At 54.3% G+C, this 106,416-nt stretch carries 114 protein-coding genes (1 of these 114 cut by a window edge); 66 read left to right on the top strand and 48 right to left on the bottom strand.

Annotation, left to right across the window (positions count from 1 at the left end; genetic code table 11):
- The 3 genes from Q1L85_RS10955 to gpmI form a co-directional block, all read right to left on the bottom strand.
- The coding region (locus Q1L85_RS10955; protein ID WP_300433113.1) for a S41 family peptidase at window positions 1–804 on the bottom strand (804 nt) is incomplete at its 3' end.
- Between the two features lie 113 nt (window positions 805–917).
- Complete coding sequence (locus Q1L85_RS10950) at window positions 918–2,045, bottom strand: murein hydrolase activator EnvC (RefSeq protein WP_300424320.1); 1,128 nt, start codon at window positions 2,043–2,045, stop codon at window positions 918–920.
- Window positions 2,042–3,583 carry a 2,3-bisphosphoglycerate-independent phosphoglycerate mutase gene (gene gpmI / locus Q1L85_RS10945; protein WP_300424318.1) on the bottom strand — a complete coding sequence of 514 codons (1,542 nt, stop codon included), beginning with the start codon at window positions 3,581–3,583 and terminating at the stop codon, window positions 2,042–2,044. The genes Q1L85_RS10950 and gpmI overlap by 4 nt, the downstream gene beginning before the upstream one ends.
- A 134-nt stretch (window positions 3,584–3,717) precedes the next feature.
- On the opposite strand from gpmI, the gene Q1L85_RS10940 reads away from it, so the two are divergent.
- Window positions 3,718–4,131 carry a rhodanese-like domain-containing protein gene (locus Q1L85_RS10940; RefSeq protein ID WP_300424317.1) on the top strand — a complete coding sequence of 138 codons (414 nt, stop codon included), beginning with the start codon at window positions 3,718–3,720 and terminating at the stop codon, window positions 4,129–4,131.
- Window positions 4,132–4,146: 15 nt separating this feature from the next.
- On the top strand, window positions 4,147–4,617 hold the full coding sequence (gene secB / locus Q1L85_RS10935; RefSeq protein ID WP_300424316.1) for a protein-export chaperone SecB: 471 nt from the start codon (window positions 4,147–4,149) through the stop codon (window positions 4,615–4,617).
- A gap of 42 nt (window positions 4,618–4,659) precedes the next feature.
- Here secB and Q1L85_RS10930 read toward each other — a convergent pair whose 3' ends face one another.
- Window positions 4,660–5,640 (bottom strand): hypothetical protein, encoded by a 981-nt coding sequence (locus Q1L85_RS10930; RefSeq protein ID WP_300424315.1) that lies wholly within the window; start codon window positions 5,638–5,640, stop codon window positions 4,660–4,662.
- 32 nt (window positions 5,641–5,672) lie between these two features.
- On the bottom strand, window positions 5,673–6,137 hold the full coding sequence (trmL, locus tag Q1L85_RS10925; protein ID WP_300424314.1) for a tRNA (uridine(34)/cytosine(34)/5-carboxymethylaminomethyluridine(34)-2'-O)-methyltransferase TrmL: 465 nt from the start codon (window positions 6,135–6,137) through the stop codon (window positions 5,673–5,675).
- Window positions 6,138–6,279: 142 nt separating this feature from the next.
- Here trmL and Q1L85_RS10920 point away from each other — a divergent pair, with 142 nt between their 5' ends.
- From Q1L85_RS10920 to Q1L85_RS10835, 18 genes are all read left to right on the top strand, one after another.
- Window positions 6,280–7,224 carry a hypothetical protein gene (locus Q1L85_RS10920; protein ID WP_300424313.1) on the top strand — a complete coding sequence of 315 codons (945 nt, stop codon included), beginning with the start codon at window positions 6,280–6,282 and terminating at the stop codon, window positions 7,222–7,224.
- Entirely contained in the window at window positions 7,208–7,891 is a 684-nt protein-coding gene (locus Q1L85_RS10915) for a hypothetical protein (protein WP_300424312.1), read from the top strand. The genes Q1L85_RS10920 and Q1L85_RS10915 overlap by 17 nt, the downstream gene beginning before the upstream one ends.
- Window positions 7,888–8,547 carry a type II secretion system protein GspM gene (gene gspM / locus Q1L85_RS10910; RefSeq protein WP_300424311.1) on the top strand — a complete coding sequence of 220 codons (660 nt, stop codon included), beginning with the start codon at window positions 7,888–7,890 and terminating at the stop codon, window positions 8,545–8,547. The genes Q1L85_RS10915 and gspM overlap by 4 nt, the downstream gene beginning before the upstream one ends.
- Window positions 8,540–8,869, top strand: coding sequence for a general secretion pathway protein GspB (locus tag Q1L85_RS10905; RefSeq protein ID WP_300424310.1), 330 nt, complete (start codon window positions 8,540–8,542; stop codon window positions 8,867–8,869). The genes gspM and Q1L85_RS10905 overlap by 8 nt, the downstream gene beginning before the upstream one ends.
- 10 nt (window positions 8,870–8,879) lie before the next feature.
- Window positions 8,880–10,463 (top strand): pilus (MSHA type) biogenesis protein MshL, encoded by a 1,584-nt coding sequence (gene mshL / locus Q1L85_RS10900; RefSeq protein ID WP_300424308.1) that lies wholly within the window; start codon window positions 8,880–8,882, stop codon window positions 10,461–10,463.
- A 3-nt stretch (window positions 10,464–10,466) separates the two neighbouring features.
- Window positions 10,467–11,348 carry an ExeA family protein gene (locus Q1L85_RS10895; protein WP_300424307.1) on the top strand — a complete coding sequence of 294 codons (882 nt, stop codon included), beginning with the start codon at window positions 10,467–10,469 and terminating at the stop codon, window positions 11,346–11,348.
- 10 nt (window positions 11,349–11,358) lie between these two features.
- Complete coding sequence (locus Q1L85_RS10890; protein WP_300424305.1) at window positions 11,359–12,360, top strand: hypothetical protein; 1,002 nt, start codon at window positions 11,359–11,361, stop codon at window positions 12,358–12,360.
- A gap of 3 nt (window positions 12,361–12,363) precedes the next feature.
- On the top strand, window positions 12,364–14,079 hold the full coding sequence (locus Q1L85_RS10885) for a GspE/PulE family protein (protein WP_300424304.1): 1,716 nt from the start codon (window positions 12,364–12,366) through the stop codon (window positions 14,077–14,079).
- Window positions 14,079–15,296: a type II secretion system F family protein gene (locus Q1L85_RS10880; protein WP_300424303.1), complete on the top strand. Its 1,218-nt coding sequence runs from the start codon at window positions 14,079–14,081 to the stop codon at window positions 15,294–15,296. Before Q1L85_RS10885 ends, Q1L85_RS10880 begins: the two co-directional genes overlap by 1 nt.
- Window positions 15,297–15,391: 95 nt before the next feature.
- Complete coding sequence (locus Q1L85_RS10875) at window positions 15,392–15,895, top strand: hypothetical protein (RefSeq protein WP_300424302.1); 504 nt, start codon at window positions 15,392–15,394, stop codon at window positions 15,893–15,895.
- Between the two features lie 17 nt (window positions 15,896–15,912).
- On the top strand, window positions 15,913–16,380 hold the full coding sequence (locus Q1L85_RS10870) for a type II secretion system protein (RefSeq protein WP_300424301.1): 468 nt from the start codon (window positions 15,913–15,915) through the stop codon (window positions 16,378–16,380).
- Between the two features lie 4 nt (window positions 16,381–16,384).
- A complete protein-coding gene (locus Q1L85_RS10865) occupies window positions 16,385–16,858 on the top strand; it encodes a prepilin-type N-terminal cleavage/methylation domain-containing protein (protein WP_300424300.1) in 474 nt (157 codons plus the stop codon).
- A gap of 12 nt (window positions 16,859–16,870) precedes the next feature.
- A complete protein-coding gene (locus Q1L85_RS10860; RefSeq protein ID WP_300424299.1) occupies window positions 16,871–17,359 on the top strand; it encodes a prepilin-type N-terminal cleavage/methylation domain-containing protein in 489 nt (162 codons plus the stop codon).
- On the top strand, window positions 17,359–18,153 hold the full coding sequence (locus tag Q1L85_RS10855) for a type II secretion system protein (RefSeq protein ID WP_300424298.1): 795 nt from the start codon (window positions 17,359–17,361) through the stop codon (window positions 18,151–18,153). The genes Q1L85_RS10860 and Q1L85_RS10855 overlap by 1 nt, the downstream gene beginning before the upstream one ends.
- Entirely contained in the window at window positions 18,143–18,541 is a 399-nt protein-coding gene (locus Q1L85_RS10850) for a hypothetical protein (protein WP_300424297.1), read from the top strand. The genes Q1L85_RS10855 and Q1L85_RS10850 overlap by 11 nt, the downstream gene beginning before the upstream one ends.
- Window positions 18,541–20,658, top strand: a complete 2,118-nt coding sequence (locus Q1L85_RS10845) for a DUF6701 domain-containing protein (RefSeq protein ID WP_300424295.1) — start codon at window positions 18,541–18,543, stop codon at window positions 20,656–20,658. Before Q1L85_RS10850 ends, Q1L85_RS10845 begins: the two co-directional genes overlap by 1 nt.
- 9 nt (window positions 20,659–20,667) lie before the next feature.
- Complete coding sequence (locus Q1L85_RS10840; RefSeq protein WP_300433105.1) at window positions 20,668–23,796, top strand: DUF6701 domain-containing protein; 3,129 nt, start codon at window positions 20,668–20,670, stop codon at window positions 23,794–23,796.
- On the top strand, window positions 23,762–26,389 hold the full coding sequence (locus Q1L85_RS10835; RefSeq protein ID WP_300424293.1) for a DUF6701 domain-containing protein: 2,628 nt from the start codon (window positions 23,762–23,764) through the stop codon (window positions 26,387–26,389). The genes Q1L85_RS10840 and Q1L85_RS10835 overlap by 35 nt, the downstream gene beginning before the upstream one ends.
- A 56-nt stretch (window positions 26,390–26,445) precedes the next feature.
- On the opposite strand, the gene ntrC is transcribed toward Q1L85_RS10835, so the two are convergent.
- From ntrC to Q1L85_RS10820, 3 genes are all read right to left on the bottom strand, one after another.
- Entirely contained in the window at window positions 26,446–27,876 is a 1,431-nt protein-coding gene (gene ntrC / locus Q1L85_RS10830; protein ID WP_300424292.1) for a nitrogen regulation protein NR(I), read from the bottom strand.
- The gene (gene glnL / locus Q1L85_RS10825; protein ID WP_300424291.1) at window positions 27,873–28,955 is read right to left on the bottom strand and encodes a nitrogen regulation protein NR(II); all 1,083 of its coding nucleotides are present in this window, start codon (window positions 28,953–28,955) and stop codon (window positions 27,873–27,875) included. The genes ntrC and glnL overlap by 4 nt, the downstream gene beginning before the upstream one ends.
- A gap of 172 nt (window positions 28,956–29,127) precedes the next feature.
- Complete coding sequence (locus Q1L85_RS10820; RefSeq protein ID WP_300424290.1) at window positions 29,128–29,670, bottom strand: hypothetical protein; 543 nt, start codon at window positions 29,668–29,670, stop codon at window positions 29,128–29,130.
- Window positions 29,671–29,744: 74 nt separating this feature from the next.
- On the opposite strand from Q1L85_RS10820, the gene dtd reads away from it, so the two are divergent.
- Window positions 29,745–30,179 (top strand): D-aminoacyl-tRNA deacylase, encoded by a 435-nt coding sequence (gene dtd, locus Q1L85_RS10815; protein WP_300424289.1) that lies wholly within the window; start codon window positions 29,745–29,747, stop codon window positions 30,177–30,179.
- 164 nt (window positions 30,180–30,343) lie between these two features.
- Window positions 30,344–30,721, top strand: a complete 378-nt coding sequence (locus tag Q1L85_RS10810) for a SirB2 family protein (protein ID WP_300424287.1) — start codon at window positions 30,344–30,346, stop codon at window positions 30,719–30,721.
- A gap of 37 nt (window positions 30,722–30,758) precedes the next feature.
- Here Q1L85_RS10810 and Q1L85_RS10805 read toward each other — a convergent pair whose 3' ends face one another.
- The 3 genes from Q1L85_RS10805 to Q1L85_RS10795 all read right to left on the bottom strand — a co-directional run bounded on the left by Q1L85_RS10805 (window position 30,759) and on the right by Q1L85_RS10795 (window position 33,790).
- Window positions 30,759–32,387, bottom strand: coding sequence for a methyl-accepting chemotaxis protein (locus tag Q1L85_RS10805; RefSeq protein WP_300424285.1), 1,629 nt, complete (start codon window positions 32,385–32,387; stop codon window positions 30,759–30,761).
- Between the two features lie 62 nt (window positions 32,388–32,449).
- A complete protein-coding gene (locus Q1L85_RS10800) occupies window positions 32,450–33,097 on the bottom strand; it encodes a 2OG-Fe(II) oxygenase (protein ID WP_300424284.1) in 648 nt (215 codons plus the stop codon).
- A gap of 96 nt (window positions 33,098–33,193) precedes the next feature.
- Window positions 33,194–33,790, bottom strand: coding sequence for a TMEM165/GDT1 family protein (locus tag Q1L85_RS10795; protein WP_300424282.1), 597 nt, complete (start codon window positions 33,788–33,790; stop codon window positions 33,194–33,196).
- A 310-nt stretch (window positions 33,791–34,100) separates the two neighbouring features.
- Between Q1L85_RS10795 and Q1L85_RS10790 the strand changes: the two genes are divergently transcribed.
- From Q1L85_RS10790 to Q1L85_RS10780, 3 genes are read left to right on the top strand one after another with little or no spacing between them, the layout of a single operon-like run.
- On the top strand, window positions 34,101–34,289 hold the full coding sequence (locus Q1L85_RS10790) for a hypothetical protein (RefSeq protein ID WP_300424280.1): 189 nt from the start codon (window positions 34,101–34,103) through the stop codon (window positions 34,287–34,289).
- 29 nt (window positions 34,290–34,318) lie between these two features.
- A complete protein-coding gene (locus tag Q1L85_RS10785; RefSeq protein ID WP_300424278.1) occupies window positions 34,319–35,380 on the top strand; it encodes a peptidase M42 in 1,062 nt (353 codons plus the stop codon).
- Complete coding sequence (locus tag Q1L85_RS10780; protein WP_300424276.1) at window positions 35,377–35,733, top strand: hypothetical protein; 357 nt, start codon at window positions 35,377–35,379, stop codon at window positions 35,731–35,733. The genes Q1L85_RS10785 and Q1L85_RS10780 overlap by 4 nt, the downstream gene beginning before the upstream one ends.
- Here the strand turns inward: Q1L85_RS10780 and Q1L85_RS10775 are convergent.
- The 3 genes from Q1L85_RS10775 to Q1L85_RS10765 are packed head-to-tail and all read right to left on the bottom strand — an operon-like array spanning window position 35,711 to window position 36,953.
- Window positions 35,711–36,049: a peptidylprolyl isomerase gene (locus Q1L85_RS10775; RefSeq protein ID WP_300424274.1), complete on the bottom strand. Its 339-nt coding sequence runs from the start codon at window positions 36,047–36,049 to the stop codon at window positions 35,711–35,713. The two genes, Q1L85_RS10780 and Q1L85_RS10775, sit on opposite strands and share 23 nt — an antisense overlap.
- A gap of 44 nt (window positions 36,050–36,093) precedes the next feature.
- Window positions 36,094–36,603 carry a paraquat-inducible protein A gene (locus Q1L85_RS10770; RefSeq protein WP_300424273.1) on the bottom strand — a complete coding sequence of 170 codons (510 nt, stop codon included), beginning with the start codon at window positions 36,601–36,603 and terminating at the stop codon, window positions 36,094–36,096.
- A complete protein-coding gene (locus tag Q1L85_RS10765; protein ID WP_300424272.1) occupies window positions 36,600–36,953 on the bottom strand; it encodes a HopJ type III effector protein in 354 nt (117 codons plus the stop codon). The genes Q1L85_RS10770 and Q1L85_RS10765 overlap by 4 nt, the downstream gene beginning before the upstream one ends.
- A 171-nt stretch (window positions 36,954–37,124) precedes the next feature.
- On the opposite strand from Q1L85_RS10765, the gene Q1L85_RS10760 reads away from it, so the two are divergent.
- Complete coding sequence (locus Q1L85_RS10760) at window positions 37,125–37,640, top strand: hypothetical protein (RefSeq protein WP_300424271.1); 516 nt, start codon at window positions 37,125–37,127, stop codon at window positions 37,638–37,640.
- 49 nt (window positions 37,641–37,689) lie between these two features.
- On the opposite strand, the gene Q1L85_RS10755 is transcribed toward Q1L85_RS10760, so the two are convergent.
- Window positions 37,690–38,211, bottom strand: coding sequence for a C40 family peptidase (locus Q1L85_RS10755; RefSeq protein ID WP_300424270.1), 522 nt, complete (start codon window positions 38,209–38,211; stop codon window positions 37,690–37,692).
- A gap of 183 nt (window positions 38,212–38,394) precedes the next feature.
- Here Q1L85_RS10755 and Q1L85_RS10750 point away from each other — a divergent pair, with 183 nt between their 5' ends.
- A complete protein-coding gene (locus Q1L85_RS10750; RefSeq protein ID WP_300424268.1) occupies window positions 38,395–39,312 on the top strand; it encodes an AraC family transcriptional regulator in 918 nt (305 codons plus the stop codon).
- A gap of 76 nt (window positions 39,313–39,388) precedes the next feature.
- Window positions 39,389–40,432 carry a DNA polymerase IV gene (gene dinB / locus Q1L85_RS10745; RefSeq protein WP_300424266.1) on the top strand — a complete coding sequence of 348 codons (1,044 nt, stop codon included), beginning with the start codon at window positions 39,389–39,391 and terminating at the stop codon, window positions 40,430–40,432.
- Between the two features lie 2 nt (window positions 40,433–40,434).
- Here the strand turns inward: dinB and Q1L85_RS10740 are convergent, their stop codons facing one another.
- From Q1L85_RS10740 to Q1L85_RS10725, 4 genes are all read right to left on the bottom strand, one after another.
- Entirely contained in the window at window positions 40,435–41,016 is a 582-nt protein-coding gene (locus tag Q1L85_RS10740) for a phosphatase PAP2 family protein (protein ID WP_300424264.1), read from the bottom strand.
- The gene (locus Q1L85_RS10735) at window positions 40,961–42,157 is read right to left on the bottom strand and encodes a glycosyltransferase family 1 protein (RefSeq protein ID WP_300424262.1); all 1,197 of its coding nucleotides are present in this window, start codon (window positions 42,155–42,157) and stop codon (window positions 40,961–40,963) included. The genes Q1L85_RS10740 and Q1L85_RS10735 overlap by 56 nt, the downstream gene beginning before the upstream one ends.
- Window positions 42,158–42,291: 134 nt before the next feature.
- Window positions 42,292–43,317, bottom strand: coding sequence for an AraC family transcriptional regulator (locus tag Q1L85_RS10730; RefSeq protein ID WP_300424260.1), 1,026 nt, complete (start codon window positions 43,315–43,317; stop codon window positions 42,292–42,294).
- 164 nt (window positions 43,318–43,481) lie between these two features.
- Window positions 43,482–44,345: a hypothetical protein gene (locus Q1L85_RS10725; RefSeq protein WP_300424259.1), complete on the bottom strand. Its 864-nt coding sequence runs from the start codon at window positions 44,343–44,345 to the stop codon at window positions 43,482–43,484.
- Between the two features lie 103 nt (window positions 44,346–44,448).
- Here Q1L85_RS10725 and Q1L85_RS10720 point away from each other — a divergent pair, with 103 nt between their 5' ends.
- On the top strand, window positions 44,449–44,907 hold the full coding sequence (locus tag Q1L85_RS10720) for a flavodoxin domain-containing protein (RefSeq protein ID WP_300424257.1): 459 nt from the start codon (window positions 44,449–44,451) through the stop codon (window positions 44,905–44,907).
- Here the strand turns inward: Q1L85_RS10720 and Q1L85_RS10715 are convergent, their stop codons facing one another.
- Together Q1L85_RS10715 and Q1L85_RS10710 are read right to left on the bottom strand one after the other, a co-directional pair.
- Window positions 44,908–45,654: a YdiY family protein gene (locus tag Q1L85_RS10715; RefSeq protein WP_300424255.1), complete on the bottom strand. Its 747-nt coding sequence runs from the start codon at window positions 45,652–45,654 to the stop codon at window positions 44,908–44,910. It lies immediately after the preceding gene.
- A gap of 48 nt (window positions 45,655–45,702) precedes the next feature.
- Window positions 45,703–46,161, bottom strand: coding sequence for a hypothetical protein (locus Q1L85_RS10710; protein WP_300424253.1), 459 nt, complete (start codon window positions 46,159–46,161; stop codon window positions 45,703–45,705).
- A gap of 84 nt (window positions 46,162–46,245) precedes the next feature.
- On the opposite strand from Q1L85_RS10710, the gene Q1L85_RS10705 reads away from it, so the two are divergent.
- On the top strand, window positions 46,246–46,536 hold the full coding sequence (locus Q1L85_RS10705; RefSeq protein ID WP_300424252.1) for a hypothetical protein: 291 nt from the start codon (window positions 46,246–46,248) through the stop codon (window positions 46,534–46,536).
- Window positions 46,537–46,754: 218 nt separating this feature from the next.
- Here the strand turns inward: Q1L85_RS10705 and Q1L85_RS10700 are convergent, their stop codons facing one another.
- Both Q1L85_RS10700 and Q1L85_RS10695 read right to left on the bottom strand, forming a co-directional pair.
- Window positions 46,755–47,867 carry an NAD(P)/FAD-dependent oxidoreductase gene (locus Q1L85_RS10700; RefSeq protein ID WP_300424250.1) on the bottom strand — a complete coding sequence of 371 codons (1,113 nt, stop codon included), beginning with the start codon at window positions 47,865–47,867 and terminating at the stop codon, window positions 46,755–46,757.
- 3 nt (window positions 47,868–47,870) lie between these two features.
- On the bottom strand, window positions 47,871–48,872 hold the full coding sequence (locus tag Q1L85_RS10695; RefSeq protein ID WP_300424248.1) for a putative solute-binding protein: 1,002 nt from the start codon (window positions 48,870–48,872) through the stop codon (window positions 47,871–47,873).
- Between the two features lie 164 nt (window positions 48,873–49,036).
- Here Q1L85_RS10695 and Q1L85_RS10690 point away from each other — a divergent pair, with 164 nt between their 5' ends.
- The 8 genes from Q1L85_RS10690 (at window position 49,037) to ccoM (ending at window position 53,748) form a co-directional block, all read left to right on the top strand.
- Window positions 49,037–49,237 (top strand): DUF2788 domain-containing protein, encoded by a 201-nt coding sequence (locus Q1L85_RS10690; RefSeq protein WP_300424246.1) that lies wholly within the window; start codon window positions 49,037–49,039, stop codon window positions 49,235–49,237.
- Between the two features lie 207 nt (window positions 49,238–49,444).
- Window positions 49,445–49,957 (top strand): hypothetical protein, encoded by a 513-nt coding sequence (locus Q1L85_RS10685; RefSeq protein ID WP_300424244.1) that lies wholly within the window; start codon window positions 49,445–49,447, stop codon window positions 49,955–49,957.
- Window positions 49,958–50,086: 129 nt separating this feature from the next.
- Window positions 50,087–50,344 carry a DUF4404 family protein gene (locus tag Q1L85_RS10680; protein WP_300424243.1) on the top strand — a complete coding sequence of 86 codons (258 nt, stop codon included), beginning with the start codon at window positions 50,087–50,089 and terminating at the stop codon, window positions 50,342–50,344.
- A 9-nt stretch (window positions 50,345–50,353) separates the two neighbouring features.
- Window positions 50,354–50,788 carry a CBS domain-containing protein gene (locus Q1L85_RS10675; protein WP_300424241.1) on the top strand — a complete coding sequence of 145 codons (435 nt, stop codon included), beginning with the start codon at window positions 50,354–50,356 and terminating at the stop codon, window positions 50,786–50,788.
- A gap of 306 nt (window positions 50,789–51,094) precedes the next feature.
- Window positions 51,095–51,796, top strand: a complete 702-nt coding sequence (locus Q1L85_RS10670; RefSeq protein ID WP_300424239.1) for a GAF domain-containing protein — start codon at window positions 51,095–51,097, stop codon at window positions 51,794–51,796.
- A 96-nt stretch (window positions 51,797–51,892) separates the two neighbouring features.
- Complete coding sequence (locus Q1L85_RS10665; protein ID WP_300424237.1) at window positions 51,893–53,056, top strand: glycosyltransferase family 1 protein; 1,164 nt, start codon at window positions 51,893–51,895, stop codon at window positions 53,054–53,056.
- A 20-nt stretch (window positions 53,057–53,076) separates the two neighbouring features.
- Window positions 53,077–53,391 (top strand): hypothetical protein, encoded by a 315-nt coding sequence (locus Q1L85_RS10660; protein WP_300424235.1) that lies wholly within the window; start codon window positions 53,077–53,079, stop codon window positions 53,389–53,391.
- A 237-nt stretch (window positions 53,392–53,628) separates the two neighbouring features.
- Window positions 53,629–53,748, top strand: coding sequence for a cytochrome c oxidase subunit CcoM (ccoM, locus tag Q1L85_RS10655; protein ID WP_300424234.1), 120 nt, complete (start codon window positions 53,629–53,631; stop codon window positions 53,746–53,748).
- 85 nt (window positions 53,749–53,833) lie between these two features.
- On the opposite strand, the gene Q1L85_RS10650 is transcribed toward ccoM, so the two are convergent.
- The 8 genes from Q1L85_RS10650 to Q1L85_RS10615 are packed head-to-tail and all read right to left on the bottom strand — an operon-like array spanning window position 53,834 to window position 61,295.
- On the bottom strand, window positions 53,834–54,610 hold the full coding sequence (locus Q1L85_RS10650) for a septal ring lytic transglycosylase RlpA family protein (protein ID WP_300433100.1): 777 nt from the start codon (window positions 54,608–54,610) through the stop codon (window positions 53,834–53,836).
- Window positions 54,607–55,569, bottom strand: coding sequence for a lytic murein transglycosylase B (gene mltB / locus Q1L85_RS10645; protein ID WP_300424230.1), 963 nt, complete (start codon window positions 55,567–55,569; stop codon window positions 54,607–54,609). The genes Q1L85_RS10650 and mltB overlap by 4 nt, the downstream gene beginning before the upstream one ends.
- Window positions 55,570–55,581: 12 nt before the next feature.
- Entirely contained in the window at window positions 55,582–56,733 is a 1,152-nt protein-coding gene (gene rodA, locus Q1L85_RS10640) for a rod shape-determining protein RodA (RefSeq protein WP_300424228.1), read from the bottom strand.
- On the bottom strand, window positions 56,733–58,586 hold the full coding sequence (mrdA, locus tag Q1L85_RS10635) for a penicillin-binding protein 2 (protein ID WP_300424226.1): 1,854 nt from the start codon (window positions 58,584–58,586) through the stop codon (window positions 56,733–56,735). The genes rodA and mrdA overlap by 1 nt, the downstream gene beginning before the upstream one ends.
- Window positions 58,587–58,598: 12 nt before the next feature.
- Window positions 58,599–59,066 carry a 23S rRNA (pseudouridine(1915)-N(3))-methyltransferase RlmH gene (gene rlmH / locus Q1L85_RS10630; RefSeq protein ID WP_300424224.1) on the bottom strand — a complete coding sequence of 156 codons (468 nt, stop codon included), beginning with the start codon at window positions 59,064–59,066 and terminating at the stop codon, window positions 58,599–58,601.
- Complete coding sequence (rsfS, locus tag Q1L85_RS10625) at window positions 59,063–59,410, bottom strand: ribosome silencing factor (RefSeq protein WP_300424222.1); 348 nt, start codon at window positions 59,408–59,410, stop codon at window positions 59,063–59,065. Before rsfS ends, rlmH begins: the two co-directional genes overlap by 4 nt.
- Window positions 59,411–59,416: 6 nt before the next feature.
- Window positions 59,417–60,058 carry a nicotinate-nucleotide adenylyltransferase gene (gene nadD, locus Q1L85_RS10620; protein ID WP_300424220.1) on the bottom strand — a complete coding sequence of 214 codons (642 nt, stop codon included), beginning with the start codon at window positions 60,056–60,058 and terminating at the stop codon, window positions 59,417–59,419.
- The gene (locus tag Q1L85_RS10615) at window positions 60,039–61,295 is read right to left on the bottom strand and encodes a glutamate-5-semialdehyde dehydrogenase (protein ID WP_300424219.1); all 1,257 of its coding nucleotides are present in this window, start codon (window positions 61,293–61,295) and stop codon (window positions 60,039–60,041) included. The genes nadD and Q1L85_RS10615 overlap by 20 nt, the downstream gene beginning before the upstream one ends.
- 126 nt (window positions 61,296–61,421) lie before the next feature.
- Between Q1L85_RS10615 and Q1L85_RS10610 the strand changes: the two genes are divergently transcribed.
- Together Q1L85_RS10610 and Q1L85_RS10605 are read left to right on the top strand one after the other, a co-directional pair.
- Window positions 61,422–62,363 carry a diguanylate cyclase domain-containing protein gene (locus Q1L85_RS10610; protein WP_300424217.1) on the top strand — a complete coding sequence of 314 codons (942 nt, stop codon included), beginning with the start codon at window positions 61,422–61,424 and terminating at the stop codon, window positions 62,361–62,363.
- On the top strand, window positions 62,356–63,339 hold the full coding sequence (locus Q1L85_RS10605) for a diguanylate cyclase domain-containing protein (RefSeq protein WP_300424356.1): 984 nt from the start codon (window positions 62,356–62,358) through the stop codon (window positions 63,337–63,339). The genes Q1L85_RS10610 and Q1L85_RS10605 overlap by 8 nt, the downstream gene beginning before the upstream one ends.
- Here Q1L85_RS10605 and Q1L85_RS10600 read toward each other — a convergent pair.
- Complete coding sequence (locus Q1L85_RS10600) at window positions 63,329–64,186, bottom strand: class I SAM-dependent methyltransferase (protein ID WP_300424215.1); 858 nt, start codon at window positions 64,184–64,186, stop codon at window positions 63,329–63,331. The two genes, Q1L85_RS10605 and Q1L85_RS10600, sit on opposite strands and share 11 nt — an antisense overlap.
- A 168-nt stretch (window positions 64,187–64,354) precedes the next feature.
- Here Q1L85_RS10600 and Q1L85_RS10595 point away from each other — a divergent pair, with 168 nt between their 5' ends.
- Complete coding sequence (locus Q1L85_RS10595; protein ID WP_300424214.1) at window positions 64,355–64,939, top strand: DedA family protein; 585 nt, start codon at window positions 64,355–64,357, stop codon at window positions 64,937–64,939.
- Here Q1L85_RS10595 and Q1L85_RS10590 read toward each other — a convergent pair.
- On the bottom strand, window positions 64,927–65,175 hold the full coding sequence (locus Q1L85_RS10590; RefSeq protein ID WP_300424213.1) for a hypothetical protein: 249 nt from the start codon (window positions 65,173–65,175) through the stop codon (window positions 64,927–64,929). The two genes, Q1L85_RS10595 and Q1L85_RS10590, sit on opposite strands and share 13 nt — an antisense overlap.
- A gap of 104 nt (window positions 65,176–65,279) precedes the next feature.
- Here Q1L85_RS10590 and Q1L85_RS10585 point away from each other — a divergent pair, with 104 nt between their 5' ends.
- Together Q1L85_RS10585 and Q1L85_RS10580 are read left to right on the top strand one after the other, a co-directional pair.
- The gene (locus Q1L85_RS10585) at window positions 65,280–66,290 is read left to right on the top strand and encodes a DUF3549 family protein (protein ID WP_300424212.1); all 1,011 of its coding nucleotides are present in this window, start codon (window positions 65,280–65,282) and stop codon (window positions 66,288–66,290) included.
- Window positions 66,291–66,379: 89 nt separating this feature from the next.
- On the top strand, window positions 66,380–66,727 hold the full coding sequence (locus Q1L85_RS10580) for a YchJ family metal-binding protein (RefSeq protein WP_300424211.1): 348 nt from the start codon (window positions 66,380–66,382) through the stop codon (window positions 66,725–66,727).
- On the opposite strand, the gene Q1L85_RS10575 is transcribed toward Q1L85_RS10580, so the two are convergent.
- Window positions 66,728–67,003, bottom strand: a complete 276-nt coding sequence (locus Q1L85_RS10575; RefSeq protein WP_300424210.1) for a hypothetical protein — start codon at window positions 67,001–67,003, stop codon at window positions 66,728–66,730.
- Window positions 67,004–67,104: 101 nt separating this feature from the next.
- On the opposite strand from Q1L85_RS10575, the gene Q1L85_RS10570 reads away from it, so the two are divergent.
- From Q1L85_RS10570 to Q1L85_RS10530, 9 genes are all read left to right on the top strand, one after another.
- On the top strand, window positions 67,105–68,211 hold the full coding sequence (locus tag Q1L85_RS10570; protein WP_300424209.1) for a hypothetical protein: 1,107 nt from the start codon (window positions 67,105–67,107) through the stop codon (window positions 68,209–68,211).
- A 127-nt stretch (window positions 68,212–68,338) separates the two neighbouring features.
- Window positions 68,339–69,484 (top strand): D-alanyl-D-alanine carboxypeptidase family protein, encoded by a 1,146-nt coding sequence (locus Q1L85_RS10565; RefSeq protein WP_300424207.1) that lies wholly within the window; start codon window positions 68,339–68,341, stop codon window positions 69,482–69,484.
- Window positions 69,485–69,559: 75 nt separating this feature from the next.
- The gene (locus Q1L85_RS10560; protein WP_300424205.1) at window positions 69,560–69,832 is read left to right on the top strand and encodes a DUF493 domain-containing protein; all 273 of its coding nucleotides are present in this window, start codon (window positions 69,560–69,562) and stop codon (window positions 69,830–69,832) included.
- Entirely contained in the window at window positions 69,832–70,470 is a 639-nt protein-coding gene (gene lipB, locus Q1L85_RS10555; RefSeq protein ID WP_300424203.1) for a lipoyl(octanoyl) transferase LipB, read from the top strand. The genes Q1L85_RS10560 and lipB overlap by 1 nt, the downstream gene beginning before the upstream one ends.
- A 3-nt stretch (window positions 70,471–70,473) precedes the next feature.
- Window positions 70,474–71,439, top strand: coding sequence for a lipoyl synthase (lipA, locus tag Q1L85_RS10550; protein ID WP_300433099.1), 966 nt, complete (start codon window positions 70,474–70,476; stop codon window positions 71,437–71,439).
- 100 nt (window positions 71,440–71,539) lie between these two features.
- Entirely contained in the window at window positions 71,540–71,986 is a 447-nt protein-coding gene (locus tag Q1L85_RS10545; RefSeq protein ID WP_300424199.1) for a hypothetical protein, read from the top strand.
- Between the two features lie 131 nt (window positions 71,987–72,117).
- Window positions 72,118–73,320, top strand: coding sequence for an efflux RND transporter periplasmic adaptor subunit (locus Q1L85_RS10540; protein WP_300424197.1), 1,203 nt, complete (start codon window positions 72,118–72,120; stop codon window positions 73,318–73,320).
- Window positions 73,310–75,253 (top strand): MacB family efflux pump subunit, encoded by a 1,944-nt coding sequence (locus tag Q1L85_RS10535; protein ID WP_300424195.1) that lies wholly within the window; start codon window positions 73,310–73,312, stop codon window positions 75,251–75,253. The genes Q1L85_RS10540 and Q1L85_RS10535 overlap by 11 nt, the downstream gene beginning before the upstream one ends.
- Window positions 75,254–75,255: 2 nt before the next feature.
- Window positions 75,256–76,626 (top strand): TolC family protein, encoded by a 1,371-nt coding sequence (locus Q1L85_RS10530; RefSeq protein ID WP_300424193.1) that lies wholly within the window; start codon window positions 75,256–75,258, stop codon window positions 76,624–76,626.
- 6 nt (window positions 76,627–76,632) lie between these two features.
- Here the strand turns inward: Q1L85_RS10530 and Q1L85_RS10525 are convergent, their stop codons facing one another.
- On the bottom strand, window positions 76,633–76,869 hold the full coding sequence (locus tag Q1L85_RS10525) for a YdcH family protein (RefSeq protein WP_300424191.1): 237 nt from the start codon (window positions 76,867–76,869) through the stop codon (window positions 76,633–76,635).
- A gap of 190 nt (window positions 76,870–77,059) precedes the next feature.
- Between Q1L85_RS10525 and Q1L85_RS10520 the strand changes: the two genes are divergently transcribed.
- The gene (locus tag Q1L85_RS10520) at window positions 77,060–78,199 is read left to right on the top strand and encodes a hypothetical protein (protein ID WP_300424189.1); all 1,140 of its coding nucleotides are present in this window, start codon (window positions 77,060–77,062) and stop codon (window positions 78,197–78,199) included.
- On the opposite strand, the gene trxC is transcribed toward Q1L85_RS10520, so the two are convergent.
- Window positions 78,180–78,620: a thioredoxin TrxC gene (gene trxC, locus Q1L85_RS10515; protein ID WP_300424187.1), complete on the bottom strand. Its 441-nt coding sequence runs from the start codon at window positions 78,618–78,620 to the stop codon at window positions 78,180–78,182. The genes Q1L85_RS10520 and trxC overlap by 20 nt on opposite strands.
- Before the next feature lie 178 nt (window positions 78,621–78,798).
- On the opposite strand from trxC, the gene Q1L85_RS10510 reads away from it, so the two are divergent.
- The gene (locus tag Q1L85_RS10510; protein WP_300424185.1) at window positions 78,799–78,969 is read left to right on the top strand and encodes a DUF1328 domain-containing protein; all 171 of its coding nucleotides are present in this window, start codon (window positions 78,799–78,801) and stop codon (window positions 78,967–78,969) included.
- A gap of 31 nt (window positions 78,970–79,000) precedes the next feature.
- Here the strand turns inward: Q1L85_RS10510 and dsbD are convergent, their stop codons facing one another.
- Both dsbD and Q1L85_RS10500 read right to left on the bottom strand, forming a co-directional pair.
- Complete coding sequence (dsbD, locus tag Q1L85_RS10505) at window positions 79,001–80,719, bottom strand: protein-disulfide reductase DsbD (protein ID WP_300424183.1); 1,719 nt, start codon at window positions 80,717–80,719, stop codon at window positions 79,001–79,003.
- Window positions 80,720–80,730: 11 nt separating this feature from the next.
- Window positions 80,731–81,699, bottom strand: coding sequence for a polyprenyl synthetase family protein (locus tag Q1L85_RS10500; RefSeq protein WP_300433098.1), 969 nt, complete (start codon window positions 81,697–81,699; stop codon window positions 80,731–80,733).
- Window positions 81,700–81,944: 245 nt separating this feature from the next.
- Here Q1L85_RS10500 and rplU point away from each other — a divergent pair, with 245 nt between their 5' ends.
- The 12 genes from rplU (at window position 81,945) to ispH (ending at window position 93,814) form a co-directional block, all read left to right on the top strand.
- A complete protein-coding gene (gene rplU / locus Q1L85_RS10495) occupies window positions 81,945–82,256 on the top strand; it encodes a 50S ribosomal protein L21 (protein ID WP_300424180.1) in 312 nt (103 codons plus the stop codon).
- Window positions 82,257–82,344: 88 nt separating this feature from the next.
- Window positions 82,345–82,605, top strand: a complete 261-nt coding sequence (gene rpmA, locus Q1L85_RS10490; RefSeq protein ID WP_300424178.1) for a 50S ribosomal protein L27 — start codon at window positions 82,345–82,347, stop codon at window positions 82,603–82,605.
- A gap of 79 nt (window positions 82,606–82,684) precedes the next feature.
- Entirely contained in the window at window positions 82,685–83,884 is a 1,200-nt protein-coding gene (cgtA, locus tag Q1L85_RS10485) for an Obg family GTPase CgtA (RefSeq protein ID WP_300424177.1), read from the top strand.
- A 12-nt stretch (window positions 83,885–83,896) separates the two neighbouring features.
- A complete protein-coding gene (gene proB, locus Q1L85_RS10480) occupies window positions 83,897–85,036 on the top strand; it encodes a glutamate 5-kinase (RefSeq protein ID WP_300424174.1) in 1,140 nt (379 codons plus the stop codon).
- Window positions 85,037–85,075: 39 nt separating this feature from the next.
- A complete protein-coding gene (gene kdsA / locus Q1L85_RS10475; protein ID WP_300433097.1) occupies window positions 85,076–85,915 on the top strand; it encodes a 3-deoxy-8-phosphooctulonate synthase in 840 nt (279 codons plus the stop codon).
- 113 nt (window positions 85,916–86,028) lie between these two features.
- Window positions 86,029–86,295: a 30S ribosomal protein S20 gene (rpsT, locus tag Q1L85_RS10470; protein ID WP_300427344.1), complete on the top strand. Its 267-nt coding sequence runs from the start codon at window positions 86,029–86,031 to the stop codon at window positions 86,293–86,295.
- Window positions 86,296–86,369: 74 nt separating this feature from the next.
- Window positions 86,370–87,932: a murein biosynthesis integral membrane protein MurJ gene (murJ, locus tag Q1L85_RS10465; protein WP_300427345.1), complete on the top strand. Its 1,563-nt coding sequence runs from the start codon at window positions 86,370–86,372 to the stop codon at window positions 87,930–87,932.
- A 32-nt stretch (window positions 87,933–87,964) separates the two neighbouring features.
- Window positions 87,965–88,966 (top strand): bifunctional riboflavin kinase/FAD synthetase, encoded by a 1,002-nt coding sequence (ribF, locus tag Q1L85_RS10460; protein WP_307726814.1) that lies wholly within the window; start codon window positions 87,965–87,967, stop codon window positions 88,964–88,966.
- Between the two features lie 26 nt (window positions 88,967–88,992).
- The gene (gene ileS, locus Q1L85_RS10455) at window positions 88,993–91,896 is read left to right on the top strand and encodes an isoleucine--tRNA ligase (protein WP_300427346.1); all 2,904 of its coding nucleotides are present in this window, start codon (window positions 88,993–88,995) and stop codon (window positions 91,894–91,896) included.
- On the top strand, window positions 91,893–92,411 hold the full coding sequence (lspA, locus tag Q1L85_RS10450) for a signal peptidase II (protein ID WP_370314867.1): 519 nt from the start codon (window positions 91,893–91,895) through the stop codon (window positions 92,409–92,411). Before ileS ends, lspA begins: the two co-directional genes overlap by 4 nt.
- 19 nt (window positions 92,412–92,430) lie before the next feature.
- Window positions 92,431–92,874, top strand: a complete 444-nt coding sequence (locus Q1L85_RS10445) for a peptidylprolyl isomerase (RefSeq protein WP_300427347.1) — start codon at window positions 92,431–92,433, stop codon at window positions 92,872–92,874.
- Window positions 92,864–93,814 carry a 4-hydroxy-3-methylbut-2-enyl diphosphate reductase gene (gene ispH / locus Q1L85_RS10440; protein ID WP_300427348.1) on the top strand — a complete coding sequence of 317 codons (951 nt, stop codon included), beginning with the start codon at window positions 92,864–92,866 and terminating at the stop codon, window positions 93,812–93,814. The genes Q1L85_RS10445 and ispH overlap by 11 nt, the downstream gene beginning before the upstream one ends.
- A gap of 64 nt (window positions 93,815–93,878) precedes the next feature.
- Here the strand turns inward: ispH and Q1L85_RS10435 are convergent, their stop codons facing one another.
- The 10 genes from Q1L85_RS10435 to Q1L85_RS10390 all read right to left on the bottom strand — a co-directional run.
- Window positions 93,879–97,880, bottom strand: coding sequence for a pilus assembly protein (locus tag Q1L85_RS10435; protein ID WP_300433096.1), 4,002 nt, complete (start codon window positions 97,878–97,880; stop codon window positions 93,879–93,881).
- An 11-nt stretch (window positions 97,881–97,891) separates the two neighbouring features.
- Window positions 97,892–98,440 (bottom strand): pilus assembly PilX N-terminal domain-containing protein, encoded by a 549-nt coding sequence (locus tag Q1L85_RS10430; protein WP_300427352.1) that lies wholly within the window; start codon window positions 98,438–98,440, stop codon window positions 97,892–97,894.
- A 115-nt stretch (window positions 98,441–98,555) separates the two neighbouring features.
- Window positions 98,556–98,993, bottom strand: coding sequence for a type IV pilin protein (locus Q1L85_RS10425; protein ID WP_300427353.1), 438 nt, complete (start codon window positions 98,991–98,993; stop codon window positions 98,556–98,558).
- Window positions 98,993–102,481 carry a pilus assembly protein gene (locus tag Q1L85_RS10420; RefSeq protein WP_300433092.1) on the bottom strand — a complete coding sequence of 1,163 codons (3,489 nt, stop codon included), beginning with the start codon at window positions 102,479–102,481 and terminating at the stop codon, window positions 98,993–98,995. The genes Q1L85_RS10425 and Q1L85_RS10420 overlap by 1 nt, the downstream gene beginning before the upstream one ends.
- Window positions 102,482–102,494: 13 nt before the next feature.
- On the bottom strand, window positions 102,495–103,028 hold the full coding sequence (locus Q1L85_RS10415; protein ID WP_300427222.1) for a pilus assembly PilX N-terminal domain-containing protein: 534 nt from the start codon (window positions 103,026–103,028) through the stop codon (window positions 102,495–102,497).
- 12 nt (window positions 103,029–103,040) lie between these two features.
- Window positions 103,041–103,868, bottom strand: a complete 828-nt coding sequence (locus Q1L85_RS10410) for a PilW family protein (RefSeq protein ID WP_300427225.1) — start codon at window positions 103,866–103,868, stop codon at window positions 103,041–103,043.
- Window positions 103,865–104,443, bottom strand: a complete 579-nt coding sequence (gene pilV, locus Q1L85_RS10405) for a type IV pilus modification protein PilV (protein ID WP_300433089.1) — start codon at window positions 104,441–104,443, stop codon at window positions 103,865–103,867. The genes Q1L85_RS10410 and pilV overlap by 4 nt, the downstream gene beginning before the upstream one ends.
- Window positions 104,434–104,916, bottom strand: a complete 483-nt coding sequence (locus Q1L85_RS10400; protein WP_300427228.1) for a GspH/FimT family protein — start codon at window positions 104,914–104,916, stop codon at window positions 104,434–104,436. The genes pilV and Q1L85_RS10400 overlap by 10 nt, the downstream gene beginning before the upstream one ends.
- A gap of 124 nt (window positions 104,917–105,040) precedes the next feature.
- Window positions 105,041–105,556, bottom strand: a complete 516-nt coding sequence (locus Q1L85_RS10395) for a GspH/FimT family pseudopilin (RefSeq protein WP_300427229.1) — start codon at window positions 105,554–105,556, stop codon at window positions 105,041–105,043.
- An 84-nt stretch (window positions 105,557–105,640) separates the two neighbouring features.
- Window positions 105,641–106,416 carry the 3' portion of a sigma-54 dependent transcriptional regulator gene (locus Q1L85_RS10390; protein WP_300427231.1) on the bottom strand. It continues 538 nt past the right edge of the window, so only the last 776 of its 1,314 coding nucleotides appear in the window; the start codon falls outside the window, past its right edge; the stop codon is at window positions 105,641–105,643.

Genomic DNA, 106,416 nt, shown 5'->3' with positions numbered 1-106,416 from the left:
ATAAACAATACGGCCTTCGCTGATGAAAGCATTCACAACATCGACAGCGGCAGTCAGTACTCCACCGGGGTTATTACGGAGATCAAGAATAACGCCATTAAGCTCATCTTTTCCGTTCTTCCAGCGGGTCAGTGCTTTCACCAGCTCTGCACCGGTTTTGTCCTGAAACTGGGTGATACGCACATAGCCAATGCCGCCGCTCAGGTTTTCTGTGCGGACGCTGGCGACTTTGATTTCGGCGCGTTCGAGAGTGAAGGACAAGAGTTCAGATTCGCCATCACGTCGTACTTCCAGTGTAATACTGGTACCAGGCGCACCGCGCATACGCTCAACAGCATCCCCAAGCGTCATGCCCATCACTGCTTCCCCATCCAGTGTGACAATCAGATCGCCGGGGCGCATTCCTGCACGGGAAGCAGGCGTATCATCAATCGGGGTAATAACGCGGACCAGACCGTTTTCCATACCGACTTCAATGCCCAGACCGCCGAATTTCCCTGAGGTGTTTTCCTGCAGGTCTGTGAAGTCTTCGGCCTGCAGATAGGCAGAATGCGGGTCCAGTGAGCTGAGCATTCCCTGAATCGCATTACTGAAGAGAGTATGGTCATCCACTTCTTCTACATACGAAGAGCGGATGCGCTCGAAAATTTCGGTGAACGTACGCAGATCTTCCAGCGGCAGTTCCGTACGGATTTCCGGTCGCTCGGTGGCAGTCGTCTCGGGTCGGGATTCAGCGAAGGAGGTAAAAGCGAAGGTACAGCCCAGTGCAATCAGCAATGGGTGAAGCAGGGGTTTCCTCAACATGCGTGTGTGCTCGTCAGCTCTTGCAGATTGCCCCAAGCATGGCACAAAAGTCAGAGCCTGTTAAGGCACTCGCAGTCAGTGACGGTCAGCATCGCAGAAACGCATGTCGGGGGTCAGCGTTTCAGCCAGACCGCAGGGTCCTGGGGTTTGCCTTTGTGTCGTATTTCGAAGTACAGCCCCGCGCTCTCCTGGCCGCCGCTGCGGCCAGCGGTTGCGATAGTTTCGCCACCATTGACCCAGTTGCCGACATCTTTAGTTAAGGTCTGATTGTGTGCGTAGAGGCTGAGGTAGCCCTGACCATGGTCAACGATGATCAACAGGCCAAAGCCGCGTAACCAATCAGAAAATACCACACGGCCATGATGTACGGCCTGCACGGGGGTGCCTTCGGGCGCACCGATTTTCCAGCCTTCCCAGCGGGATTTGTTGGCACTGTTCATGGATCCGAATGACGCGAGAACGCGTCCGGCGAGAGGAATACCCAGCTTTCCGCGCATGGCGCTGAAGGGACGTTCGTCATTCCGGCGGGGGCTGTTGCTGATCAGAGTTTCGACTTCGGTGATCAGGTTTTCGAGCCGTTGCCGGTCGGCCTGGCGGGCTTTCAGGCGGGCATTTTCATCTGACATTTTCCGGCTGAGCGACGCCAGCAGCTTTTGCTGATCGTTGCGCTTATCGTTCAGCTGATCACTTTTTTTGCTGAGTTGCTTGTCGGTTTTTCTGAGCGCGGCTTCCTGTTCGAGAATCAGGGTTTCGATATTGTCGAGGCGAAGCAGTTCGTCGATGGTGTGATGTAGCTGAGTGACGCGGGCACGGTTGAAATATCCGAAATACTGCATCAGACGCTGGTCTTTTGCCGGGTCGTCCTGAGTCAGCCAGAAGCGGATGGCGGCATCGTCACCCACCTGCCGGGCCAGTCGGATCTGCTCACTGAGCAGTTTCTGGTGTTTGCTGCGGAGCTGCCGCAGCTGCGCCTGCTCCGCTTGCAGCTTTTTTAGCTTACTCTGCTCCTCCCTGAGCTGCGCCCGGGTGGCGTCGATCTGTTTTACCAGATCGGCAATCTCCTTGTCGGACGTCTGAAGCTTTTTACTCAGGCTGTCGTATTCGCCACGGGCTTCCGACAGCCATTTTTCCAGCTGCCGGATCTCCGCCTGAACCTGCTTAAGTTGCTGTTCGTCGTCAGCCAGGACAGGAAAACTAACGCCGGTCAGTATCAGCAGACCGGCGAGCAGTAGGGGCTTCATGCCTGATATTTCACCAATGACTCGCCGGACATTTCGGCGGGTTGCTCGATATTCATCATCGACAGCAGGGTCGGCGAAATATCACACAGGCGACCGGCTTCGAGACGGGTGTCGCCTTCGCGACCGTGAACGTAAATAAGGTTTACGGGCCCGGTTGTGTGTTGTGTCATAGGCTGGCCGTTGTTATCGAGCATCTGTTCGGCGTTTCCGTGGTCGGCGGTGATCAGACATTCGCCACCCACTTCGAGCAATGCGTCAGTCACGCGACGCAGACAGTCGTCAATACACTCGGCGGCTTTTACCGCAGCGTCGTAGACACCGGTGTGTCCTACCATGTCGCCGTTCGCAAAGTTACAGACGATAAGATCGTAGCCGCCGTTTTTAATGGCATCGACGAGTTTGTCTGTGACTTCGGGCGCGCTCATTTCAGGTTGCAGATCGTACGTCGCAACGTCTGGTGACTTGACCAGGATGCGGGTTTCGCCGTCGTATTCTTTTTCGCGGCCACCAGAGAAGAAGAAGGTCACGTGTGCGTATTTTTCAGTTTCGGCAATACGCAGTTGTTTCATGCCGAGAGAAGAAACGTACTCGCCGATGCCATTGACCAGTTTTTCTGGTGGGAAAGCACAGCTTGCATTGATGTCCGCAGCGTATTCCGTGAGCATGACATAGTCGCACAGGGCAGGGCGGGCCTGACGCTCGAAGCCACTGAATTCATCACCGTCGACAAAGGCGCGGGTAATTTCCCGGGCGCGGTCAGGACGGAAGTTGAAGCAGATAATGGCGTCGCCGTCTTCGACTTTGCCACCCTCACCAACAATAGTGGCTTTTACAAATTCATCGTTTTCGTCGCGCTCATAGGCAGCTTTCAGTGCTTCGACGGCGGTCGGTGCAGTGAATTCGGCCTGGTTCAGGGTCATGGCGTTATACCCCTGAGATACGCGTTCCCAGCGGTTGTCACGGTCCATCGAGAAGAAACGGCCGATCACAGTCGCAATGCTGGCGTTACCAAGGGCTGAGCAGTGAGCTTCTACTTTGGCCAGCGACGGTTCTGCAGAGCGGGGTGGCATGTCGCGCCCGTCAAGAATCGCGTGAACGCAGACTTCTTCGATACCAGCCGCTTTGGCCATATCAAGCAATGCAATCAGGTGGTCTTCGTGGCTGTGAACACCGCCCGGAGAAAGCAGGCCAACAAAGTGCACCGCTCCGCCGGCTGCTTTGGCTTTTGCCATGGCACCAGACAGGGCTGCATTCTGGCTCAGCTCGCCATCACGGATGGTTTTGTTGATGCGGGTGTAGTTCTGATAAACGATACGACCAGCGCCGAGGTTCATGTGACCTACTTCCGAGTTACCCATCTGACCGTCAGGCAGGCCGACGGCCTCACCGGATGTCTGAATCAGGGTGCTGGGATAGTCCTGCAGCAGACGGTCCCAGGTTGGGGTTGCTGCGTTGGCAATCGCATTGTTCTCGGTGTCTTCACGGTAGCCCCAACCATCCAGGATGATCAGCGCGGTCGGTGTTGGTCGCCTGCTCATGTTCGTTGCACTCAGAATTACTCAAAAACCGCATTGTACCTTATCCCGTGGCTGCGGCGAACAGTTCACGGTGGAGAGCTGACTGCCACAACGGTATACTTCGGCCTCCATTGAACAAGACAGTAGACAGAGTAATGGATCAATTATTCGAATTTGTGGGCAATAACTGGTGGCTGGTCGGTATCTGGGCTGCCTTTGTCGTCGCCCTGCTGTGGGATAACAACCGTCGGAATGGCCCGACAGTATCCACGGCTGAAGCGACTCAGATGATCAACAAAGAAGATGCCCTTGTGCTCGACATTCGTGACAAGAAGGACTTTTCTGGCGGTCATCTCGCTGGTGCGATGAATATTCCGTACGCCAGCCTGGCAAACCGCCTCGGAGAGCTTGATCCTCACAAAAAGCGCCCCATTATATTGATATGCAAAACTGGTCAGACCGTTGGTATGGCTGGGAAGATGCTGCGCGAGAAAGGCTTCAATGCTGTGCGTATGAAGGGTGGCATGATGGAGTGGAACACTCAGAATCTGCCGCTCGTAAAAAAATAACGAAGGAATAACACTATGTCAGAAGCACCACAGGCTCAGTTCGCACTGCAGCGTATCTACATCAAAGACGTTTCATTTGAAGCGCCTAACTCCCCGGCTGCTTTCACCAAGCAGTGGAAGCCAGAAGTAAAACTGGATCTGAACACCAACGGCCGCAAAGTGGATGAGCAGCACTACGAAGTGTCTGTGAAGATCACTGTGACTGCTAAAAATGAAGGCGAGACAGCATTCCTGGTTGAGCTGGTTCAGTGTGGCCTGTTTGCAGCGGTCAACATTCCTGAGCAGCAGCTGGCCCCTATGCTGGGTGCGATGTGCCCGAACATCCTGTTCCCGTACCTGCGCGAGAACATTGATAACCTGGTCGTTAAAGGTGGCTTCCCGGCGCTGATGCTGGCACCGATCAACTTCGATGCTTTGTACCAGAAGAAAGTCATGGAAGCGCAGGCGGCAGCGAAGGCTGAGTCCGCTGAACAGCCTACTCACTGAGTTCTGGCTTGTTGTCAAAAAGGTCGGCTTTGCCGGCCTTTTTTATTTGCAGGCTGAGTAATAGGTGTAAGTATTCACCATCTCAAAGTCTTTACATCGCGGTTGTGGGAAGCTGTCCGAGGTCGGGGTACGTTCTTCTCCCAGTAAAATGTCATTGTTTCTGGGGGTGTTGAATAACGCGTCCAGTTTATCGACCGCAGGAGTTTCAAGGCGAAGTCTGGCGTTGACGACATTCCCGCAGTCGTCTTTCTGTATATCGCTGATATTAACGATATAACTTACCAGCCCAAGCGCTGCGTAAGCTTCTATTCGGGTAAGATCTTCTCCCTCGTAATAGAAACGTACTTTGCCCCCAGTCCAAGTGTCTTCTTCTGTAGGGCGTTCGTCTTCGAACTTCGCTTCGTAGTCAGTAAGAAGGGCCTTTGTTTCAGGGTTCTGGGCTGTGTGTCGAAGTAATCGACCAGTTGATGAAACTTCGGCGACAGATTTATAGGCAACGGTGGGAATCCCAGTGCTTTTGATTCTGTTGTCGATCACAATCAGGCCCGGCTGATATTTCAGTCCGTGTACCATCTGTACTCTTCGCTCTTCGCCGCGGATATCCCGGGTAGTCGCTGTCGCTTTAATGATGGTCGGTCTGCGGCGCTCGTCGCTTTTTAAGGTCTCACCTTCGAAGATCATAACGTCGCCCTGGCTATCATTGCGCATAGAATAGCTTTGGGTAATACCACCCGAAACCACTTGCTTGAGTTCGCCCATGGAAGCCAGTGGGTGCAGGAAGTAATTCAGGTTCTGGGAAATGGTTGAACGGGACGTCAGGTAACCTTGCCGATCGAATTTTGCGGAGGTCTCGTTGAAGTGCTCAAGAGGTGCGTCCATACATTGAAACACGGACTTTGAGCTCTCAACCTGACCGAGGATTGAAGTGTCTTCGGCGCTGATAGGATCGATAAAGGGGAAAACACTGGCGCCGGCCGGGCAGGAAACGGCGCAGGCGAGCGCTGTGGCAACTGACTTGTACATCCGTGTGACTCTCAGAGGTAATAATGGGTTAGCTATTCCCCGCCATTATACCCGTTCTGACGCCATGCTTCATATACCATTACGGAGACCGCATTAGACAGGTTCATGCTGCGGCTGACAGGCAGCATCGGTAGCCGTAGCCATTGATTCCGGGGTATCTGCAGACGGATGTCTTCTGGTAACCCTCGGGTTTCCGGGCCGAACATCAGGTAATCACCCGCGTCAAAGCGAACGTCTGAATGGGTCACTGTGCCTTTGGTCGTGAGGGCAAACAGGCGTTGTGGCTGTTCGCTGGTCAGGAAGGCGCTGTAACTCTCATGGATGCGGATGCTGGTGAACTCGCTATAGTCGAGCCCTGCCCGACGCAGTGCCTTTTCTTCCATACTGAACCCCAAAGGCTCTATCAGGTGAAGCTGACAGCCAGTGTTGGCACAGAGGCGGATAATGTTGCCTGTATTGGGCGGAATCTCTGGTTCAAACAGAACAATATTGAACATAACAGCGGCGATTATTTATCCAGTCAGGTCGGTATGGATGAGGGGTGAGTCGCATTATAGTCAGGTCGTTATGCTTAGACCATCAAGCTTCTGAGCATGGTCTACACTCATTTTCAGGGTATTACTGAAAGCGAGGATCGCCATGCATCTGCCGTGGCTCAGAAAGAAGTTATCAGCGCAGGGTTGTCTCGGTATCGAACTCAACCATGGCCGTGTCTGGGCGGTCCATCGCACTGACCGTGGAGTGATCAACAGTTTCGCTCCGGATTTCGAAGAACAGGGGTTTGATACGCTGGGAGCCTGGCTGACTGAGCATCAGCTTACAGGTATCCCGGTGGTGGTCTGTATGGATGCCATGCGCTACGAGCTACAGCTGGTAGAGGCGCCTCCTGTTGAGGAAGACGAACTCAGTGCCGCTCTCAGTTTCCGCATCAATGAGATTGTCAGTGAACGTGCCGCAGAGAAAGTTCTGCAGGCATTTCCTTTGCCCGGGGATGCTTACCGTGGGCGGATGCATATGGCCTTTGCAGCGATCACCGATCGTGCTTATCTGCAGGAAATTGTCGATTTCTGCCGTGAGTACGAACTTGATCTGCAGCAGATCACCATCAACGAAATGTGCACGCTCAATCTGCTTGCGAGTGTCGATCGAGCTGACAGCGTTGCTGTGTTGCGACTGGAGGCCAACGCCGGAGTGATTTATCTCTATCGCAACGGCGCTCTCTATTTTACCCGTCAGATTTCTTTGGGCACCGAAGATCTTGGGTTGAGTACGCTCAACGTCGAGGAAGGCGGCCTGATGCTGGAGCCAAACAGCCGTATCGACGTGCTCGCACTGGAGTTGCAGCGGTCGATGGATTATTTCGAAAGTCAGCTTGGTTTAGGTGCCGTTGAGCAGTTGTGGGTAATGCAGCCCGACTTTGTCGAAATCACAGACGCCCTCGGTGAAATCGAAGACCGTATTAACACGCCGGTCCGGCTGATGTCCCTGGAAAGTGGCTTTAACCGCCAGGAAGGGGAGGCCCCCCTGACTGCTTCACTGGTGATGGCACTGGGAGGGGCGCTCAGCTATGAACTGGCAGGTTAAACAGAGAATTAATTTTTATCTGGAAGAGTTCCAGCCTCCAAGAATTCCTTCCGATCTTGAGCGACTGATTATCGGCGTTGCTGTGCATGCCGTACTTTTTGTCATTGTGCTCTTCGGCCTGATGATCAATTTCTATTATCAGGGCCACCGGCTTGATGGCATGACTCTGCGTCAGGCAGAGGTCGAGCAGCAGGTGGCGAATATCGAGCGCGAGCGTCCACCCCTTTCTCTGGATGAGGCTCTGGTAAGCGAGCGGGACAGGGCAAGGCGCAACCTGGAAAGCAGCCAGAAAATTCTGCGTTTTCTTACTCAGCAGGATCTCCGCAGCAGTCATTCCTTCACGACGATGGTCTCGCAACTGGGCGAACAGGACGTGCGGGGAGTCTGGTTACAACGCTTTGCGTTTTACGAGGAAGGTAAGCAGATCAATATTGAAGGCTTTACCGATGATCCCGCTAAGGTTTCCCGCTATGTCTCAAGCCTGCTGGGCCGCAGTGGCTACCGTAACCATGCGTTCCGCTTTGTCGATGTACATAAAACGGATGGTAAACCCTGGTTGAGTTTCCGTCTGGATACCCGTCCCACGGATAAAAACAGTGCTCAGCCCGCCGCTCAGGTAACCACGAGTGCAGAAATTATGCGTCGCGCGCGGGAGGGAAGAATATGATGTGGTGGCAGAATCCCAAGGTCGACAACCTGCTGGAAAAATACCGGGCTTTAAATCCTCGCGAAAGAAAACTGGCAGTAATTACCGGCCACATTCTGGTCGCGGGCGTCTATCTGCTGTTTATTTTTGGCCCTATGTGGAACTCCTCTCTGACTGAGCGACGTCAGGCAAACGAAATTGAAACTAATGTGCTGCGGATGCAGGCTCACCTGGAGCGTTTGCGCAACTCTCCTCAGCTTGATCCGAACGAACCTGTACGTGATGACATTCAGAAAATATCGGCGCAGAAACAGACCATTGATGAGCGAATTCAGGGGCTGACCGACACTCTGGTGGCACCCGAAAATATGCCTGAGATATTCGAGAATATGATGACTCAGGATCAGCGCCTGAAGCTGATCAGTCTGAAAAATATAGCCGGCCAAAATGTAGCCATAGATTCCGAATTCTCCGATGTTGACCTGTACCGTCACGGCGTGGAAATCCGGATGCAGGCGGATTATCCGTCGCTACTGACTTACCTGCGCCGGCTCGATTCCATGAACTGGAAGCTCTACTGGCAGACCCTTGACTACCGCATTGATGAATATCCCAACGGCGAACTTCTGCTGGAGGTGTTCACATTAAGTACGCGGGAGGAAATTCTCAGTGAATAAAATTCTGACAGGCCTGGTGGCCGCTGTGTTGTTTCTTCCTGCGACTCTGTTTGCCGTCGGTGATCCGACGCGGCCGCCGCAGTTCGCGCCGGTCGAGGTGAAGCCCAGGGCAGCCGTGAAGCGATCACTGGAGCTTCAGCAGATTCTGGTGGCTGGTGAAAAACGGAGTGCGGTGATCAACGGCACTCTGGTCCGGGAAGGGGATACGGTGAGTGGCGCACGCGTTGTGCGCATTACTCCTGATCAGGTTGTCGTGAAAATCAGGAAAAAACACCAACCCCTGTCTTTAATTAAAAGAACTAAACATTCTGAGAAGAAGTAGGAAGCAGATTGTGAACAGAATTATGCGGAACGATACGCTGAAAATTACCACACTGCTGATGTCTGTACTACTGGCGTCATGTGCGGCTAATGCACCCCGTGAAGAAGCCTCTCAGGAGCCGGTTGCAGGTCCATTGCTTGTTCCTGATGCGCCCGTCGTCGGTGGGGTGAATCCACAGAGCCTCCTGCCGCCGGTGGCGATGCCAAAGCAGGCGGAAGAACGCTTCGATGTGACGGCAACGAAAGTCCCGGCAGGGGCATTCTTCAACAGTCTCGTGGATGGCACAGGCTATAACATGGTCGTTCACCCGGATGTTGATGGCAATGTGTCACTGAACCTGAAAGACGTCACTGTCCGTGAAGCGCTGACTGCGGTTCGTGACCTGTATGGGTACGACTTTGTTGAATCTGGCTATGGCATTCAGATTCTTCCCAAAGCCCCCCAGACCCGGATGTTTCCGATTAATTACCTGAACGTTAAGCGCAGTGGCCGTTCAGGAATGCGCGTCAGCAATGGCACGGCAACACAGGATTACAGCTCCGACGATGCAGCGTCTACGGGTGGTGCAACGTCTCAGAAAAGCTCCAGCGAAGTTGAAACGTCGTCCGGTTCAGAATTCTGGAAAGAGCTTAATTCAACCCTGAATCTGATGATTTCCCGGGAAGAGGGGGCTCAGATAGTTGTCGATGCTCATGCTGGTCTGGTGATTGCGCGGGCATTACCCATGACCCTGAATATGGTCGAGAAATACCTTGATCAGGCTGAGTTGACTGTCCAGAAACAGGTTCTGATCGAAGCTAAGATCGTCGAAGTAACATTAAACAAAGGCTATCAGGCGGGTATCAACTGGGACACTCTCGCGAATCAGTCTGACAGCAACGCTGTCTATGCACAGCAAAACTCCACCGCATTGGCAAACCCTGATCTGATCAGCGGTATATTCACTCTGAGTGTCGATTCAGGTGATTTCAGCGGCGCACTCAGCCTGCTGGAAACTCAGGGTGACCTGGAGGTCCTGTCCAGTCCCCGTATTGCCACGGTAAATAACCAGAAAGCGGTTATTAAAGTGGGGAGCGACGAGTTCTTTGTCACCGACATCAAGAGCACAACAACAGCGACCGTGACCGGAACGTCTGATACCCCTGAGATTGAACTGACGCCCTTCTTTTCAGGTATTGCACTCGATGTCACCCCTCAGATTGGTGACGACGGTGACGTAACACTTCATGTGCACCCGACTGTGACGGAAGTCGAAGAGAAAGTTAAAAAGATTGAGCTGAATGATGATCAGTACTCGTTACCACTCGCGTTCAGCACGGTACGGGAAACTGACTCGATTATCCGCGCGCGCTCAGGTCAGATTGTAGTGATCGGCGGTCTGATGCAGAACCGTACGTCGGATACCGTCGCTAAGGTTCCACTGCTTGGGGATATTCCATTACTCGGTCGCCTGTTTACTCAGAAACGCGAGTCGAAAGTACAGAGCGAGTTAGTGATTCTTATCCAGCCAAGAATTATTGATACACAGCTTCCTCAGGAGCGGATCGATCAACTGAATAAGCGTTATTCCCGTGTACTGCTGCCGGAGTGGTAAGCCATGGACGTTGCTGAAGTTAAACAGGCCTGTGAAGCACATTATGGTCTTGTAGAGTCACCCTTCTCACTGACACCCGATACCGGGTACTACTGCGAACTGCCGCATCATGATGCGGCGTTCGAGTCTGTCCTTTTTGCACTGTCTTCAGGGGAAGGCTTCGTGAAAGTGACGGGCGAAGTCGGCACTGGAAAGACACTGCTTTGTCGTCGCCTGCTGAATTATCTTGCTTCTCATCAGTCGGAAACTGCCTATATTCCTAATCCGACGCTCTCGCCCGCTGGCCTTTGGGTGGCCCTGGGGGCTGAGATTGGTCTGTCCGGGTATAAGCGTCTGAGCGAACTGCGCCATGCGGTAGAAAAGCAGTTAATTGAGATTGCCCGAAGCGGTAAACCCCTGGTTCTGGTGATCGATGAAGCGCAGACACTTCCGGCGGAAACCCTTGAGGCGATACGCCTGATTTCTAACCTTGAGACCGAACGTCGCAAGTTGATTCAGATCGTCCTTTTTGGTCAGCCTGAACTGGATGTGATTCTGAATAAGCAGGCGTTCCGTCAGCTTAAGCAGCGGATTACTACCTCTGCGTCTCTCGTGCCACTCAGCGCTCCGGAGTTGATCGGAACCTACCTGAATCATCGTCTTTCCTGCGCAGGTTATCAGGGAACCCCTTTGTTCACACGTGCGGCTGTCAGGCTTATCTGGTTAAGCAGTGAAGGCACACCGCGTCTTATTAATGTGTTGGCTAATAAAGCCTTGCTGGTGGCATTCGGCAAGGGACACAACACAATCACAGAAAAACACGTCGAAGCCGCTGCTGCAGATACCGAGAGTGTAAAACCGGTGCTCGGTTGGCGCGAACGGGTCCGGGTTGCCATCGGCTTTTAAGGAGTAGAGCGTGAGTCTAATTCATCAGGTATTACAGGATCTCGACGAACGCCGGGATGTGCAGGGCAGCGACGTTGAGGGGTATGCCAACGACGCGGGCAATCATCGTCTGGTTATCTGGCCAGCAGTGTTGGTATCACTTCTCAGTGCGGGCATGGTGGTTTATTTCAGTGATTACCTTAAGGCGACGCCGGCGATCATTGATACAAGCGTTCTGCCGGAGCTTCCGGTAGCACCTGCTCCTCCAGTCACTCAGCTGGTGCCAGAGACGGTGACAGTGATACCAGAAAATAAAGCCCCGGCCGTCGTGCTTACCAGCGAACTGGCCGACCTCGAAAGTCATCAGGTGGCCGCCAGCGTGCATAAATCGGATGCGGAAGTGGTTGCTCAGGCGGTCGCTCAGGCGCCATTGGCATCAGGCAGCGATCAGGTGTCGGTCCCCGTTGCAGAGGCAATAGCGCCTGTCGTTCAGGACCGTGCCTCTGTCGCAGTAAAAGCGCCAGCGACGCGCAAGGCAGTCACGCCAGTGCAGAGCTCTGAGGTGTCTGTCGTACGCCGTCTGTCTCCGGATGACCACTATGGCAAGGCGATTCACCGCTATCGCAGTGGCGACTGGCAGGCCGCGATTGTTGCGCTTGATGATGCGATCAGTGCCGAGCCACGTATGGAATTTATCACTCTGAAAGAGCGGATTTATCTGGAACAGGGAATGCGCGACGACTTTCTTGCACTGTTTGATGCGCACTCCGCTGAACGCGATATTAACTGGCTCAGCGTGGTGGCACCGGGCCTGCATATGTTCGGGATTTACAGCGCTGCGGTACAGCAGTACGGCGTATTGATGACGATCCAGCCAAAACGTGCCGAATGGGCGATTGCTCAGACGCAGGCGCAGATAGACGCAGGCCAGATTGAAGCCGCGAAACGCAATCTGCGACACCTGGTAGCAGAATACGAACTGACGACTGATCAGCGTCGCTGGGTGTCATATCAGCAGGGAGTATTACGTTAAGTTATGGAAACCAGAGTCAGTAAAAAAGTCCGTGTCGGGGATCTGCTGTTAGAGCGTCAGCTGATTAATCAGGAACAGCTGATGATGGCCCTGGCAGAACAGAAACGTACCGGAAAAAAACTCGGTAAAGCCATTACCGACCTCGGTTTTGTTACTGAGGTAAAACTGTTACAGATCCTGTCGGATTATTTTGGTTATCCGTATATTGATCTGTCGCGTTTCCGCCTCGATAACGCTTTGATTCAGCGTCTGCCTGAAACTCAGGCGCGCCGCTACCGTTGTCTGCTGCTGTCAGAAGACCCTCAGGGAATACTGGTCGGTATGGCAGATCCGACAGATCTGATGATTATCGATGATCTGCAGCGGATTCTGAAAAAGCCGGTCATGCCCGCCTTCGTGCAGGAGACCGAACTTCTTTCAATTCTTGATAATGTGTACCGTCGTCAGGAACAGATGGCAACGATCGCCGGTGAGTTAGCCGGTGAGCTGCAGAGCAGTGATTTTGATATCAATGCCATCGTTTCTTCTTCTGATACCTCCGAAGCGCCTGTGGTACGTCTGCTGCAGAATCTGTTTGAGGACGCCGTGCAGGTCAAGGCATCGGATGTACATATTGAGCCTGAAGAGAGCCAGCTGCGTATCCGGCTGCGGGTCGATGGTGAGCTGCAGGAACAGGTGATGAAAGAAAAACGAGTGGCTTCAGCGCTCGTTTCCAGGCTCAAAATTATGTCGGGGCTGGATATTTCTGAAAAACGTCTTCCTCAGGATGGACGTTTCAATATTCGCGTACGCAATAAAAATATCGACGTCCGTCTCTCGACCATGCCTGTTCAGTTTGGTGAGTCAGTGGTGATGCGTCTGCTGGATCAGAGCGGCGGCATTCTCAGTATGGCGTCGCTGGGTATGGGCGAAAAAATTCAGAAGCGTTTCGAATATCTGATATCACGGCCGCATGGTCTGATTCTGGTGACGGGCCCGACAGGGTCGGGTAAAACAACTACGCTTTATGCGGCACTGACTCAGCTTAATCAGGCTGAGCAGAAAATCATTACTGCCGAAGATCCGATTGAATACCGTCTGCCGCGCATTAATCAGGTACAGGTAAATACAAAGATCGGGCTGGAATTCTCTACTGTGCTGCGTGCGGCGCTGCGTCAGGACCCTGATATCGTACTGATTGGTGAGATGCGTGATCACGAAACCGCTGAAATTGGTCTTCGTGCAGCGATGACTGGTCACATGGTGCTGTCAACACTGCACACCAACGATGCGGTATCTGCACCAGCGCGTCTGATGGACATGGGCGTTGATTCTTACCTGGTGGCGTCGTCGCTGCGGGCTGTAATGGCACAACGACTGATTAAGAAACTGTGTCATCACTGTACTCAGCCGTATCAGCCGGATGCTCAGGAAAAAGCCTGGCTGGAATCTATGGAACCGGAGTCCGCTTCAGCACCTTACCTGCATGGTCGTGGATGTCATCACTGTCATAATACGGGCTATCAGGGGCGCGTCGGTATCTACGAATTGCTGGAGGTAAACAGTGACATGGTCGCTGCGTTGCGTCGCGGCGATCAGCAGGCGTTCAGTGAAGCGGCCATGCGTTCCGAATACTTCCGGCCGCTGGCGTTGTCAGCGCTGGATCTTGCCCGACAAGGGGTGACGTCTCTCGACGAAGTATTCAGGGTATCTGCCACTCTCGACGGTGAGGATATCTGATGGCGACTTTCCTTTACCGGGGCCGCGATCAGAGCGGCAATGCGGTCGAAGGGAATCTGCAGGCCGGCAACAGGGATATGGCCATCGCGCAGCTGATGCAGAAGGGGGTTACCCCTCTGAAAATTGCAGAGCAGGCAACAGCTCAGGCCTCAAAACCTGTGTCACTGCGTTCTGCGAAAATCAGCGCAGAAGAACTGATTCTCTTCACCCGTCAGCTTTATGCGTTAACTAAAGCCGGGGTGCCTATTATCCGGGCGCTGTCTGGGTTGGCGGAATCTGCCAGCAATGAGGCGCTGAAAGTAGTACTGGATGATATCAGTCAGGTGTTGGTGTCGGGCTCCGACCTGGCTTCGGGCTTCCGTCGTCATCCTAAGCTGTTTTCGCCGATTTATATCAGCATGATCCACATCGGTGAGAGCACAGGTAATCTCGATCATGCGTTGATACGCCTTGTGGGTCACCTTGAAATGGAGAGGGAGACCAAAAAACGGATTAAATCCGCATTGCGGTATCCGATTATGGTGGTCTCGGCCATAGTCGTGGCCATGGTGGTCATCACCATGTTTGTGATTCCAAGCTTTTCAGCGGTGTTCAGTAAATTGGGGGCCGACTTGCCTTTCGCGACATTAATTCTTATCGCGACATCTGAGTTTATGCAGAACTGGTGGCACCTGCTGCTGGTCGGCACGATTGTGGGGTTTGTTGGTTTCCGACAATACATTTCAACCGACGCCGGTGGGCTATGGTGGGACAGAGCGAAGCTCAGACTGCCACTGATCGGAAGTATTTTTGAACGAATTGCCCTGGCCCGTTTCTCGCGGTCATTTTCTATGATGCTCACCGCTGGTGTGCCAATCCTGAATACCCTGACTATTGTAGCGGGCAGTGTCGGTAATTTATTTATCGGTAAGGCCATTACTTCGATGGGTGATGGGGTACAGCGCGGTGAGCGGTTAACAAATACGGCGATGCAGACTGGCCTGTTTACACCACTGGTTCTACAGATGATGGCCGTTGGTGAAGAAACTGGCTCAATCGACAAACTTCTGGATGAAGTTGCAGATTTTTACGAACAGGAAATCGATTACGAGCTGAAACAACTCGCAGACGCCATTGAGCCGATTCTGCTGGTGTTTTTAGGTGCTCTGGTGCTGTTACTGGCGCTTGGTGTGTTCCTGCCTGTGTGGGAACTCAGCGGTGCTGTAACAGGCAAGTAATTTTCGTCGGTTTTCAAGACAGGGAATGTATATGAATTATGTTTTATTTCGTAAAAAAGACCTGCGAAGCATCCGGCCTCTACTAAGGTTTAATTATGCCAATGCTGTTGCTGTCCGCTGAAAGGTTCAGAGGATTCAGCCTGCTGCAGAGCGCGGTTGCCTTAGCAGTCATGGCACTGGGAATGCTGTTCCTGGTGCCGAGGTTAGACGACCTGATTGATGAAGCGTACCGCGCCCATGTGAAGGCCGTCGGCAGTGCCATACAAGTGAGTGCTCATACATTTCACAAAGTGTGGCTGACGGACCGGAACAGTCAGTTACTGATTGCCATGAAAATGACAGAAAGTGGCTGGCCGCTGGGCAGGAAAGAAGATGTGGATGCGTCTTCTGAGGTGACAGGTGCAGAGCGCTGTACGGGATTATGGACAAGCCTGCTGGACATCGAAGTTCCGACACTGACTTCCGGCGACAGCCTGAGTGCTGATTTCCGGGTCGAGGAAGTTGAAGGACGCTGCCGTTATTACCACCAGTTGAGCGGCAACAGATATTACATTGAATATGATGCGGCAAATGGCCGTGTAAGCTGGAACATCCGATAACACACAGGAGTCGGGATATGAAAAAACAAGCAGGTTTTACTCTGATTGAACTGATCATGGTAATCGTTATTCTCGGTGTGCTTTCTGCCTTTGCTCTGCCCCGTTTTGCAGATTTCGGTGAACAGGCACGGGAAGCGAGTCTTCAGGCCCTGGCGGGTGCGTTACGGTCAGCGGCGAATATTGCACATGCGCAGCAATTGGCGGATGGATCAACTCTCGGTACCGGCGTTACGCTGGAGGGGCAGGCGATTACTATGGTGAACGGTTACCCAACCGCGAATGCGGCGGGTATTACGGAGGCGGCCCAGGTTGCGGGTGAGTATACGATCAGTACCGGTGGTGCGTCAGGTGGTAACAATATTACCTACACACTGCAGACCAACTGTCTGGTAACTTATACCGCGGCTACCGATGGTACAGGCGGCGCGAACACTTCACCGATTGGTGCATCTCCGGATGTGCAGGTGACCGACAGCGGTTGCTGATTACATGACCAAGCCAGGGAGCAAAGGTTTTACTCTGGTTGAGCTGGTGATGGTGATCGCTCTGATCGCCATCCTGGCAGCAACGGCAAGTGGTCTGTTTATCAACACAGATCGGTTTGCCACACTGGGAGCACGTGAGCAGCTGGTTGCTTCGGCGCTGCTGGCTCAGAAAAAAGCGTTGGCGAATGTTGTCAACGGAACCCCGGTTAATCTCACCATTTCCCAAACCTCCGACCTCTGGTTGTTCAGCGTTTCTCAGGGAACGGTGACATTCAATCCTCCTCGCAGTGCGGAACGTGCCGGAGCGACGCTTACGGTCAATGGTTCTGCCCTGGCAAACGGTGGGTCAGTCTCTCTCAGTTTCGATGAAAACGCAGAAACGGGCAGTGCCACACAGTTTGTTTTCGCTTCTGGCAACAGTCATTCCTTGTGTATTTCTGCCAGTGGCTTTTCTTACACCGGTACCTGCCAGCCATAAAGGGAGCGAAGCATGATCCGACATACGCGGGGTCTGTCTCTTGTTGAAATGGTGTTAACCATTGTCATTATTTCTGTCGCCCTTGTGGCATCGCTACAGGCGTTTCAGGTGCTGAGTGGTCGCTCTTCCGATGCGATGGTTCAGAGTCGGGCGCTTGATCTTGCCCAACTCTATTTTGATGAAATCCTGTCTCATCGTTTTGATGAAGCAACCGGGCCGTATGGGGTGCCTGCATATACCGGAGCCTGTCGGATAACAGACGATGGTGAAGACCGGGACGATTATGACGATGTCGATGATTTCGATGAAATCGACAGTGAGTCCCCGGCGCTGATCGATTCGTCACTGGCAGCGGATTACGCTGGTTTTTCCGTCAGTGTGACGGTCACCTGCGACGACTCGATTGGTGTAAATACTGAGGGCGCCAAGCTGGTACAGGTGAATATTGTTGACCCCCGGGGGCAGAACAGTATTTTCTCCGTGTATAAGGGGAATTACTGATGCGGGCCCGTGGCTTTACTCTGGTTGAACTGGTACTGACGATCGCGGTTGCAGGTATTGTGGCGATGATTTCAGTGCAGTTTATTCAGTCTACGAGCCAGGGCATGATAGATACGGCGGGTCGTCAGCAGCTGGCTGGTGCGGGGTATGTTGTTAACGAGCAGGTCAGCCGCGCGATCCGCGACGCGTTGCCCGGAAGTATCCGCACCACCTCTGATGGCCAGTGTATTGAGTATATGCCGGTGGTCGCAGCGTCAACCTATACCGACCTGGAGGTCGGCAGCGCGGTAACACAGTTTCTTGCGGTACCTTACTCAACGGCTACCGCCGTCAGCGGGTATATTTCTGTTTACCCTATGACGGCCGCCAATATCTATACTCAGAATGATCCGGGTCCTCTCACTCCTGACACCGGCAGTGTTCCAGCTTCAACGGCGGAAATAACGGTCACCCTGGGGAGTAGTCATACGTTTCCGACGGACTCCCCGGAACGACGTTTTTATGTCTCGCTGGCACCCGAAGCCATCTGTCAGGATGGTGATTTTCTCTACCGCTACCGCGGCTATGGCTTTATCAGTGATGTCAGTAATCTGAAGGCCGGCCTGCCTTCTAATCGTGCTGGTGGCCGGACGGTTCTCGCGTATCCGCTTGAAACCGCATCACTGAATTTCCGCTATCTGCCACCGACGTTACAACGCAATGGTCTGGTTACCTTTCAGTACGCACTGGTGCATCCTTCGACCGGAGAATCACTGGAACTTGCGCAACAAGTGAGGATTCACAATGTACCGTAAGCAGCAGGGTTTCGGCCTGCCAATGGCATTGTTTGTTGTCACTGTGCTCGCCATTATTATTGCCTCGATGTCGTCAGTGCAGACCGATTCTTCCGCGTCGGTCAGTCTGCAGGTACAGGCACACCGCGCATTTTATGCCGCAGAGAGCGGCACCGAAGCTGCGCTGAATCTTCTTTTGCCTCCGGACGGGTCGCCGGGACGGGCCTGTGCCACGGCACCTTTCTTTTCTGCCGCCTTTAATGTTGATGGCCTGCGTGGCTGCAGTACCTCAGTGACCTGTGAATCGGTCACCGTTGATACGGTGGATTATTTTACTCTGACATCAACGGGCACCTGCGGCAGCGGTGAGGATGCGGCGCAACGGATACTGGAGGTCCGGGCTAAATAATGAGTAGACTGGCGGCGTTGGGTTTTGGGTGTAAAGTCGTATTTCTGGGTAGCTTCTACCTGGTGTTATGTCTGTTGGTATTAATCGCCGCGCCCGTCATTGCGGCCACCTACGAGTGGACTCAGGCAACACGTTGGCGTGAGGACGCGCCTCTGAATACTGCGGTCTATAAAAAGTACCCTGAGCAGTTTTTCCCATATCAGGGATATGATGTCCGTCCACATCAGGAGTGGCGCTCCATGCACCCCTGGCTACTGGTCGGTGACGGCAATAATAAGCAGTCGAGCGATAACCTCTGGCGTGAAGTCACAGAGTCAGGCTATGTGATTGGTAACAGCACCAATCTCACTCGGGCGCGGGATATTATGGAAGATTTTCATATTAACTTTGTTAATCCTCTCAATTTTACGCGGAATTTCTATTTTCATTTTTATTCTGACAACGCCACGAGTTACGTCAACAGTATCTCGTTTATTGCGGGTCGTGGCACGACAGTAACAATTGCGGCAGTGCGTAAAGACGATGTCACGCAGCAGTGTGTGCCGGCGTTTTCTTCAGTTACCCGTGCGCTGTCTCTATGGACAGACTACCTCGATCCTGGCCCGGCGGGGCGCGTTGCAAGTCTGGCGGCAGAGGTTAATTCGACGCCTGTGGGTATATCGGCGGGCACGGCGGTGCCTGTGAGTCTCCCGTTCGATGCGCAGGGCGAAACACAGGTGACGCTCAATTATGCCGATGCCGGGCAGCTTCGCCTGAACCTGCTATACAGCGGCACTGGGGTCGATGCCGGACTGCTGATGACGGGCAGTGATGACTTTATCGCGCGGCCGCAGGGGTTGTGTGTCGCGACCGGATTCGCCTGCACAGACGCTGATGCAAGCTGTCCGGCGGCAGCGGTAGCCGGACAGCCATTCAACCTCTCAGTGACTGCTGTCGGCTGGGGCGGGGATGGCGACAGCGATTTCTGTAGCGGTAACAGTGCCCTTGCGAGCTACAGCGCTACCGGCCTCGGGCTGTCTGCGACCGTACTGTCGCCGTCACCGGCCAATCACCCGGGGGTAATCAGCCCGGTTTCCTACGACCACAATCCTGTTGCCGGAGGGACGCGTCAGGTATCGATGACGGAAAGCGAAGTCGGGGTGTTCAGATTCGATGTCACAGCGCCTGACTACTTTGGCTATCCGCTGGGAACCTACTCTGCGGTGCCGGCCGGTCGGTTTATTCCGGATCACTTCTCTGGAACGGCCCTTGAAATGGGCGAAATCAGGCCTTTTTGTAACACAGCGGGTGCCTTCACATACAGCGGTCAGGATATGGACTGGCTGGTGGCGCCGGAGTTTGAAATCACGGCTCGAAACGCTGCCGGAGGCATCACCGAAAACTATACGCAGACCGGATTTCAGCGTCTTGCGGATACGGGCATTACCGTGGCAGCCCCGCTTGCTGACTCGGTTGCGACGGGTACAGACAGCAATGCGCTGGCATTCGGTGCGGACCTTCAACAAGGCGCGCTCAGTGTGTCGGATAATGGTACCTTCAGTTATGTCATGAGCCCTCTGGATGCGATGCGCTACCAGCGCAGTCAGGTGGCAGAAGTGGCTCCCTTCGGTCCTGCTCTGAGTTTCCGGTTAACTGATGTTACAGACAGTGACAGCGTTGGTCTCGATTCTCCGGTTATCCTGACACCTGGTGCGCCACTCTCCATTAAATATGGCCGTTTATGGATAGAAGATACTTACGGACCGGAAACACAGAATCTGGCTGTTCCCCTGAGGACAGAATATTTTGACGGTAGCCGCTATCGTCTGAATGAAGACGATACTGGCACCAGTTGGGACGCAGCGGCAGCAACGCTGTCTGCCTCCGGACTGACAGACACTATGACCAGCGCCGGGATTCTTTCTGCGGGGCGAAGTCAGGGTGGAATTTTATTACGTGCGCCGGTCCTGGTACCGGGCACACCGGATACGGGATCGGTTGGTGTCACCTTTGATGCGCCGTCCTGGCTGGAAGGTGATTATGACAATGACGGTACCGACGAAGACCCTGAAGGCACAGCCCGTTTTGGCGTGTACCGTGGCCACGAGAGGATTATTCTGTGGCGTGAACGATACTGAGAGGTATCTATGCTGAGCGATTACTCCAGACGTTTTATCCAGTCAGCATTATGGTTGCTGCTGGCGCTGTCCTCCCCGGTATTTGCTGCTCAGACCATTGTATTCTTTGATGACTTCGAGCCTGGCGGAGACAGCTATACTTACACAGCCACAGTGCTTGATGATGGCCAGGCCGGTTTTGGCACTCAGGCGAAAATATCCGGTTCTTACAGCCTCTATCTGTGCTGCGGTGAGATTATTGTCACCTCACCCGTGATCGATACTTCCGCCATGGGAACAGCCCGTCTGCGTTTCTGGTTGCGCCAGGGCTCCGATGATTTCAGTGAGTGGACGTCTTCTGGAGACGATCTGCATTTCGAAATCTATCTGTCGAATGGAACCTGGCAGAGGGTCGAAACGTTTGAAGGGGGAGGAGCATCAGAAGGTGATATTTATCCCTTTTTTATGACGCTGCCGGCCAATGCGAAACATGCGAATTTCCGCTTCCGGTTTTATCAGATTGATGGTTCTGGCAATAACCGCGACTTCTGGCATATCGACGATATCGAAATCGCCGATATTATTCCCGCCGATGAAACGCCTATATTCTACGATGGCTTCGAGCGCAATCTGTTGCTCTCTACGCTCGACTGGACCTTCCTGAGAATCGACGGCAACTTTACCTCCGAAATCAGTAATCACACGTCAGCGGCGGGATCGAAGAGTTTTTATACCTGTTGCGGTGTGCGTTATACCACCACGCGTGATATTGACCTCAGTGGCGAAGAGTATGCGGAAATTTCCTACTGGATCAGAAATGGCCTGGACTCGCTGAGCGGTACCGATGCACTGACGGTAGGAAATTACGATAGTGAAGACCCCTCGGGTAATGACCATCTGTATACGGAGATGTACCTGTCAGACGGCACATGGCGCCCGATTGCTTTCTACGAGGCTGAAGGCGGGGATGCCGGGCGTGTCCGTAATTTCAGCGCTCGTATCCCTCCTGAGGGCCTGCACAGTGCGTTCAAAATACGTTTTTATCAGGTGGATGGGACGGTTTCGGGACTGCGCCGCTACGATATGTACCACATTGACGAGGTCTATATCGGTACCCGGACGCTGCGTACGGACGGTGTCGATCATTACCGCTTCAGTTATGGCTCGTCAGCGCTGACCTGTAATACGCATTCGGTGACCATTGAGGCCTGTCAGGATGCTTCCTGTTCAACCCTCTATACCGACCCTGTCAGTCTGACGCTGACACCGACCGGCTGGGTCGGCGGTGACACCGTTAATTTCAGTGGTGGCAGTACTACAGTGTCGCTGGCGCATACCACTCCGGGTACGGTGACTATAGGCGCATCTTCTGCGACGCCCGCTATTTCGGGGGCTGCTAACACCTGTGTGATCGACGGGGGTGCAGAGAGCACCTTCTGTGATCTTACGTTTGCCGACAGCGGCTTTGCTGTGGATGTGAATGATTTTGTGGCGAATCGCGCTACATCAGCGACGGTCCGCGCGGTCAGGAAAGATGATGCAACTCAACAGTGCGTGCCTGCCTTTGCCAGCGTGACTAAGCCTGTGCGTCTGTGGTCCGATTATCTGGCGCCTGACAATACCGGCAGAGTCGTTAACTGGCCGGTCAGTGTGAACGGAGCCGCGATCGGTTCCAGTCTGGCAACTGCGCCGACGCAGAATCTGAATTTTGATGCAACGGGGCAGGCGACCGTCACCGTGAACTACCAGGACGTGGGGAATACCCAGCTTAACGTCCGCTACGATGGCAGTGGTGTCGACGCCGGACTTGTGATGACAGGCAATGATGATTTTGTCGTGTATCCGGCAGGGCTCTGCGTGAGCAGTGCCGGAACCTGCGCAGCAGCTAACAGCAGTTGCCCGGCGTTTGTCGCGGCTGGCGACAGTTTCGATCTGACCGTCACTGCCGTGGCGTGGGAAAGTGATGGCGACACAGACCTGTGTTCAGGCAATGCCGGCACACCTAATTATCGCGACACTCTCGCGTTGTCATCTGTCGTGCTCGCGCCCTCTCCGGCAAACAGCAACGGCACTGTGTCGCCGGCCTCCTACGCTCATACTGCATCGTACGATGCTGGCAGCGGCACAGGTGGATCAAACACTGTGTCTGCCAGTCAGTCGGAGGTCGGGGTGTTCCGCTTCGATGTGACTGCGCCTGCCTACCGGGGCTATCCGATGGGTACATACAGCAGTCCGGCGACTGGCCGTTTTTATCCTCATCACTTTACGGCGTCTGTCAGTGAGCCGGGCGAGCTGTTGGGTGCCTGCACCGTGGGCACCCCATTGACTTACAGCGGCCAGAGCTCGGGTTGGCTGGTTGCTCCTGAGTTTTCCATTCGGGCTGAAAATGCGGCAAATGACGTCACGCTGAACTACACTCAAGGTGGGTTTATGAGGTTATTGCCGTCGGGCGTTACAGTGAGTGGCCCGACGCAGGACAACAATGCAGTAGCCACTGACGCCACGACACCGCTGCCGGTGGTTACGACGGTGAATGAGGGCACTGTCAGCGTTCCAGCCGGTCCTGGTGGGGTAGTGACCTATACGATGAGTGCTCTGGACGACTGGACTTACACGCGTTCAGCAACGGCAGAAGTAGCCAGTTTTCAGCCGGATATTACCTATCAGCTTACTGCTGCCAGTGACCTTGATGCCGCGCTGACGGGTGGCCCCTACAGTGCCACTCCGGTGGCAAGTCTCTGGTTGAGATTCGGACGTATGTGGCTTGAAGACACCTACGGGCCGGAAACCAGTGATCTGGTGATGCCGCTACGGATTGAGTACTACGATGGAGGTCGCTATCTGGTGTCTGATGATGACTCCTGTACGACCTGGGACAGCGTGAATGCCTCAGTCTCGCCTGCGACGCTCACAGCGATTCAGGCATCCTCTGGGACAGTGGGCAGTGGATTGAGTGGTAGCGGCGGCATTCTGTTGCAGGCTCCTGTCAATGCGCCGGGTACGCCCGACACAGGTGAAGCCACCGTTGAATATGCGGCACCGTCATGGCTGACGGGTGATTACGATAATGATGGAAGTTTTGAGAACCCTCAGGGAACGGCAACCTTTGGTGTATATCGTGGGCATGAAAAAGTCATCTACCGGAGAGAACTGCGCTAAATCCCCGATATATTCTTTCGGGGTATTAATGCCCCTGTGTGTGGTGCTTCTGAGCGTCAGCCTGCCGGGGCAGGCGCTTCTGCAGAATCTGAATCTGCTGCAGGGAGCCACTATGGGAGTGGACTGGATTGCCTCCGTACCTTCCCGTGCCGAAATCAATGGCCTGAACGAGCTGCGTATTCATAACGGCTACGTCGAAGTTGAATCGCAGCAGTACGATTTTGCCAATGCCAACTCAGTCGACCTGTCGTTTGATGTCACTGTGCCCTTTAATCTTCTGGGGCTGATCGGTTCGGCACCGAATCCCGGCGAAAATCTTCGGGTTGATTACCGTGCTGATGATGGCAGCTGGAAAACACTGAATACCTTTGTTGCTAACAACGGGTTTCTGGGGCTGATTTCATTGGGCAACTGGTTTACCTACAGTGCCAGTCTACCGACCGACGCCTATCACGACAGCTTTCAGATACGGTATGTGATGCTTGGCGGCGGTTATAGCCTTTTCGATCTTCTGGGGGATAACTGGTACGTCAGTAATATTAATATCGCTGCCGATCTGGTGCCTACCGGGCCGGATCATTATCAGTTTGTCTACGCGTCTCCTGCACTGACCTGCTCGCCACAACCTGTAACCCTGCAGGCCTGTGCTGATGCCAGCTGCTCGTCTCTGTACACAGACCCAGTGACTGTGCAGTTGAGCCCCAGTGGCTGGGTGGGAGGCAGCACGGTATCGTTTAATGGCGGTACGGCTTCCCTGTCTCTGAGTCACACCACCCCTGAACCGGTGACACTGTCGGTGACGTCATCACTCCCGGCGACGATTGGTGGGGCGACTCAGTGCGCCATCAATGGTGGTGCAGCCAGTGCGGCCTGCTCCCTGTTTTTTGCCGACAGTGGCTTTGTTGTTGAGGTCCCGGATTTTCCTGCCCGGCGTGCAACAAGCGCACAGATCAAAGCGGTAAAAAAAGACGACGCGACGCAGAAATGTGTTCCAGCCTTCGCTAATGTCACCCGCTCGGTGATGCTCTGGAGTGACTATCTGCCACCAGACGACAGCGGCAGGGTGGTGAACTGGAATGTCGATGTCGATGGCAGTGCAATCGGCAATTCAGTGTCGGGTGCGGTGGCGAGGCCTCTGAATTTTGATGGTGATGGTGTTGCTACCCTGGCACTGAATTACGCTGACGTCGGCAATACCAGGCTCAGTGCCGTATACAACGACAGCGGGTTGGTGATGAGTGGCAGCGGCGACTTCGTTGCCTATCCCGCCGGACTGTGTGTCACGTCATCGGTAGCCTGCACGGATGCCGATGAAACCTGTCCGGCTGCTGTGAAGGCTGGTGCCCCCTTCACACTGGATGTCACGGCGGTAGCCTGGGAATCAGATACAGACACGGATTTCTGTGCGGGTAACAGTGGAACGCCAAGTTATCGGGAGAACGGTCTTACCCTCTCTTCTGTGGCGGTGTCCCCGGCGCCTGCGAATTCAGATGGTACCGTGTTTCCGGTGAGTTACGATCATACGCCGGCCTGGGATGCTCCGTCGTCCACAGGAGGGCGGAATACCGTCAGTGTGACGGAGAGCGACGTCGGGGTCTTTCGTTTCGATGTCACCACACCAGCGTACCGGGGGTATGCTATGGGCACATACAGCAGCTCTCCGGGGGGACGGTTTTACCCCGATCATTTTACAGCGACGGTTGTTGATCAGGGGACATTGGCGCCTACCTGTGCCATCAGTGACGCCTATGCCTATATCGGCGAGCCGGTGCATTGGTTTGTGGCGCCTGAATTTGAAATAACCGCCCGTAACCTGGCCGGAAGCACAACGCTGAACTATACCGCGGACGCCTACCGGAAACTGACCAATGCCGGGGTCAGTGTGACGTCACCGTCGGAAGATGATGCAAAGGTGAATACTGCGGGGGCAGCGATGCCGGTCTCTGTTGATGCTTCGGTGGGAATACTTAATGTGTCTGCGCCGGGAGTGATGCAGTACATCATGGATCCGTCGGATGAGATTACGTATGCCCGCACGGCGGATTCTGAGGTCGAGCCTTTCAGCCCGGCGCTGACGTATGTCCTTGCTACGGTGACAGACTCCGACGGTGTCACATTATCGGCCTCGCAGACATTTAATCCTGCCTCGGGTTTCGAGATGCGTTACGGCCGGATGTGGCTGGAAAACAATCACGGTAGCAGCACCATTGATATGGTAGTGCCATTGCGTACCGAGTACTTCTCGGGAGGCCGGTATATCTTAAATGATGATGATTATTGCACGGCATGGAGCAGTGCGGATGCAACGGTGGACCCCTTTACTGTGTCTCCGGCCACCTGGATAACGAATCTGCTTGCGAGCTCTGGCATGTTGTCGGCAGGCACGTCTTCAGGGAGTGGTTTGATTCTTCAGTCCCCTCTGACTGTACTCGGGTATAAATTCACGGGCACTGCGAAAATTAATTACGATGCCCCTGCCTGGCTGCAATTTGATTATGACAGTAATGGCAGTGAAGAAGACCCGGGGGCAGAAGCGGCTTTTGGCGTTGCCCGAGGTCATGAACGGATAATATTTACCCGGGAAATACGTTGAAATACAGACAATAAAAAAGGGCGTTCAGCCCTTTTTTATTTCAACAGAAGCGTCTGTTATTCCTCACTGTCGTCATCATCGTGATGTTCGTCAGTGTCCATCTGCAGCTCTTTAATTTTGCGTGTCAGAGTATTACGACCCCAGCCAAGCAGGTTGGCGGCATCACGACGACGGCCAGCCGTATGTTTCAGCGCTGTTTCAATCATAATTCGTTCAAAGGCGGGCACAGCAGTGTCCAGCAGGTGATCAACACCACTCGCCAGCTGCTGGTCGGCCCAGAAGCGCAGGCTCTGTTCCCAGTTGCCTGACGTCTGAACGTCACTCTTCTGCTCCAGCAATTCTGGTGGAAGGTCATTGATCAGAACTTCGCGACCAGACGCCATTACTGTGATCCAGCGGCAGGTATTTTCCAGCTGACGAACGTTACCTGGCCAGTCCAGAGTGCTCAGAAACTCCTCGGTTTCCGGACGCAGAGTCTTGTATTCGACCTCCAGCTCTTCGGCAGCGCGCTTCAGGAAATGCGTCAGCAGTTTCGGTATGTCCTCACGGCGGTCTGCCAGACGAGGAAGGTGAATGCGGATCACATTCAGGCGGTGAAAAAGGTCTTCCCGGAAGCGGCCTTCTTTTACCAGTGTTTCCAGGTTCTGGTGAGTCGCGGCAATAATACGGACGTTTACTTTGACCGGTGTTGTGCCCCCGACGCGATAGAACTCACCGTCGGCGAGAACACGCAGCAGCCGGGTCTGAGTGTCAGCGGGCATGTCCCCGATTTCGTCAAGAAACAGAGTGCCGCCATTGGCTTGTTCAAAGCGCCCGCGACGCTGCCCACCGGCTCCGGTAAATGAGCCTTTTTCGTGGCCGAACAGTTCAGACTCGATCAGATCTTTCGGAATCGCCGCCATGTTAAGTGCGATAAAAGGTTCGGATGAGCGTGGGCTGTGTTTGTGCAGGGCATGTGCAACCAGTTCTTTACCGGTACCGGATTCACCGTTGATCAGAACCGTAATATTGCTTTGTGAGAGCCGGCCGATCGCGCGGAAAACTTCCTGCATGGCTGGCGCTTCACCGATGATTTCCTGCGTCGGCATATCCGGAATTTCAGCCGGCGCCTGTGCCGAAATTTCAGCGAAATGATCAATCGCTCTCTGGATCAGGCTGACTGCTTCATCGACATCAAATGGCTTAGGTAGATATTCGAACGCGCCGCTCTGATAGGACGAAACGGCACTTTCAAGATCGGAGTGCGCTGTCATGATAATCACAGGCAGATCCGGGTGCGCTTCATTGGCGTGCTTTAGCAGTGTCAGGCCGTCCATACCGGGCATACGGATATCGGTAATGATGGCATCCGGATGCTCGCGGCGGAGCTGATTTAACGCTGGTTCCGCCTGCTCAAATACGCGGGTCTGGATATTCGCCTGTTGCAGGGCTTTTTCGAGAACCCAACGGATGGATTTATCATCATCAATGATCCAGACAGTGCTCATAGCGGTTCCAAAGGTAAATAGATTGAGAATGTGGTGCATCCGGCAGTGGAGGTAAATTCAATAATGCCGTTGCTCTGATTAATAATGGATTGCGAAATAGACAGGCCCAGGCCTGTGCCTTCTGCACGACCGCTGACCATGGGATAAAACAGATCTTCGCGGATGCCCTCGGGAATCCCCGGGCCGTTATCGGTAATATCGATCTGGGCTACCAGGCGATGGCGGTGGTGACCGATCGTAAACTGACGGATAGTACGGGTTTTAATATGCAGGGCAGGGCGCTCGCTCTGCCCGGGGTTTTCCAGCATCGCCTGCATTGCGTTACGACAGATATTAAGCAACGCCTGGATCAGCTGGCCTTTATCTGCTTCCAGTTCCGGAATCGAAGGATCGTAGTCGCGGGTAAGTCTGATCTGGTTGGCCGATTCAACTTCAATCAGCTGACACACACGCTCGAGCACTTCGTGAATATTTACTTCTTCGCATTTCGGGATGGCGCGGGGCCCTAACAGGCGGTCGACCAGATCGCGAAGGCGGTCAGCTTCTTCGATAATGATATTGGTGTATTCACGCATATCATTTTCGGGCAATTCCCGCTCTAGCAGCTGTGCGGCACCGCGGATTCCGCCCAGCGGGTTTTTAATCTCGTGAGCAAGGCCCCGCACCAGACTGCGTGTTGTTTCCTGTTTGGCGATTAACTGCTCTTCACGACTGATACGCATCAGCCGGTCGCGCCCCTGAAGTTCAATCAGCAGGCAGGGAAGGCGGGTCTCGGGATGCGAAATCGGACTGACACTGTAATCCAGAGTGATCGCCTGCATATTGTGCAGATGAATCGTGGCTTCGCGCTTGGTGAACGAGTGCCCGGTGATCAGGGATTCCTGCAGAGACGCCGTGGACTCATCGGATTCGTGGGCCAGTTCGGGAAAGGGGGTGCCAAGGCCTCTTGAGCCGCTCATCTCCAATAATGCTTCTGCGGCGGGGTTCATGTAGATGACGAGCAGATCGGCATCCAGCAGCAGCACCCCAGTGTTCAGGTGATCCAGCAGACGTTGATTGGTGATTGCGTTGGCCAGCATAGTTGTCTCCGTTTGCATCCGTTACAGCAAAAAACAAGCCATATTCCTGTCATGCACAGAAATGGCGCGGAAGCCGATTCTTCATGCTGCTAACTTGGTCAGAAGAAAAAATATACAGGAAAAATCGCACCATAATGATGCGATCCATCAAAAATGTGGATCTATTTGGTGCTTATCTGGCGAGGGATGAATTGCGCTGAACGAAAATTGTGACGGTCTGGCTGCGTATGATTGTCTTCCCCTGTGCGTTTTTCACCAGCATCTGTAGCTCGTGTTCACCGCGGTTCATGTTGTTCAGCTGAAAGGCCGTCTGGCGGCCACTGGCGACCTCAACACCATTTTGTACCAGTACCAGGCTGTCACTGTCGCGCAGACCAGGGCTGAGGACTCCCGAGACTTCGAGATTGCCCGCCTGACCTGTGGGCAGGGTTGCTCCGGCTGCGGGCGACACTATCGTCAGGCTGGTGTAGGAAAACTGATCCTGATTACGCTCTGCCGGGGCCGCCGTGGGAGTGGTGGTTTCAGCTTCAAAGGCCGGCATGGAAGGAAGTTCACGTACTATGTGGGCTTCCGAACCCTGCGTGCGCCTGTCGCTGAACACGGGATTGCCGTCGGCGTCTTTGGTGATATATACCCGGGTTTCGGCAAGGGCAGGTAATGTCAGGCCCAGTGTGGTCACTATGGCTGCGGTAATCAGGCCGGCATGGCTCAGCATATTGGTTCTCCCTGTGTGCTTGCTCTGAGTATAGAACGCGCTATCCTGCCGCGGCAAACACAGGAGATACAAATATGATTGCCTTAATTCAGAGAGTGCGGTCTGCGTCCGTGACTGTCTCGGACAATGTAGTGGGGCAGACTGGCCCCGGGCTGCTCGTGCTGTTGGGGGTTCAGAAAGGCGATTCAGAAGAGAAGGCAGACCGGTTGCTGAAAAAAGTACTCAACTATCGGGTGTTCAGTGACCCCGAAGGTCGCATGAATCTGAGTCTGATGGATGTCGGGGGAGAGATGTTGGTGGTGTCACAATTTACGCTGGCCGCCGATACCCGTAAGGGAACCCGGCCCGGATTCTCAACGGCGGCAGCCCCGGCGGATGCAGAGCTTCTGTACGATTACTTCAGTGCACAGGCGGCGCAGAAGGTCACTGTTGCCACAGGCCAGTTTGGTGCTGATATGCAGGTGAGCCTCGTCAATGACGGCCCTGTGACCTTCTGGCTCGAAGTTTGATTTCTGTCAGTTGCCAGCCGGAACAATCTGCTATGCTTGGCCGCCGTCTGTCAGGCCGGTCATCAGCCTGAACAGGGGGCTCAGGTTGTTGTGAATTAATGCTGGGTAACGCTGGTTACTGGACGCCTCTAGTGGGCTAAATAAAGAAAAATAAGGTTATAGCAATGTATATGGCTCTTAAGCATTCCCATATGGGGTTTGCCTATCTCTCCGTGATTCTCTTTGTTCTGCGTTTTGCTCTGGCTTATTACAAGCCAGCGCTCAACAGTAATAAGGTTCTTAATATCGTAACGCACGGTATTAATGCGTTGTTGCTGATTACTGCAGCCATGCTGTGTCTGCAGCTGCAGCAATACCCGTTTACCGACGGTTGGGTGACGGCAAAATTCCTGGGGCTGGTGGTTTATGTGGTGCTGGGTGTCATCGCTATGAAAAAGGCCAGCCTGAAGATGTTTGTTGCAGCGCTGGTGGTGTTTGCTTACCTGATCGGAACGGCGAAGGCGCACAGTGCGCTGTCGTGGCTGGCGGTCGTGTTTGCGTGAAGCGATTCCGCGCCAGCGATGCTGGCGCGGAACAGTGTTATACCCGGAAGTTGGCGATGCTTTCCTGCATGACGTTGGAAGCGCGGTTCAGATTTCCGACTGAGTCCACGAGAGCCTCAGTTCCCTGCATTCCTTTCTTACTCATCTGACGTGCTTCTTCCAGATTGTGATTGATGCCGTTAATCACACTGGTCTGCTCTTCAATGGCAGTCGCCACCTGAAGCACCCGATCGCTGATTCGTAGCAGAGCACCAGAAATTTCACTGATATTTTTCTCTGAGTCGCGCGCTGCATCGACGGTTTTTCCTGCCGCTTCTTCACCGCCCTGCATACTGGTAACGGCTTTCTGCACACCCGACTGAAGGCGCTCAATCATATTGTTGATATCGCTGGTCGCCTGCTGGGTTTTACCTGCCAGAGTGCGTACTTCGTCAGCAACCACAGCAAAACCACGGCCCTGTTCACCAGCGCGGGCGGCTTCAATGGCTGCATTAAGTGCGAGCAGGTTGGTCTGTTCGGCAATTCCCTTAATCACATCAAGCAGTGAGACGATACTGGTGGTTTCGGCTTCCAGTTCGCGAATGACCTGAGAGGCGTCGTTAACGGTACCGGCCAGGGTGGTGATGTCAGTCACCGCGGCCCGGAACTGACTGGCAACCTCTTTGACGCGGGTGTCTGCAGAGCGTGCTTCATCTGTGACATCCGAGGTAGAGCGGGAGACTTCGTCAATGGCCAGCGCCATCTCATTGTTTGCGTTAGCAACATGCTCAAGTTCGCGGACATAGTGCGTGGAAATGTCACTGGTACTGCGCACACCAGACTCGAGTTTGACGGATGTTTCAGACACGTCGTGTGCGACCTTCTGAATATTACGGATCAGACCCTGCATTCCTTCCAGAAAGCTATTAAAGCTGCAGGCCATCCGGCCGATTTCATCTCTGCCATCGACTGGCAGACGGCGGGTCAGATCGCCTTCGCCTTTGGCCAGGTCAGTCAGAGACTGAGTGATGCGACGGACAGGCGCCAGAATCAGTGGTGGCAGTATCAGCAGAATGGCCACAATAATCCCGATAGATATCAGAGAGAGGATCAGCATGTCGCGGCTGCTGCTGCTCTGCACGTCTTTATTGTCTTTGTGCAGGCGGGCGATCTCAGCCCCGATACCTTCGCCCAGGGTATCAAGAATTTCGCGCATGGCTTCAAATTCATCGGCCAGTGGGCCGGTGCTCAGGCGGGTCGCTTCGGCTGTGCCTGTTGCGCCATTGCGCAGATTTTTGATCAGCTTTTCAGATTTCGGGCGCCATTCATTAAACGCAGTAAGAAAGCGCTGAGCGTTGTTGCGTATGTCAGCGCTGACCTGCATTTCGGTGATCGCGGTGATACGCCCGGCCACCTGATCCAGGTTTTCTGCATGGCTCTCGGCGTAATCGGCAACACTGCCACCCATGGCCATACTGCGTTCAGCAATCTGGGCCTGGTACAGGTCACGGTCGGCGTTCAGTGCTTTATCGAGGGCCGGAATTATCACGGCTTCGATGTTATTCGAACCCTCAGTAATACGGCTGAAACTGTTGAGTTGCAGAGCAGACAGCAGTATCACAAGGACGGCGACGACTATCAGAGGCAGTCGGAGCTTGTGAGCAATGCTCAGATCGGACCAGTTCATAAAAAGGCTCCAGGGAGTATGTCTCGTTAAAGAATAGCTCTCCCTGAGCGCCTTGCCAGTAATCAGCGCGGAGGATCGACTCTGTCCCGGTTTGAGCCATTGAGGCGGAACCAGCCTGCGATGCTGTAGCGGTCTGCGAGGGCCGGTTTCACCTCATGGGGAAACTCTTCTGACAGAAAGATCACCAGACGGTTAAACGCAGGGCTGACCCGCTCCAGTTCACGGTCGTCTGTGTCATAAATCACCAGCTCTCCACCGTTTTCCGGCTGCCAGTCGGCATTGAGATAGTACACCGTACTGAGAACCCGGTTAGATTCGCCCCGAAAGGCATCCAGATGTTTACGATAGAAATCTCCGGGGGCGTAGTGCGCAATGTGGCTCTCGTAAGAAAACAGGCCAAGGAGCAGCTCCTGATTCAGGAAGAGGCGCATACTTTCCATGGTTGTCAGCCATTGTGCTGCTGCAGGGGTGCCTGCGGTCAGCCAGTGAATGCGGTCTTTGCGGACATCACTTTTCAGTATCTGGTCGTCGCCACGACCGATGCCGGCCCGCTGCATATCACCCTCAGCTTGCAGCTCTGCGGCATACTGCTGCAGGCTGTTTGTCAGTGCCGGATCGAATGCCTGGTCGATGACACAATAACCGTGTGAGCGCAGGCGCTCAGCGATGCGGGAAAAAATCAGAAAGTGGTTGAGTACTGGCGCGTTCATCGGGCGTCCTTAAAAGCGAAGAGCCCTTGTACGCAACACCCGTGAGGGGGTACAGAGAAATAATTTTCTCCATACCATAAGCATCCTTTGTTCTGGTTACAGCAGACCCGCAGCAACCCAGGCCGCGAGTGCCAGAAATATCGCGCAGGTAATGTAGCGCGCCAGCGTCAGTGGCAGCCGTTGCATCAGTGCATTGCCCCAGAGGATGACAGGCACGTTGGCCAGCATCATGCCCAGGGTTGTTCCTGCCGTGACCCAGAGTACGTCCTGAAATTCAGCGGCCAGTAATACAGTTGCTACCTGGGTTTTGTCGCCGATTTCTGCCAGAAAAAAGAGCAGTGTGGTGGCGATAAATGCGCCCCACTGACCGTATTCCGATGTGCCATCATCTTCTTTATCGGGGATCAGCACCCAACCGGCCATCAGCAGAAAGGACGCGACCAGAATCCAGCTGGCAGTATCACTGCTGAAAAACGTATCCATGGTCTGGCCCAGCCACAGCCCGCCCCAGGCCGACAGACCATGATTGATCAGCGTCGCCAGCAGAATACCGGCAATGATGGCCGTTCGATTGCGGAAGCGTGCGATCAGTAGCAGAGATAACAACTGGGTCTTATCGCCGATTTCTGCCAGGGTGACAGCCAGTGTAGAGGCAACGAAGGGTGAATCGCTCAGAAATGAAAAGTCAGACATAAAAAGTACCGGGCGATGATGGTTTCCATAAGACACGCCTGCAGCATCGCCCAGCGACTGCAGTCGTGTCTCAGGTCTCATCAATCCCGCGTGCGGGACGCCTGCACCATGAACAATGAGGTTCAATTATGTTGATACAGACACCGGAAGGCAGATTACTCCCCCAAGAGTCTGAGCATCCTATCACCCATCATGGGGGGGGGCCAGAATATTTGCTTATCCCGTAGATAAAATTATTTCGTTTTACCCCTGCATTTTGAGGTGAAACTATGCGCCTGTCTTACAAGTGTCTTTACTTCGCGGAGGCTCTGTGAAAAAACACGGTTTTGACGATGATAACTGGTCAGACGATCAAGGCTGGCCAGAGCGCAAACCCCAGGGGCGCAGCATGGACTACGACAAGAAGCGTCGTCGTGCAGAACGTATACTCGAACAGTCACGGATACGTGAACTTCTGGGAATGGATATAGACTACAGTGATGCTGAACCGGGGCAGTAAGCCCCGGTTGTTTTTTGGAGGTGGGGCCGGTGCTCGGCGAGTCATTTCAGGATATTCTCAAAATATTAGTGCGCAGCCCGTCTGTGGTAGGCGCAGAGCATTCTTTCTTCCGTGTCCTTCAGCGTGAGCTGGAAGAGCGCGGTGCCAATGTCACCTGGTATGAAGGCTTACTGGTGGCTCAGGGCAATCAGCCCGATTCCATTATGTTCTCGGCCCACATCGACCGTCATGGTCTGGTCTGTACCGGGCCGGATGAGTTTCAGTATGCGGCGTTCGTCTCTGGCGGACGTTCAGACCTGTTGGGTAACTCAGTTTCTGAAGAACTGATGAAAATGATCGTCGATCGTTTCGGTGACGAGAGTGTGTACGCCTATGAGCCCTGGTCTGGCGCTTATCGTGGTCGTGGTCGTATACGCAATACCTACGTCTGTCCGTACCGTAACAACCTGATTTTTGAGCTGGATGGCATGAGTCATCTGGTGGCAGGCACGCCGGTGGCGTTTCATGACGATCTGAGAATTACTGAAGACAGCCTTACCGGTCAGCTGGATAACGTACTGACGGCGGCCATGTTGGTATATCTGTTCGAACTGGGCTTTCAGGGCACTGCATTTTTTACCGCTCAGGAGGAAGCCGGGCGGAGCTGGCGTTACCTGCTGGAGTGGTTCCGTCGTTTTGGTGGTTCAACCAACCAGCTGGTGGTGGTGGATACCAGTCCTTTCCCCGACACTGCAGCGGCGCGTGCGCAGACTCTGGTGCTGCGTCATCGTGATGCTAACGCGGCGTTTAACCCGGCAATGACTCAGCAGCTGGCCGATACCTGCGATGAGCTGGGCATCAGTTACCAGTTTAAGGATGACTACATTCAGGCTGAGAACCAGAAGCTTGCCGCACAGGGCTTGCCGCCCAAGTCGCTGGGTTCCACCGAAATGGGACGTATTACAGCGTCGTCTGGTGGCCTGGTGGACGGTACGACACTGCAGATTCCGACCACTGGGTACCACACCATGAATGAGTCAGCATCGGTGTTTGCGTGCGAAGCATTTCTTCGGGTGCTCTGTCGTCTGTCCGGTATCGGGTCGCCGGTATGAGCTTTCCGGAGGCAGACACTCAGGCGCAGGCCGATAACTGTTTTCTCATCAGTCGTGGCGACGATATGTCGCCACACTGGCTGGTGTATGAAGTTGCACGGGATTTCCTGTCGGCACCACGAACGTTCGCTGTCTGCCGGCTGACGTCAGAGTTTGACTTTGACTGGACGGAAGCGGCTGAAGGCGAAGCGGACGGTATTACTCAGCTGGCGGATCATCAGGGCGTGCCGCAATGGCAGATTCGCCTGCCACGGCTGGAATTTATCTGCTGGGGCGAGATGTCGCTTGTCAGAACCGTCTATGGTGCTGCGTCCGCCGATGCTGCCTTGCTCAGTGTTCTGACTCAGAGCTGACGGCGTCAGGATCATCGATCCGGACCCGGTTTTCGCCAATCTGACCTGCTGGCCGGATTACATGATAGCCATAGCGGGTCCGCACCGGGCCAATCCACGGGGATGTACCGTCGTAATCCAGCAGCGCCTGATAAAGCTCAGGTGGCAGGCGGTCGCCATCGTGGAATCCGGCAAAGCCCTGCTGTTTGCCGGATGGGCAGGCAGAGTGCTCATTGGCGAGATCTTCAAAACGGGCACCCAGACTGAGTTCATTCAGAATATCTTCTGCCAGTAATGGGCTTTTCAGGAGAATATGATGAAGCGCGATATCGGTCACCGGGGGCCTTCCTCTGTGCGGAAACAGCCCCCAGTATAGACCACTCAGGTGCGTCGGGTGGCTGCCAGCAGCTGCCCGGAAATAATGGACAGAAGGCAGAAGCCGAGGAACCACCAGAAGCCTTCGAGCAGGCTCGCCTGCAACTCAGCAGTCGCTTTGGCGGTCAGGAAAGCCACCAGAATACCGACGACAAAAACGTCGACCATCGACCACTTGCTGACGGCTGCAACTATCTTCCAGCGCAGCTCCGTCGGCCAGAGCCAGGTAAACAGAATCATCAGCCCTTTCAGCACCGGGATCACCACACTGAAGGTGACAATGAGAAATGCAACCAGCGCGTAGCCCTGTTTGTTCAGGGTGACGACGGTTTCCCAGATGGAACGCGTCTCATTGAACAGCTCTGCCTTCATGCCAAACATGCTCATTGAGGCTTTGATGGTCATGATAGGCTCGGTAATCCCAGGCCAGAGAATGATATAGCTGGCGATCGCCAGTAACAGTCCGACCCGCTGTGCCCAGGTCGAAACAGCCCAGCTGTTCGTCAGGCGGTTCATGCTTTTGCCTTCAGCGGGAACTGATCGAACGTAATGTTGCTGGTACCCTCGCGTAATACACGGCGCAGGTTGTGATGGTTGTCGACGTCAGGCGTTGCCACGACATCACGGTAGTGCTCACCAAACAGGCGCAACGTGGTGTCTTTATCCAGCTGGAGCAGCTGGCCCAGGGCAAACACTTTTGCGCTGCCCTGATTCTGATCCGCAGCATTCACAACACCCCCGTTATTAAAGCCTGTTGGGGTGAAGTCATACCAGGTTTCAATAAATGCCAGAGTGTCAGAAAACACATGCTCGTCGCTGGCAACAGAAGTAAAAAATGCGTCTTTGGCGGTATGAAAATCAGTCATGCGTGGCTCCTTTATTATCTGGCGGCAAAAGGTATCAGAAAGCGCGGGTGTGAGCCACGGCCGCAGGGGGCAGGGTCTTTGCAAAATCCTAACGCTGGGTTGATATTTCCTGTGCATTTCCGCTTTAGCCTGTTGCGGTCTGGTGGAGGAGAACAGAAAGATGAAAGATTTGTGCATATCAGCAACCCGTCGTGCCCTGATCCGGAGAATGGGGTGCCCATGACGCTGGCGCTGAAGCTGGTGGATAACAATTGCCAGCCGATAGAGAACGCGCAGATTGAAGTCTGGTGGTGTAACGCAGAAGGGCTTTATTCGGGGGATAATTCCGACAGTACCGGCTCGGCAAGCCGGTTCAGCACGTCGTTCTGTACAGACAACGACAGTGAGGCTCTGGCTGCGCGCTGGTTCCGGGGCATTAAAACCACCGACAGCGATGGCAACGTGTACTTTAAGGCGTGTTTCCCGGGCTGGTATCCCAGCCGTACGACGCATATTCATTTCCGGATTGTGCTGGCCGGAACTCAGCAGCTGGTGTCGCAATTCTGCTTTGACGACGATCTCTGCAACGACATCTATGAGAACCACTCGGACTACACCGGGCAGTCAAAAGATACTACGAACAGCCGGGATACCGTGTTTCCGTCAGACGGTTATGAGGATTACCAGTTTGCGGTGGAACAGCAGTAGGACGGCTCAATGCTCGCGTACAAGGCGATTCAGGTCGATGTAAACTGAGTCACTCAGAGGGAATGCGTTTGGCTTTCCAGTAATGCTGGCGCCAGTACGGATCATTAAGATCAGAAATCATCACACCGCCATTCGCTGAAGCATGCATAAAGCGCTCGCCTTCCATGTATATGCCAACATGGCGGTTATCAAAGCCTGTGCGGAAAAAGATCAGGTCGCCCGGTTGTAACTGATCGCGGGAGACAAAGTCGCCCGCGTGGACCTGTTGGGCGGTTGAGCGGGGCAGACTCACACCAAACAGGTCGCGGTACGTCACCTGCACCAGTCCAGAGCAGTCGATGCCACCCCGGGTTTCTCCACCCCAGCGGTAGGGAGTGCCCTGCCATTCCTGATACTGCCCGTATAGCAGACTGAGTATGTTGCTGTCGCCGTCCGGATAATCCTGGCGGGGCATCTGGCCGCTGGCGGCCGGCATCTGCGCACTGCGGTAGCTGTCGGGAAGCGATGAATATGATGCGCAACCAGACAGTATCAGAAAAAGCAGAACCAGAAGGGGCCGTAAAACGAACATAGTAGCGAACCTGATGGAGTAGAAGGCAGGTTAACAGGGCACAGGCGAGACTGGCCAGTCTCTTGCTGGATCATAGGTCATTCTTGCCTGATTCTACAAAACTGTGGATACACAGGTTCGCCTGCCGGACACCCGGTGCTATCATCTGAGAGGCTTCCCTGTTGCTATTGGTACTGATTGAAAATGACTGATGTATCCTCCAGAAAACACGACGCCGGCAACTCACTGGCCGGGTTGATTGCTTCCCGGATTGAACAGAAGTTCCACCTCGACACTGACGTTGAGGGACTCAGCCTGCATCGCTGGACGCAACCAACGGCGCCTGTCAGTTACATGCTTGCGCCAAGTATCTGTCTGATCGGGCAAGGGAGTAAACGACTGTTTCTGGGCGAAGAGGCGTTTGTGTACGACGCCGATCATTTTCTGATTACCTCACTCGAATTGCCGGTGGTGTCCCAGATTCTGGAGGCCAGCGAAGAGCGGCCTTTCGTCAGTCTTACAATGGAGCTGGACCTTCGGGTGATCTCGCAGCTGATGGTCGATCATCCTCCGTTGGACAGTGTGACGCCCGGAGATAAACGCGGTGTAGCGGTCGGTCAACTGACGGAGCCCCTGAAGGGAGCCTTCACGCGGTTGCTGTCGTTACTTGAGCAGCCACAGGACATAGCCGCACTTGCCCCCCTGATTAAGCAGGAAATCTACTATCGCTTACTGCAGAGTGATCAGGGGCCACGCCTGCGGAATCTGGTCACCAGCGGTAATCACAGTTATCAGATTTCAAAAGTGGTCGACTGGCTGAAAGCGAATTTCAGCCGGCCGGTAAAAGTCGAAGAGCTGGCGCAGCACGCGGGCATGAGTGTGTCTTCTTTTCACAGTCATTTCCGCGCAATGACGGCGATGTCGCCGTTGCAGTTCCAGAAGAAAATACGTCTCAACGAGGCGCGCCGGCTGATGCTCGCCGGGCAGGTCGATGCCTCCCGCGCGGCCTACGAAGTCGGTTATGAGAGCCCGTCGCAGTTCAGTCGGGAATACAGCCGGTTGTTCGGTGCACCTCCCTTAAAGGATATCCGCCAGCTTTCTCAGGACATGGGCATTAACTGAAAAGCGCACTGGCCGTCTTGCTTTCTGTAGAATGACAGTATACTGTTTTTATATACAGTGTATGGCGGTGGCGGTTATGAGTGATTCCGGTCGTAAAGTTCTGCATATTGATTGTGATTGTTTCTTTGCCGCAGTAGAGATGCGCGAGCGACCTGAACTGCGCGACATTCCTCTGGCCATCGGTGGTGAGTCTGACCGCCGTGGTGTGATTGCCACCTGCAACTATCCCGCCCGTCAGTACGGCGTCCGTTCGGCAATGTCGACCGCTTCAGCGCGTCGACTGTGTCCCGATCTGATGGTCATTCCCGGTCGCATGGCTTTGTATCGGGAGGTTTCTGCCAGCGTCATGGAGATTCTCAGTGAGTATTCTCCACTGCTGGAGCAGGTTTCGGTTGATGAAGCCTATCTGGAGCTAGAACCGTCGCAGCATGCCAACCGCATTGCCCGCCAGATACGTGAGCGGGTCGCCCGTGAGCTGGGAATTACCGTATCCGTCGGTGCCGCACCAAATAAGTTTCTGGCAAAGGTTGCGAGTGACTGGAATAAGCCCAACGGGCAGATGGTTATTCCGCCTGAACAGGTGGATGATTTTGTGGCGGCCCTGCCGGTCAGAAAAATCCCCGGCGTGGGGCCTGCTTTTCAGAAACGCCTTGCAGCAATCGGCATCAATACCTGTGCAGAGGCCCGTGACTGGGAACTGAAAGAACTGGTCAGGCGTTTCGGCCGGGGTGGTGTGCATCTGTTTCAGCGTTGCCGGGGCATCGACAGCAGGCCTCTGGTGATGGAGCGAACCCGTAAATCTGTCAGCGTTGAGCGAACGTACGCTCAGGATCTGACTCAGCACGATGCCTGTCTCGCAGAAGTGAATGATCTGTACCAGCGCTGGCGCCAACGGGTTGCACGAACCGCCTGGCAGCCCGAAGCACTGGCACCTTTCGTGAAAGTGAAGTTTGCAGATTTTACTCAGACGACATTGGCCGATGTCAGTGAGCAGGCAACACCGGAGGGGTTCCGGCGTCTGTTGCAGGATGCCCTGCAGCGCGATGACAAGCCCGTCAGGTTACTGGGCATCGGAGGACGCTTTCCTCAGATCAGTGAGCAGCAGCTGAGCCTGTTCTGAACTCAGATCAGGCCGGCAAATATGCCAAGTGGAAACAGGATCAGAGAGCCATAACTCAGGGTAAAGCCCAGGGCCGCCCCAACAGTAACGTCGGTCGGATAGTGCATTCCAAGGATGACGCGCGACAGACCGACAAGGATTGCGAAGGGAACAACGATCCACATCAGGGGTGGGTATGCCCAGCTGAACAGTACAGCAAAGTTAACGGCATTCATCGTATGCCCTGATGGAAAGCTGTACTTATCTAACGGCGCCGTATGAGCGTGAATATCCGGAAATGAAATAAAGGGACGCTGGCGAACCAGGCGGTTTTTCAACTGGCTGTAAATCAACAGACACAACAGGCCTGTCACAGTGATGTGCGCCAGAGCCAGCAGTCCTTCGGTGCCTGCCAGCAGCGGCAGTGCCAGAGCCAGGGTATACCAGAAGACACCATCCCCCAGTCGGCTTACGCCTTTAAAAAACAGGCGGATCGCACGCTGGTGGCCCATGCGGTTAAGACGTTGGCAGACGCTGAGTTCGAAATGATCAGCTCTGCGGAACAGAAACTCGGCTCTTGCCTGACGCTGTTTCATTAAATCCATTTTCAGTTACCTCAGTCCGGGCAGCACTCAGGTGCTGCGTAAACTCATCAATAATGCTGTCCCAGGAGATAGTGCAGGCCAGTTGTCTGGCCTGCAGGCGGATAGTGCGCAGCAGATTCGGGCGCTCAAGCAGGGAGGCGGCGTGACGGATAAAGGCTTTCTCGTCACCGAAACTGGCCAGCATGGCACTTTTCTCGTGTTGGGTATGTTCATGGGCTGCGGCGTAGTCAAAGGCAACCAGGCCCAGGCCCGACGCGAGCGCCTCAGTGACGACATTGCCGAAGGTGTCGGTCAGGCTCGGAAACAGAAAAATATCGCCACTGGCGTAAAAACGGGACAGCTCTTCACCGCGTCGCACTCCTGCGCAGATCACTTCGGGGTGGCGTTCGCGAATGCCCTGAAGTTCTGGTCCATTGCCGACCAGCACCAGCTTGACCGTGTCATCCTGCGAACGCAGTTGTTCGTAGGTACGCAGTACCAGCTGGAGATTCTTCTCGGCAGCGATACGGCCAACGTAGAGCAGTACCAGATCTTCCGGTTGTGCCCCCCACCCGGCACGTAACTCAGGGCTGCGGTGATCAGGGGAGAACTGACGGCTGTTTACTCCACGGGCCATCACACGCACACGCTCGAAACCGTGAGCAGTGAGTTCACTGGCCTGGGCTGACGTAGGAACAAGCGTTGCGGAGGTTGTGTTGTGAAACCAGCGCAGATAGCGGTAGCCAAGGTTTTCGAGTGCGCCGATCCGGTAGTGCTTACCGTACTGGTGAAAATTAGTGTGGAATCCACTGATGACACGGATCCCCAGTTTTTCAGCGGCTTTGGTTGCAACCCATCCGAGTGGCCCTTCGGTGGCCACATACACGGCCTCGGGACGGAACCGGGTCAGGGTGTTCAGTACGCGACGGTAGTAGGGGAGCCCGAATTTAAGCTCCGGGTAGCCGGGAATTGGCAGGCCGGGCAAGGTCAGGGTGAAGTCGTCATCTTTATCAAGTTTGTTCTGACGCGGCCGGATGATCTGAACCTGAATTCCCCGGTCGCGCATCCCATTGACCAGGGTCGAGAGGGTATGAGCAACACCGTTGACTTCGGGCGCATAGGTTTCGGTCACAATACAGACGCGGGATAATTCTGATGCCATGGTTCTGGTCTTTACCGTATTCATGACATCTACTTTGTGCCTGCAATGTGACACATATGTTTCATTGCAGTGAAGCTATGATGACCAGAGGCGACTGTGGCACCCGCTGGGTGCCACAGAATAATGGCAGGAGATTATTTCTCGTCGCGGTAGTACGAAGGGGCGTTCTGTGTCCAGCGGCGGAAGGCTTTGCGGAAATTGGACGGGTCGCTGTAGCCGACGAGGGCCGCAATTTCTTCAATTGGCAGATTGGAGTTGCGCAGGTATTCGATGGCCATTTCCTTACGCACTTCATCCAGAATCCGCTGGTAAGACGTGCCCACGTCCTGCAGGCTCCGGCTCAGAGTCCGGGTTGAGGTCGCCAGCTGACTGGCAACATCGTCGACAGGGGGGAAGTGGCCGGGGTTGCTGAGCAGAATTCTGCGGACCTTAGCGATGATGCCTTCTTTTGGCCCCATGCGGGCGAGAATCTCTTCGCACTGGCTTTCTGCCATTGCTGCGGTTGCCCGGTCAGCCATGACCAGTTTGAAATCCAGAACTTCGTTCTCAACCACGAATTCGGTGCGTGGCTGATCGAACAGAATCGGGCAGTCGAAGTATTCGCGGTAACGCTCGGCGTAGGCCGGTTCCGGATGATTCAGGTGAACTTCAATGGGTTGTGCTTCGTATTTGCCGGTCAGGAAGCGCGCCAGCGTCGAGAAAGCAGCCACGAACACATCGCAGATCATGCGATAGATATGCTCGAAGGGGATATGGCTGGTCAGACGTACCGCTGACTTATCGCCCATATTGACGACTTCAAAGGTAAACGCCGGATCGACCAGAGTATGGTATTTGATTCCCAGTTCAAGCGCGCTGCGCAGATCGGCACAACTCAGTACGGCGTAGCCCAGCATGCCGAACTGATTGATATTGATGGCTGCACCAAGATCAAGTCCGACACTGTCGTCCGGGTAATGGCGAATCAGGTTTTCTGCCAGAAACAACAGCTGCTGATAGGTCAGACGCGCAGACGGATCACTGAGAACATCTGCATTGATGCCCGTGTTCTTCAGCAGATCTTCTCTGCTGACGCCTTTTTCTTCGCCGACCTTAAGCATAGTCGCCGGGATGTTCACCGGTACGAGCGGATCGGTAAGACTCCAGGTGCCTCTAATCATTGGTTGTCCAGTTTATTGTTATGTGGAGCAATCGCTGAATCGCAGACTGCGGCTACAGGTGACAGTCATAAAATGTCACCAGAATACCAGAAGCGTGTTAGATACCGCCACAACGTTACAATAAACAGGGCATTTAACGCCAGATCAGATTGTAACAGTATGTATCAGCCGTTGCGGAAGCTGTACCTGTGACGGCTCAGGTAGCGTCCGAATTCCGTCAGGCCACTGCTGGCGTGATGGGTCATTAGATTGAGTACGACCCGGTTCAGCTTACGGTTTACTTTGGTGGTAAACAGATAAGCCATATCGGGGCGACCGGGCAGAGCGGTAACAGAAATTGCCGGGAAACCACAGTCCTCCAGCAGGCTCGCGACCTGAATGGCGCTCTTTCTGTGCATGATAAACCACCAGTAGTTACCGCGGATGTGCTCGAGCACTTTGGGGTTAACCGTTTCCAGTGTCAGAGCGCAGCGGGCACTGATATCGCGTCCGTGGGTCATGGCATAGCGATAGAGAGACCCGATTTCAGGGAGTCTGGCGCGAGCGGTACTGTACATGCGCCCGTCCCATTCCCGGTAGATCAGTGGGAGTGCACCAGCATCACTGGTATTGAAGGCATGAACGGCCTGATCGAACTCATCCGCCGATTCTGGTTCTCCAAGGTCAGATTGTGCCAGCACCCAGTCGCGCAATGAGGCGTATTCGCCCTCTTTTTCTGTCATTCCACTGATGCCGTTCAGGCGGTTGAGGCTCACATGGCGTTGCAGCTCTTTCAGACTCAGCAGGCGTTTCAGGTCCTTTGCCAGAACATTCCAGGCACCGGGCGAAGCCTCAAGGTGGTTTGCAGCATGAAGGAGATGGGCTCTCAGGTTAAGCCATTGCCCGGCATTGACGTCAGCAGGGTTGATTACACCAAACGCGGGCATAGGAATGGTGCGTATGATCTGCGCGGCATACCAGGTGGGCACTACCCGCATCAGGGTACGGTTTATCCAGATTTCAATGCGTCCGAATGTCGAACTGGTCATAGCAATATCAACCGCCTGCAGTGCTGCTTTGTGTCTATAAGTTAAGCACCTTCCAGCGAATCTGCGCGCAGCTGGTATACTGCGCACCTTTCTCGGAGGGGTTATGGCAAAAGTATATATACCGGTGGGTTCCGTCAGAGGTACTGCGACGGCCGTAGCGCAGGCGTGCGCAGCACAACTGGTAAAAGATGGCCATGAGGCCGTGGTTGACAGTGATGCGTCCGTTACCGCGCTGAACGATGGCGCCTGGGATGCCGTGCTGATCGTGACGTCAACCACCGGCAAGGGAGCGCTTCCCGGTAATCTGGTGCCTTTCTATGATGATCTTAAGTCGCAGTCGCCATTGCAGAATGGCCGCCCCTTTGGTGTCATCAGTCTGGGCGACAGCTCACATGACCGTACTTTCTGTCAGGGTGGCGCGCTGATGGAAGAGCGTTTCTGTGAGTTACAGGGGCGGGCGCCGGTGCCGCGGGTCACTATTGATGCAACAGAAACCCGGACACCGGAAGTGGACGCACTTTTCTGGCTGAAAGAGTGGACCGACGCCGTTTTTCCGGCGTAATCAGAAGCGAATGCTGACCGCCAGCTGAGTCTGATGGTTGTGGTGCTCAGCGCCTTCCGGAGGCATGCTGTCCCAGCGGCTCTGCCACTGCCAGCGCAGATCTGTCTGTTTGCTGACAGGAATGCGCAGAGTGAAACGCGCGAGCGCGCGGACATCGTCCGTATCGTCTACAGACGGCTGTAGGTAGACGGTCGCGAGCAGATCGCTGTAGCCCAGCGCAGTTTCTCCGTGGGTGTAGAGGTTCAGGCGCGTCAGCTGATTGGTGTAGCTGCCATCTCCCCCATCTTCTTTTACCTGCTCATGGAAAAAACCGACGCCCTGGCGCACCAGAGTGCCGCTTTCCCAGCGTTTCTGCAGGCGGACACCAGCACCGGCAAGAAAACGGTACTGCAGGGAAGCGAAGGGATCGCGCTCGTACTGCAGGAAAGCTTCCTGACCGAAGAATTCACGGTGATGGCGCACATAACGGAGATGCGCGAAGGTGTCATCACTGGCGCGTTCATCGTTAATCGACTCATAGGTCCGGGTATACCATCCGAACACACGGTGATCCTGATTCTGCCAGCTGGTATTCAGGCCGACATTCCAGAGTCGTTTTTTCGTATTACCTGACTCAGCATCAAAGCCTGCGGCAACGGAATTAAGCCAGCCATCGGCGTCCTGGTCGCGGCGTTTTTCTTCAATATTGGTGATGGCGTGAGCCTGAGTAAGGGGAAGCAGAAGGAAGGCCAGTACAGCGTGGCGCATAAATGTCTCCAGTAAGAACAGAGACGCCAGTGTACCATGCCAGTGCGGTCAGTGAGGACGTGCTGATGCGAGATTGCTGAAGAGGGTGTGCAGCTGACTGATCTGCTGCTTCCTTGTATAACTCGCACCTTCGCTGACCGCGGTGCTGCGGGCATCGTCTATCAGTGCCATAGCGTTAATGGTATCTGAGTCGCTGAGACCGGCCCGCGCCGTGTGGACCATGCCGAGGGCATTGAGCCCTGCCCCCTGAAGCAGTCCGAACTCCTGCAACCTGGACTGGAATGAGCCCAGTTCTCCGGCTTTCAGCGCAGTCACATCAAAATCGGCCGCCACGGCGCTGACCATCACAGCCCGGTCTGACACTTCGTAGAGTGACGGACCGCTGTCTGCGGCAGGGTCTCTTTCTTTGACGGGGTCAGCGGCGGATGGCGCCTGCGCGGCCCCCGCTGCAGCGTCGGTGGTCGCGGGCTGATTCTGCAGATAGTTGGTCAGAGCGTTCAGCAGCATAGCAATTCTCCTGGTTATCAGTAGGATTGCAGGCTCTGTGCCAATCTCTCAAGTTATTGATTTATCTGAGAAAATTCATCCGGGGTGAACGGGCGTGGTGACGATTATTGCCGCTCACGCCGGATTCATGGCACCCGTATGCCGCTGTCGGAGCGCTGGTTATGCCGTTACGCGATATCCAACGCGTTGCAGAACCGTAGTCAGAACCTGCAGTTCGGCATTGGAAAAGGGACGTACGTGGTAGCAATGTTCACACATTACGGTACTCGTACTCTTGAGTGTTTCGAGGCTTACGTCGGTATCTTTTTCACAGTGATCACAGGTGACCGGAATCATTGCACGATCGGACAGGATGGTACTGAAGTCGTGATCTGATTCTGCTGTGAGTCGCATCGCTTGAGTCATGGTTCGCCCTTTATTCTTTCTCGTTTTCTGAACGTACTTTCAGATTAGCAGTTAATCCCTTACCGCCAGTATCCGGACTGCGTTTTATAGTGAACAATTGTAAAACTTATCAGTCCGCGCCTGACTTCAATTCATTACAGTGTAGTCCCTTTGTAATTTGCCTGCACAGTCTGTTACAAAAAAGTTGATTACATTGTAATCAGGCGCTGACGAACCTCATCTGCCAGGGCCAGAGAGCTTGTCAGGCCTGGGCTTTCTATCCCCAGCAGGTGCAGCAGGGGAGGGATGCCGTCACGTTCATCGACGATCAGTGCAAAATCGGCGGAAGCCTCGCCAGGCCCGGAAAGCTTGGGGCGGATGCCTGCATAGGCGGGTTGCAGCTGCTCAGCATCAAGTGCAGGAAAGTACGATCTGACAGCACTCGCGAACTGGTCTCTGAGTGCCGGTGATACGGAGTAGTCTGCTTCTGTCGTATTAAGGTATTCCGTATCGGGGCCAAACCGGACCTGACCACCCAGATCGAGTGTTGCATGTATGCCCAGGCCCGCCAGATTTTTCTCCGGCAGTGGGTAGATCAGGTGCTGAAACGGCGCTTTGGCCTGATAACTGAAGTAGTGACCGCGGCAGAAATACAGGGGAGGTAGCTGTCCTGAAGGCGTTCCACAGGCAAGGGCGACCCTGTGGCTGTGCAGACCTGCGGCGTTGATAATCTTTTTGCTGGTGATATTGCAGAGGCCATCGTCGGTGTTCAGTGACAGCCGCCAGTGACTTTCTTCAGGATGGGCAGAGACGAAGCCAGTCTGTTTCATCAGAACGCCACCCAGACGCTCAGCATCCTGAGCCAGTCGTTGCATATAAAGGTGGCTGTCGATGATCCCGGTCTCTGGCGAATAGAGTGCTTCCTGCGCCTCGACAAGAGGCTCAAGCTCACGAATGGAGGTCGCATCAAGGCGCTGCAGTGGGATGCCCAGTGCAGCCCCTTTCGTTTGCAGACGCGCCAGTTCCGGATGGTGCCGGTAGGGCGCCACAATCAGCTTTCCGGTCTTTCTGTGGGGAATATCCGCGGTGTCGCAGTACCTGTAGAGGGCTTCACGGCCGTGAATGCACAGACGCTCCTTCAGAGAACCGCTGGGGTAGTAGAGCCCCGCGTGTATTACTTCACTGTTGCGGGAGCTGGTTTCGCTGCCGAATAAAGCATGCTGTTCGACCAGCAGCACACTCGCGTCGCTGGCCAGTGCGCGGGCACAGGCCAGCCCGATAACACCGCCGCCAATGATTGTGATATCAAAGTCGGCGGGCATGGCTCAGAAGAGAAGGTCAGAGGCGCACTCGTGGTGCATCGGGTTGGAGCGACAACGCAGCTTCTTCATCAGCTTCATCATCTGGGTGTCGTAGACTCCTTCTGACGCAAGCTCGTCGCGAATACCTGCCAGCATGTCCAGATACTCCAGCTCCTGCTCATCCGGCAGGTCTATCCAGTAGTTCTCAGGAATGCCCTGCTCAGCGGTACGGATGTGATCCATGCCTTTGTCGAACTCGCTGGCAACATACTCGCGGCTCTTCTGGCCGAATCCTGCAGGAAACTGGTCGCGGTAGTTAATCAGCTGAAAGTTCATCTGCGCGAACGAGAAACGGTAGATGCCGCCCTGTTCGCCGAGACCTTTGTACATTTCAAAAGGCTCGTAGGCGACCGCCGGTGCGTAAGCAATGTCGACATCGCCGTTATTGAAGCGGGGAGCAAACGTAGCAACTGTGGCCGGAACCATAGTGGCGCCGATGTGCTCAACGACTTTTTTGGATGCCAGGTCATAGTCCAGTGTAGCGACTTTACGTCCGGCAGCGGTTTCCACGGAGTTGATAGCGCGGTCCCGGACGAAGACATATACCGAACCGCCGGGCATGATGCCTGACACCTCATAGCGGCCATCGGCCATGTACTTGGCTGCCTGCGGGCGTGCCAGCATTGAGATCAGTTCGCGTAACTGCTGATAGCTGGTAAGGCCGCCGACGGCTTCCAGGCTACCGGTAAATACATTGAAAGGGCGTACCCGGGTGCCAGTGACCAGCGCTGCGTCGCAGACGCCCGACTGAAAGTCGGCGATGGCGACAGCCTCGTTGGTGTAGGCCTTCATTTCGGCCTCGACGCCCCAGGCGAGTGCCGCGGTCTTGTAATCCTGCATACGCATAAAGACAGGGCCGTTAGCGCCGACGGGATCGAACACACAGAAAGTCTTCTGCGGAAGCTCCTTTCCATATGCGGTGAGCGAAATGCTGAATAAGGCCAGCATGGCCGCGATCATACGCATGACAATATCCTCAATGTTATTTTTCTGGTGTGAGGTGAGTTGGCCGGTAATGATACTCAAAAACCACCCACAAAAAAAAGCGCCGTTTCCTGAGGCCTGGCTGTCCCTGCAGAAGCAGTTTCAGTACCATAGCGCCTTCGTTCTTTTATTGTCCGGTTTGAGCTATGAACCTAGCGAATTTTGAAGAAGTGGGTATGTACATCGGTGTGTTCGTACTCATCGCGTTTATGTTTTTCATCATTTTTGATCTGGGGCGCCGTTCTGGTGCAGGAAAATTCGGCACTATGATCCTTCTGATCGGTCTTGGGGTCGGAATGATGGGGTTCATTATTAAAGAAGTACTGATCCGCGTTCTGGATATCTGAAATATCTGACAGACTGCGCCTGATTCCGGGAATTTCAGGGTAATGTCGTCAGTGTCCGTCCTGATAGGGAGCGACTGGCACAATACTTGTCTATACCTCTGTATGCGTCTCTGATGTCCATTGGTAGCGACCCGTGCACCGACAGAGAGCCGCATGAAGCGACGCCGCTTAAGGATGGGGCGTTCAATTCCCGAACCGAGGGACAGAATGATGGCCGCAGTCGATCTCGACCAAGAGTATTCCCTGAGTACCGGACACCTGGTACCTGTCGCCCTGACCGGACAATCCGGTAAGCAGGTGTTTCTGACCAACCTCCCGGCGCAGTCAGGCCGCTCCGGACTGGTAGGGTATACCCCTCAGTTGCAGGAACTGATTGCCGAGGCAATGCCGTTTGCCTGGCACGTGCTCGACCGGCAGAAAGCTGCGGCTGATCAGCCGTTACATCTTTTTTATATCAACCCTAAAGAGCCGTTAGAGTCCAATGTCGACCGCCTGGTCGATTTTCTGCGGAGTCTCGCCGGAACCCACCGCACCTGGCTGCCACTCTCAAGCAGCCATACGATGATGATGCATACCCTGTTGCTGAGCCTGCCACAGCTCGTCGGCCTTGAGTTGTCGTCACTGACGTTGCTGCACATCGGTGATAACGCACTGCACCCCGGACTGGAGCTTCTCGCCAGAAATCATGGCATGGGCTACTGTTTTCACGCGCTTTACTGATCTGTGTTGGTAACCGTTTCTCTCACTGCGCTAGACTGATCAGGCGCAGAGAGTGAAACGATCCCGTTTTTTCTTACTCTGACTGTTTACTATGGTTCCTCTGCAACAGGGGATGCTAAGGAGAGAGATATGCCAGATACTCAGCTTAAAGCACAACTCGAACAGCTTCATCAGGCCTTATCATCAGGCCCTGAACTGGACGACGAAAGCCGCGAACTGCTCAGCCGCATCGCCGGCGATATTGATTCACTGGATATCGATGCAGACGATACGTCCGATCTGTCTGATCTGATTCAGGAGCAGGCGATCCGCTTTGATCAGGAGCACCCTGCGCTGTCGGCTACGTTACGTCAGCTAATAGATACACTGGGGCGCATGGGCGTCTGAGGAGTCGTTATGCGACATATGCCTACTCTGACAGAACTGATGACTGCATTTCCTGTGCATGTTGATGAAGAAACCAGCCTGGCGGATGCGTCCAGACAAATGGAAAAACACCATTGTCACCACCTCCCTGTGATGAATCATCATGAGGTGGTCGGACTGCTTTCCAGAACCGATCTGGAATTAGCCCGTCAGCCCGGTCACGCCCTCAGTGACGTCAGTGAGCTGACCGCAGGAGATATGTGTCAGCGTGATCTGATGCGTTTTGACCTGCACACCCGCGCTGATGTTGTGCTGGATCGGATGCTTGATGATGATCTTGATGCCGTTCTGATTATGAAGCGCGACCGCCTGGCTGGCATTTTTACCGCGCAGGATGCCGTACGCGGTTTTTCCCGCTGGTTGAAAAAAGAATACCTGCCTGACGACGACCCGGAAATTGCCTGACGCCCGTCAGGTAATACCTGCACTCTTTGGGAGCTGCGTTCTCTAAAAGTGCCTTGTTATGGGGCGCACTTTTATGATCCACTGAGCCGTCTGATTTTCCACCGAAATTCTCTGCAAAATAAGCAAACTGTCATATAGATGAAAAAAAGCTTTCATCGACAATGGGTTAGCCTGTTTCCGCTGTTTCGAAAGCTTTGAGTTCATGTGTGTCGGTGAGGCAGACGGGGCTGTACCAGAGGTATTTAAAACTATTTTTAAAGCTGGTACGGGTTTTGCGACAGCATATGCATTCAGGAGGAGCAGCCTATGTACAAGATCGCAGATATTCAGGATTACCGTAAGAACGCTTCCAGCGATTCATCCCCATTTGCCTGGATGGATGGCCTGGCGCACATTCTCGAAACCCGTTACCACGATGAAGACTGCATTCAGCAGATGCTGACTCTGGCGACCGAGCTCACCGGACTGAGCAATATCTCTGTTGCCATTCCCGATTCTCCAAGCCGCTTCAAGGCGCAGTACTGTTCAACCGGAATCACCAACGGTGTTTACAGCTTCGCAGTGCAGCACGCTCTGTGTCGTCAGTTTGAAAGCCGTGAGTGGCTGGTCATTCAGGAAAACAGCGAGCGTCCGGAACGTTTTGATCCGCAGCTGGATAAGCTGACAGGCGCTCCCCGCTGCCTGCTGGTGCCACTGACTCTTCGTCAGTCAGTACTGGCGGTGATGGTTCTTGATCTGCGTGGTTGCACACCAGCATCCGTGGATGTGACTCTGATCCATTTTATCGGTGCACAGATCGCAAATATTCTCGCGACTCAGGTCGTGCCGAATTTTAAAACGCTTTATGCACGTCCATATCAGCGGGTTCAGGAAGACGAACTGGGTGATATTTACGCTGCCATTGATAAGTGCAACGGCAATAAAACGATGGCTGCGAAGGTGCTGGGTCTGACCCCTCGCCAACTGCGTTACCGCCTGTCAAAACTGGGTGAAGAAGCAGAAGCATAACGTCGGCTGGCGCCCGGGAAAAGCGGGTGCCTTAATGAAACTGTCATTGATAACACGGCACACTTCAGCTTAACAAAGCAGTCCGTCGGATTATTTATGACAGTTCAGCACCTGTGCGTTGTAACAGAAACGTACCTACCTGAAGTTAATGGCGTTGCTAACTCTCTGCAGCGCCTTATTTCTCATTTATCACCTGAAGCGTTCCGCACCAGTCTTGTCCGCACGACCCCGCGCACGGAGTATCCGGCACAGGGGCACGAACTGCGTCTGCGTGGGGTGACTATCCCTCAATACCCTGAACTTCAGCTGGGACTCCCGGCGTACAGAAAAATCCGCAGGTTCTGGGAGCAGGACCGGCCCGATATTGTTTATGTGGCGACCGAGGGCTTGATGGGTGCGTCTGCTGTGGCTGTTGCCCGGACGATGGGGATTCCTGTCGTCAGCGCATTTCATACGAATTTTCATCACTACAGCGGTTATTACGGCCTGAGCTGGATTAAAAGTACAGTCATGGCCTGGATGCGGCGTTTTCATAATCGCACAGCCATGACACTGGTGCCCTCACGGGTGATGGTGCGCGAGCTTCAGGAGGCAGGTATTACCAATGTGAGTTGTCTTCCGCATGGGGTGGACTGCCATACCTTTAACCCTGCTCACCGGTCTGCGCAGTTGCGTCAGCAATGGCAGTGTCAGCCAGGGGAGCAGGTGGCTCTGTACGTTGGTCGCCTGGCCGCCGAAAAAAATATTCGTGTCGCTATGGAAGCCGCCGATGAGTTACGCCGGCAGGGACGTAAGATCCGTATGGTTGTGGTGGGCGATGGGCCGCAGCGTGACGTGCTGGAAACCGAATTTCCTGATGCGATATTTATGGGCGTTCAGACCGGCGAGGCGCTGTCGCAATGCTTTGCATCGGCCGATATTTTTCTGATGCCGAGCAAGACAGAGACCTTCGGTCTGGTGACACTGGAGGCGATGGCCAGTGGCCTTCCGGTGGTTGCTTACCCATTAGCGGCAGCCGCAGAATGCGTGCGACAGGGCGTGGATGGTGTACTGGCAGGGGGGCTTGAGAGTCGCGACTTCAGTCATGCCCTTGTTGCAGCGCTCAGACTGGATACAACGCTGATGGGACTCGATGCCCGGGCTCAGGCTGAAACAATGTCCTGGGAATCTGTGGCCAGTCGTTTTGAAAATTTTGCGGCGGTTCTGATGCGCAGCCAACATCACGACGATATGGTACAGGCCTTGCAGAACTCCCACTGATAATTATATCAGGGGGAGATATGGTTGAGTTCAATCGACGCAGTATTGCTTTGCTCCGACAGATAAAAAAACTGGCGAAGGACGAAGCCGGTTGTGAAATTCACTTCGATTCGCCCACACTCGAAAAGGACCTTCGTCTACTGGTGCAGAGCGGTGTGAGCGCTGAATTGCTTGGGATTGTGGAGGATTTTCTGCCAACACAGGAGCCTGCAGTTCAGCCTCAGTTTGAAGAAACCCGTCGGGTATACCGGGGTTGTGAATTACTGATCGACGACGCTGACAGAGTTCGGGGGGATTCTGGAAGACGTTATCGGGGGCAGATGATCACTGCCTGATTGTGCTTTACGCTGGTGCAATTATTGATAGTGTGATCAATAATAGTGCTCGTTAACGCATCAGCAGTGCAGAGTCTGACTTTCCTGCCTTCAAAGTTGATGCACATCAAGACCGGGACCGGGCTTCGCTCTGCCCGGTTTTTCTTTTGATACAGATCAATTTCATCCTGCAGCACCTTGCTACATTGAAATCAGTAACGCAGTACTCCCTGCATCTGACATCAAGAGGTGATGATTATGTTTATGGATGAAGTGGTATTTTCTGGCCTGGCAATCGTTGGACTGACCTGTGCGTTTTTCGTAGGGGTCTACATCGCAGTGAAAAATGATATTAAAAAGCATGGCACTGGTGAGTAACCCGCTACTGCTTTTAAACCGTATGAAGAGTACCTGATTGGCCATCGGTTTTCTGATGGCCTTTTTTGGGGCCTGGGATTTCTGTTCAGTCTTCCAGCTGGTGCTGCGACAGCCGCAAAGGCGAGTCAAAACCTGCATTTTTCAGAGAGGCGATGGCTGATTCCAGATCGGTGTCTTTTACGGGGCCCAGACGTACCCTGTGTAGCGTACGATCACCCGAACGCTTTTCCGCAACCATCACTGGCCATTTATGAGAGGTTGCTTCCTGAACTCGTGTGCTCAGTGTCTGCGCGGATTCCGGTGTGCTGACGGCACCGATCTGCAACCAGTGGACTGAATTCATCAGTGGGGCGGCAATCACTTCCACCCGCACGGGCGCCGTTCCTGCTTTGTCTATGCCCAGTCTGACGGCCGCTGCGTATGAAAGATCGATCACCCGGCCTTCGTGGAATGGCCCGCGGTCGTTCACTCTGACGACGACAGAATCACCTGTGTCCTGACGGGTGACCCGTACGTAACTGGGAAGCGGCAGATGCTTATGGGCAGCGGTCATCTGATACACATCAAATATCTCGCCATTGGACGTGCGGTGCCCATGAAACTTCATGCCATACCAGGAGGCAATCCCGTTTTCGCTGAAGCCTTCTGCGTTGTCCATGACCTCATATTCGATGCCCCGGACCTTATAGCGTTTGGGATTACCCAGAGGGCTCTTTGGTTCAGAGACAGGAACCGCGTCGACAATCTTGCCTGGGTCGGCGATTGCGTCCGGAGTGAAATCGTCAGCGTGCTGATAGCGTGAGGTCGTGCTGCAGCCACCGAGCAGAAATACTGCGGTCGCTGCACAGATCAGAAATTTCACTGAGTCAGAGCCTCACTCAGCTGGTAGACTGCCATCGCGTAAAGCTTGCTGTGGTTGTACTGGGTGATGACGTAGAAGTTGTATTCACCCAACCAGTATTCTTCACCTTGCTTGCCCTCGAGCATCATCAGGTTGGCTGGTCGTTCAGCTGCGGACGGTACTGACAGGGTCACACCTGCAGACGTCAGTGCGCCGACGGTAGAATCCGGCTTACGCCCTGTATTAACCAGCGCCTGGTAGTTATCCCCGGCGACCGTTACCCGCTGCGTGACCGGCTCGCCGGTACGCCAGCCGTGTTCGCTGAAGTAGTTCGCTACGCTGTGAATCGCATCGACAGGATTTCCCCAGAGGTCGCGTTTTCCGTCACCATCGCCGTCTACGGCATAGGCCAGGTAGCTGGTCGGAATAAACTGTCCGTAACCCATGGCACCGGCGTAAGAGCCTTTGATCGTGCCCGGGTCGACACCTTCCGCTTCGGCCAGTGCAAACATGGCTTTCAGTTCGCGCCAGAACAGTGGACGTTTCGGATAATCAAATGCCAGCGTCGACAGAGAATCGAGTACGCGGTAGCCACCCTGACGGGTTCCGTAAAAGGTTTCGACACCGATAATGGCCCCGATGATTTCCTTCGGCACACCGTATTTCTGCTCAGCATCGGCCAGCGTGTCCTTGTGAGTTTCAAGGAAATTTCTGCCAGCCTCGATCCGCTTGCGGGTCAGAAATATATCCTGGTAGCGGTCCCAGTTAAGAACCCCTTCAGCAGGGCGTTGAATGGCTTCAAGAACCGAATCCATGCGCTCAGCCTGACTCAGCCATTTTTTCACTTCTGCCGCTGGAATCTGATATTCCTTTTCCACTTCAGCAGCAAACTCGGCAAAGCGGGGATGAGTATCGTAGCCAGCATGAGATACCGAAATGACGCTGGCGAGGAGGGTGCCTGTAAGGAATGAAAAACGCATAAAACTATCCTTTTATTTCCTCTGTCGATGGGTGTACATCGACATAATAAGTCCGAAGCCCAACAGCAGGCTGACCACTGAGGTCCCGCCATAGCTGACCAGGGGAAGAGGAACGCCGACGACGGGCAGAATACCGCTGACCATGCCGATGTTCACGAAAACATAAATAAAGAATGTAATCGACATACTACCTGACAATAAACGTCCGAACAGGGTTTCACAACGGGACGAAATATAAAGGCAGCGCAGAATAATCAGGGCATAAAGCGTGAGCAGCAGACAGACACCAATCAGTCCGGTTTCTTCAGCGAGTACCGCGATAATAAAATCGGTGTGGCTCTCAGGCAGAAACTCCAGCTGAGACTGTGATCCCATGAGATAGCCCTTGCCATGGATGCCTCCGGAACCGATCGCAGTTTTTGATTGAATAATGTTCCAGCCGGTGCCCAGTGGGTCAGATTCCGGGTCCAGGAAGGTCAGAACCCGTTGTTTCTGATAATCGTGCATAACGAAAAACCACATCACCGGTGCCATCGCCGCAACGATGCTGATCATCGACAGGATCAGCGCCCAGGACATACCCGCAAAAAACAGCACCAGCATTCCCGATGTGCTGATCAGAATGGAGGTGCCCAGGTCGGGCTGCTTGAGAATCAGAACCGTCGGCACGACGATAATGATCATCGCCTGAAGCAGATCTTTAAAGCGCGGCGGGACCGGCCGTTTTGCCATAAACCAGGCGACGGTCAGAGGCAGTGCCAGTTTCACCAGTTCTGATGGCTGAAAACGCGGCAAGGCGCCTGGAAGGTCCAGCCAGCGCTGCGCCCCTTTGGCGCCCACCCCGAACAGCAATACCCCGATCAATAGCAGAACACCCGTACCCCAGGCCCAGGGTGCGATCAGCTGAAACAGACGTGGAGGAATCTGGGCGGTAATGATCAGCAGAACGATACCGATCCCGAAGTGAATGGCCTGACGACGTACCATTCCGAAGTCCTGTCCGCTGCCGCTGTAGAGTATCAACAGGCCCGTGGCCGCCAGCGCCAGAATCAACAGCAGCAGAATCAGATCAATATGGATACGCGCAAAAAAAGCATCACTGCCACTGAAACTGTAGTGGTGCGAAGGCGTTGATACGGTGCGACTGAAATCGGTACTGGCCATCAGCCTTCTGCGCCTCCGAGATATTCGTTGATAAGAGCCTGAGCAATCGGAGCAGCGGTACGCCCGGATGACTCACCATTTTCTACCAGGACAGCCACCGCAATCTGAGGATTTTCGACCGGTCCGAAGCCCATGAACCAGGCATGATCACGCTGACGTTCTTTCAGGGCCTCGGAATCGTATTTCTCCCCCTGGGGAATACTGACCACCTGAGCGGTGCCGGTTTTGCCAGCAATCGGGAAACGCAGATTCTTCAGCAGGCTGCGTGCTGTACCGTGCCGTCCTGTAATAACGTGCTCCATGGCGGTGAACATGCGATCCCAGTTGCGTTCGTCATTCAGTTGAATATCGTCAATGGGGCCATGCTCTATGGCAATGGGCTCATCGTTTTCAGCCAGTAACAGGTGAGGCACCTGCCACTTACCGCGGTTAGCTAATACGGCGGTGGCCGTTGCCATCTGCAATGGCGTGACCAGCATAAAGCCCTGGCCAATCCCGAGGTTGACCGTATCGCCCGGATACCAGGCGCTGCGACGGTAAGCCCGTTTCCATTCTTTGTCTGGCAGCAGTCCGGAGGTGGCTGTGATGACATCAAGTGACATATCGCGGCCAAACCCAAATTTGCCCAGAAAGGGGGTCAGGCGGTCGATCCCGGTGCGTACAGCAATATCGTAGAAATAGGTATCGCAGGATTCAACCACGGCGGCTTCCAGATCGACCGTACCATGACCTTCGCGTTTCCAGTCACGATAGAAGCGTTCATCGTTTTCCAGCTGGTACCAGCCGGGATCTTTGATGCGGTAATTCCAGGACGTGGCGCCTGCCTGCAGGGCGGCGAGACCAATAAAAGGTTTCAGCGTGGAAGCCGGTGGATAGGTGCCGTAACCCGCCCGGTCAATCAGCGGCTTGTCGGGGTCATTGTTCAGCAGACCGTAGTCAGCATAAGAAATGCCGGTCACGAACGCGTTAGGATCAAACGACGGATTGCTGAAGTGAGCCAGTATGCCGCCGGTTTCCACTTCGATGGCGACGACGGCGCCACGACGCCCTTCCATCAGCTCTGCGGCCAGTAACTGCAGGCGACTGTCGAGGTGCAGAGTCAGGTCAGTGCCTGGCTCCGGGTTCTGACGCTCCAGAGTTCTCAGCAGACGCCCACGGGCATTCGTTTCTACTTTTTCATAGCCGACGTTGCCGTGCAGCAGGTGTTCATAACGCCGCTCAATGCCGGTTTTTCCGATGTACTGGGTTGCACTGTAGCGTCGTTTGTTTTCTTCATCCTGCTCCAGTTTTTCCTGATCCATCTGGTTGATCCGGCCAACGTACCCAAGGACGTGGGCGAAGGCTTTGCCCTGAGGGTAGTGACGTACGAGCTGAGCTTCTACGTCGACACCGGGCAGGTAATAACGATTGACTGCGACTGCAGCGATTTCTTCTTCGCTGAGTTTGTGGCGGAGCACCACGGGCTCAAATGGACGGCGGCGGTAACTCAGGCGCTTTTCAAACTGTTCGCGGTCACGCTCGCTGACGCCGACCAGATCATTGAGAAACTGCAGCGTCTCTTCGAGGTCCCGGGTGCGCTCCGGCACTATGGTCAGAGAGTAATAGGGAATGTTCTCTGCCAGCAGAACGCCGTTACGATCATAGATAAGACCGCGGTTGGGGCCGACCGGACGAATCTGTACGCGGTTATTGTCTGACAGGTCTTTGTATTTTTCGTGCAGCTCGACCTGCAGGTAGACCATGCGCCAGGTCAGGCCCCCCAGTGCGATCAGGACGATGATCGCGGCAACAATGGCTCGGGCGCGGAACAGACGGCGCTCAAATGATTTATCCCTGAAAGACTGTTCCCACATGCGCCGGTGCCCTTACTTATGGTAGGGGTGGCCCTGGAGGATGGTCCAGGCGCGGTAGAGTTGTTCGGCCATCAGTACGCGGACCAGAGGGTGGGGCAGTGTGAGGTTTGACAGTGACCAGCGCTGCTGCGCGAGCTTCATAATCTCTGGCGTCATACCATCCGGGCCACCAATCAACAGGGCAACATCGCCACCCTGCATGCGCCAGCCTTCCAGCTCTCGCGAGAGTTGTTCCGTGGACCAGGCTTTGCCTTCGACGGCGAGTGCGACGACGTGATCCTGTGGCCGCAGCGCTTTGCGGAGGGCTTCTGCCTCCTGCTGCATGGCCTTTTCAATACTGGCGTTCTTGCCCCTGTGTCCCGGGCTGAGTTCGACCAGCTCCAGCGCGCAATCGGCTGGCATCCGGCGTGCGTATTCCTGGTAGCCCTGTTCTACCCACGCCGGCATCTTATTTCCGACCGCAAGCAGCCGGAGCTTCATGCGTCTTTCTGTCCGGAATTCCCGGGTTCGCCCCAGAGACGCTCCAGATCATAGAAATGACGCGCCTGCTCGGTCATGACGTGGACAACAACATCAATGAGGTCAATAAGAACCCAGTCTGAAGCCGCCCGGCCTTCCGTGCCGTTAGGGCGCAGACCGGCGTGCTTGGCCTTCTCTTCGACGTTGCCCGCCACGGCGTTAACGTGGCGGCTGGATGTACCATTGGCGATGATCATCCAGTCGGTAACTGAGGTGCGGCCGCGGACATCGAGAACAGTGATGTTCTGCGCTTTCATATCGTCAAGCGCGTCGATGACCAGCTCTTTAATTTGCTCGGTTTGCATGCAGTCCTATCGGTATAGTTGGTGTTGATCAATGTAACTGATCACCTCAGGGGGTGTCAGAAAGGCGATATTGTCGCCCCGCTTGATAGCCGCGCGCAAGTCGGACGCAGAGATATCCAGTTCGGGCCACTGTAAATGGCAGATGCCGCCATGGTTCAGCGTCAGAAAGTCTGACGGAACACAGCGTCGTTCGCTGATCAGAGTACCCAGCCAGCCTGCTGTACTGGCAGACTCTCCCGGGCGGGAAATGACCAACAAATTGACGTTGTTGAGCACGGTCCCGGGCTGATGCCAGCGCGGCAGACCATTCCAGGCATCGTTACCCATCACCCAGGTCAGGGGAGTATCAGGCAACTGCTGGCGCAGCAGTGACACTGTGTCGGCGGTGTAGCTGAGCTGCTCGCGCTGCAGTTCGATATCACTGACCTCAATGCCTTCCAGATTCTCTGTCGCGAGGGTCAGCATCTGCAACCGCTGCTCAGCGCTGGCGCCGGGATGATCGCGGTGCGGTGGAGTACGGTTCGGAATCATGATGACCCGTCCGAACCCAGCCTCACGAAGGCGGATGGCGATGCGCAGGTGGCCGATGTGGACGGGATCGAATGTCCCGCCCAGCAGCGCTACCGCGTTATTCGCGGATTTCGCCATTGCCAAGAACGACGTATTTCTGAGATGTCAGGCCATCGAGACCGACCGGGCCACGGGCGTGGATCTTATCGGTAGAAATACCGATCTCAGCACCCAGACCATATTCGAAGCCATCAGCAAAGCGTGTCGAGGCATTGACCATCACTGACGAGCTGTCGACCTCAGTCAGGAACTGACGGGCCAGGGTATAGTTTTCAGTGATGATGCTGTCGGTGTGATGAGAGCCGTAATGATTAATGTGCTCAATGGCTTCATCGATGTCGGCGACGACTTTGACAGACAGGACCGGCGCCAGGTATTCGGTGTGCCAGTCTTCCTCGGTGGCCGCGATAATATCGTTCAGTACAGCGCGGGTTTTCTCGCAGCCGCGCAGCTCAACGTTCAGTTGCCCGTACGCAGTCGCCAGTTCAGGCAGAATTTTTTCGGCCACAGCGGCGTGCACCAGCAGGGTTTCCATGGTGTTACAGGTGCCATAGCGGTGCGTTTTGGCATTGATCGCGATGTTGATGGCTTTGGTGTGGTCTGCTTCTGCATCGATAAAGACGTGACAGATGCCGTCCAGATGCTTGATAACAGGCACACGGGCTTCAGCACTGATGCGCTCAATCAGGCCTTTGCCTCCGCGAGGCACGATGACGTCAACGTATTCGGGCATCGTAATCAGACTACCAACTGCAGCACGGTCGGTGGTTTCGACAACCTGAACGGCACCATCAGGCAGACCGGCTGCCTGCAGACCCGTGCGGATGCAATCGGCGAGTGCCCGGTTAGAGGCAATGGCTTCGGAGCCGCCGCGCAGAATGGCTGCGTTACCTGATTTCAGACACAGGCTGGCGGCTTCAATCGTGACGTTCGGGCGGCTCTCGTAAATAATGCCAATCACTCCGAGTGGCACGCGCATTTTGCCAATCTGGATGCCACTCGGGCGATATTTCATATCGGTAATTTCGCCGACGGGATCAGGCAGGGTAGCGACCTGCTGCAGGCCTTCGATCATAGTGTCGATGCGACCGTCGGTCAGCTCCAGGCGATCCAGCAGCGCAGCGTCGAGACCGTTGGTCCGGCCACGTTCCATATCTTCGGCGTTTGCGGCGCGCAGTGCGTCACGCTGGCGGGTGATTTCATCGGCGATGGCCAGCAGCGCGCGGTTTTTGTCGTTGGTGGACGCCCGGGCCATGGCGCGGGAAGCAGCGCGGGCCTGCTGACCCAGTGTCTGCATATATTCAGCAACGTTCATCTGAAATTCCTTCAATCTGAGGGACTGTGCGCAGAATGGCACGGTCGTAGTGTGCGATAGTATACACGAACTACTACACTGTTCAGCGAGGGTCGTAAGACCGTTCATCAACAGGATTGTTATTTCATGGAAAAAGCCCAGTTTCACAGCCTCGTCGTACTGCAGGTTAAAGTGCTGTACTGCCTGTTCGCTGCTCTGGCACTGAGTGTGATTGCGGTCATCGACCTGGTCGAAACCCACACAATATTCGCAGCACTGGCTGCCGGATTTTCACTGACACTGCTGCTGTATGCACTGATGCTGCTGATGCGCGGTAAGCAGAGAGTGTCTCCCTGGCCGGAATGGGTTCTGATTACATCAGTGGCCTTGTTTACCCTGTTCGGAATGCAGCAGAGTGCGCAGGTGGTTCATTGGGTGTACTTCGTGCCGGGGTATATCTATTTTCTGTTTGCCTTTCATGTCGCGAGTTATCTTGCACTGGTGTACAGCACGGCCATGGTGCTGATGATTCTCAGCGAGTTCGACAGCTTCCTGCGTCTGCAGATTCTGTTTACCTACGGTGCCTGTTACGCCTTCGCGGTCATGTTTGCTCTGATAAACGAGCGCAATAATCGTGACCTCAGTGCCATCGTCAACACTGACCCCGTCACTCAGGTCTATAACGAGTATCAGCTGCGCCTGGATATGACGAAAGAAATGACCCGTGCCGATCGCCAGAGTGATGAGTTGAACCTGGTGGCCGTTGCGGTACCTCAGGCCTGGGATATGCTGAAAACGGAAGAATATGAAGCCCGTCTCAGTTATCTGGGTAAGAAACTCAAGCGTTGCCTGCGCCGTTTTGATACCTGCTACCGCCTGCACTCGGATCATTTTGTGGTGCTGATGCCCCATAGCGACGAAGCCGATGGTGAAATTCTGGCTGAGAATCTGATGGATGACCTGACCGGCAGTAACCGATACGAAGGGGTGGCCAACATCCGGATTCATCACGAGCGTTACCACCCGGAAGATGACGTGTCGGCGATTATCGAACGAATAGAAGGAGCGCTCCGTGCTGCGAATGAATGAACTGCCGCAGGAGCAGCTGTTACCGCGACTTCAGGCCATGGTCTACACCCTGGTGGCCGCCGCACTCCTGCTGTTGATTTACGATCAGTATCGTCAGGGCCTGTATTCGCTGGTGCTGTCCAATGCGGTCTCGATACCGGCTTTCCTGTTCAGCGCGATATACATTTATATCAATCGCGACAGAGACGCTTTTCTCTGGGTGAATTACCCGCTCGTCGGCTTGTTGGTCGGGCTGGCGCTGTTTCAGCTACCGGATTATCCGGAACTGATGACGCACTACCTCTTCGCGATTCCGATGTTTACCTACTTCTGTCTGCCAATGATGCACGCGACCTGGTGCAACATGACGGTCGCTGTATTAATGGCTGCTGTACTCTGGGTGCATGAGGATGTACTGGTTGCTCTCAGGTACACCACTAACTTTTCACTGCTGGTGGTCTCGGCCTGGTGTTTTTCCTATCTGACCTTGTTGAAAGGTGCGTCACTGCAGCGCCTGGCATTGACGGATCAGGTGTCTGGCGCCTATAACCGCGAACACTTTTATCACCTGCTCGAACGGGAGATCGCCCGAGGTGAAGCAACCCGTCAGAGTGTCAGTCTGATCGGTATCGTGCTTGATGATTATCGTCAGTTGATTGATCTGCACGGCAACCGTTCAGTGTTGCAGTTTCTGCCACGCTTCGTGCGGCGCATCCGGCAGTTGATCCGGGGGGAAGACGATATTTTCCGTATGGACGACGACCTGATTATTCTGGTGTTGCCGAATTGCGGTGAAGAAGGAGCGATCGTTCTGATGGAGCGTATGAAACGCAAGATTCAGGAGCAGTCGTGGAAGCCCTTCGCAGAGCTGTCAATCAGCGTTGCTGCGGTCACCCGCAATCATGAAGAGACAACGGCTTCACTGGAGAAGCGCTTGCTGGCACGTTTGCAGAAGCAGCAACGCACCAGCCTGCAGCTCGCGGCGTTCAGCGACTGACGCCAGCCTTGATGATCCGGACGAGGGTCTGGATTTTCACTTGTGGCAGATGGCTTAGCTTGCCATAAAAACTGGCCGGGTCGAGGACCTCGACCTGGCTGAAGCCGTCTCCCTGAAAACCTTCCCGGATGGCTTTGTCAGAAGGGTAGTGCAGCGGCCATTGTCCGCGGGTGAACAGCCCCACCAGTTTCTGGGCGAACTTCACATAGCGGTACGACGGATGCTCGGCGAAATCAGGGTAGAGATCGGTCACATACCAGCCTTTCGGAAATACCTTCAGGCCGCTGGCCATGCGTGACCAGACTTCGCGGATTTCATCCAGTTCGAAATAATTGACCAGCCCTTCGGTGATAATCAGGGTGGGCTGTTCAGGATCGAGTTCAGCCAGCAGTGCTCCGAGAGACTCCGGGCCATCAGCATTCAGAATGTTACACTCGCGCACTTCGTGTCCTTCCGACATGCCAACCTGCTGGAGCAGTGAGCGCTTACGTGCGGCCATTCCAGGGAGGTCCCCCTCGATATAGCGCAACTGTGGGTACGCTTTCTTCAGGCGGTAGCCGCGTGGTGATAGTCCACAGGCCAGCTCGACAATCTGAGTCACGCCTTCTTTTTCAATCAACTCCTGCACCTGGTGGTCGATCACCGAATGTCGCTGTAGCAGAAAAATATCAATATCTGCACCGGCAAGCAGGCGCAACAGTGCATTGACCGGCGCCAGAGTTGCATTGGCGAATCGTCCGGCTGACGTCACGAAGCCGCGTGCGGAGAGACCATGTTTGTACCAGATGTAGCCAGTGTAGTGAGCACTCACACTGATACGGGATGTGTCGGTAGATGCTGCCTTCATAATTATTCTTCTTAGGGAGACTCCGGATTTATCCGGTAATCCCCGGGTTTCTTCCTGACGGGGTTGTCTGGTATTAAACGGGTTAATCCGGCCAGACGCAAACTTTACCGGAGACAGAACCGGGATCATGGGAGTTTGTCACAGATGAATCAGAACAGGAGGTAACCGGTGGATTTTTCACAGCTCAGCAATCTGGGTCTGCTGCTGGCCGTGCTTTTGGTGGCTTTGCTGGAGTCGCTTGCCGTAATTGGTCTGCTGGTGCCCGGGATCGCCATGCTGCTGGCACTGACCTTAGTTGCGGTTGATGCCGGGGTGCCGGCCTGGGGATGGTTTCTGGCAGGCAGTGTTGGCGCGTTTGCCGGTGACGGTGTCAGTTTCTGGCTCGGGCAGAAGGCCGGGCCGGGGGTACGTCATTGGGCATACTTCCGCAGACACCCTCGGGTGCTGGCCGAAGGCGAGACGTTCTTTCTGCGTTACGGTGTCTGGAGCATTATGCTGGGACGCTTTATCGGCCCGCTGCGACCCGTCGTGCCGTTAGCCGCCGGGGCACTGGCCATGCCAGCTTCCCGGTTCTGGCTGGCGAATGCTCTGTCTTCACCCGCCTGGGGAGGCGTTTATCTTCTCGGGATGTATTGGCTGGGAGAAGAGTTCAGCCAGTATCTGCAGCCGGGTCCGGCGCTGATGTTCCTTGCGGGGGCGACCCTGGTGGCGGTCGCCGTCAGTCTGGTATTGCGTGGGCGTCAGTCTTCCTGACGCCGGCTGCGTTCGTAGTTGAGGTCTTTTTTCAGGCTGTTGGCTTCGTACTGAAGATCCGCAACTTTCTGTTTCAGCTGTTGATTTTCCGCTTCGTGTTCGCGATAAGTCGCCGTCATACTTTCCAGTTCACGTCTGGTTTCGTCGACGATCGATCTCCAGCGGTTGGTCAATACCATAGCGGTCAGTGCACCACCGAGGACAGCGGCGGCGATAATGGCGGCAACAAACAACATGTCAGACTTCCTGCGTTAAGGTTCTGCACCATGATAACGAATCCAATGCGGGGGCAAAACCTGATAACATCGCGCCCCTGAATTCAGTATGCGGGGAAGATGAGATGTCGATCAGTCAGTTTGTTGCAGGTACCGGTGCCGAGATGCGGGTGTTTGATCTTGGTCGCAGAATTTCTGCCATAGATGTTGCTGAATTCGAAGCCTTTGAAAATCTCGCGCGCCCGTATCACTCACCTTATCTGCGACATGCCTGGGTGGGCATTCTCAGCTGGAATCCGCAGGAGCCGGGCCAGCACAATATCTGGTTTCTGAAACTGCCTTTAGACGAACAGAATATTCTGCAGCCGGGGCCGAGAGATGCTTTTCTGCAGCACTGGCTGCAGGTGATTGCCGCGCCGGACAAAGAACATGGTGAGGCACCGTGCAGTTTTAAACCGGATGGCAACCGGATGGCCTATTTTCATTCTCAGGCTCTGCGCGAGCTGAACCAGCCTGCTACCCGTTTTTATACCACCGCCCGGGCGTATCTGAGCGGAGATACCGGTTGGGACAACTGGCAACAGCTAGGCCTGCAGGGGCTTGCTGAAGTGGTTGCGCGGCTTGATCAGGAAAATAACAGCAACCTGCTGGCGTCTGCCTTGCCGCATATGCCTGAGGTGCCCCGCAATGTGATTTTAGGCTTCCTTGAAAATGCCAGCCCGGATGTTGCCCTTACGATCGCTCTTAGTGATGGTCTGGCTGAGGCCATGCGCTCCAATGCAGATGCTGCCACTCTGGCGGCCTATTGTCGGGCGATGTCTGCGAGTGTCAGTGTTGATCACCGCCAACAGATACTCGACGTTGTTCTTGCACATCCGCACGCCAGCTCACTGGAACTGCTCAGTGCCATCGGAAGTCGCTGCTGGCATGACCTTGAGGGGGCGCGTCTTAATTCCTACCTCGAGTCGCTGGCAAAGGCCGGTGCCGAGACCTTTATGGCGCTGGTGGCTGATCTGATGACGTTGCCGGGCATGCGGGGCCGGATTCTGGAAGCCTTCCGCCATCCGCAGCGCAGTGAAACACTGTCGACCGCCATTGGTGCGCTGATGGCCGGTGCCCGCGGTGGTGTGCAGTGAGTCTCTGCTCCTGTCACTCCGGACGTTCTGCCAGTGAATGTTGTGAACCGATACTGGCAGGGGCGCGGGCGGGGTCGCCGCTGGCCCTTATGCGGTCACGGTATACGGCATTTGTCACCGAAAATGCAGAATACCTGAAGCGCTCCTGGCACCCGGATTACTGCCCCGACACCTTGGAATTTGCCGCCGATACACAATGGACTCAGTTGTTGATTCTGGACCACGGCGAAGACGGGAATTCCGGGCATGTGCATTTTATCGCACGTTTCCGTGAAGGGACTGAGTGGTTTGAGCTCGAAGAAAAATCGCGTTTCGAAAAGATAGACGACGACTGGAAATATCTGGCAGGGAACACTGATTTCCGGCCCCTCAGCCCCGGGCGCAATGACGCTTGTCCGTGTGGAAGTGGCCGGAAGTGGAAGAAATGCTGTGGCTGATCAGTCGCTTTTTGGTGTCATGCCTTTTTTCAGCATGGCCCAGGTCATCATCAGGGCACCGGCAGTCGATAATAATAAGGTGAGATCAACGAGCAGCCGGTGACGTTGATAAAAACTGATCCGCTCAGAAATCTCTTCTCCGCATTCGCCACTGGCAAAATTATAGTGTCCGCCGGCTTCAATGCAGCTGGTCACTGTGCTCAGTTCTATGCCGTAAAGTACGATCAGTAAAACGGCAGGAACAGCAAAAATAAGTGAACCGAGTCTCATCAACATGTGAGGGATTTCTCCAAACAGGGCAACGGAGCTTGACATCACTCCGGCAAAGTCTGCATCTTACCGGTCTGCAGCAGTTCTTCACAACGATAACAAGTGACATGAAAAAGATTTCGCTCTTAATAGCAGCATGGATTTTTGCTGCGCCGGCATGGACGGCAACTCCTGAAGATTTAGATCAACTTCTTACGAAGATTGAACAAGACATCTCTGAAATGCGCCTGAGCACGCCGGCCAACAATAATGCGCTGGATAAAATCGAGTCATTCCGTGAAGCGGCACCCTTCGATTTCCGTGTGGTTCCTCTTGCTTACCAGTGGGGCGAAGCGTACGTCGGCCTTGCCCGTCAGGCGCTGGCAAAGGGTAAGTATGAACAGGCTCAGGAATATCTGGATAAAGTCTGGCCGGTGGCCGCACTGACCCCCGGACTTGAAGATGCTCAGCGCGCGATTGACGAAGCCCGTGCAGCAGGCTCGGCTCCGGTCGCCGCTGTCGAAGAAGAAGCCGTCTCCCGTGCGGAGCTGGAACGTCAGAGAAAGCTTGCTGAAGCGGCCGCCCGCGAGAAAGAGCGCCTCAAAGTAGAAGCTGAGAAACAGAAACAGGCTGAAGCCGCGCGTCGTGCGGAAGAAGCCCGTAAAGCCGCCGCAGAAAAGGCGCTGCGTGAACAACAGGAGCGCGAACGCCGTGCGGCTCTGGCGGCAGCCAAAAAACAGGAAGCGGCAAGCCAGAAATCCCCTGTGGATATCGACGATATCGCGCTGGACATCCTGGAGCCTGCGGCGCCGGCGAAGCCTGCCCCTGTGGTCAGAGTTCAGAAACCTGCACCTGTGGTGAAGCCAAAACGCGAAGTGGCCGCGACACCTCTGGCGAAAACAACTCAGCTGTGGGCTGGTGCCCGGGAAGAGTCAGCGCCGATTGCGCGCTACGACGTACCAGCTCCGGCACTGTCTTCCAAAGACCGTGGTATTGCAGATCAGATGGGTGATATCTGTCAGAAAATGGTGGATGAGGACGCATCAGTCGTGATTCACACTGACAGCAAGTCGGATTACCGCTGGCTGGCCGTTCGTCTCACCTTGTGTGGTCGTCGTATTGACCGCGGTTATCGCCTGCGTCACAGCCACGAGCCACTGGCCGCTGGGGAAACCCCGAATGTCACCCTGCATCCACCGCGCACCAGTTCTCTGGTGGAAGAGGTGTCAGGCTGATCGGACCCTTCCGGAGGCGGAACCTTCTGCCGCTTCCGGGGTCGCACAGTGGGCGCGTCTGGCGCCCCTGACAATTCCTGAGCGCGTGGTACAATGCCGCGCAAGTTTTTATTCTGGTCCCGGTACAATGCGTTTATTCCGATTTTTTGCTTCTGTTGCTCTGTTTGTTTCGTTTACAGCGTCTGCTGAAATTCTTATCCCTAATCCTCCTGCGCTCGATGCGACTGCATACATTCTGGTTGATGCAGACAGTGGTGAGGTGCTGGTAGAAAAAAATTCTGATGAGCGCCTGCCGCCTGCCAGCATGACAAAGATGATGACCAGCTACATCGCCGTGCATGAGTTGCAGGAAGGCAAGGTCACCGAAGACACTATGGTGCCTATCAGTGTGACGGCCTGGAAAAAAGGCGGCTCGAAAATGTGGGTGCGTGAAGGCACTGAGGTACGTCTGATTGATCTGCTGCGCGGAATTATCGTGCAGTCAGGCAATGATGCATCGATTGCTGTTGCTGAGTATTTTGCCGGATCAGAAAGCGCATTTGCCGGCTGGATGAACCAGTACGCGCAGGAGTTTGGTATGGTCAGCACTCACTTTGAGAATGCAACAGGCTGGCCAGCCGAAGGTCATCTGACCACCGCCCGTGACCTGGCAACACTTGCCAAACACATTATCAAAGACCACCCTGAATATTACGGGCTCTACGCTGAAAAATACTTTGAATACAACGATATCCGTCAGCCTAACCGCAATAAGCTGCTGTGGCGTGACCCCAGCGTAGATGGTCTGAAAACCGGTCATACGGATGAAGCAGGCTACTGCCTTGCGGCGTCAGCCAAACGTGAGAATACCCGCCTTATTGCCGTTGTCATGGGCACCAAGAGCGAAGAGGCCCGTGCCCGTGAAACTCAGAAACTGCTGGGCTATGGTTTCCGCTATTACGAAACCCACAAGCTATACAGCGCCGGGGATGTACTGAGCACCGAGAAAGTCTGGTTAGGCAAAACGGCATCTGTAGACATTTCTCTGGCAGAGGATCTGTATATGACTCTGCCGCGTGGCAGCAAAGATCAGGTTGAAGTGTCGCTTGAGATTAAAGAATACCCAGAGGCGCCTGTTGTCGCAGGCCAGGCGATGGGGCTGCTGACCATCAGCATGGGTGGCGAACAACTCGCAGAAAGACCGCTGGTCGCACTGCAGGATGTTGAAGAATCGGGCTTCTTTGGCCGCTTGTTCGGGAAAATCCGACTCTTCTTTGTTCGTCTGTTCTCCTGATTTCAGGCAGGCAGCCGGTTGAAAAGTGTCATGGACGGCTCCATATTCAGAGGCTAAGCCAATGAGGATGTCATAGTGAGTCAGCCAGACGCTCCCAAAATTGAATTTCCCTGTGCCAACTATCCGGTCAAGGTGGTTGGCGTCGCGTTCGACGGTTACGAAGAGGCCATTGTTGAGGTCGTACGGGTCCATGCGCCTGATTGCGATATGGCCCGGATTCGCGTACAGGAAAGCTCTAACGGACGTTTCCGCTCCATTACTCTCTATATCACCGCAACGGGCGTAGAACAGTTGACCAATATCCATCGTGATCTGACGGCGCATCCTCAGGTGCGCATGGTGATCTGATGCAGGTCCGGGAGCTCGGCCTGTGCGAGTATCAGTCTGTCTATGATGAGATGACCCGCTTTACGGAGCAGCGATCTTCCAGCACGGAAGATGAGCTCTGGTTTCTGCAGCATTTTCCGGTGTTTACTCAAGGGCAGGCCGGCAAGGCAGAGCATGTGCTGTTTCCCGGTGATATTCCTGTGATTCAGACCGATCGTGGAGGACAGGTAACCTATCATGGTCCGGGTCAGCTGGTGGTGTATCTGATGATAGATATCGGCCGTCGGGGATGGGGGCCGCGTCAGCTTGTAAGTGGAATTGAGCAGGCGATTGTCGATACGCTCGCCGAATGGGAAATCGATGCCGCGCCCCGTTCCGATGCTCCGGGAGTCTATACCGGTGGTCGGAAGATTGCCTCCCTGGGATTACGTATCCGCCAGGGTCGGTCTTTCCACGGCCTGGCGTTAAATATTGATATGGACCTCGAGCCTTTCCGGCGCATAAATCCATGCGGCTACGCTGGCATGGAGATGACGCAGATGACCGGTGAAACTGACAGCGTGGTCAGTTTTGATGCGGTCTCTGAGCGTCTCAACTATCATTTACAGCAACGGCTGGCTAATGGTGGCCCTGATGCTGAAGAAACAACTCCGGAGTAAATAATGTCAGAACGACGCAAAGTGGTTCAGGGCGAAAAATTACGTGGTGCCGATAAGGTCGCCCGTATTCCGATTAAGGTCATTCCGACTGAAGAAATTCCACGCAAGCCCGATTGGATCCGCGTTCGTATTCCTGCGACTCCCAAGATCAATGAGATCAAAGAAAAGCTGCGTAAACACCGTCTGCATACGGTCTGTGAAGAGGCGAGCTGTCCGAACATCGGTGAGTGTTTTGGTGGTGGGACCGCGACCTTTATGATCATGGGAGACATCTGCACACGCCGTTGCCCATTCTGCGATGTCGGGCACGGACGTCCCAATCCGCTGGATGCAGAAGAACCGGTTAACCTGGCGACTGCGATTGCCGACATGGGGCTGAAGTATGTGGTGATCACCTCTGTCGACAGAGACGATCTGCGCGATGGCGGGGCGCAGCACTTTGCTGATTGTATCCGTCTGACACGCGAGCACAGCCCGGGTATTCAGGTTGAGACTCTGGTGCCGGATTTTCGTGGCCGCATGGAGATTGCTCTGGACATACTCTCTGGTACACAGCCGGACGTCTTTAATCACAATCTTGAAACTGTGCCGCGTCTCTACAAAGAGTGTCGCCCTGGGTCGGATTATGAGTGGTCGCTGAAGCTGCTCAAAGAATACAAAGCCCGGAATCCTGACATCATCACCAAATCGGGCCTGATGCTGGGATTAGGCGAAACCAATGAAGAGGTCGTGGAGGTCATGCATCACATGCGGGCGCACGACATCGACCACATCACGCTGGGACAGTATCTGCAACCAAGCCGGGATCACTCCCCGGTGAAGCGCTTTGTAACGCCTCAGGAGTTTAAAGAGCTGGGCGACATCGCTAAGTCGCTGGGCTTCCTGCGGGTTACCAGTGGACCCCTGGTACGCTCTTCTTACCACGCTGATCAGCAGGCCGAAGGCGTAGATGTCGGAAGTGTAAGCTGAATTTAAGTAAAAGCTGTGATTCTCTCCTGAGGCAGGTGCATAATGATCGCATCTGTGAACACAGGGAGTTCACAGCTTTTTCTTATCAGAGGGTATTGCCATGATGGCCTCCGAACAGACCCCGCTGCGCGTCGCAGCAAAATATCTCAGCCTCAGTGGCACCTCCACCTACCATATCGAAGACGAAACACTGCATGTGGAAGTGGAAGAAATAGCTAATCTGCGCAGTACAGGCAACACGAGTGGCACTCTCTCGCTTGAAATGTGGGCATTGAGTGAGCCGTATTCGGGTGGCGATTTCCGCGGGTATCAGGTTGGCGCCACCGAAATAGGCGAACTGAGCGGACAGCATCATCTGAATAACTGTCGCTTTACAATGCCTATCCGGACACCGGCGGAAGGGCAGTGGTATCTGGTACTGATGTTACGTGAGTGGGAAAACGGCGCCTATGTGACCCGTGATCACATCAGCTTTCCCCAGCCAATCAAAGCACAGTACAAGCTGGTGCTCAGCCTTGATGGACTGCCTGCGGTATACCGGCCTTAGTCCTCACACTTCCTTACGCAACTATTCGTCCATTTAATTGAGATTGATTGGCATTTAGATTAGATTTCGCAGCCTTCAGGGGGGTGCGGCTCAAGGGTCTCATCGGGATTTCTTTGGTGAGAGATTGAAAAATGTCAGTTGGTAACTCTGCATCACACGGAGCGCGTTCGCTGCTCCGACGTGTAATTCGTCCATTCTTTTTCGTAGTACTTCCTTTACTGATTGTCTGCGCAGCCGTCTATTACTGGTGGTTTGCTGACTCGGGTGACCAGGCATGGCTGATCCAGCATGCAGAAATCGGATCGATTGAAAACCACGTTGCGTCGACCGGTACCCTCGAGCCCAAAAACTACGTGGATGTCGGTGCGCAGGTGTCCGGCCAGGTAAAAGTCATCCTGGTCGAAGAGGGGGACGTCGTAGAAAAGGGGCAGCTGCTGGCAGAAATTGATGCCTCTGTGTTTGAAACCAAAGTGGCGAACGCTGAGGCAAGCCTTGAAAACAAACGTGCGGGTCTGGAGCAGCAGCTGGCAGAGCTGGAGCTGCAGGAACTGCGCCTCAGAAGGAATGAAGGGCTTTTCAAGCATCAGGCCATCAGTGAAGACACCCTGGTTGAAAGTCGCACAGGCGTGAAAATCCTGAAAGCCAAGATTGAAGCATCCCGGGCACAGATCAAAGCAGACGAAGCATCATTAGCCGGTGACAAAGTGTCGCTGGGTTATACCAGCCTGTTTGCTCCGATTGCAGGTACCGTCGCCAGTATCTCAGTACGGGAAGGGCAGACGCTGAATGCAACCAACAGTGCGCCTGTGGTCATGAAAATCTCTGACCTTTCGGTCATGACCCTCCGGGTAGAAGTATCTGAGGCAGATATCCCACGGCTTAAGAAAGGAATGAAGGTACGCTTCTCCACGTTGGGCAGGCCCAACGATTTCCGTTGGTCGACACTGGCTAAGATTCTGCCCACTCCCAACCTTGTGAATGATGTCGTGCTGTATCAGGTATTGGTGGATGTCGATAACAGCGATCACTCTCTGATGGAAGCCATGAGTACTCAGGTGTTCTTCGTTGAAGATTCTGCAGAAGATGTGCTTCTGGTGCCTCTGGCAGCGGTGCGTCGCTCGCCACGGGGGGCGTCAGTCCGCGTGCCTGCAGGAACTGAAGAAGAGCGTGTGCGCGTTGAGCTGGGTGTGGTCAGCCGTACTCACGCTCAGATTATCTCAGGCCTTGAAGAGGGTGACGCGGTCATTGCTGGTAGCGAGCAGTCCAGCGGTGGAGAACAGGCGCGCACCTTCGGCACCAATGCGCCACGCATAGGTGGTCGCCGTGGCTTCTGATACCGCTAAACAGCCACCACTGATTCAGATTGATCGGGTAAGTCGTCATTATCAGGCGGGTGATACCTTGGTCAAAGCGCTGGATGAAGTGTCACTGACAATTGAGCGGGGCGAATTTGTCGCTGTTATGGGGCAGTCCGGTTCGGGTAAATCTACCCTGATGAACATTCTTGGCTGTCTGGATACCCCGACCTCCGGTACGTTCAGGGTTAATGGTCATGATGTCTCTGCGATGACCCCGGATCAGCTGGCTGCCTTGCGCCTGAAGACATTCGGGTTTGTCTTTCAGCGTTATCAGCTGCTGGCCCCTCTGACTGCCCGTGAAAACGTAGCGCTGCCTGCAACCTATGCTCATGTTCCGGTGGAACAGCGCTTAAACCGGGCTGAACAGCTGTTAGATAAGCTGGGGTTAGGCGATCGCGCCGATCATAAGCCCGGTGAGTTGTCGGGCGGACAGCAACAGCGTGTTTCGATCGCCCGCGCCATGATCAATGGCGCGGAGGTTATCCTCGCCGACGAGCCCACCGGGGCACTCGACAGTCAGAGTGGTAAGCAGGTTCTGGCATTGCTGCAGCAGCTTAACCGTGAAGGCAGTACCGTTATCCTTATTACGCACGACGCGCATGTGGCAGAGCATGCTGATCGTCAGATTCATATCAGTGACGGCCGTATTCAGTCCGACAGTGCACCGGCTCCCACGCTGGATATCGCTGCCAGTGAACCTGCCCCGCCGGCGTTTACCTCTGTGGGCTTTGCCGAGGCGGTCAGCACAGCGCTGAAAGCCCTGCGGTTTAACTGGTTCCGGACGGCACTGACGCTGCTTGGCATAGTAATCGGGGTAGGTGCGGTTGTCGCTATGATGGCGATTGGTGAAGGGGGCAAGCAACAGGTCCTCGATCGTATTGAGTCCATGGGGACTAACCTGCTGTTACTGCGCCCCGGAGGAGGCAATACGCGCTCTTCGGGTGAGATGGCCACGCTGACTGTTCAGGACGGCGAAGCTGTCAGTCAACTTCCCGGTGTCAGCTATGTTGCTCCCGAGCGCAACAGCCGGGCAACCATCCGCTTTGGTAACCGCGATTACAACGGCCGTATTCAGGGGACGACACCCGATTATATTCACGTTCGTGACTGGGGGATGGCCCGTGGGGTGTTTTTCACCGAGCAGGATATGGACAGCATGGCGCCAGTGATTGTGATTGGCCAGACGGTTGCGGAAGAGCTGTTCACGCAGGGTGAAGATCCGGTGGGGCAGTACGTGTTCCTGAAGTCTGCGGTATATCAGGTCATTGGTGTGCTGGAAGCCAAAGGCGCGACGTCGGGTGGCTCTGATATGGATGAGATGATGTTGATCCCCCTCTCTACAGGTAGGGTACGCGTTTTTGGTCGTGATCATCTGAGCACGATTACCATCAAGGTTGAGTCGACAGATCGTCTGGATGAAGTACAGGCCGCGGTCGAAAGTCTGATGCTGCAGCGTCACGGCAGAGAGGACTTTATGGTGCGTAATACGGCTTCACTGATTGAAGCCGTTGGTGAAACCCAGGATACCATGACCTGGCTGCTGGGCTCGGTCGCGGCCATTTCACTCTTTGTTGGTGGCATTGGCGTGATGAACATTATGTTGGTAAGTGTCTCGGAGCGACGGCGTGAAATCGGTCTGCGTATGGCCACCGGTGCGAAGCCCGGAGATATTCTCCGCCAGTTTAATATCGAAGCGCTGGTCGTCTGTTGTTTTGGTGGTCTGGTCGGTCTGCTGCTGGGGGCCGGTGTCGCCTGGTTGCTGGGCCAGTTTAATATTGCGGTGGCTTTTTCTCTGATGCCCCCACTGCTGGCATTCAGCTCTGCAGTGCTGGTGGGCATTATCTTTGGTCATGCGCCTGCGCGTCAGGCCTCCCGTCTTAATCCGATTGATGCGTTGGCGGAGGACTGATCATGCCTGCAGCGTTTTATAGAACATGGGTCGTACTGATTTCTTCGGGTATGGTATTTGGTTGTGCCAGTCCTCTGCGTGATCTCGAGCCAATGGAACCAGAGCTGCCTGCGGATCACAGCTTCGTCCAGGAAGATGCGGTTGCGCCGGCGTATGACTGGTGGACTCAGTTAGGTAGTCCGGAGCTGGATGCGCTGCTGGCGCAGGCGATGAGTGACAGCCCGGATGTTCAGGTGGCTCTCGAGCGTCTGCAGTCAGCGGAAGCGGCACTGAGTCAATCCCGCGCAGACCTCTGGCCGTCGTTGTCTTTCCGCGCGGGGGCGAGCCATCGCAAAGATCTCGACAACAGTGACACTGGATTCAGCAGTGGTTCCAGCCTGAGTTTCTCCGCCGGATACGAGATAGATCTGTGGGCAAGACGAGCTGCGGATATCGACAGTGCTGAACTGGATTTTGAAAGCCAGAGGCTGACTCTGCGTAGCGCAGAAATGATGCTGACCGGGCAGGTGGTGCAGCAATACATTGCGCTGCTTGCTTCCCAGGAAAGCCTGCGTATCGCCTACAGCAACCTTGAGGCCTCCCAGGAGCTCGAACGTATTGTTCAGGTGAAGTTTGAAGCCGGTGTGGTCTCGGGGATGGAAATCGCCCAGCAGCGCAACACAACCCTGTCTCTGATCAGTCGCCTGGCAGGGCTGGAGAAAAACCTGGCGGTACAGAAGCGGGCGCTGGCGGCGCTGATCGGGTCTGACACTCTGACGCTACCGACGATGAATCTGACGCTGGCAGAGCTGAATCTGCCTGCGGTTGCCGCTGTTCAGCCGGCCAGTCTCCTGGCTCAGCGGCCCGATATCCGTCAGGCGAACATTGCGCTCTGGCAGAGCCATGCCAGTGTCTGGCAGGCAGAAAGCAGCCGTTGGCCGTCTCTGAGCCTCAGTGCGGGACTGTCCGCATCTGACGTTCTGAATCCTACCGGTTGGGCACTCTCTCTCGGAGAAAGTCTGGCGCTGCCGCTGTTTGATGGTGGGAAAATATCAGCTCAGATTGCTCAGGCGGAGTCCGCAGAGCGAGTGGCTCAGATTGAGTACCGACGCACCGTGCGGGCGGCTATGCAGGAAGCCCTCGATGCTCTGGACGAACTCAGTTACCAGCAGGAGGAACTGCACAACAGCGTTCTGGTGCTGGCTAATAACGAGCGGCTGCTTCACCTTGCGCAGATCCGCTTTGATTCCGGTGATACCGATTTCAGCGACCTGCTGAGCGCACAGCGCACCTTCTTCAGCGCCCGCGACTCTATGGTGAGTACACGTCAGAGCCACCTGAACGCCTTGATTGCGCTGTACCTCACCCTGGGGGATATCCCCAGAGGCGGCTAAGAGAGATTACGCTTTCAGCATGGAGTAGAGGTCATCTTTCAGGTGAACCCGCTTCATGCGGAGCGCATCCAGAGTCTCATCCGCGGCGGGTGTGACGTCTTCTTCGATTTTACGTACCTCGCGATCAACGTCATGGTACTCCTCAAACAGGCGGGCAAAGTGTCGGTCGGTCATCTTCATTTCGCGGATTTTTTCTGACATATCAGGAAATTCGTGATGCAGATCGTGATGTTCAATGGTCATTACATTCGCTCCTTTGTGTTGTTGTTTTCAGACTACCCCTGACAGAAAAGTTCGCCTTGATTTGAATCATGCCTCCTGCTGGTGTGTTTAATTGTGACCTGCTTGGAGAAACAATCGGTAACATCTGGACTTATCCGGCCGTGTGAACTTTATTTATAAGCATCTCATTTACGTCTTTGAGGGCCGTTCCATGCAGGGCAGAGTGATTGTTCTGGATAATAAGCATCAGTCAGTGTCGTTACTGACACAGGTACTCAGTCATCTGGATGTGGCCGGTTATGCATCACTGTCCGATTACTTTGCCGCGGGCAACAACGACGCGGACTGCTTTGTTCTCGATAGCTCGTGTCTGGGCGAAGAGGAAAAATGCATCGTCAGAGAGCTGCGCAGTCGTCCGGAAACAGCCTCAACACCTGTGATCTATGTGGGCGAGAACCAGGCTCTGGAAACACGCCTGGCCGTTTATGAAGCGGGTGTCGACGATTACATTACTGCGCCCTTTGATATCACTGAACTGCAGACCAAGGTCAGCCGGGCATTGCACCAGCGTCGCTACGAGCGGGAACTGTTGTCGTCAGCAGAAGTGGCGCGTCAGGCGGCCTTTGAAGCCATGACTCACTCGGCTGAGCAGGGCGAGATCGTGCGTTTTATGGAGCAGATCTCTATGTGCCACAAGCTCGAAGAACTGGCTCAGGCGATGCTCGGGCTGCTGTCCCGTTTCGGGCTGAATGTGGTCTTTTCGTGCTGGAAAACCAATGACGACTGGCCAAGGTACTTCTCTCACGCGGGAGCGACCACCCCGCTTGAAGAAGATCTGATGCAGTCCGGGCATACCGGCGGACGGATCATGGAATTCGGTCGTCGGATGCTGGTGAATTATCCTCAGGCCTCACTGTTCGTAAAAAACGTGCCCTACGAAGATGAAGCCCGCTATGGGCGGATCAAAGACCATCTCTGTGTTGTTCTCAGCGCCGCTGATGCGCGTGTAGGTAGTCTTAATATGGAAGAACAGCTGCGCGAAAAAGACAAACTGCTGAGTGTCGTGAACGACGCTGAACACCGTCTGCACGAGTTCCGGGAAAACCAGAACGCCATGCTCAGTCGGGTTGCTCATGAGCGCGGAGACCTGAAAATTGAACTGCGTGAAGAGCTTCTGATGCTGAGTCTGAATGACGAGCAGGAGGAGCGCATGCTGAATCTGGTGGAAGATCACATGAACAGCCTGGATGGCCTGTATCGTGAAGCGATCGACTGGCAGGAGGCGATAGAGCCTGCGATGCAGGCGCTTCAGTATGTGGTGCGCGGTAACGCTAGACCTGACGGCATTTGATCAGTGCCTGCTGAATCCACTGTTTGAGCTGTTGCGCAGGGAGCGCTCCAGACAGTCGGTCGATTTCTTTACCCTGAAAAAACACGATCAGTGTCGGAATGCTGCGGATCGCAAAGCGGCCTGCGGTTGCCTGGGCCTGTTCGGTGTTCACTTTGGCAAAGCGGGCATCAAAGGGCAGCTGCGCGGCCACGTCTTTAAAGACGGGGGCCATCATCTGGCAGGGGCCACACCAGGTCGCCCAGAAGTCCACCACCACCGGAAGATCATTCCTGGTAATAAAGCGATCAAAACTGGCGTCCGTCAGATCAGCAACCTGACCACTGAACAGGGCCGATTTACAGCGGCCGCACTGGCCCGGCTGTTGCCGCTTATCTTCCGGAATCCGGTTGATTGCGCCGCAGTCTGGACATGAAATATGCATAAGAAATCCATCGTTAACTAATGATCTTTATATGGTGATTCAGTTATCTGGTTTCAAGTCGAGCCGGACAGTCTGCAGCCCGGTCAGTTCAGAAATGCTCACTCTGTAGACAAGGGCAGGAACCGATTCACCTCTTTTTACTCCTACCGCATACATTCATAAAAGCGGGGTAACTCTTATGTTGTACTACGCAATGGTGTTTCTGGTAATCGCTCTGATTGCTGGTGTTCTGGGGTTTGGTGGTATTGCAGGCGTGTCTGTTGAGATTGCCAAAATCCTGTTTTTTGTCTTTCTGGCGCTTGTCGTTATTACGTTTGTCGCCGGACTGTTCCGACGCTCCGGCCACTGATCAGGCAAGGGTTCCGGCAATCTGCTCTGGATCAGGGGGCCGGAACCATGTCTGATGCTTCCAGCAGAAACTGTTCCTTGTCCCGTTCGCCGACACTTCGTCCGATGGTCTTCAGGCTTCCTGGCTGAAAGAACAGAATGGTCGGAGGTCCGAACACCGCCTGGTCCTGAAGGAACTGGCGCTGTTCTTCAGTGTTGTCGGTCAGGTCCAGTTGTACCCAGATGAGATGCCCGAGAGCGTCCTGAGCTTCACTGTCGGCGAAGATCTCTTCTTCCATGACTTTACAGCTGATGCACCAGTCAGCATAGAGATCCAGCATGACGGGTTTGTCCTCTGCTGCGAGGATGATCTTGTGGACTTCTGACACAGATGTCGTGTGAATAAAAGGCGTTGCGGGCTCGCTGCTGTGTGGCTCCAGAGGGTTCAGGAAGCTTTTATTTCCCTGCAGGGCGCCAGCAATGGCAATCACACCGTAGATGAAGGTCATCAGACTGATAAAGCGGATGACTTTGCCGACACCTGAGGGAGCAGGTTTCAGCGCCCCAAAGACAATGCCGGCGCTGATCGCCAGTACGCCATAGCCTCCCAGCAGCCAGGCGTCGGGCATCAGCCGCCCGATGAGCCAGAGAGCGACGCCAATCAGCATAAAGCCGAACAGGTATTTTACTTTGTCCATCCAGATGCCGGCTTTGGGCAGGACGCGTGCGCCAGTGGTACCGAGAATAATCAGAGGTGTCCCCATACCAAAGCCGAGGGCCAGTAACGCTGCCCCGCCCAGTACAGCATCACCGGTTGTGCTTAGGTAGGCCAATGCGCCTGCCAGCGGGGCGGATACGCAGGGGGACACGACGAGTGCTGACAGCACACCTATGATAAGAACGCTGCCGTAGCGCCCACCTTCCTGTTTCTGGCTCATGGTGTTCAGGCGGTTACGCAGAAACGCCGGTAGCTGAAGTTCGTACAGTCCAAACATCGACATGGCGAGCAGAACAAACAGCAGGGCAAACACCGACAGAACAGCCGGGCTCTGAATCCAGACCTGCAGGTTAGCTCCGGCACCAAGCAGCCCAACCGCGAGGCCGGCAGCCGCATAGGTGAACGCCATTCCTGTGACATACACCAGTGACAGCAGGAAGCCCCGCAACGGAGACGGGGTCTGCTGACCCAGCACGACGCTGGTCAGAATAGGGACCATCGGCAGTACGCAGGGAGTGAAGGTCAGTCCCAGTCCCAGAAGAAAGAAGAGTCCGATGACTGCGCCCGCAGAACGGCCACTGAACCAGGGGATGTCTGTGGTCTCAGGTGCATTGTCGCCAGCGGCTGAACTTTTCTCCAGAGTGATCCTGAGACGCTGAGGGGGGTAGCAGAGCCCTGCGTCCGCACACCCCTGATAGTGCAGAGTCACGTTTCCGGCATCCAGGGTGCGCGTGTCGAAGCTGACGCCCAGATCACCATAGAAAGCGATGACATCGCCAAAGGCATCATCGTATTTGGGCTTGCCTGGTGCAGACCAGAAGACAGGCTCCAGCCGGTGCTCTCCCTGTGTCAGGAAAATCCGGTGTTGATACAGATAGTAGCCGGAAGCGGTTTCCCAGTGAGCGCTGATGCTGCCCGATGCCTGAGAGTAGGTCACAGGAAAAGCCTGCTCAACGGGCAGGAATTCAGGTTCGCTCTGGGTGAGCTTGTCGAGGAGGCTGCTGTGCGACGGGAAGCTCAGTAGCAGTAGCAGAAACCAGATTCCCGTGCGCATGTTGTTCTCCGTCAGGTAGTGCGTTCAACCGCAATAGTGGCCAGAGCCATCAGGGCATCTTTCGCCGCTGACTGTGGCAGATGAGCGAGATGAGCCTGAGCCCGGTCACGACAGGCCTGCGCCTGCTGGCGTGTGTATTCGATAGATCCACAGGCATGAACAATACGCAGGACGTCGTCCATAGAATCCAGTCCGCCTTTACGGATCGCCTGGCGGATCAGCTGACTGTCTGCTTCGCTGGCGTTAGCCATCGCGTGGATCAGCGGCAGTGTTGGCTTGCCTTCGGCAAGATCATCGCCAACGTTCTTGCCCATTTCTTCGGCGTTGCCCTCATAGTCGAGAACATCATCGACCAGCTGAAACGCCATGCCAAGCTCTTTGCCATACTCTTTAAATGCGAGGCGGTCCTGGTCATTCAGCCCGAGCAGGGATGCTGCTGAGTGGGTAGAGGCCTCAAATAACATGGCTGTTTTGCCATGAATCACATCCATGTACTGCGCTTCGGTCGTATCCGGGTTTTTCACGTTGGTCAGCTGCAGTACTTCGCCTTCGGCAATCACACAGGTCGCATTCGACAGGATCTGCATCACCGGAATAGAGGCCAGCTCGACCATCATTTCGAACGCGCGGCTGTAAAGGAAGTCTCCGACCAGGACACTCGGCGCATTACCCCATCTGGCGTTTGCGGTCGGATTGCCACGGCGCATGTCGGAGGTATCCACCACGTCGTCATGTAGCAACGTTGCTGTGTGCAGAAACTCAATGACGGTGGCCAGTTTGACGGCGTCGGCATCGGCGCGTCCGAATGACTTTGCCGTCAGCAATACCAGCAGTGGGCGTATGCGTTTACCGCCGCTACTGACGATATATTCGGCGATTTTCTCAACCAGAGGAACCCGGGATTCGAGCTGCTCGTGGATCAGGCTGTCTACTGCCTGGAACTCTTCGCCTACTGTGGCCAGTACGTCTTTAATGTGCATGATTATTGAGTGCCTGCTTATTCTTGGCGCAATCGTAGGGAGCAGTGTCGCGCCTGTCAAGGAAAGGCCGGTCATACACTTGCGCATTATTTCATGCTGGGGTATAGTCTCGCGCCCCGAATTTCTGCTCCCTGCCATATGGAAACCAGAGCGTTGCCAGTAGAAGCAGGTACCCCCTTTTAAGAAGCAGCGGGATACACACTGAACAGAAACACACTGAAAAGTGTAAGCGGAGAGATACAGTTATGTACGCTGTAGTGGTCACTGGCGGTAAGCAATACCGTGTTGAAGAAGGTCAGACTCTGAAGGTTGAGAAACTGGAAGTTGCGACTGGCGAAACCGTTGAACTGGAAAAAGTTCTGCTGATCGGTAACGGCGACGATGTTAAAATCGGCGCACCGGTTGTAGAAGGCGCAAAAGTAACTGCAGAAGTGGTTAACCACGGTCGTCACAAGAAAGTGAAGATTCTGAAGTTCAAGCGTCGTAAGCACCACATGAAGCAGATGGGCCACCGTCAGTGGTTCACTGAACTGAAAATCACCAGCATTGCTGGCTAATACTGTTAATTTGAATTCCGGGGCCCGCGTGGCTGGCCAAGCCGCCGCATCCGCAGTGTTGCAGTGACCCCACAGAAGGAGAAAGACAATGGCACACAAAAAGGCTGGTGGTTCTACCAAGAACGGTCGCGATTCCGAAAGCAAACGCCTTGGTGTTAAGCTGTTCGGCGGTCAGACCGCTAAAGCAGGCGCTATCATCATTCGTCAGCGTGGTACTCGTTTCCACGCAGGTGACAATGTACGCGTTGGCCGTGACCACACTCTGTTCGCTACCGCTGAAGGCGCAGTGAAGTTCGAGGTTAAAGGTCCGAAGAACCGTAAGACTGTAAGCGTAGTTCCAGCGGCTTAATTCCGCCGGTGTATGCTGATGCGCCCTGACTGCATAGCAGTTGGGGCGTTTTTGTTTGTTTTGAAGCAGGTCTGAGACTATGAAATTCGTCGATGAAGCCCGTATCACCGTTGAAGCAGGTAAGGGCGGCAATGGCTGTGTGAGCTTCCGTCGTGAGAAATTTATCCCCAAGGGTGGCCCGGATGGTGGTGATGGAGGCGACGGCGGTTCCGTGTACCTCGAAGCCAGTGAGAACGCCAACACCCTGGTGGACTATCGCTATACGCGCCGTTTTCAGGCCGAGAACGGGCGGCCGGGCACCAGTCGCAACTGCACTGGTGCAAAAGGCAAAGATATTATTCTTCAGGTCCCGGTCGGGACGACTGCGATGGATGAAGATACCGGCGAAGTTCTGGGAGACCTGACTGCGCACGGCGAGCGTCTGATGGTTGCCCGTGGTGGCTTCCACGGGATTGGAAATACCCGCTATAAGTCCTCGACTAACCAGGCGCCGCAGCAGTTTAAGCCGGGGCAGCCGGGGGAATCCCGCAATCTTAAGCTGGAGCTTAAGGTGCTGGCAGACGTGGGTCTGTTGGGGATGCCGAATGCCGGTAAGTCGACCTTTATCCGCTCTGTCTCGGCGGCGACACCCAAAGTGGCGGACTATCCGTTTACCACTCTGGTGCCGAATCTGGGGGTGGTTTCGATTGAAGAGCATCGCAATTTCGTGATTGCAGACATTCCCGGGTTGATTGAAGGTGCGTCAGAGGGGGCCGGTCTGGGAACCCGTTTCCTCAAACATCTGGTTCGTACTCATCTGTTGCTGCATGTTGTCGATATGGCGCCGTTTGATGAGTCAGACCCTGCTGAAAAGGTGATGGCAATCAGCCGTGAGCTGGAAAATTTCTCGCCGGGGCTGGCGCTGCGTGATCGTTGGCTGGTCCTGAACAAGCTTGATATGGTGCCAGAGGACGAGCGTGAGTCCCGCTGTCAGGCGATCATCGACAAGCTTGAGTGGGATGGCCCGGTGTATCGGATAGCGGCGATCAACCGTGACGGTACGCACAAGCTTGTCTGCGACATCATGGAATACATCGAAGAGCGTCGTGAGCGCGCAATGGAAGACGAAGAGTTTGCCGAGGCGCTGCTGGCAGAACGTGAACAGGTCGAAGCCGAAGCACGTGAGCACATGGAGGCGCTGTACGAACGTCGTCGCCTCGAGCGTGAAGCCCGGAAGGCGGGTGCTGATGATGACGACGATGATCACGGTGTTGAAGTTATTTACACCCGCGGCGAGTAATCGGGGAGTGGCATGAGTCTTGAGCAGTGGCGTGCTTCGCGTCAGCGTCTGGCTGGAGCGAAGCGCTGGGTAATTAAGATTGGCAGTGCACTGCTGACGAATGACGGAACTGGCCTGAACCGCAGTGGTATGCAGAGCTGGGTTGATCAGATATCGGGACTGCTGGCTGCGGGCCATGAGGTCGTGCTGGTGTCGTCCGGGTCTGTCGCCGAGGGTATGACCCGGCTGGGTTGGAAAACCCGCCCGGAGGAAGTTCACAAGTTACAGGCTGCCGCTGCGGTGGGTCAGATGGGCTTGGTACAGGCCTATGAAACGTCTTTTGCCAGACACGACCACCGCACTGCACAGATATTACTGACGCACGACGATCTCAGTGATCGCAAGCGCTATCTGAATGCCCGTACCACGCTGCGGACCCTCCTGAGTCTGGGTGTTGTCCCTATCATCAATGAAAATGACACGGTCGTCACCGACGAGATCTGCTTTGGTGATAACGATACCCTGGGAGCGCTGGTTGCCAATCTGGTGGAGGCCGATCTGCTGGTCATTCTTACTGATCAGCAAGGGCTGTTTACCGCCGATCCAAGAAACAACCCCGATGCAGAGCTGATTTACGAGGGGCAGGCGTCTGACCCCCGTTTTGCGGCAATGGCGGGCGGCGGTGGAGCGCTTGGTCGCGGTGGCATGGTCACTAAAGTGCGTGCAGCAACACTTGCTGCGCGCTCCGGAGCTGACACTGTGATTGTTGGTGGGCGGATTGATAACGTGATTACGCGGCTGCGTGAGGGTGAGTTGCTTGGCACCCTGATGCTTGCTGACAAACAACCTGAAGCGGCGCGCAAACAGTGGATTGCCGGGCATCTCCAGACCCGTGGTGAGCTGGTGCTGGATGCTGGTGCGGTGAAAGCGCTCCGCGATGGTGGGCGTAGCCTGCTGCCGATCGGTGTGGTTGCCGTATCAGGGCAGTTCGAGCGTGGGCAGGTCGTTGCCTGTCGCGATGAAAAAGGCCATCTGGTTGCCAAAGGGCTGGTAAACTACAGCCACGAAGAGGCTGCAAAGATCCTGCGCATGCCAAGCTCTGGTCTGGAGCAGGCGCTGGGAATGGTTGCTGAACCTGAAATGATTCACAGGGATAACCTGGTGGTGCTCTGACATCAGAGTGGTTATCGGATTAACAGAAGAGAGAGAAATATGATTGAGTCGGTCAAGGTTGCCGGACTGGACGTGCGTAACGACGCACCCTTTACCCTGTTCGGTGGCATGAACGTACTGGAGAGCCGTGATCTGGCGCTGTCCATCTGCGAATACTACGTTAAGGTCACAGAGAAACTCGGTATTCCTTACGTGTTTAAAGCCTCTTTTGACAAGGCGAACCGCTCATCCATCAACTCTTATCGCGGTCCTGGCATGGACGAAGGCCTGAAGATTTTTGAAGAGATCAAGAAGACCTTTAACGTACCGGTTATCACGGATGTGCATGAACCTTATCAGGCGGCACCCGTGGCTGAAGTGGTTGACGTTATTCAGCTGCCGGCTTTCCTTGCGCGCCAGACTGACCTGGTGGTTGCCATGGCCGAGACGGGGGCTGCGATCAACGTGAAAAAGCCGCAGTTTCTCGCACCTCACGAGATGCGCCATATCATCAAGAAATTTGCTGAAGCAGGTAATGAGAAAGTGATGCTGTGTGAGCGTGGCTCATGTTTTGGCTATAACAACCTGGTGGTGGACATGCTGGGTATGGACGAAATGAAGAAGCAGGCGCCGGTTATTTTTGATGCCACGCATGCGCTGCAGCGTCCGGGTGGTCGGGCAGATTCTGCCGATGGTCGCCGCCAGCAGGCGTTCGAATTGGCCCGCTCTGGCATGGCACTGGGCATTGCCGGTCTGTTTATCGAGGCGCACCCGAATCCAGCCGAAGCCAAGTGTGACGGCCCTTGTGCGCTGCCTCTGGATAAACTCGAGCCTTATCTGGCTCAGATGAAAGCGGTTGATGATCTGATCAAATCTTTTGAGCAGGTCGTGATCGACTGAGGTTTGCGTCCCGCAGGTAAAAGGCGGGATCTCCTGTTGACAGGGCTGGTTTATATCCGGATAATTCCGGCCCTCTTAGATTTAACTGAAACCAAATTACTGAGGAGCCGACTGTGGCAAATTCTGCTGGTTCTCGTAAACGCGCCCGTCAGGCTATCAAGCGTCGTGCACGTACTATGGCACTGCGTTCAATGGTGCGTACTTATGTTAAGAAAGTGAACGCTGCTGTAGCGTCTGCTGACTACGAACAGGCTCAGGCCGCGTTTACTGCATCACAACCTTACATCGACAAATCTGTGAACAAAGGTATTCTGCACAAGAATTCTGCTGCTCGCATCAAGAGCCGTCTGAATGCTAAGGTATTCGCTCTGAAAGGTTAATCCCTGACAGGCGAAGAAAAGCCCGCTTTACGCGGGTTTTTTTGTATCTGCAGAAAGTGGAAAGGGATGCTGAAATGTCCGAAAGCCAGGCACCTCAAGTGCAGAAAACCAGTCTTCTGAGGTCGTCATCCATCGTCAGTGTGATGACGCTTCTGAGTCGTGTGCTCGGGCTTGCCCGGGATGTGATCGTGGCTCAGTATTTTGGTGCCCGTGCAGACGCATTCTTTGTCGCGTTCAAAATTCCGAATTTCTTCCGGCGCCTGTTTGCCGAAGGGGCATTTTCCGTTGCCTTTGTCCCTGTTCTGACGGAATACCGCAGCCAGCGCAGCCTTGACGAGGTCCGCCTGCTGGTGTCCCGGGTGTCCGGAATGCTTGGCATGGTGCTTCTCGCGGTCACCTGTGCTGCTATGCTCGGCGCTGATTATCTGCCCTGGATATTTTCGCCGGGATTCCGCAGTGATCCGGAGAAATTTGCCCTGACCGGTGATCTCCTGGCCATTACCTTTCCGTATCTGTTTTTTATCTCGCTGACGGCGTTCGCTTCGAGCGTGCTCAACGCATACGGACGCTTTGCGATTCCTGCGTTCACTCCGGTTATTCTGAATGTCACTCTGATCGCGGCGACGCTGTTTTTTACCGATCACTTTGTCGAGCCTCTGTACGCTCTGGCCTGGGGGGTGTTCTTTGCCGGGCTGTTCCAGATGCTGTTTCAGTTGCCATTTGTCGCTCGTCAACGCTTGCTCGTGATGCCGACAGTGAAGCGTGGGGATGAAGGTGTACAACGGATCGGAACCTTAATGGTGCCCGCGCTGTTCGGGGTCTCCGTCAGCCAGATCAACCTACTGCTCGACACTTTGCTGGCGTCATTTCTGGAAGATGGCAGTGTGAGCTGGCTGTATTATTCTGATCGCCTGAACAATCTGCCGCTGGGGGTCTTTGCGATTGCGATTGGTGTTGTGATTCTTCCGGCACTGTCCGGTAAACACGCCGACAAGGATGCTGCTGCTTTTTCTCGGACGCTCGACTGGGCAGTACGTATGGTGTTTCTGATCGCAACCCCGGCTGCACTGGCTCTGGTGCTGTTGGCGATGCCGTTGATGGCCACGATTTTCTACTACGGTGAAGTGACGGCTTACGATGTCGGCAAGATGATGCTGAGTCTGCAGGCGTATGCCGTTGGGTTGCTGGCCTTTATGATGATCAAAGTGATGGCTCCCGGTTATTACGCCCGTCAGGATACCAAAACGCCGGTCAGAATCGGGATTCAGGCGATGGCGGTTAACATGCTGCTGAATATAGCCCTGGTGTATCCGTTGCAGCATGCAGGACTGGCGCTGGCAACGTCTCTGGCGGCGTATTTCAATCTCTTCATGCTGTACCGTGGGCTGCGTAAAGCCGGTGTGTATGAGCCTCAGCCCGGCTGGTTGCGCTTCCTGGTTATTCTGGTTCTGGCGAATGCTGCCCTCAGTGCTGTTGCCGTCTGGTTGATGGGTAGTCCTGAAGCCTGGCTTGAATGGCAGGCAACGGCGCGAATCAGCTGGATGAGTCTGATCGTCGGGGCTGGAATCCTTGTCTACTTCACGGTGCTTATCCTTGCCGGTCTGCGATTGCGGCATATCCGTGGGGAGCTGTTCTAGGCCCGGTAAAGCGCTGTTACCCGGGCGTCAGGTTGGCTATAATCCGAGCCTTTATTTTTACCGGAAGTGCGGGATACCTGATGCGCCTGATTCGTGGCCTGCGTAATGTGCCTGAAGACTTTGCTGGCTGTGTAGCGACCATCGGCAACTTTGATGGGCTGCATCTCGGCCATCAGAACATTCTCGCCTCCTTGCGTGCTGCTGGTGAAGCAGAGCGCCGGCCGACGCTGGTCATGTTGTTTGAACCTCAGCCGAAAGAGTTTTTTGCTCCGGATTCTGCACCGGCCCGGTTGGCGAATTTCCGCGAAAAGTTTCTTGATCTGCGTGAGGCGGGTGTCGATTACCTGCTCTGTCTTCCTTTCAATGAAGCTCTGCGCAGTATGACTGCGAATGATTTTATTCAGCAGATTCTGGTTGATGCCCTGAAGGTTAAGCACCTGATTGTCGGCGATGATTTCCGGTTTGGTTGCGACCGCTCAGGGGATTACGCGGCACTGCAGGCGGCCGGAGAGCACTCCGGGTTTATTGTTGAAGATACGCCAACGCACCTGATCTCCGGAGAACGGGTCAGCAGCACCCGGGTCCGTGATGTGCTGTCACAGGGTGACCTGGTGGCCGCTGCCAGTCTGTTGGGGCGTCCTTACCGCATGAGTGGCCGCGTTGCCTATGGTCGCCAGCTTGGGCGCACCCTCGATACTCCCACTGCTAATGTTCTGATTAAGCGCCGCCATCTGCCGATGAGTGGTGTCTTTGCGGTACATGTGAATGTCGACAGTACGGGTGATGAATACGTGGGTGTGGCTAACCTGGGTGTCAAGCCAACCATTGCAGGCACCCCGGAGCCGTCTCTTGAAGTGCATCTGTTTGGTTTTAAAGGCAACCTGTATGGTCAGCATCTCGATGTTGAGCTGCTGCACCGTATCCGTGATGAAAAGAAATTCTCCGGTCTGGATGAACTCCGGGCCGCGATTAATGCCGATAAAGTGGCAGCGCAACAGTATTTCGCTGCACGACCGGATTCTTTCCGATTCTGAATTATTAGAAAAAGTGACCAATCTCTATGAACGATAAAGTGGAAAGCCAATACAAAGCGACACTCAACCTGCCCGATACCGAGTTTCCGATGCGCGGCAACCTGGCGAAGCGTGAGCCTGAAATGCTCGCCCGCTGGGAAGAGATTGGTCTGTATCGCAAAGTTCGTGAGGCTCGTGCCGGTCGCGACAAATTCATTCTGCATGATGGTCCTCCGTACGCTAACGGCAACATTCACATTGGTCACGCCGTTAACAAAATTCTGAAAGATGTGATCATCAAGTCGCAGACTCTGAGTGGCAAAGATGCGCCGTACATTCCGGGCTGGGATTGTCATGGCCTGCCGATTGAACTCAAAGTGGAAGCTCAGGTCGGGAAAGTTGGCGAAAAGGTCACCGCCAGTGAATTCCGCAAGCATTGCCGCGAATATGCTGCCGAGCAGGTCGATGGTCAGCGCCGCGACTTTAAGCGCCTGATGGTGTTAGGTGATTGGGAAAACCCCTATCTGACGATGGATTATAAGTTCGAAGCGGACATCATCCGTACGTTAGGCAAAATCATCGACGCGGGTCATCTGCACAAGGGCTTTAAACCTGTGAACTGGTGCTCTGACTGTGGTTCAGCTCTGGCTGAGGCGGAAGTGGAATACCAGGACAAAAAGTCCATCGCGATTGATGTGAAGTTTGCTTTCCGTGACAGCGCGGCATTGGTACAGGCGTTCGGCGCAGATTCCTCTGTCGCAGAAAAAACCATCAGCATCGTGATCTGGACGACTACGCCATGGACACTGCCAGCTAACGAAGCTGTGTCGGTTCATCCTGAGCTTGAATATTCTCTGGTTCTGCTCAAAGAAGCCGATGAAGTTCTGGTTCTGGCAACAGATCTGGTTGATGACGCTGCGCAACGTTATGGACTGGGTGCCGATGACTATGAGGTGCTGGCTTCAGCACGCGGAAAAGTATTCGGCCAGTTGCCTGAACAGAGTGCCGCCCCGTTTGTTGTAAAACACCCGTTTATGCAGGCACAGGGCGCAGATAAATTTGTGCCGGTAATTACCGGTGAACACGTTACCGCAGATTCTGGTACCGGCGCAGTTCACACCGCACCTATGCATGGTGTGGATGACTATCAGGTGTCCAACGTTTATGGCATTAAATCAGAAGAAATGCTGGTCGATTCACAGGGTAACTTTATTGCTAATCCAGTTCTCGAAGCGCTGGAGCTGACCGGCCTGAGCACGGCGGATAAAGGCAATTTCCGTGTGCTTGGCATTCTTAACGAGCGCGGCGCGCTGGTGAAAAAAGCCAATATCACGCATAGCTATCCGCATTGCTGGCGTCATAAGTCGCCGATTATTTTCCGTGCGACCCCACAGTGGTTTATCAGCATGAACCAGGCAGGGCTGCTTGAGCAGGCGATGAATGAGGTTGAGAACACCGTTGAATGGCGTCCTTCCTGGGGTAAAGCCCGTATTGAAGGCATGATGAAAGATCGTCCGGACTGGTGTATCTCCCGTCAGCGTACCTGGGGTGTGCCGATCGCTCTGTTCGTTCACAAGGAAACCGCTGAACTGCATCCGCGTACTCCGGAGCTGATTGCGCAGGTTGCTGAGCGTGTCGAGCAGGCGGGTATTGATGCCTGGTTTGACCTCGACGCGGCCGAACTGCTGGGTGACGAAGCGGCGCAGTACGATAAAGTCGTGGATACGTTGGACGTCTGGTTTGATTCGGGCGTGACCCATACCGCAGTATGCATGGCCCGTGATGAACTGGAGATGCCGGCGGATCTCTACCTGGAAGGCTCAGATCAGCATCGCGGCTGGTTCCAGTCGTCTCTGCTGACCAGTGTCGCTGCCTATGGTAAGGCACCGTATAAAACAGCACTGACACACGGCTTCACAGTTGATGGTCAGGGCCGCAAGATGTCAAAGTCGATCGGAAACACCGTCGAACCCCAGAAAGTGATTAATCAGCTTGGTGGTGACATCCTGCGCTGGTGGGTTGCCGATACCGATTACTCGGGTGAGATGACCGTCTCTGACGAAATTCTCAAGCGTAATGCCGACGCGTATCGCCGTGTGCGTAATACCTGTCGCTTCCTGCTGGCCAACATTAATGGATTCAATCCGGCAACCGATATGGTCGCAGCGGAAGAGCTGTTGCCTCTGGACGCCTGGATGGTCGACTACACCGCGCGTCTGCAGGACAAAGTCATTGCCTTGTATCAGCGTTATGACCTGAAAACTCTGACGAAAACACTGATGAACTTCTGTGTCGCAGAGCTGGGTGCTTTCTATCTGGATGTGATCAAAGATCGTCAGTACACCTGTAAGGCTGATGGCCTGCCACGGCGCAGCGCACAGACTGCGCTCTACCACGTTGCTGAAGCGATGGCACGTTGGATTGCTCCTGTGCTCTCTTTCACTGCTGAAGAAATCTGGGATGCTCTGCCATCACCGGTCGGTGCTGCCCGCGAAGAATCGGTGCAACTGGCGGAGTGGTACACCGGCTTCCCGGCGCTTGCGGCTTCAGACTTTAACGATGCTTACTGGCGCTCCATCATGGAAGCGAAAGAAGCTGTTAACGGCGCGTTAGAAAAAGCCCGTAACGACAAGCGTATTGGGGCATCACTCGGTGCCGAGGTCACTCTGTATGCAGCGGACGCACTCAAAGATCGTCTGGAGCGCCTGGGTGATGAGCTGCGTTTTGTTCTTATTACCTCGAAAGCACAGGTAAAAGGCCTGGCTGAAGAGGGCGGTGAAGCGACCGAGCTGGACGGGCTGCGAGTGACTGTGACAGCCTCCGAAGATGAAAAGTGCGAGCGATGCTGGCACCACAGCGATACTCTGGGTCAGAACGTACAGCACCCGACGCTGTGTGGCCGATGTGTCGAAAACGTAGAGGGTGACGGCGAAGTCCGTCATTTCGCATGATGACTGAGGTTAATGGACGATCTCCACTGGTCTGGTTGTGGCTCGCAGTGCTGGCGGTCGTACTGGATCAGGTTACCAAGATTGCCGCAGAATATTTCCTGACTTACGCGCAACCCGTATACCTGTTGCCCGTTCTGGATTTCACGCTGCTGTACAATCGGGGAGCAGCTTTCAGTTTCCTGGCAGATCAGGAAGGTTGGCAACGTTGGTTCTTTACTGCCGTTTCAACCGGCGTGTCGGTTATGTTGATTGTGTGGTTGAAACGACTACCACGGGGATCTGTGTGGCTGCCTGTCGCGCTGACGCTGATTCTTGGCGGTGCTATTGGTAATCTGATCGACCGTATTGCTTATGGGCATGTGGTCGACTTTATATCTGTGCATTGGGGTAACAGCTATTTTCCGGCGTTTAATATTGCCGACTCAGCGATTACGTTGGGCGCAATTATGATGGCTCTGGATGTACTCCGTGAGATAAAAGAAGAGCGGAACAAAGCCAGCTCTTCGTCAGAATGAATTTAACAGGGGTTTGATTATGTCGCTCGCAACGATTTCGGCAGGCAGCCGTGTCACCATGCACTTCGCACTGAAACTGTCGGCAGAGCAGGAGGTTGATTCAACTTTCGGGCAGGAGCCAGCGACATTTACCCTGGGCGATGGCAATCTGCTGCCAGGATTTGAAGAGTTTCTGATCGGACTCACGACGGGTGACCGCAAAACCTTTGATGTACCCCCTGAAAAAGGGTTTGGCCAACCTAATCCGCAGAACGTACAGGAAATTAAACGTAAGGACTTTCCGGTAGATATGCCGATATCTCCGGGGCTTATGGTGTCGTTCGCGGATGCACAGGGCGCAGAGCTGCCCGGGCTGATCAGTGCGGTGGAAGGTGACTGGGTGACCGTCGATTTTAACCATCCACTGGCGGGAAAAACTCTGATTTTTGACGTACAGATCCTGGAGGTCAGTGATGCAGATTAAACTGGCGAACCCCCGTGGTTTCTGTGCCGGTGTTGATCGGGCCATCGATATTGTAAATCGTGCACTGGAACTCTTTGAGCCGCCGATTTATGTGCGCCACGAAGTTGTTCACAACAAATTTGTAGTGAATGATCTGCGCGATCGCGGAGCCATTTTCGTTGATGAACTCGACGAAGTACCCGACGACAATATTGTTATTTTTTCTGCGCATGGAGTTTCCCAGGCGGTACGAAAAACTGCTGCCGATCGTGGATTAAAGGTATTTGATGCTACTTGCCCCCTGGTCACTAAGGTGCACCTTGAGGTGACACGCTACAGCGCACTGGGGCGCGAATGCATACTGATTGGCCATAAAGGGCACCCGGAAGTTGAAGGGACCATGGGCCAGTATGATTTCAGTAAAGGCGGTAATATCTATCTGGTTGAAGATGAAGAAGATGTTGCAGCGCTGGAAGTTAAGAATCCTTCGGCGTTGTCGTATGTGACCCAGACGACCCTGTCGATGGATGACACTGCGCGAGTGATTGATGCTCTGCGCGAGAAGTTTCCAGAAATTACCGGACCGCGCAAAGACGATATCTGCTATGCGACTCAGAACCGTCAGGACGCAGTAAAAACACTGGCAGCTGACTGTGATCTGGTGCTGGTGGTTGGATCGCCCAACAGCAGTAATTCGAATCGACTGCGCGAGCTCGGCGAGCGCATGGGCGCAAGAGCTCATCTGATTGATAATGCCTCGGAAATTAAAGCGGAATGGCTCGATGGCATCACCGCTGTCGGTGTGACTGCCGGCGCTTCAGCACCGGAAGTGTTGGTGCGTGAAGTGATCTCTAAGTTACGCTCATTGGGCTGTAGCGAGCCGGAAGAACTGAAAGGGCGGGAAGAAAATGTCGTTTTCTCCCTGCCTAAAGAGCTGCGCCTGGTTCAGGCGGACGACTGATAAATTCCCACTCTGACTTACATTGAGTTATTCCCCGCCTGAGCGGGGATAACATCCTTAACAATCAAAGCTCACGCCAGTAGGTCTTCTGCAGGGCAGAACACTGATTGAAGTTTCCTCGCACCGCTTTTGTACCCACCATAATGGTGGCAACGGAAGAGCTGCAGTCTGCCGGACCCTGATCATCATCACCATCGCCTGCGCCGGTAGGGTCAAGGTCGATCACACCGTGTGCACCCGGGAACATAGGCGCAGAAGGTTCAGACGGGATACCCTCACCACAGCAGCCGGATATCTGACTGGCAGGTTCATTCGGAGAATAGAGGTTCAGTACATACATGGAACCTCTACCCAGATCGGCGCCACAACTGCTTGCGCCTTCGGTCGGGCGATAGGTGGTAAAGAACATCAGACCTTTGTAAGTTGTCGATGCTGCCAGTACTTTCTCACCTTCGTTGAGCGGTACCTTCCAGCCTGTATTGCTGCTGGTCAGGCTGGTACTAGCGCCCCAGTCATCCAGCTCATCAAACAGATGACGGGTATATTGCTGACCACTGGCGATATCCGGGGTTGAGCGGCCCAGCTTATCTTTGATTACGAAATAGTAATCCTGGTCGTAATCCGGGTTGGTCGATGGCATGTCACGAGGGTTCGCCCGCCAGCCGGAGCCAATACCAATGATCACTGTCTGACCGGGGCCATCGCGCACGATAGATACGTCCGGACGATGGTAGAAACGACGTTGTGACAGTAGACCGGAGGTGGTCCGGTTCACGTCAGCAATGACAGCGCCTTGTGCGAAATCGGTATCCGACGACACTTCGGAATGACTGGTATTCAGATCGAAACGCCAGAGGCGACCGTTGATGTCAGCGGCATACAAGAGATCAGTCAGTGCATCATTATCACGGTCAATCGGGATAATATCTGCAGCAAAGGCCGCACTCATATCGCTGTCTTCACTACCTGAGAGATTGGCGTGGGTATGGGCATCCCAGAGCAGCTCTCCGGTTTCAGCGTCCAGCATATAGATGGTATTGCCGACCTGATCACCCCCCGGGTTAGCAGTGATATCCGGGTCATTGACCGGATCGTAACCAGCACCAAGGAAGATGACGAAACGCCGTTCACCGCGCCACTTAACCTCAGCCGGCTTAGCGGCTGACCAGGTCTGCCCGAGCAGGGGCAGATTGACGACACCCGGAATATTCACTTTCGCGCGGCTGGTAACACCATAGCTTTCGTACCAGTCCAGTTTGCTGTAGTCACCATTTGCCTGCCACATCAACCGCGGCTCGGTGACATCGCTGACATCCAGCGCATAAAGCGTCTGGCCGCCGCGCCGCATAGAAGCGTACAGATACGCTTTTTCACCATTGTTAATAAAGCCGTCGCGGTTGCTATCCAGGTGCAGGTAATTAATCGGGCCATCCATGCCGTAGCGTTTGTTACTGAAGAACCCGGCGCCGCTGTAATAAGCAGCAGGGTTGCGCAGCAACTCGCGTGGAATGAACGAGAAAAACTCTGCCTCATCGCTGCTGGAGCCAGGTTCAATATCCGGGTTGAACGCGTGCAGGTAGCCTGAGTTTGTTCCGATAAATACTGCGCGTGTTTCTGAGTTATCTGAATTCAGATAGCGCAGCATAACAGGCGTTGAGTGCAGCGGATCTTCCAGCTCCAGGCGCGCGCTACCATCCGGATTCACACCACCAATCCAGCCGATCAGAGACTCGCGATCAATACTTGCATCCAGCAGCCCGAGAACGTCATCGGTCAGGATATTCAGAAGTTCATCGGTGATCGTCAGTAACAAACTGCCGCCGCTGCTCTGCTCGACAGATATCGGGAGAAGATTACTCTCACCAGAGGCTTCTGAGTACTCACTCTCCGCAACGGAGGTAAATATCTTACGCTCACCCATGTTCAGACGACTCGACATCCCTCCTAAACTAACACTCTCACCATCCTCTGTTTCTGACCAGAAACTACGACTCGTAGAAATCAGTTTACCGCTGTCATCAGTTGCCGGTTGACCATCTGCATCCACCACCAGGCCATCTTCGTTCAACCGGTAGCGCTTGAGGTTCCCCTCCCAGGTCATATTTTCGCCCGGGTCAAACAGTGGGAAATACAGCTGATCAGAGAGGCGCAGACGGTTAGTGCTGCTCAGCGTCAGGCCTGGCGACGAAAAGGTACTGATATTGCCGGTAAAGCCGCTGAAAATATCTTTAAAGACATTGGCGAGTTGTTGGTAATCGTTGGCCTCGTAGAAATTTCCGTTACCGGCACTGGCGATACGCTGCAGACGGCTGCGTGCGGAGCTGGGGAGTTCGTCCAGCCAGCCACTGTTAAGAAACCCAGCGACGACATGGGTGTTAACGTGCATGTTTTCGTCGTTGTCCGGGTCGCCATCCAGATCGTTGTTAGCCATATAGTAGGCGAGCTCTTCTGCACAGTCGCCACTGCCATTTCCTCCGCAATCGGTATACAGACCATTACCCAATTGGCTGCCACTGATCAGGGAGCGTATCGCGTTGTTAGCACCGGTGTCCTGGGTGGGGGCGCCGTCGGTGAATAATACAAACTGCGTTGTTGGGCAGGTGCCGTACTCCGGTTGCTCATAACTATCACCGCTGGAGTAGTAGCTCTCACCGGTAAAGTAACGGTCGTGGCCACGGTTAATATTTCCCGGGCTGGGTGTTCCTAGTGTTTGCGAGTACTGCCCAGTTGAACGCACGCTGGGATACTTGATCTCGGTTCCTGAGTCTTCGCCAAATAAACGACTGATGAAATGTCTGAAGTTGTAGTTGTTTGGCTGGCCACCGAGCCATGTGTTAATTGCTTCTTCTTCTCCCAACCAGTAAACATCGGAATTGGCACCGTAGATCACAGGTCCGGCCGTCAGATAGTTGTATGCTTCATACATGGTTTCGGAGAGGGGGGTAGCGCCTGCTGGGTGATAACGCAGCACTTTGTTTTTCAGATAATTGTAGTGGGCATATTGCTCGCTCTCAGTGGCACCGTCGGGGTCAAACAGGTTACCCATGGGAACATCAACATATCCGCCTTCGGCGTTGCCTTCATCGGTAGCATTGCGGTCCAGTCGCTCAATATCAAAACGCATCATGCCCATACGCAGATTTGCCAGACCGTTGTTGGGGTCATCTTTTAATTCTTCCAGAGCATTCAGCATTGCGGCGCGGGTAATGCCAAGCCGGCTGGATGAATAGCCCAGGTTGAGAAACAGGAACTGACGCTTGGCGATCTGATAATTGAGGTAATTTCCGCTCCAGGCAGCCGTATAGAATTCAGGCCAGTAGCCGAAAGTGCAGCTGAGGCTCTGGAAACGACGCCAACATATTTCATCACCGGAGTTTGAGGTATAAGGGTTGGTGGTCGAGCTTCTATGCATAAAGCCAAACCCCCCCGTGCTACCCCGGCAGTTAAGAATTGCGCTCGGTGCGGGATCAGTGTCGCCGAACATGTTCCACAGTTTGATACCTGTGAGGGTTTTGAAGCTGGCGAGAGTCGTATTGAAAATGGTCTCCAGCTGCGTTGTGCCATACCAACGACCACCGGCTTCCCATAGTCTGAGAGCGCCCTGAGGAGAATCAAACAGTGACGTAAATACGCCAAACAGTCCCGTACTGACATCGTAAACTCCTGATGTCGCCAGTGCGTCTGTTACGGCTGGGCAATGTACGTTGTCGGAATCGATCCGGTATAGTTTGTTAACATTTATCTCAGTATCGGTGGACCCGTCACTTAACTCGACCAGACCAAGAAGATCTGCTGTGCCAACATAAACGCTGTCCGGATCGAACCCATTGTTTGATTTCGGGTAAATAAAGTCGGGGTTATATTCGCCAGGGTCGAAGTTCTCCAGGCGTGACATCGATAACGACGTGTCAAACAGCATCAACAGATTCTGCGTGCGGTTAACGGCGTAGATATCGATATCGTCAGCGAACGAGGGTTGCACTGCTGCAACCATCAGGGATGCGCCGAGAATCAGTGCCTGTACCAGGCGGGTAATACGATTGCTGATCATTATTTTTATCTTCATGGTGCTCTCTCTCAGCGTCGTCCCGACGGGGCGGTGTAGTCAATTCCCATTGATTGCGATGAGTTGATGCTAGGGTTCACCGCGGCAGAGGCATTGATCTGAAATGGGTAGGTCTGGAAAGTGCCAACAGTGCTATCGCCGGCAAAGCCATTACTGACGATGGCCCCAGAGCCCAGATAGGTGATTTCACTGGTGATATTCTCGGGTGCGACGCCCATCTGGCTGTAGTCGCTGACTGCAGTCCGCTGTGCTGAAACGGCGCTGAATTCAGGATTACCGTCTGATCTGAGCACCAATTCATCATTTTCGACGTTCACGGACGACACAGCTTCAGAGAGCATCTGAAGACCATTTTCGCTATCACGGATCTCATCGTAATTGGCTTCAAGCTCACTGTTGGCGGCAACGAAGGCGCTTGTGGCGAGCTGGGTGTTAGCCACCATCTTAACCTGCAGCATTGAATTCTGCAGACTGACGACTGCCGTCATAGTGACAGCTGTCAACAGGATAAGACTGACGATGAGTGCGGCTCCTCTGGAGCTCTGAATTTTAGTTGGCATAGCACTTCCCTATATTGGTGCCTATTATACTTGTTATTGACTAAGTTTTAATCAGGTTGGGTTGCCCGATAAGGCCAGAAAATCCCTGTGCTGGCCCGTAATGTCACAAAATAACTTATAGTTCGTGCGCTACTCCGTCGATATCGACGCGCTGGCTTCGTCCCATCGTATTCATGAACAGATCTCCGTCGTCCGTCTGACTACCTGTTGAGTCCGCATTCAGTTCCACACACAACGTAAGTGGGATAGGGTCTCCATCGTTGTCAGTACACTGTTGAGCGGTGATCTGATAGCTGTCGACTTCGTAAGCTGCATTGTCTGCAGCCACGACATTCAGATCTGCCAGGTTCGTGGTGTACGTGCGGTTATTCAGGAAAAACCTTTCCTGCGCATTCAGCAGAGCTTGCATTGGGACAATAGCATCCGACCGGTCTGCCCGACGTACATATTGTCCGTATTGAGGAATCACCACAGAAGCAATGATGCCAATAATGGCCAATGTGACCATCAGTTCGATCAGGCTGAACCCCTGATAATGACTTCTGATGTTCATCAGAGCTCTCTCCAGTAATTTTTCTCTATCTGGTCGCAACGATTGAGCCCATTTCCAATTGCCTCAGGGCCAACCAGGGTCACACTTCCCATGCTCTCGCAGGTGTTAACAGGAACTTCGCAATCCGGGTCATCGCCGCAATCATCGCCTGGTGTGAACACGACGACAGGTGCTGGTGCGAGCCCGCCGCGATCCAGTTCTTTGACGAACTTACCACCAGTATATTCGCTATCACTGTCGCTATCACTGCTGTCGTCTTTCAGGGTTTTCTTCAGATTTTCTCCCAGTGGGTCGTACACGTTAACAATGTAGAGACGGGCGGTACCTACGTCACCACCGCAGTCGGCAACGGTCGTCGCATCAAGGGGAGCATAAGTGGAGAAGAACACAGAGCCCTTCACGGTGACTGAACGGGAAAGTATTTTTTCACTCGCCTGAGTCAGTGGCACATACCAGCCCGCTGGACTGTTGAGGGCTGCTTCAGTACCCCATTCGGCAAGATCAGACATAGTGACCGCAATATAGTCTTCAGGCGTGACTTTGGCGTTCAGGTCTTTGATCAGGTAGTGGTAGTCCGTCGTTGTTGTTGCCAGCGGGTGCGCTCTGTAACCGGTACCAACACTGATCAGAATATAATCATCAACGGCTTCTGTGATATACGAAATATCCGGCGCGTTATAGAAACGACGGTTTCCGGTGCTGGTGGTACTGTCGTTCAGATCAGCAATTACCCCACCTTTGGCGAAGTCGGCCATGTCAGTTGCATTGATATCCAGATCAAAACGCCAGATGCGACCGCCCACATCGGTGGCGTAGAACATGTCGATAAAGCCGTCGGCATTCCGGTCGACGGGTACTATGTCTGATGGGAAGCTGCTGGTCATTGAGCCAGTCAGGTCCGCGTCATCGTGTGCATCCCAGAGGACATCACCTGTATTCGGGTCAATCATATAAATGGTGTTGCCAATATCATGATCGAAGCGACTGGCGGGGCCATCACTGGTCGTACCATCTTCGTCGGGATCATAGCCGGCACCGGCAAGCAGAACGACTCTCGCTGTATTACCCATACGAATGCGTACCGGCGTCAGTGCCGACCAGCTCTGACCCATTCTTTCATATCCGGTGGATACGGATGGAATGTTTGCCAGGCTGTCTACGTACTGGCCATGTTTCTGCCACAGTAATACAGGATTATGGCGATCAGTCACATCCAGGGCGTAGTAGGAGTGCCCGCCACGGCGCATACCCACAAAGATAATCAGACGGTCGTTGTTGTTTACAACACCATCGTAGTTTTTATCATCGTGCCAGTAGGTCAGAGCACCATCCAGACCGTAACGTTTTTTATCTGACGTCGATACCTGAGAGCTGAAGTAGTAGTAAGGGTTACGCAGCAGTTCCCGGGGAATGAATGAGAAAAATTCCTGAGGATTATTTTCATCGGTGTCGAACGCGTGCAGATAGCCACTATTTGTTGACAGGAAGACTACGCTGTCATCCTCACCATAATTGATGACTACCGGCTGGCTGTGGAGTGGATCTTCAATTTCAAGACGGGGTTCACCTTCGTCGGTATAGCCCAGAATCCAGCCGATAAGCTGATCACGATAGGAGTCGGTAATATCTGCAAAGGCATCCAGCCCGAGCAGGTCATCCGTAAGAATACTCTTTGTCGAAACAGGTATCGCACCAACGATATTCTCGATAGTACCAGAGGGCGCATCGAGTTCCTTTATGCCTGATGTGGTTGAGGTAAAGATCGTACGTGGCACAGTAAGGCGACTTGACGCTCCGCCCTGGCCAACATTCGGGCCATCGACCTCGGGGCTCCAGTAGCTTTGCGAAGTGATAGAGAAAAACCCGGTATCGTCAACGGCTTCGCGTTTATTGGCGTCCATGACTTTACCTTCAGAGCTGATACGGTAGCGCTTGAGATTACCTTTCCAGTCTGGTTTGCCACTCGGTTCGAAAACTGAAAAATAGAGCTCATCACTGTTTTCCAGGCTGTTGAATGAGTTAACGGCTACGGTCGGAGAGGTGAAGGTTGTGGGAGTGACAATCACTTCGGTAAGCGAGTCTTTGAGGCTGTCATACAGACTCTGATAATCATTCACCTCGTAGAACTTACCGCCGCCAGCACTAGCAATATTCCTCAGTTTATCCCGGGCATAACTGGCTTCATCAATAAAGCCACCGATAGTATCTACAGTAATATTCTGGGTACCATCAACATCAGTACGGTGATCGTTCCGGTTGATGTGGTACGCCAGTTCTTCGGCACATGCACCGCTACCTGAACAATAGTGCGAAAGGTACGATGAGTTATCAAATATGGTGTCAGAGGCCAGGCTCTTGATCAGGCCATTGGCGTTGTCGTCGTTAGTCGGCTCCCCATCACTGAAGAGAATGATTTTTGTCGGGGTACATTCGAGTGCAGTGGGGGCTTGATATTGACTCTGGTTGCCACTGACGCGCGAGCCGGACACACTGGGAGTAGACGAAGTGCCGTTACCGTTGCTGCTGTTACCAGATACTGAATCCAGGCCGTATTTTACGGATTTACCCGCAAGATAGAGATACGACTCGTACATTGACTCTTCAAGTGGGGTGCCCCCCTGATCGTGATAGCTATTGATTCTGGTGACAAAATCAGCACGCATATCCTCGACGGGTGTGATCGGGATATCTATAAAGCCACCATCACTGTCCGCACTGAAACGCGCCAGGCCGACGGAAATACCGGTAATACTGTTAACTACATCGATCGCTGCTTCTTTTACAACATCCAGACGCGTTTTAGGGCCACTGGCCTGCTCTGCTACTGCACGGTAGTTAAGGTAGTTACCGCTCCAGAGAACAGAATATGCATCGCTCCATGAGTAGCTGGAGAAAAACCAGTTTGTATAAGGGTTGCTGGAGCTGTCGCGGATATACCAGTAATTATTGCCATTATAAGAATACGTCTGGAACCAACCCCTCTGACACTCAATGATGGCATTGCTGTTCATTGATACTACCGGGCGTTCGCGGGCACGCATGTTTTCGATCGCCTGATCAGGGCCACTCCAGCCACGACCAGATTCCCAGAACATCAGAGACGCGGTCAGCTCACCACGGCTGGCGACAACATCCAGCGCTCCAGGGCAGGCTACTGCATCAGGGGAGACCTGATAATTTTTAATAAGACTAACAACATCATCACTCAGATTGCCGAGGTCTGTGCGTGATCGACGCGACTGGTCAAACCGGAACAGATAGAGTGCATTGGGGTCGAAACCGTAGATGCTGTTGTCATAAATGACGTCCGGGTCATAGCGGACTTCATCTGCTTCCACTGCTGTGGTCCCCATACTCCCGGATGTATCCAGGACCATAAGAACATTGCTTTGCGCGCCCCCGGCGGAGCCTGTGTAGATCTCGATATCATCCGCTTGTGAAGCCAGAGCGATGGAAGCAGCGGTCAGTGTGATAAGTAACTTTTTCATATATACCTCCAGCTTAACGCCCTGTAGTGGACATAAAGGTAAAGCCAAGATTCTGGTCCGATGCGAAACGCTCAGAGCGATCTTCTGCCCCGGCTTCAGCCAGGAAAGGATGTTTATTAAATTTCTGTACGCTACTGTCGCCAGACAGAGAAAAATTCAGACTGCCGCCGGGACCTTGATAGCTGACGGAAACTGAAACAGGCTTCAGCGCTTGATCATTGTACGAGTAACGCTTGCCAGGAGTGGCCTTGTCGAACATGGGGTTGAGTGTGTCCTGGTTAATTACCGCTTCACCGTTCACCTGCACAGTGTTTGTCATGGCATCAGACAGGATCGTAGTGCCATCTTTTTCTGCGGAAAAATCTGAGACCAGCGTTTCAAGAGCGCTCATCCCCGCCTGAAAGACACTTTCCCGGGTCTGGGTGTTACCCACCATTTTCACCTGAGTCGACGAGTTCTGCAGGCTGATGACTGCGAGAAACGTTACGGCCGTCAGCATGATCAGACTGACGATCAGTGCAGCCCCTTTATTGGCAGAATAATTCATATGTCCTCCTGCTCAGAAATTGGCGCGAGCCACTGTTGTGGTAAATACCTGACGGGCAAACCTGTCATCGTATTGATACGGCGCCGCATCAAATAAAATGTAGTTGCGCGTACCACTCAGACCTGAAGTATCGTCGAATGCCTGGGTTAACAAGGCCACTCGAACGGAATACACCCGCTCCCAGTCGCGACTGTAATCCAGGCCGGTATTGTTGGTCAGATCATCTGCTGGCACATACGTGGTGACATTTCTTTCACCGGTTGCTGAGTCAGCTGCGCTCTGGCCATACAACACATGCATGGCAATAACACCCGCCGCCAGAGGTTGAGAGTCAACCATGGCGACGCCGGTACCAAAATTGTAGGTCCGGCACATCAGGCTGCTGAGACCGTCGTCATTGACTTCAACCCAGAATACGTCAGCAATCTGTGTATTTGTCGCAAGTACCATATTGCTGCCCCAGCAGCTGGTGGCATTACCTGCTTCTGCAGTACGCACTATTGCCAGACGGTCGCCTGTGGTCTCGCCATCGACGGTGTTGTCGGTATCCTGTGTGCACATACCAGTGCCGGCTGTTGGATTGTCCGCAGTACAAAGGTTGGCAAATGGTTGCAGGTCTTCACCTTCGGGGTCGTAGCCTGCGCGCAGCGCGCTACGGTTCAGGTAGCTGATAGAGAAACGGCCGGTTTCCTGAGATTGCGTCAGAGTGTCCGCCAGAGAAGCGGTCTGGTTGCTACCGATCAGAATCTGCATGACGAAATACACAACCACCAGGCTGAGCGCCATGGCAATCATCAGTTCGATCAGGGACATGCCCTGTTGGTGTCTTAACATTTTCATGGGCGGAATACCGTTACAAAGCTTTCCCGTTGAACTGTCGAAGCAGTGTTCTCATCAATCATAAAGCGCTGGGTGCCATCGGCATCAACACCTGATGTTCTTGAGTCCCAGTCGATGGTCATCTGTACATCACCGTTGGCCAGTGTCGTGATCTGAAGACCGGGGTTAGTAATAAAAGACGCAGAGCCACGCATTACATTGGTGTTGCCGTTGATATCGGCCGGCATACCACAAAGCACTTCCCAGCGGTCAAACGTCGCCTGCTCTGTGCTGTTACAAGCGACAGGTGCAACCTGCTGACCACCGTTGTGGTAGGCACCGCACACAGTAATATTTTCAGGAAAGTTAGCGCAGCTCATTGTGCCGTTGAAACTGTAGTTTTCGACCTCGTTAGCGCGCATGCGGTTAATCAGATCGTTTGCCATCCAGATCGCATGAGAGCGGTTGCCACTGTCTTCGGCAGAACGCACAGACTGCATCTGCAGGGCTGATAACCCCAGCAGGCCTATGGTGGTGATGACGATTGTAACCATCACTTCCCAGATCGTTATTCCTTGTTGATACTTCATTGACATGCAACCTCCGTTGTCACTATCTGACCAGATACAAATAACTGCAGATTCCGGTTCCGGTTGCCTGAGCAGTCAGTGGTCGTAATTGCCAGGGTACCAGCGCTTTCAAGAACGCCGTCCCGGGTAAATCCGATGGGGGCAGCGGTGGAAAACTCAGCACTTTCAACGTTCACCCTGTCATCCAGGCGGTTGCGACTGCGCACCACGTTTCCGGCATTGCCAGCATTATCGAATTCCTGCAGTGTCCAGCCCAGTTCATACTCATCGCTGACGGGAATCATGCGTACCGTCAGACCTGTCGTCTGGGCATGATTCCGGGCGTACCCCAGGTCCAGAGTCAGCAGACGCCCAGACGCCTCCGCCGCACTGTTAGAAGTGGTAGAGGTCATCCGCGGAATCGCGACGACTGCCATCACGCCCATGACGACCAGCACCACCATTAATTCAATTAACGTAAACCCTGAACTTTGTTTCATGTTGCATCCGCGTACATTGATCAGCCTGTATCTTGCCTTATCTCTCAAACTTTATATTAGCGCGGCTTCACAGTTACGCAGATTGATTGCCGACCAGCGGCATAAGAGCGACTACAGACGGAAATCAATAGCGCTCTCTCGCTCCCATTCTTACTCTTCCTGTGCCATGAATGACGATGCTGGCGCTATGTGTGGAAAGACCTTCCAGCTTATATCTCAGGGTGCCATTGAACCCCAAAGAGTCACCTGCAGGGCTGAATGTGACAGCTCTTCTGCCGGGGTACTGACGTGAAATCCGGTCATCGCTGACCGCTGGTATTCGTCGTAGTACCCGTTCATTGTCGTCGAGAATCCGGTTGTCGTTGCTGTCTTCAAAAACGGAAATTTCATCCATCCACTCAGGGCAACATTCGTTACTGTCATCAAGGGGACACAGAGATACCGCGCGGTCGTGCAGAACCGCATGACTGTGTGCATCTGAAAACAAGGCGTACAACACACGCACATCGTTGCTTGCCCGCTGATTTTCGAGCAGCCGCTGCAGGGCGGGCAACCCGGCTGAGGCGATCAGAAGAACGATCGCGAGACTGATGAGTAGTTCGGTGAGGGTGAAGCCTTTGCTGACATGTCCGGTCTGCATACTGTTTCCTCCCTGGAAAGCGAGGAAACAACATAGCAGCCGTGACAGTCAGGTCACTCGGTGAAGAGGCTGATTTGCAGGCGGTTAATCTATGCCTAATTTCTTACATCTGTATCTCAGAGCCCTGAAGCTGATCCCCAGCTTTTCGGCTGCTGCAGTTTTGTTCCAGCGGGTGGCCTGAAGCGCTCCTTCGATGGCCTGACGTTCAAGGCGTTCCAGGTAGCCTTCCAGGTCAGTTACCGTGCCGCCAGGAGGAAGGTCAGGTGCGGTGGGCGGCATGGACGTCAATTGCAGATCGGATGCCTGAATCACCTCGCCCTCCATCATGGTGAAGGCGCGCTGCAGCACGTTTTCAAGTTCACGGACGTTGCCCGGAAAGGGGTGTGACGTCAGCAGAGCCAGTGCCTCAGAGGACATAGAAACGTCAGGCATATCCCAGGCCAGCGCATAGGTATGAAGGTAGGACTGTACTATGGTCGGAAGGTCTTCCGGGCGATTCGCGAGAGCAGGTACCGCGAGGTTGACCACGTTCAGGCGATAATACAGGTCCTGTCTTAATGATCCGTTGGCGACCAGAGTTTCAGGGTCAGCCGTGGTGCCTGTGATGATCCGGACATCGGAGTCATCATCGCTCAGATAGCCGGGGCGGCGGAAACGTCGCTCCTGAATCAGGCGCAGTATACGCCCCTGCAGGTCATGGTTGAGGTGCTCAATCGCGTTGATAAACAGAGTGCCACCATTGGCTTCGGTCACCGCCCCGGTGTGGCTGTTACTGCCAAAAATTTCCTGCTCGATTTCATCGACGCCCACAGAAGCGCAGTTGATAAATATAAAGGGAGCGTCGTGGCGACTCCCGAGAA

The sequence above is a fragment of the uncultured Thalassolituus sp. genome, assembly GCF_950066645.1.
GTDB lineage: Bacteria > Pseudomonadota > Gammaproteobacteria > Pseudomonadales > Oceanobacteraceae > Thalassolituus.
Note: the sequence above shows the minus strand (reverse complement) of the source record. Positions and strands in the feature narration are given on the sequence as shown.

What these genes read in the sequence shown, in the direction of transcription:
- Q1L85_RS10950 (WP_300424320.1), bottom strand. Translation starts at nt 2,045, where the DNA reads ATGAAGCCCCTACTGCTCGCCGGTCTGCTGATACTGACCGGCGTTAGT.
- gpmI (WP_300424318.1), bottom strand. Translation starts at nt 3,583, where the DNA reads ATGAGCAGGCGACCAACACCGACCGCGCTGATCATCCTGGATGGTTGG.
- Q1L85_RS10940 (WP_300424317.1), top strand. Translation starts at nt 3,718, where the DNA reads ATGGATCAATTATTCGAATTTGTGGGCAATAACTGGTGGCTGGTCGGT.
- secB (WP_300424316.1), top strand. Translation starts at nt 4,147, where the DNA reads ATGTCAGAAGCACCACAGGCTCAGTTCGCACTGCAGCGTATCTACATC.
- Q1L85_RS10930 (WP_300424315.1), bottom strand. Translation starts at nt 5,640, where the DNA reads ATGTACAAGTCAGTTGCCACAGCGCTCGCCTGCGCCGTTTCCTGCCCG.
- trmL (WP_300424314.1), bottom strand. Translation starts at nt 6,137, where the DNA reads ATGTTCAATATTGTTCTGTTTGAACCAGAGATTCCGCCCAATACAGGC.
- Q1L85_RS10920 (WP_300424313.1), top strand. Translation starts at nt 6,280, where the DNA reads ATGCATCTGCCGTGGCTCAGAAAGAAGTTATCAGCGCAGGGTTGTCTC.
- Q1L85_RS10915 (WP_300424312.1), top strand. Translation starts at nt 7,208, where the DNA reads ATGAACTGGCAGGTTAAACAGAGAATTAATTTTTATCTGGAAGAGTTC.
- gspM (WP_300424311.1), top strand. Translation starts at nt 7,888, where the DNA reads ATGATGTGGTGGCAGAATCCCAAGGTCGACAACCTGCTGGAAAAATAC.
- Q1L85_RS10895 (WP_300424307.1), top strand. Translation starts at nt 10,467, where the DNA reads ATGGACGTTGCTGAAGTTAAACAGGCCTGTGAAGCACATTATGGTCTT.
- Q1L85_RS10885 (WP_300424304.1), top strand. Translation starts at nt 12,364, where the DNA reads ATGGAAACCAGAGTCAGTAAAAAAGTCCGTGTCGGGGATCTGCTGTTA.
- Q1L85_RS10880 (WP_300424303.1), top strand. Translation starts at nt 14,079, where the DNA reads ATGGCGACTTTCCTTTACCGGGGCCGCGATCAGAGCGGCAATGCGGTC.
- Q1L85_RS10875 (WP_300424302.1), top strand. Translation starts at nt 15,392, where the DNA reads ATGCCAATGCTGTTGCTGTCCGCTGAAAGGTTCAGAGGATTCAGCCTG.
- Q1L85_RS10870 (WP_300424301.1), top strand. Translation starts at nt 15,913, where the DNA reads ATGAAAAAACAAGCAGGTTTTACTCTGATTGAACTGATCATGGTAATC.
- Q1L85_RS10865 (WP_300424300.1), top strand. Translation starts at nt 16,385, where the DNA reads ATGACCAAGCCAGGGAGCAAAGGTTTTACTCTGGTTGAGCTGGTGATG.
- Q1L85_RS10860 (WP_300424299.1), top strand. Translation starts at nt 16,871, where the DNA reads ATGATCCGACATACGCGGGGTCTGTCTCTTGTTGAAATGGTGTTAACC.
- Q1L85_RS10855 (WP_300424298.1), top strand. Translation starts at nt 17,359, where the DNA reads ATGCGGGCCCGTGGCTTTACTCTGGTTGAACTGGTACTGACGATCGCG.
- Q1L85_RS10850 (WP_300424297.1), top strand. Translation starts at nt 18,143, where the DNA reads ATGTACCGTAAGCAGCAGGGTTTCGGCCTGCCAATGGCATTGTTTGTT.
- Q1L85_RS10845 (WP_300424295.1), top strand. Translation starts at nt 18,541, where the DNA reads ATGAGTAGACTGGCGGCGTTGGGTTTTGGGTGTAAAGTCGTATTTCTG.
- Q1L85_RS10840 (WP_300433105.1), top strand. Translation starts at nt 20,668, where the DNA reads ATGCTGAGCGATTACTCCAGACGTTTTATCCAGTCAGCATTATGGTTG.
- Q1L85_RS10835 (WP_300424293.1), top strand. Translation starts at nt 23,762, where the DNA reads ATGAAAAAGTCATCTACCGGAGAGAACTGCGCTAAATCCCCGATATAT.
- ntrC (WP_300424292.1), bottom strand. Translation starts at nt 27,876, where the DNA reads ATGAGCACTGTCTGGATCATTGATGATGATAAATCCATCCGTTGGGTT.
- glnL (WP_300424291.1), bottom strand. Translation starts at nt 28,955, where the DNA reads ATGCTGGCCAACGCAATCACCAATCAACGTCTGCTGGATCACCTGAAC.
- Q1L85_RS10820 (WP_300424290.1), bottom strand. Translation starts at nt 29,670, where the DNA reads ATGCTGAGCCATGCCGGCCTGATTACCGCAGCCATAGTGACCACACTG.
- dtd (WP_300424289.1), top strand. Translation starts at nt 29,745, where the DNA reads ATGATTGCCTTAATTCAGAGAGTGCGGTCTGCGTCCGTGACTGTCTCG.
- Q1L85_RS10810 (WP_300424287.1), top strand. Translation starts at nt 30,344, where the DNA reads ATGTATATGGCTCTTAAGCATTCCCATATGGGGTTTGCCTATCTCTCC.
- Q1L85_RS10805 (WP_300424285.1), bottom strand. Translation starts at nt 32,387, where the DNA reads ATGAACTGGTCCGATCTGAGCATTGCTCACAAGCTCCGACTGCCTCTG.
- Q1L85_RS10800 (WP_300424284.1), bottom strand. Translation starts at nt 33,097, where the DNA reads ATGAACGCGCCAGTACTCAACCACTTTCTGATTTTTTCCCGCATCGCT.
- Q1L85_RS10795 (WP_300424282.1), bottom strand. Translation starts at nt 33,790, where the DNA reads ATGTCTGACTTTTCATTTCTGAGCGATTCACCCTTCGTTGCCTCTACA.
- Q1L85_RS10780 (WP_300424276.1), top strand. Translation starts at nt 35,377, where the DNA reads ATGAGCTTTCCGGAGGCAGACACTCAGGCGCAGGCCGATAACTGTTTT.
- Q1L85_RS10770 (WP_300424273.1), bottom strand. Translation starts at nt 36,603, where the DNA reads ATGAACCGCCTGACGAACAGCTGGGCTGTTTCGACCTGGGCACAGCGG.
- Q1L85_RS10765 (WP_300424272.1), bottom strand. Translation starts at nt 36,953, where the DNA reads ATGACTGATTTTCATACCGCCAAAGACGCATTTTTTACTTCTGTTGCC.
- Q1L85_RS10755 (WP_300424270.1), bottom strand. Translation starts at nt 38,211, where the DNA reads ATGTTCGTTTTACGGCCCCTTCTGGTTCTGCTTTTTCTGATACTGTCT.
- Q1L85_RS10750 (WP_300424268.1), top strand. Translation starts at nt 38,395, where the DNA reads ATGACTGATGTATCCTCCAGAAAACACGACGCCGGCAACTCACTGGCC.
- dinB (WP_300424266.1), top strand. Translation starts at nt 39,389, where the DNA reads ATGAGTGATTCCGGTCGTAAAGTTCTGCATATTGATTGTGATTGTTTC.
- Q1L85_RS10740 (WP_300424264.1), bottom strand. Translation starts at nt 41,016, where the DNA reads ATGGATTTAATGAAACAGCGTCAGGCAAGAGCCGAGTTTCTGTTCCGC.
- Q1L85_RS10735 (WP_300424262.1), bottom strand. Translation starts at nt 42,157, where the DNA reads ATGGCATCAGAATTATCCCGCGTCTGTATTGTGACCGAAACCTATGCG.
- Q1L85_RS10730 (WP_300424260.1), bottom strand. Translation starts at nt 43,317, where the DNA reads ATGATTAGAGGCACCTGGAGTCTTACCGATCCGCTCGTACCGGTGAAC.
- Q1L85_RS10725 (WP_300424259.1), bottom strand. Translation starts at nt 44,345, where the DNA reads ATGACCAGTTCGACATTCGGACGCATTGAAATCTGGATAAACCGTACC.
- Q1L85_RS10720 (WP_300424257.1), top strand. Translation starts at nt 44,449, where the DNA reads ATGGCAAAAGTATATATACCGGTGGGTTCCGTCAGAGGTACTGCGACG.
- Q1L85_RS10715 (WP_300424255.1), bottom strand. Translation starts at nt 45,654, where the DNA reads ATGCGCCACGCTGTACTGGCCTTCCTTCTGCTTCCCCTTACTCAGGCT.
- Q1L85_RS10710 (WP_300424253.1), bottom strand. Translation starts at nt 46,161, where the DNA reads ATGCTGCTGAACGCTCTGACCAACTATCTGCAGAATCAGCCCGCGACC.
- Q1L85_RS10700 (WP_300424250.1), bottom strand. Translation starts at nt 47,867, where the DNA reads ATGCCCGCCGACTTTGATATCACAATCATTGGCGGCGGTGTTATCGGG.
- Q1L85_RS10695 (WP_300424248.1), bottom strand. Translation starts at nt 48,872, where the DNA reads ATGCGTATGATCGCGGCCATGCTGGCCTTATTCAGCATTTCGCTCACC.
- Q1L85_RS10690 (WP_300424246.1), top strand. Translation starts at nt 49,037, where the DNA reads ATGAACCTAGCGAATTTTGAAGAAGTGGGTATGTACATCGGTGTGTTC.
- Q1L85_RS10685 (WP_300424244.1), top strand. Translation starts at nt 49,445, where the DNA reads ATGATGGCCGCAGTCGATCTCGACCAAGAGTATTCCCTGAGTACCGGA.
- Q1L85_RS10680 (WP_300424243.1), top strand. Translation starts at nt 50,087, where the DNA reads ATGCCAGATACTCAGCTTAAAGCACAACTCGAACAGCTTCATCAGGCC.
- Q1L85_RS10675 (WP_300424241.1), top strand. Translation starts at nt 50,354, where the DNA reads ATGCGACATATGCCTACTCTGACAGAACTGATGACTGCATTTCCTGTG.
- Q1L85_RS10670 (WP_300424239.1), top strand. Translation starts at nt 51,095, where the DNA reads ATGTACAAGATCGCAGATATTCAGGATTACCGTAAGAACGCTTCCAGC.
- Q1L85_RS10665 (WP_300424237.1), top strand. Translation starts at nt 51,893, where the DNA reads ATGACAGTTCAGCACCTGTGCGTTGTAACAGAAACGTACCTACCTGAA.
- Q1L85_RS10660 (WP_300424235.1), top strand. Translation starts at nt 53,077, where the DNA reads ATGGTTGAGTTCAATCGACGCAGTATTGCTTTGCTCCGACAGATAAAA.
- ccoM (WP_300424234.1), top strand. Translation starts at nt 53,629, where the DNA reads ATGTTTATGGATGAAGTGGTATTTTCTGGCCTGGCAATCGTTGGACTG.
- mltB (WP_300424230.1), bottom strand. Translation starts at nt 55,569, where the DNA reads ATGCGTTTTTCATTCCTTACAGGCACCCTCCTCGCCAGCGTCATTTCG.
- rodA (WP_300424228.1), bottom strand. Translation starts at nt 56,733, where the DNA reads ATGGCCAGTACCGATTTCAGTCGCACCGTATCAACGCCTTCGCACCAC.
- mrdA (WP_300424226.1), bottom strand. Translation starts at nt 58,586, where the DNA reads ATGTGGGAACAGTCTTTCAGGGATAAATCATTTGAGCGCCGTCTGTTC.
- rlmH (WP_300424224.1), bottom strand. Translation starts at nt 59,066, where the DNA reads ATGAAGCTCCGGCTGCTTGCGGTCGGAAATAAGATGCCGGCGTGGGTA.
- rsfS (WP_300424222.1), bottom strand. Translation starts at nt 59,410, where the DNA reads ATGCAAACCGAGCAAATTAAAGAGCTGGTCATCGACGCGCTTGACGAT.
- nadD (WP_300424220.1), bottom strand. Translation starts at nt 60,058, where the DNA reads ATGGCGAAATCCGCGAATAACGCGGTAGCGCTGCTGGGCGGGACATTC.
- Q1L85_RS10615 (WP_300424219.1), bottom strand. Translation starts at nt 61,295, where the DNA reads ATGAACGTTGCTGAATATATGCAGACACTGGGTCAGCAGGCCCGCGCT.
- Q1L85_RS10610 (WP_300424217.1), top strand. Translation starts at nt 61,422, where the DNA reads ATGGAAAAAGCCCAGTTTCACAGCCTCGTCGTACTGCAGGTTAAAGTG.
- Q1L85_RS10605 (WP_300424356.1), top strand. Translation starts at nt 62,356, where the DNA reads ATGAATGAACTGCCGCAGGAGCAGCTGTTACCGCGACTTCAGGCCATG.
- Q1L85_RS10600 (WP_300424215.1), bottom strand. Translation starts at nt 64,186, where the DNA reads ATGAAGGCAGCATCTACCGACACATCCCGTATCAGTGTGAGTGCTCAC.
- Q1L85_RS10590 (WP_300424213.1), bottom strand. Translation starts at nt 65,175, where the DNA reads ATGTTGTTTGTTGCCGCCATTATCGCCGCCGCTGTCCTCGGTGGTGCA.
- Q1L85_RS10585 (WP_300424212.1), top strand. Translation starts at nt 65,280, where the DNA reads ATGTCGATCAGTCAGTTTGTTGCAGGTACCGGTGCCGAGATGCGGGTG.
- Q1L85_RS10580 (WP_300424211.1), top strand. Translation starts at nt 66,380, where the DNA reads ATGCGGTCACGGTATACGGCATTTGTCACCGAAAATGCAGAATACCTG.
- Q1L85_RS10575 (WP_300424210.1), bottom strand. Translation starts at nt 67,003, where the DNA reads ATGTTGATGAGACTCGGTTCACTTATTTTTGCTGTTCCTGCCGTTTTA.
- Q1L85_RS10570 (WP_300424209.1), top strand. Translation starts at nt 67,105, where the DNA reads ATGAAAAAGATTTCGCTCTTAATAGCAGCATGGATTTTTGCTGCGCCG.
- Q1L85_RS10565 (WP_300424207.1), top strand. Translation starts at nt 68,339, where the DNA reads ATGCGTTTATTCCGATTTTTTGCTTCTGTTGCTCTGTTTGTTTCGTTT.
- lipB (WP_300424203.1), top strand. Translation starts at nt 69,832, where the DNA reads ATGCAGGTCCGGGAGCTCGGCCTGTGCGAGTATCAGTCTGTCTATGAT.
- lipA (WP_300433099.1), top strand. Translation starts at nt 70,474, where the DNA reads ATGTCAGAACGACGCAAAGTGGTTCAGGGCGAAAAATTACGTGGTGCC.
- Q1L85_RS10545 (WP_300424199.1), top strand. Translation starts at nt 71,540, where the DNA reads ATGATGGCCTCCGAACAGACCCCGCTGCGCGTCGCAGCAAAATATCTC.
- Q1L85_RS10540 (WP_300424197.1), top strand. Translation starts at nt 72,118, where the DNA reads ATGTCAGTTGGTAACTCTGCATCACACGGAGCGCGTTCGCTGCTCCGA.
- Q1L85_RS10530 (WP_300424193.1), top strand. Translation starts at nt 75,256, where the DNA reads ATGCCTGCAGCGTTTTATAGAACATGGGTCGTACTGATTTCTTCGGGT.
- Q1L85_RS10525 (WP_300424191.1), bottom strand. Translation starts at nt 76,869, where the DNA reads ATGACCATTGAACATCACGATCTGCATCACGAATTTCCTGATATGTCA.
- Q1L85_RS10520 (WP_300424189.1), top strand. Translation starts at nt 77,060, where the DNA reads ATGCAGGGCAGAGTGATTGTTCTGGATAATAAGCATCAGTCAGTGTCG.
- trxC (WP_300424187.1), bottom strand. Translation starts at nt 78,620, where the DNA reads ATGCATATTTCATGTCCAGACTGCGGCGCAATCAACCGGATTCCGGAA.
- Q1L85_RS10510 (WP_300424185.1), top strand. Translation starts at nt 78,799, where the DNA reads ATGTTGTACTACGCAATGGTGTTTCTGGTAATCGCTCTGATTGCTGGT.
- dsbD (WP_300424183.1), bottom strand. Translation starts at nt 80,719, where the DNA reads ATGCGCACGGGAATCTGGTTTCTGCTACTGCTACTGAGCTTCCCGTCG.
- Q1L85_RS10500 (WP_300433098.1), bottom strand. Translation starts at nt 81,699, where the DNA reads ATGCACATTAAAGACGTACTGGCCACAGTAGGCGAAGAGTTCCAGGCA.
- rplU (WP_300424180.1), top strand. Translation starts at nt 81,945, where the DNA reads ATGTACGCTGTAGTGGTCACTGGCGGTAAGCAATACCGTGTTGAAGAA.
- rpmA (WP_300424178.1), top strand. Translation starts at nt 82,345, where the DNA reads ATGGCACACAAAAAGGCTGGTGGTTCTACCAAGAACGGTCGCGATTCC.
- cgtA (WP_300424177.1), top strand. Translation starts at nt 82,685, where the DNA reads ATGAAATTCGTCGATGAAGCCCGTATCACCGTTGAAGCAGGTAAGGGC.
- proB (WP_300424174.1), top strand. Translation starts at nt 83,897, where the DNA reads ATGAGTCTTGAGCAGTGGCGTGCTTCGCGTCAGCGTCTGGCTGGAGCG.
- kdsA (WP_300433097.1), top strand. Translation starts at nt 85,076, where the DNA reads ATGATTGAGTCGGTCAAGGTTGCCGGACTGGACGTGCGTAACGACGCA.
- murJ (WP_300427345.1), top strand. Translation starts at nt 86,370, where the DNA reads ATGTCCGAAAGCCAGGCACCTCAAGTGCAGAAAACCAGTCTTCTGAGG.
- ileS (WP_300427346.1), top strand. Translation starts at nt 88,993, where the DNA reads ATGAACGATAAAGTGGAAAGCCAATACAAAGCGACACTCAACCTGCCC.
- lspA (WP_370314867.1), top strand. Translation starts at nt 91,893, where the DNA reads ATGATGACTGAGGTTAATGGACGATCTCCACTGGTCTGGTTGTGGCTC.
- Q1L85_RS10445 (WP_300427347.1), top strand. Translation starts at nt 92,431, where the DNA reads ATGTCGCTCGCAACGATTTCGGCAGGCAGCCGTGTCACCATGCACTTC.
- ispH (WP_300427348.1), top strand. Translation starts at nt 92,864, where the DNA reads ATGCAGATTAAACTGGCGAACCCCCGTGGTTTCTGTGCCGGTGTTGAT.
- Q1L85_RS10435 (WP_300433096.1), bottom strand. Translation starts at nt 97,880, where the DNA reads ATGAAGATAAAAATAATGATCAGCAATCGTATTACCCGCCTGGTACAG.
- Q1L85_RS10430 (WP_300427352.1), bottom strand. Translation starts at nt 98,440, where the DNA reads ATGCCAACTAAAATTCAGAGCTCCAGAGGAGCCGCACTCATCGTCAGT.
- Q1L85_RS10425 (WP_300427353.1), bottom strand. Translation starts at nt 98,993, where the DNA reads ATGAACATCAGAAGTCATTATCAGGGGTTCAGCCTGATCGAACTGATG.
- Q1L85_RS10420 (WP_300433092.1), bottom strand. Translation starts at nt 102,481, where the DNA reads ATGAAAAAGTTACTTATCACACTGACCGCTGCTTCCATCGCTCTGGCT.
- Q1L85_RS10415 (WP_300427222.1), bottom strand. Translation starts at nt 103,028, where the DNA reads ATGAATTATTCTGCCAATAAAGGGGCTGCACTGATCGTCAGTCTGATC.
- Q1L85_RS10410 (WP_300427225.1), bottom strand. Translation starts at nt 103,868, where the DNA reads ATGAAAATGTTAAGACACCAACAGGGCATGTCCCTGATCGAACTGATG.
- pilV (WP_300433089.1), bottom strand. Translation starts at nt 104,443, where the DNA reads ATGTCAATGAAGTATCAACAAGGAATAACGATCTGGGAAGTGATGGTT.
- Q1L85_RS10400 (WP_300427228.1), bottom strand. Translation starts at nt 104,916, where the DNA reads ATGAAACAAAGTTCAGGGTTTACGTTAATTGAATTAATGGTGGTGCTG.
- Q1L85_RS10395 (WP_300427229.1), bottom strand. Translation starts at nt 105,556, where the DNA reads ATGCAGACCGGACATGTCAGCAAAGGCTTCACCCTCACCGAACTACTC.